We start from the raw sequence: 115,068 nt of genomic DNA, 5'->3' as shown, positions 1-115,068 counted from the left end.
AGGTAGACGGCCGTGTTCGAGAAGATGCTTCCGAAGTCCATGGTGATCAGCCCAGCCTTTCCCTGCGTCCGAGCAGACCCTGCGGTCTCACGAGGAGGATGACGATGAGCACCACGAGAGCGCTCGCATACTTCAGGTCCGACGGGATCCAGAGGGTCGAGACCTCGACCGCGATGCCGACGATGAGGGAGCCGACGAGGGCGCCGAACGCCGTGCCGAGACCGCCCAGCGTGATGGCGGCGAAGATCAGCAGCAGCATCTGCATGCCCATGTCCCACTTCACACCCGGGCGGAAGTAGGCCCAGAGGATGCCGGAGATCGCGGCCAGTGTTCCGGAGAGGATCCAGACGTAGCGGATGACCCTGTCGACGTCGATGCCGGAGGCGGCGGCGAGCTGGGGGTTGTCGGAGATCGCTCGCGTCGCCTTGCCGATCCGCGTGCGTGTCAGGAAGAACGCCACCGCCAGGATCACGACGATGCTCACGCCCATCGCGATCATGTCGATGTAGGACAGCGAGATCGGACCGAACTGGATCGGCGTGGGGCTGGCGCCGGGGAGCTGGTACGTGCCTCCGCCGATGATGAACTGGAATGCGTAGCGGAGGGCCAGGGAGAGTCCGATGCTGACGATCATGAGCTGGACGACACCGAGCCCACGTCGCCGCAGCGGACGCCAGATCCCCGCATCCAGCGCCCAGCCGAACAGGCCGCCGCCGATGACGGCCGCGGCGATGCCGAGCCAGAGCGGGAGATGCCAGAACGTGGTCGTGACCAGGGCGACGAGACCGCCCCACGTCACCATCTCCGCGTGCGCGAAGTTCGACAACCGGGTGGTGCCGTAGATGAGCGCGGCACCCATCGAGGCGAGTGCGAGCAGGAGACCGAAGTTCAGGCCGCCGACCAGTCGCGAGAGCAGCTGGTCGATGAAGGAGACCGTGACCCGCTGGCCCTCGCCGAGGAACAGATTCATGATCTTGGTCCCGGTGAGACCGAACTCGACCTCGAAGGAGGCTGTCGTCCCCGCGATCGGCTGCGTTCCCTCCGGCAACTGGGTCGCGTCGACGATCACGCCCTCGGGCAGGGTCGACTCGTCGACCGTCAGGGTGTACTTCTCCTTCTCGGGCACGTAGAGACGCCATTTGCCTTCGGCGTCGGTCTCGGTCTCACCCTTGAAGCCCTTGCCCTCGATGGACATGACGACGCCTTCGACAGGTTGATCATCGAAGGTGACGACACCGGCGAAGTAGAACTCCGTGACCTCCTGCCCGTCGTCCGTCGTCTCGGCCGAAGCCGATGAGGGGGGCAGGAACACGAACGCGGTGAGCGCCATGAGGATAGCGAGCAGCGCGACCACCCAGGGGCGCTTTCGCTGCACGGCGATTGTTGTGGGTCCCACGCAACCTCCACTTTGAGTGCTGTGTCTCCGCGGTGTCGGGTCGACCGCGGGGATGGACGACGCACTTGAGCGTAATGCGCGATCGGCGATTCGCCTACGGTCCCTGCCAACAGTCCGGTAACGACGGGGCTCTGGGAATGTTCTCGGGCGTGTCTCGCTTAGAATCTTCATACGGGCCGCGGCCCCGCACCGGCCGACGTCGACCACCCCCTCGCACTCGGACATGCGCGACTCGCGCAGAAGGAGAATCCATGGAACAGCACGATCCCTTCGGCTTCGTCGGACTGACGTACGATGACGTGCTGCTGCTCCCCGGGCACACCGACGTGATCCCCAGCGAGGCCGACACCTCGTCGCGGATCACGCGCCGCATCTCGGTCGCCACCCCGCTGCTGTCGAGCGCGATGGACACGGTCACCGAATCCCGCATGGCGATCGCCATGGCCCGTGAGGGCGGCATCGGCATCCTGCACCGTAACCTCTCCATCGCCGACCAGGCCGCGCACGTCGACCGCGTCAAGCGCAGCGAGTCTGGCATGATCACCGACCCCATCACGACGACGCAGGATGCGACCGTCGAAGAAGTCGACAACCTCTGCGCGAAGTACCGCATCTCCGGTCTTCCGGTGGTCGACGACGAAGGAAAGCTGGTCGGCATCATCACGAACCGCGACATGCGGTTCGTCTCGGGCTTCGAGCGTCAGACCACCTTCGTCAAGGACGTCATGACGCGGGAGAACCTCGTGACCGCTCCCGTCGGCGTCGCCGCGGGCGAGGTCATCGCGCTGTTCGCCAAGCACCGTGTCGAGAAGCTGCCGCTCATCGACGGCGACGGCAAGCTCGCCGGCCTCATCACCATCAAGGACTTCGACAAGAGCGAGAAGTACCCGCTCGCCACCAAGGACGACCAGGGCCGCCTGCGCGTCGGTGCCGCCATCGGCTTCTTCGGCGATGCCTGGGAGCGTGCGGAGGCGCTGCGCGACGCCGGTGTCGACGTGCTCGTTGTCGACACCGCCAACGGGCAGTCGCAGGGCGTCATCGACCTCGTCCGCCGTCTCAAGGCCGACACCTCGTTCGAGCACATCGACATCATCGGCGGCAACGTCGCGACCCGCGAGGGCGCCCAAGCGCTGGTCGACGCGGGCGTCGACGCCGTCAAGGTCGGTGTCGGTCCCGGGTCCATCTGCACCACGCGCGTCGTCGCCGGTGTGGGCGTCCCGCAGGTCACCGCGGTCTACGAGGCGTCGCTCGCCGCGCGTCCCGCGGGGGTTCCGGTGATCGCCGACGGCGGACTGCAGTACTCGGGTGACATCGCCAAGGCCCTGGTCGCCGGTGCCGACGCCGTGATGCTCGGCTCGCTCCTGGCCGGAACCGACGAGTCCCCGGGCGAGATCGTCTTCCAGTCCGGCAAGCAGTTCAAGCAGTACCGCGGCATGGGCTCGCTGGGCGCCATGCAGACCCGTGGCAAGCAGACCTCGTACTCCAAGGACCGCTACTTCCAGGCCGACGTCCCCAGCGACGACAAGCTGATCCCCGAGGGCATCGAGGGGCAGGTGCCGTACCGCGGTCCGCTCTCCGCCGTGGCCTATCAGCTGGTCGGCGGACTGCGTCAGTCGATGTTCTACGTCGGCGCGCGCACCATCGAAGAGCTCAAGACGCGTGGCAAGTTCGTGCGCATCACCTCGGCGGGGCTCAAGGAGTCGCACCCGCACGACGTGCAGATCGTGGTCGAGGCGCCGAACTACAAGAAGTAGCCGCCACAGACGACGAGAGGGACCGGATGCGTGTCGCATCCGGTCCCTCTCGTCTTCTCGTCGGGGGTGGCTCAGCCGCACCGGTAGGTGACGCCGTCGACCTCCCATACGCCGGTGCCCAGCTCGGCACACATGCCGATGAGGCCGGCGATGACCGTCGCGAACAGGATGATCCCGATGATGCCGGCGATGGTCAGGATCGCGCCGATGATGATGCCGGCGATCGCGAGTCCCTTCGGCTGCCCCGCCTTGCCGAGCTTCACGACGGCGACGATGCTCAGGATGAGGCCGATCGGTGCAGCCACGAACGCGAGGACGAGGCCGATGATGGACAGCACGCGTCCAGGAGGGGTCGGTTCCGGCTGCGGATACGCGGGTGCTGCGGGAGCCGGGTATCCGGAGGCGGGTGCCGCGCCCGGAGCGGTATCCCAGGTCGGTGCCGAGGCGGGCGGAGGCGGAGTGGGGGCGGCTGCCGGCGGCGGCACCGGGTTCGAGGAGTCGGGCGCTGGCGGTTCGGGGAACGGGGGGTTGGTCATGTGCTTTCCTGTCGACGAGGCGGGAGGGAACGCACGGGCGGTCCCGGTTGCCCCCGAGCGTAGCGACCGCCCCACGACCGCACCATCCCCTCCGCGCCGTGGACCTCCGGTCGGCCTCTTCCGTCTGCGTGCGGGGCGGCGTAGCGTTCCGGTATGTGTCGGAACATCGTCCCGTTGAACAACCTCGAACCCGCAGCGACCGATGAGGAATGCCACGACGCCGCCCTGCAGTTCGTGCGCAAGATCGCCGGGACCACGACCCCGTCGAGAGCCAACCAGCCGGCGTTCGACAGCGCCGTCGGTGAGATCGCCGTGGTCGTCAGCCGGCTCCTGAGCGAGCTCGTCACCACGGCGCCGCCGAAGAATCGCGAAGACGAAGCGGCGAAGAGGCGGGCCCGATCCGCTGAGCGGTACGAGGCGATCCGGGTCTTCCAGGAGGAGAAGCGCGCGGCCCGCGCCGGAGCGTAGGAGAGGCGCCGTCGCCAGGACGGTGCCGTATGCCAGAATCGACATACCCCGCTCGACTTTCCCTGCGGACCCGGTGTTGAAGGGCATCGAGATCGCGTGACCGACCCCCATCGGTCAGGGAACCTCCCCAAGGAGAGCTGTACATGGAGGAATCCCCTCGCGTTCTCGTCGTCGATGACGATCCGGACGTCGCCCTGCTCGTGAAGACCGTGCTCGAGCGGCGAGCCGGCTGCATCGTCGACGTCGCCGAAGACGGCCGTTCGGCTGTGGAGCGCGTCGCCGAAGTGCGTCCGGACGTCGTCGTCACCGACATCGAGATGCCGGGACTCAACGGGCTCGAACTGCTCGCCGAGTTGCGGAAGACGGTTCCCTCGGTTCCGGTCGTGGTGATGACCGCCCACGTCTCGGTGGAGTACGCCGTCTCTGCTCTGCGGGCGCAGGCGGATGAGTTCCTCACCAAGCCGCTCGACAACGGCAAGCTCGTGGAGGCGGTCACCCGTCTCGTCGAAGAGGGGCGGCGACGCCGTGAAGAGGCGCGCAAGCCCGAGCGGGTGCTCGCGATCGGTGCGCACCCCGACGACGTCGAGATCGGCGTCGGCGGGCTGCTCTCGGCGCACGCCGCGGCTCACGATGAGATCACCATCCTCACGCTCTCCCGCGGGGCCAGAGGGGGCGACGCCGACAGCCGTCAGAACGAATCCCTGGCCGCGGCCGACATGTTGGGCGCCCGTCTGTTCCTGAAGGACCTCGTCGACACGGAGATCTCCGGAGGCGGCTCCACGGTGCGGATCATCGAAGAGATCGTGCAGGAGATCCAGCCGACGATCGTCTACACGCATTCGAGTCACGACCGCCATCAGGATCACCGCGCCGTGAGCGAGGCCACCATCGTCGCGACGCGGCGCGTGGGCACCGTTGCCTGCTACCAGAGCCCGTCCTCCACGATCGACTTCCGTCCCACGAGGTTCGTGCGCATCGACCACTACCTCGACGAGAAGCTGCGGCTGCTGGAGCGCTTCGGATCGCAGACCGCGAGCCGCGACTACCTGGCGCCCGAGTTCGTCACCGCAACGGCCCGGTACTGGTCGAGGTTCGGCGGAGGCACCGCGGTCGAACCTCTCGAAGTGGTCCGCGAGACCGCCGAGTTCATCGGCGCCCACGAACTCACGCGACGGGAGAGCTGATGACCAAGCGGGTGCTGGTGACCGGTGCCGGGGGACCGGCAGGAGTGGCGGTGATCCGGTCGCTGCTGCGCCGATCCGATCTGACCGTGTTCGCCGCCGACATGGACGGCTGGGCGAGCGGCATCTACCTGGTTCCACCGGCGCAGCGGCGTCTGGTGCCGCCGGGAAGGGACGCCGACTTCGTACCGGCGATCGCCCGCCTGGCCGCGGAAGACGGCCTCGACCTGGTGATCTCGACCGTCGACGTCGAGCTCATCGCGCTCGCCGAGCGTCGAGAGGAGCTGGCCCCCGCTGTCCTGGCCGCTCCGTCGGCGGACACCCTGAACACCGCGCTCGACAAGCTCGCGCTCGCCGAGCGCTGCGCGCCGACCGGACACACCCCGCGCACGGTTCTCGCCGGACGTGACGCCGAGGCCGTCGACTGGGAGTTCCCGGTCTTCGCCAAACCGCGTCAAGGCGCGGGAAGCCGTGGCGTGCGGCTCGTCCCCGATCGCGCGGCTCTCGAGGCGCTGCCGACGGACGAGGGACTCATCGTGCAGGACTTCCTCCCGGGGGAGGAGTACTCGGTCGACGTCATCGCGGATGCCGCCGGCAACGTCGTCGCGGCCGTGCCCCGCACCCGTGCCCGGGTCGATTCCGGCGTGGCGATCGCCGGGCGCACCGTCCGCGACCCGGAGCTCGAGGAGACGGCGGCATCGATCGCGCGTGCGATCGGACTGGTCGGCGTCGCAAACGTGCAGCTGCGGCGCGATCGCACCGGTCGTGCCGTGCTGCTCGAGGTCAATCCGCGCTTTCCCGGGGCCCTGCCGCTGACGATAGCCGCGGGCGTCGACATCCCGTCGCTCGTGGCCGACCTGTTCCTGGGGCGCGAGCTGCCGGTGCAGGTACCGTTCCGTGAGGTCGCTTCCGTGCGCTTTCTGGAGGACGTGATCGTCGAGATCGAAGACGTGCTGGTCTCCGCCCATGCAGGGCACCAGGAGGAGCTGTGAGCCACGCTCTGCTTCGCGGCGATCACCACGTCCACTCGACGTTCTCGGACGATGCCGTATCGACGCTCGCCCAGAACGTCGAGGCGGCAGCGGCCGCGGGACTCACCACTCTGCGTCTGGTCGATCACGTGCGACAGGGCACCACCTGGGTGCCGGAGTACCTCGCTGCGGTGCGGGCCCTCCGGGTGCCGGATGGTCTCGCGGTGCTCACGGGAGTGGAGGCGAAGATCCTCGACGCCGCGGGAACGCTGGACATCCCGACGCTCCCGGACGGGATCGACCGCATCCTCATCGCCGATCATCAGTTCCCCGGTGCGGCCGGTCCTCTCGGGCCCTCGGCGGTCCGGGAGCGGATCGCCGCCGGCTGGGCGACCGACGATGTGCTCGATCAGCTCGTCGAGGCGCTCGTCGCTACGATGCGCCGGTACCCGGGGAACCAGCTCGCGCACTGCTTCTCGATCCTGCCGAAGATCGGCCTGTCTGAAGACGATCTCGGCCCGGAGCGGACGGAAGCCTGGGCCCGGGCCGCCGCCGAGACCGACACCCTCGTCGAGGTCAACGAGAAGTGGGGGTGCCCCGGCGTCCCGGCACTGACCGCCCTGCGGCGCGTCGGCGGCGAGATCGTCGCCTCCACCGACAGTCATGACGCCTCGGAGGTCGGCCGATACTCCCGGGTGATCGCGTTGCTCGACGCGATGGAGGTGTCGTGATGACGGATCTCTCGGTGCTGGAGGCCGTGCTGGTCATCGTCCTCCTGCTCTGCGTGCTGGTGGGAACGCTGCCCGTGATCAATACCGGGCTGCAGTTCCTCGTGCTGCCGCTGCACGCGTTCCGCAATCACTACGGCAAGGCGGCGCCGTACCACCCGCACGTCGCCGTCATCATCCCGGCCTGGAACGAAGGCGCGGTGATCGGTCCGGCCATCGAACGACTGCTGCAGCTGGAGTATCCCGCCGAACGCCTCCGGGTCTTCGTCGTCGACGATGCGTCCACGGACGACACCCCGGCGATCGTCGGCGCGAAGGCGCAGGCCCATCCGGGTCGCGTCGTGCACCTGCGGCGCGAGAAGGGTGGCGAGGGCAAGGCGCACACGCTCAACCACGGTCTCGATGTGGTCCTCGCCGACTCGTGGACCGAAGCGGTGCTCATCATGGATGCGGACGTGATCTTCGCGCGCGACTCGCTGCGCAAGCTCACCAGGCACCTCGCCGACGAGAAGGTCGGCGCGGTGACGGCGTACATCGCTGAGGGCAGCCGCGACCGCAACTACCTCACCCGGTTCATCGCGATCGAGTACGTGATCGGCCAGCTCTCCGCCCGCCGGGTGCAGAACGTGGGCGGTGCGATCGCCTGCCTCGCCGGTGGCGCGCAGCTGCATTCGCGGGCGAACCTCGAGGCCATCGGGGGACGCATCCCGACGGGCACGCTCGCCGAAGACACCATGACGACCTTCGAGGGTCAGCTCAAGGGACGTCGGATGGTCTTCGAGCCGCACGCGGTCGTGCTGGCCGAGGAGCCGCGCACGATCGACAGCCTGTGGAAGCAGCGGTTGCGCTGGGCGCGGGGCAACGTGCAGCTGACCTCGATCTACCGCAAGCTCTGGTTCCGCCCGAGCCGCGAACACAACCTGGGCAGCTTCGGTTTCGGGCTGGCCTGGTTCACGATCCTGCTGCTGCCCGCCTTCATGCTGCTCGCGGCTGCGGGGATGCTCGCACTGCTCGTCCTGCACAGCGACATCGCCGAGTTCGTCTTCCGCTTCATGTGGATCTCCGCGGCCTGCATCTACCTCTTCTCGATGCTCTACTCCGTGCAGCTCGACCCGCGGACCGGCAGACATTCCTGGCGCGAGGCGATCATGTTCCCGGGGCTCGGTGCCCTGATCCTGATGGCGATCGCCCTCTTCCCCTGGGCATTCGAATCGCTCCTGACCGCCGTCGGGCTGGGGCTGACGGATCAATCCCGCTTCGTCTGGGCCGTGATCTTCTACCTGTGGGGCCCGATCTCGATGCTCGGCATCTGGCTGGCGCGCGCGGTGGAGCCTCTTCCCGGTGGACGGTTCTTCGCCGGTCTGCTGCTGTACATCTGCGGATACGGGTCGCTGCTGTGTGCGATCACCGTGGACTCCTACATCAAAGAATGGCGTCGAGCCGACGCCTCCTGGATCAAGACCGAGAAGATCGGACGTGTCGACTCATGACCGCAACCCCGTCGCACGATGCCGAAGTCGAGGAGATCGCCGCGGACGCCCGACGCGAGCGGCGACTGATCCCTCAAGCCCTGCTCGCCCTGGTCGTCGTCGTCATCATCGTCGTCGTGCGAGAGCTGTTCCTTCGATGACCGGGAGGCCGCTGGCCCTCGTCGTCGAGGACGCTCCCGACCAGGCCGCCCTGCTGCGTCGATACCTCGATCGTGAGGGCTTCGACGTGTTCATCGCCCGCGACGCGGAGTCGGCGATCGCGGCGTTCCCCGAGATCGATCCCGTGCTGGCGGTGCTCGACCTCATCCTTCCCGGCATCTCGGGTCAGGAGTGCGCGCGGCTGGTCCAGGAGCGGTTCCCCGAGTGCTTCCTCGTGATCAGCTCCGTGCTCGACGCCGCCGACTATCCGCCGGCCGATGCCGCCCTGCCGAAGCCGATCACCGGCTCCGACCTGCACGCCATCGTGGGGACGGTGCGGCGATGAGGGCGACTCCGCTCGACCGGGCGGAGAACCGCTGGTATCAGGTCTTCGACAACCCGAGCCCGCTGCTCAAGCAGGCACCGACGGTCATCGCGACCGTCATCGCGGCGATCTTGACCTGGTGGGTCCCCGACCTGCCGATCACGCACGTCGCACCGGCCGTGGCGGGAATCGCGGTGGTCCTCGCGGCGACCGCGTTCGCCGCCGTGCTCACCGCGCGCGGCACGATCGACGGGTGGGCCGTCCTCCTCATCCCCATCGTCGATATCGCCGGGCTCGGCCTCTTCCGCACCGGCACCGGTGGCGCCACCTCGCTCTTCTCCTCGCTCGTGCTCCTCCCCGTGGTCTGGCTGGCCGCGGCGCCCGGAATCCGCTGGGTGTTCGTGGTCGGCGGGCTGACCTCGATCGCCCTGCTCATGCCATACTTCACCGACCCGCCCGAGACCTCGGTCGAATGGCTGCGCGGTGTGGTCGGACCGCTCGTGTTCTCGGCGGTGGCGGCGGTCATCAACCAGCTCTCGAGACAGCAGCGCATGCGCGTGGAGCAGGCGGAGGAGCTCGTCGCCGAACGCACAAGGGCGCTGTCGGAGAACGTCGCGATGATCGTGCAGCTGCGCGACAAGGAGCGTCAGTACCGTGAGCTGCTCGACTCGTTCGAGAGCCTCTGGTCGTCCATCACGGCACAGGCGGTGATCGCCACGGATCGGCGCGGCATCGTGACGGCGTGGAACCCCGGCGCGGTGCGGCTTCTCGGGCTGCCGGTCGACGAGGCGCTCCGCGACGTGCGCATCGATCGCTTCTTCTCCACCGCCGTGCTCTCGATGCTCGCCGCGGAGAACGCGCAGGACGCGCAGGTCGTGCGGGGGAATCCTCCGCGGGATGCCGAGCTCGCCGCCGGGATCGAAGCGCTGTTCGCGCAGGCCGATGCCGGGTCGACGGTGGACAGCGACATCGAGGTGGTCACGGCAGGGGGCACCACGGTTCCGGCGCGCGTGACGGTCAGCCCCCACAAGGACGGCGCCGGCGCACAGCAGGGCTACCTCTTCGTGCTGACCGACGAGACCAGGGCCGTCGAGGTCGCCCGCATGAAGGATGAGTTCGTGGGGATGATCTCGCACGAGCTCCGCACGCCTCTCAGCGCGATCATCGGCTTCCTCGATCTGCTCCAGAACGATCCGGGGCAGCCGCTCACCGATGACCAGCAGGAGTTCGTCGGCATCATCGAGCGCAACGCGCAGCGTCTGCTCACCCTCGTGGGCGATCTGCTCTTCACGGCGCAGGTCGAGTCGGGGCGGTTCCCGCTCGAGCGCGAGGAGACCGACGTCGCCGAGTTGGTGCGATCGGCCGTGACGTCGGCCGGGCCGCATGCGCAGCGCGAGGGCATCGATCTCGTGGCCGAAGTCGGGACGGATGCGATCCCCGTCTTCGTCGACGCTGGTCGCATCGGGCAGGCCATCGACAATCTGCTCTCGAACGCCATCAAGTTCACGCCGCGAGGCGGTACGGTCACCGCTCGGGTGCGGACGCTCGACGGAGGCGTGGAGTTCTCGATCGCGGACACCGGAGTGGGCATTCCGGTGGACGAGCAGGGGATGCTCTTCACCCGCTTCTTCCGTGCATCGACCGCGACGCGCAACGCGGTGCCGGGGGTGGGGCTCGGCCTCACGATCACCCGGGCCATCGTGCTGGCGCATGGGGGGACGATGGACGTGACGAGTCAGGAGGGTGTCGGGACGGAGTTCCGCTTCTTCCTGCCGGCTGCGCCTCGTACCGAAGTGCTGATGAGCCTGAGCCGGCCCGACTGAGTCCCTCATCGAGCTGGGGGTGGTACTCTCGGGGCATGGGTACCACATTCGTTGCACCGATGGGCGACCGTGGGCGTCTGGTGGTCCCTGCCGAGCTCCGTGCCCGTCAGCACTGGGAGCAGGGGGTTCCCCTGCTCATGATCGAGACGGCGGGAGGCGTGATTCTCGTCACCCGGGAGCAAGCCAAGGCGCTGGTGAGGTCGCAGCTGGAAGGGAAGGACGCTCTCGAGTCCCTTCTTGCAGAGCGACGCCGATCAGCGAACTCCGAGGACGCGGCTGCGTGATGGTGGTCGATGCGTCAGCGCTCCTCGCGTTCCTGCAGGGAGAACCGGGCGCCGATCGGGTCGAGGAAGTCCTCGATGAGTCGGTGATCGGAGCGGCGAACTGGTCGGAGCTCGCGCAGAAGGTGCGCGCAGCCGGTGCCGATTGGGGGTCGCTTCCGGTTTGCTGCTCAGCTATCGAGTGCGGGTGGAACCCGTGTCTCAGCGCGACGCCGAAGCCGCCGCGGAGTCATGGGAGCGCGGGAGCGGGCTCTCACTGGGAGATCGGTTGTGTCTCGCACTCGCGCAACGTCTCGACATGCCCGTTCTCACGGCGGACCGCGCGTGGGGCGAGTCCGAGCGCATCGAGCAGCTGCGACGCTGACCCGAGCGGAGAACTTCTCGGCGTCGTGACGCTGCGTGTCCCGGTGTGAAGCCGGATGACGAATGGCCGGCAGCGCACGCGGGATGGCCGCTACCGTCGGGCCATGACTCTTCTCCAGGACCAGCTCGCCGGTGTCGCCGATGTCACACCGCCCGAGCGCGCGCAGCGCCTCACCGACGCCGGATCGGCGTGGAACGACCGGATCGCAGCGGACGACGCCAATGCCCGGCTGACGTATCGGGTCACTGGGCGCGGCATCGGCTCCGTGGCGACCGAGATCCGCGCAGGCAAGCACCGCTTCATCGTCGACGAGCCGGGCGCGCTCGCGGGTGACGACGTGGCGGCCAGCCCGGTCGAGTATGCGCTGGGTGCGCTCGTCTCGTGTCAGGTGGTCGTGTACCGGCTCTACGCCCAGGCTCTCGGGCTCACGATCGACGGGATCGAGATCACTGCGGAGGGTGACCTCGACGTGCGCAAGCTGTTCGGCCTCGACGAGTCGGGGCGTGCAGGATTCCACGACGTGCGGGTGGCGGTCGACATCACCGGCCCGAACACCCCGGAGGAGTACGAGAACCTGCGTACCGTCGTCGACGCGCACTGCCCCGTGCTCGATCTCTTCGCCGCGCCCGTGCCGACGTCGAGCGTTCTGGTCTGACCGTTCGGAGCATCTCCGGCCGCGGTGTGGAGCATGCCCGCTCCTGCTGATAGCCTGGTCGGCTCGGCATGCGCGGGCGGAAGGACGGCCACGCACCGTGGGCTCTATCGATGTATCCAGCGTCTCCTTGACGCTCCCCGACGGCAGACCTCTTCTCGACGAGGCGAGTTTTCGCGTCGGCGCCGGCTCGACGAGCGCGCTGATCGGCCCGAACGGCGCGGGCAAGACCACCCTGCTCCGCATCATCCGCGGCGATCAGACGGCCGATGACGGCGTGGTGACGATCGACGGCGGACTCGGCGTGATGGACCAGTTCGTCGGTCACGGCGAGGCGGGCGAGACCGTCCAGCAGCTCCTGGTGCGGGTCGCTCCTGCACGCATCCGCACGGCGGCCGAAGGGCTCGAGGCGGCGGAGAACGCGCTGATCGAACGCGATGAGCACGACACGCAGATGGCCTACGCGTCGGCGATCGCCGAGTATGCGGATGCCGGAGGCTACGAGCACGAGACCGTCTGGGACCAGTGCACGATCGCTGCCCTCGGGGTGCCGTACGAGCGGGCGCGGTATCGCGAGCTCACCACGCTCTCCGGGGGTGAGCAGAAGCGGCTCGCGCTCGAGGCGCTGCTGCGGGGGCCCGACGAGGTGCTGCTGCTCGACGAGCCGGACAACTACCTCGACGTGCCCACCAAGCGCTGGCTCGAGGAACAACTGCGTCAGACGCCCAAGACCGTGCTGCTGGTGTCGCACGACCGCGAGCTGCTCGCTCGTGCGGCCGATCGGCTCATCACCCTCGAACCCGGGGGAGCCGGCGCGACGGCCTGGGTGCACGGTGGCGGCTTCGGCACCTACCAGCAGGCGAGGACCGACCGGATGGACCGGCTCGACGAGCTGCGCCGGCGCTGGGACGAGCAGCACGAGAAGCTGCGCACCCTGGTGGCGAACCTCAAGGTGAAAGCCTCGGCGAACGACGGTTTCGCGTCGCGGTATCAGGCGGCGCAGACCCGTCTGCGCAAGTTCGAGGAAGCCGGCCCGCCCGAGGAGCGGCCGCCCGCGCAGGAGTTCGACATGCGACTGCGCGGCGCGCGCACGGGCAAGCGGGCGGTGGTCGCGCAGCGGCTGGAGCTGACCGGGCTCATGCGTCCATTCGATGCCGAGGTCTGGTACGGCGACCGGGTCGCCGTGCTGGGCTCGAACGGATCGGGGAAGTCGCACTTCCTGCGGCTGTTGGCGCGCGGCGGCAGCGATCCCGATGCGACGCTCGGCCATGTCACCTCGACCGGCGAGCAGCTGAGCGCGGTGGAGCACACCGGCACAGCCGCACTCGGTGCGCGCGTGGTACCCGGCCTGTTCGCGCAGACGCACGCGCATCCGGAGTTCGTCGGACGCACGCTGCTCGAGATCCTGCACCGCGGCGACGATCGACGCGCCGGGATGCCGCGTGATGCCGCGAGCTCGGCGCTCGACCGGTACGGCCTCGTGCGGCAGGCTCAGCAGACGTTCGATTCGCTCTCGGGTGGACAGCAGGCGCGGTTCCAGGTGCTGCTGCTGGAGCTCTCCGGGGCGACGCTGCTGCTGTTGGACGAGCCGACAGACAACCTCGACCTGGAGTCGGCCGAGGCGCTCGAACAGGCGCTCGCACGATTCGAGGGCACCGTGCTCGCCGTCACCCACGACCGCTGGTTCGCGCGGTCGTTCGACCGGTTCCTGGTGTTCGGATCGGACGGGGACGTGTACGAATCCGACGAGCCCGTGTGGGACGAGAAGCGGGTGGCGCGCACACGCTGACTTTCGGCGCGGATCAGGGCAGCCGGAAGGGCGCAGCGGCGCGCGCGGTGGGATCTATCGTGAGGTCGGCGAGGATCCCGCCGACGCCCGGGGCGAACTTGAAGCCATGACCGGAGAATCCGGCGCCCACCACGATCCGGCCCCGGCGATCCAGCACGAACGTCCCGTCGTCGGTCGAGGTGTACGTGCAGCTGATCGGCACGGCGGACGCGGCGTCGAGCCCCGGCATCCACTCGCGCACGTAGTCCGCCAGCGCGCGTTGATGCGTGGGCAGGTGGGTCGGGCGTCCGGGTCGACCGCATCTCCCACGCGGTGGAAACCCACCTTCACGCCTTCGCCGGGCGTCGGCATGCCGTAGACGGTGGCAGGGTATGCCGCGGGATCGACGTAGTGATTGAACGAGGGCCAGGTCGCGTCGGTCAGCGGCCGGAAATGCGCCGGCGTCTCTTCGGTGACGGCGAGTCGCGGCAGGCCGAAGCGGGCGAGGAGCTTCTGCGTCCACGCGCTGGCGGTCACGATGACGATCTCCGCACGCAGCCGGCTGCCGTCGGCGAGATCGACCGCGGCGCCGTCCCGGTGCTCGTCGATGTGCGCGACCGGCATGTTCCAGCGCACCTCTGCGCCCCCGGCGACGATCCGCCGTTCCAGCTCGCGGAGTGTTTCCGTCGCGCGCACGATTCCGGCGTCGGAGGACCACAGCACGTCGCCGTCGAAGCGCATCCCCGGCCACCGGGCGCTCGTCTCGGCGGGGGAGAGTACCGCGCTCGGGATGCCGCGGGCGTCGAGCCCCGCGTGCACCGCGGCGAGGTCGGGGTGGCCATGGGTGACGAGTCCGTGCAGGCGCAGGAGCGGCTCGCCGTCGACGTCGCCCAGTGCATCCCACCCGGCGCGGGCGCGCACGAGCAGATCGAGGTAGTGATCCTCGTCGTACGCGTTGTTGAAGTTGCGGGTCGCCCCGTGCGAAGCGCCCTCATGATGGCCGCGTGCGAAGCGGTCGACCACGACGGGACGACGTCCTCGTCGCACCAGCTCCCACGCCGTCGCCAGCCCCATCACGCCGCCGCCCACCACAACGACGTCCACGGTCTCGGTCCTCATGTCGTCCTCCCGATCTCGGAGCCAGTCTTCCAGCACGGGCCCGTCCGGCCGCCGGGTAGGCTGGTGGGGTGACCATGGAGATCGAGCTCGGCCGAGGAAAGCGTGCACGCCGCGCGTACACGTTCGATGACATCGCGGTGGTGCCCTCGCGGCGCACGCGCAACCCGGAGGACGTGTCCACCGCCTGGACGATCGACGCCTTCGGCTTCGAGATCCCGGTGCTCGGCGCGCCGATGGACTCGGTCGTGAGCCCGCAGACCGCGATCATGCTCGGTCAGCTCGGCGGACTCGGGGTCCTCGACCTCGAGGGCCTGTGGACGCGTTACGAGAACCCCGAGCCGCTGCTCGCGGAGATCGCGGGTCTCGACGATGCCGGGGCCACGGTGCGGATGCAGGAGCTGTACTCCGAGCCGATCAAGCCCGAGCTCATCACCCGTCGCCTCGCCGAGGTCCGCGAAGCGGGCGTCACGGTCGCAGGGTCCCTCACCCCGCAGCGCACTCAGGAGTACTACGACACCGTCGCCGCCGCCGGCGTCGACCTCTTCGTGATCCGCGGCACCACGGTGTCGGCCGAGCACGTGTCGAGTGTCGCAGAGCCCCTCAACCTCAAGAAGTTCATCTACGACCTCGACGTGCCCGTCATCGTCGGCGGTGCCGCGACCTACACCGCGGCCCTCCACCTGATGCGCACGGGCGCCGCCGGTGTGCTCGTCGGCTTCGGCGGGGGAGCGGCGTCGACCACGCGCGCCACCCTCGGCATCCACGCGCCGATGGCGACGGCCGTCTCCGACGTCGCCGCCGCTCGCCGTGACTACCTCGACGAGTCCGGCGGACGCTACGTGCACGTGATCGCCGACGGCGGCGTGGGCACGTCCGGCGACATCGTCAAGGCTCTCGCGATGGGCGCCGACGCGGTCATGCTCGGCGTCGCGCTCGCCCGTGCCACCGACGCACCCGGCCACGGTTTCCACTGGGGGCCCGAGGCGCATCACCCCAAGCTGCCGCGCGGCCACCGTGTCGAGGTCGGCGGCATCGGCACGCTCGAAGAGATCCTCTACGGCCCGGCGCCCGTGGCAGACGGCACCGCGAACCTCATCGGTGCGCTGCGCAAGTCGATGGCGACCACCGGATACTCCGACCTCAAGGAGTTCCAGCGGGTCGAGGTCGTGCTCGCACCGTACGAGGCCTGAGGGTCCTGCGCTCCACCGTGACCACTCCTGCTCTGTTTCCCCCGACTCTCCGCGAGGTCATGCTGCGGGGACGCTGGATCGGGATGCTCCTGCTCTGCCTCCTCGTCGCCGGGATCTTCGCCTGGCTCGGACAGTGGCAGCTGGAGCGCGCGATCGAGACCGATCCGCCCGCTCCCGGTGCCACCGAGCAGGTCCAGCAGCTCACCGACGTCCTCGAGCCGGGCGCCTATCTGCCCGAGCCGCTCGTGGGTCAGCGGGTCGAGACCACCGGCACCTGGGTTCCCGGGGACTTCATCGTGGTGTCGAGCCGCTTCAACGACGATGTCGAGGGCTACTGGGTCACCGGTCAGCTGCGGGTCGCCGAGCGCACCTCCATCGCCGTCGCGATCGGCTGGGCTCCCGATCAGCAGACGGCTGACGCGGCCGTGGAAGAACTGGAAGCCGGCGCCGACGGCTCCGAGGTCGACGTCACCGGACGCATCATCTCGGACGAGGGTCCCCGTGTGCCGCCGCACTCCGATCCGCAGCGGCTGGATCGCATGTCGCCGGCCGCGCTCCTCAGCCGTTGGCACGATGTCGAGGAGCTCGACGTCTACCGTCCCTACCTCGCCTCGACCACGGCGACGGCAGGATTGGTCGACATCTCCTCGCCGGCACCCGATGAGATGTCTCCCGTCAACTGGGTCAACGTCTTCTACGCGGTCGAGTGGGCCATCTTCGCCGGCTTCGCGTTCTATCTCTGGTATCGCCTCGCGAAGGATGCCTGGGAGCGCGAGGTCGAGGAGTTCGAGGACGAGGCGCAGGGCGGCACCACCGCCTGATCTCACGCGCATCCGCGCGCGTTCATGTGCGCAATTGTGCGCCATCGTGTGTGGGTAGTGACCTTCGTCAGGGGTCGTTCCGGCCATCCGGTGATCGCTCGATGACGAATCGGAAAACTCCGTTGAGGATGTCCGGACCGCTCCGTATGCTCGCAACCATGTGAGCACGCTGGGAGTTTCCCCTGTGTGCCGTGACAGTCCTGAGAAGTGTCGAACCCGACCGAGGAGACCGCACCGATGATGTCCGCTCCAGACGAGGGGAACCGCATGGCTCCCGTCTCGCACCGTAGAAGTCGAGGGCGCATCGGCGCTCTCGCCGTGACCTGTGTCGCCGCGCTGAGCCTCGGCTCGCTGGCCGCCGTTCCCGCCACCGCCGACACCTCGGGCACAGGGGTGGTGATCAACGAGGCGTATCTCTCCGGCGGCAGCGCGGGAGCGGCGTTCAAGAACAAGTTCGTCGAGCTGTACAACCCCACCTCGGCTCCGATCACCCTCGACGGCATGTCGCTGCAGTACCGCTCGGCGAACGGGACGGCCGCGTTCAACGGCGTGGCTCCGCTCACCGGCGTCATCCCCGCCGGCGGCTACTACCTGGTGCAGGGCAACAGCAACGGCGCGAACGGTGCCGAGCTGCCCGCACCGGATGCCGTCAGCACCCTGACCCCGAGCGGGACCAACGGTACACTCGCGCTCGTCGAGGGCACCGCGGCTGTGAGCCTCACGCCGGGCTCGGCCGTCGGCGTCGACGGCGTCGTCGACCTGCTGGGCTACGGCACCTCGAACACCTTCGAGGGCACGGCGGCCACCGCGCCCTCCGGCAACACCGACGTCAAGTCGCTCAACCGCACAGGCGGCGTCGACACCGACGTCAACAGCGCCGACTTCACGCTCTCGCCCACGATCACCCCGCAGAACTCCGGCGACACCGACCCTGGCACCGGTCCGGGCACGGATCCGACCACGGCCACCATCGCCGAGGTCCAGGGCACGACCGACGTCTCGCCGCTGAACGGGCAGACCGTGCAGGTCGAGGGCGTGGTCACTGCCGACTACCGCACCGGCGGCTACAAGGGCATCGTCATCCAGACCCAGGGCTCCGGCGGCGCGACCGACGCGACGCCCGGTGCCTCGGATGGCGTCTTCGTCTTCCTGAACGCGCTGAACCCGACCCTCGCGATCGGCGACCTCGTCTCGGTGACGGGCTCTGTGAGCGAGTACTTCGGACAGACGCAGATCAACCCGGCCGCGGCCGCCGACGTCTCCGTCGTCACGGCAGGCGTCGGTGTTCCCGCCGTCACACCGCTGCCCGCCGCGGTGCAGGGAGCCGACCGCGAGCAGTTCGAGAACATGTACGTGGCTCCGGAGGGGACCTACCGTCTCGCCTCCAGCCACCAGCTCTTCAACTTCGGCACGCTCTGGCTGAATGCCGGTGACGCACTCGCCGTGAAGAGCACCGAAACCACGCGTCCCGGTGCCGAGGCTGCCGCGATCGCCGCGGCGAACCGGGCGAACCGCATCCTGCTGGACGACGGCTGGTCGATCCAGGTGTCCAACAGCGGCCACCCCGGCGAGCAGCCCTACTTCACGAAGGACACGGTGGTCCGCAACGGCGACACCGTCGACTTCGGCGACAACGGCTACGTGCTGCAGTGGGGCTTCAACGATTGGCGCCTGCAGCCGGTCGTGCCGATCGACGACTCCTCGTCGGCCGACCTCAAGGTCGGCTTCGAGGCGACGAACCCGCGCACCGACAGCGCGCCGTCCGTGGGCGGCGACGTCCAGGTCGCGTCCTTCAACGTCTACAACTACTTCACGACGTTGAAGAGCGAGAACTCCAACGCCCGAGGTGCGGCGAACGCGGCGCAGTTCGCGATCCAGAAGTCCAAGATCGTCGCGGCGATCAACGGGCTCGACGCCGAGATCGTCTCGCTCATGGAGATCGAGAACTCGGTCAAGCTGGGCAAGCCCATCGACACCGCCCTCAAGGACCTCGTCGCCGGCCTCAACGCCGACGCCGGCAGCGACGTGTGGGGCTACGTGCCCACTCCCGCCGCCTTGAACAACGCGGCGACGACCGACTTCATCACCAACGCGATCATCTACAAGAAGGATGCGGTCAAGCGGGTCGGAGACAGCGTCACCGTCACCGACGAGACCGTGTGGGGCAACGCCCGCGAGCCGATCGCGCAGGCGTTCGACATCGACGGCCGCGTCGTCACCGTCGTCGCGAACCACCTGAAGTCGAAGTCGCCGCCCGAGGGAGCAGGAGCGGAGCCGGCCGACGGACAGGGCTTCTTCAACGCCGACCGCGTGAAGCAGGCGAACGCCATCCTCGCCTTCACCGACCAGCTCGAGCAGACGACCGGCAGCGGCGACATGCTGCTGATCGGCGACTTCAACGCCTACGGCAAGGAAGATCCGATCGACGTGTTCACCTCGAACGGGTGGAGCGACCTGGTCGCCGACAAGGCCTCCGGCCAGTACACGTACTCGTTCGACGGCGAGCTCGGCTCGCTCGACCACGTGATCGCGTCGCCGTCGCTCGCCTCGTCGATCACCGGTGCGGGCGTGTGGGGCATCAACTCCCCGGAATGGAGCGACCGCGGCTACGCGTTCGGCGCCACCGAGCAGGGAACGCCCTACCGCTCCAGCGACCACGACCCCATCATCGTCGGCGTCTCCTCGGAGATCCCGCCGGTGAGCATCGACGTCGTCACGGTCAACGACTTCCACGGTCGGATCGAGGCCGACGGCGCTGCGGCGGGTGCGGCGGTCCTGGCCGGTGCGGTCAAGCAGTTCCGTGAGGCGAACCCGAACACGATCTTCGCCGGTGCCGGCGACCTGATCGGCGCGTCGACGTTCACCTCGTTCATCAACGACGACAACCCCACGATCGACGCGCTCAACGCGGCCGGCCTCGACGTCAGTGCGGCGGGCAACCACGAGTTCGATCAGGGCTGGGAAGACCTGCGTGATCGCGTGCAGGAGCGCGCGGACTGGGAGTACATCTCCTCGAACGTGTTCGTCACCGAGACCGGCGAGCCCGCGCTCGCACCGGCCTGGGTGAAGGAGCTCGACGGCGTGCGGGTCGGCTTCGTCGGTGCGGTCACCGAAGACCTCGATTCGCTCGTCTCGCCCGAGGGCATCAAGGACCTCGAGGTCCGCAGCATCGTCGATTCCGTGAACGCGGTGGCCGACGACCTGCGCGACGGCGATGAGTCCAACGGCGAGGCGGATGTCGTCATCCTGCTCGTGCACGAAGGCGCGTCCAGCGTCGAGCTCTCCAGCATCACGCCGGACTCGCCCCTCGGCGAGATCGTCTACGGGGTCGATGACGACGTGGACGCCATCGTGTCGGCGCACACCCACCTCGCCTACAACCACGTGATCGACGGCCGCCCGGTCGTCTCCGCGGGGCAGTATGGCGAGAACCTGGGCCTGATGAACATCAAGGTCGACCCGAAGACGAAGGACCTGATCTCGATCACCAACGAGATCAAGCCCCTCACCGCTGGGGGCAAGCCGCTCTACCCGGCCGTCCCCGAGGTCGCGGACATCGTGGCCAAGGCGAAGGCCGAGGCCGATGTGCTGGGTGCGATCAAGGTCGGCGACATCACGGCCGACTTCAACCGCGCGCGTCAGACGAACGGATCCGAGAACCGCGGTGGCGAGTCCACCATCGGAAACTTCGTCGCCGATGTGCAGAAGTGGTCCACGGGCGCTGATGTGGCGATCATGAACCCGGGCGGCATCCGGGCGAACCTCACGTACGCGTCGGCCGGCGCGTCCGACCCCGACGGCAACGTCACCTACCGTGAAGCGGCGACGGTCCAGCCGTTCGCCAACACGCTCGTGACGCTGACGCTCACGGGGGCGCAGCTGAAGGGCGTGCTCGAGGAGCAGTGGCAGCCGGCAGGTTCGGCTCGTCCGTTCCTGAAGCTCGGAGTCTCGAAGGGATTGGTCTACACCTACGATCCCGCCGCAGCGCAGGGTTCGCGGATCACCTCGATCACCCTCGACGGTGCCCCGCTCGATCCGGCGAAGAACTACACGGTCGCCGCCAACTCGTTCCTCGCGGCCGGTGGAGACAACTTCTTCACCTTCAAGGAGGGCACGGGCAAGCGCGACACCGGCAAGGTCGACCTGCAGTCCATGGTCGACTGGTTCGACGCGAACAAGACCGCGAGCCCCGACTACGCCCAGCGCGCGGTCGGCGTGGCGGTCAGCCCCGCGGATGCCGACGGCTACAGCGCCGGAGACCAGGTGACCGTGTCGCTCTCCTCGCTGGCCTTCAGCGCGGGCGAGCCGGCTCCGGGTGAGGTGTCGCTGTCGCTCGGCGACACGCAGCTCGCGGCCGGTGCGGTCGACCCGGCGGTCGTCGACACCACCGACGAGGGCGGGCGCGCCAGCCTGACCTTCACGGTTCCGTCCGGTGTCTTCGGCGAGCAGGTGCTCACCGTGAACGTCGCCGGTACCGGAACCACGGTGCAGGTGCCGTTCACGATCGAGGGAGAAGCCGAGTTCGCCGGCACGATCGCCCTCGGCTCGTCCAAGGTGACCGCGGGCAAGAGCCTCAAGGTCACCGGTGAGGGCTACGTGCCCGGCGAGACCGTGTCGATCGAGCTGCGCCCGAAGAAGGGCAAGCCGGTGCAGGTCGGCACCGTCCAGGTCGGCGCCGACGGTACGTTCAGCACCTCGGTCACCGTGCCGAAGAGCGCCCCGTCGGGCAAGTACACCGTGGCGGCGTCGCAGGCCGATGGAGACGCGGCGACCGCCACGGTCACCGTCAACCGTGCCGGCGGCATCATCGGTGCGATCCTCGACTGGCTCTGGGAGTTGCTGACCCGGTGGTTCTGATCGGGTAGGGGATGACACAGGCGAAGGCCGTCGGGACTCTCCCGGCGGCCTTCGTCGTCTGTCGTGCGGGTTTCAGGCGTCGACTGCGACGGGAGCCCACACGAATCCGTCGGGGTCGACCGCAGCGCCGAGCACGCCGTTGACCGTGATCCGATGCGAGCCGGATCCTTCGGCGGGCACGCCCGCGTCCTTCGCGAGGGATGCGTGCCGGTACAGGCCGAGGCCGATCGGGCCGGCTCCGGTGTCGAACTGCACATAGCTGCGGCCGAAGCTCTTGCCGACCGGGATGCCGCGCTCCGTGTAGAAGGTCTTCGATGCGACGACGTCGTCCGCTCCGAGCAGGAGGATGATCTCGTCGACCGTCCGGCTCGGGGGAGCGGTGTCCTTCTTCGCCGAGGTCGCGACCTTCCATATAGCGCCGTCCGGGGCCTGGATCGTGCCGCCGACGCCCCACAGCGACCTCGACACGGGCTTGATCACCGTGGCGCCGGCGGTGACCGCGGCATCCACGAGTGCACGCACATTCGCAGGCTGGGAGACGACGAGCGACAGGGTGTAGCCGCGGAAGCCGGTGGTGTCGGCATCCGCGGTGCGGAATCGCAGGCGATCGCCGAGGTCGAACGCGTGCGCGTAGAACGAGCGGGCGGCGTCCACGTCGGGGACGTCGAGGGTGAGGGAATCGATCGTGGTGTTCATGTCGACGACGCTACGAGCGCGTCTTCCCGCGTGCTTCTCGATTCCTGACCGATGCGCAGCGCTCTCTCCGCACGATGGTGCCCGGATTCGACACGATTTCCCGGCGGCTAGACTGGACGCATGCCCGAACCGAAAGTCGCCAGCTTTCCGGCGATCCGCGGTGCGCTGAAGTTCTACCAGATCGCGTCGATCATCACAGGAGTCATGCTGCTCCTGCTGCTGACCGAGATGGTGCTCAAGTACACGCCGATCCACCTCGAGCTCTTCATGGGAGGCTCCGGAGGACCGCTCTGGTTCGCCGGCGTGCTCGCCGGGCCCGACTGCCAGTGGTGGTCGCTGTTCGCCCCGATGACCAACTCCTGCGAGATGACCTCGCTGGGCGACGGATTCAACCTGTCGCTGTTCATCCTCGTGGCGCACGGTTGGTTCTACGTCGTCTACCTCTTCGCGTGCTTCCGCATGTGGAGCCTGATGCGCTGGCGGTTCCCGCGCTTCATCCTGCTCGCGCTCGGCGGCGTCGTGCCGCTGCTGTCGTTCTTCATGGAGGCCGTCGTCGCCCGTGAAGTCAAGACCTATCTCGCCACCAGAGAGGCCGCCGAGGCCTCCGCCCCCGCCCCGGAAGGTGTCCGTTGACCGAACAGTCCGAGACCCAGCAGCGTCCTGCGCTCGTCGTCGACTTCGGCGCGCAGTACGCGCAGCTGATCGCCCGCCGCGTCCGCGAGGCGGGTGTGTACAGCGAGATCGTGCCGCACACCGCCACGGCTGAGGAGATCGCCGCCAAGAACCCGGTCGCGATCATCCTCTCCGGAGGCCCCTCGTCGGTGTACGAGGAGGGAGCGCCGAAGCTGGACCCGGCGGTCTTCGACCTCGGGGTGCCGACCCTCGGCATCTGCTACGGCTTCCAGTACATGGCCCAGACGCTGGGCGGCGAGGTCGCGAACACCGGTCTGCGCGAGTACGGCGCCACGGATGCCGTGATCACCGGCGACGGCGGGACGCTGCTCGGCGGTCAGCCGGCCGAGCAGAACGTCTGGATGAGCCACGGCGACCAGGTCGCCAAGGCCCCCGAGGGCTTCGACGTGCTCGCGACGACGGATGCGACCAAGGTCGCGGCGTTCGCGAACGAGGAGCGCGGCTTCTACGGCGTGCAGTGGCACCCCGAGGTCAAGCACTCGGACCACGGTCAGCGCGTGCTCGAGAACTTCCTGCACAAGGGCGCGGGCCTCGCGTCCGACTGGAACAGCGGCAACGTGATCGCCGAGCAGATCGAGCGCATCCGCGAGCAGGTGGGCGACGCTCGGGTCATCTCCGCGCTCTCCGGCGGTGTCGACTCCGCCGTCTCCACGGCACTGGTGCACAAGGCCATCGGCGACCAGCTCACCGCGGTCTTCGTCGATCACGGCCTCCTCCGCAAGGGCGAGCGCGAGCAGGTCGAGAAGGATTACGTCGAGTCCACCGGCGTGCGTCTGATCACGGTCGACGCGGCAGAGACCTTCCTCGGCCACCTCCAGGGGGTGACCGACCCGGAAGAGAAGCGCAAGATCATCGGACGCGAGTTCATCCGTGCGTTCGAGAAGGTGCAGCTCGACCTGGTCGCCGAGGCCAAGGCTTCGGGCGGCGCTCCCGTGAAGTTCCTCGTGCAGGGCACGCTCTACCCCGACGTCGTCGAGTCCGGCGGTGGTGCGGGCACGGCGAACATCAAGTCGCACCACAACGTGGGCGGCCTTCCCGACGACCTCGACTTCGAGCTGATCGAGCCGCTGCGCGCCCTGTTCAAGGACGAGGTCCGCGCGATCGGTCGCGAGCTCGGCATCCCCGAGGCGATCGTCGGACGCCAGCCGTTTCCGGGGCCCGGCCTCGGTATCCGGATCATCGGTGAGGTCACCGCTGACCGTCTCGAGATTCTGCGTGAGGCCGACGCCATCGCCCGCGAGGAGCTGACCAAGGCCGGCCTCGACCAGGAGATCTGGCAGTGCCCCGTCGTGCTGCTCGCCGACGTGCGCTCGGTGGGTGTGCAGGGCGACGGCCGCACCTACGGCCACCCGATCGTGCTGCGCCCGGTGTCGAGCGAAGACGCCATGACCGCCGACTGGACGCGTCTGCCGTATGACGTGCTGTCGAAGATCTCGAACCGCATCACGAACGGCGTGCGCGACGTCAACCGCGTCGTGCTCGATGTCACGTCGAAGCCGCCGGGAACGATCGAGTGGGAGTAGGGAGCGCCATGCTCCCCGGTGCGGCGCCGGTGCTTCCCGACGCCGAGTACGTGGTGCTGTCCAGTCGGTTGATCCCGGGCATGGACGGCGGCTACACGATCGCGACGCTCACACGTGCCCGGCAGCTCGCCGAGGCCGGGGTCGCGGAGGGGGCGGGTCCGCAGCTGCTCACGTTCGACCCGGGAACGGCTGCCGATCATGCCGCGCAACGTCGGACGTTCGCGGAGCAGGGGGCGCTCGTCGACCCCTCACGCATGCGCAACCTGTTCGACGAGGCCACGGATTCCGGTGGGGGAGCGGCCGATTGGCTGCGCGCTGCCGCCGACCCCGCGGTGACCGCCGACCCCGACGTCGAGTACCGCGTGCTGACGGATGTCGACGGCCGGCCGTTCGCCGCGCTACCGATCATCCCCGGCAATCCGGACTGGCATCTGACCGAGGAACCCGTTCTCGTCCACGACGCCGCAGGCGAGGTGGTCGGGGCGCTGCACGGGTTCCGCGGGCTCTACCGGGCCTGGCTCGAGCACGTCGCGGACGCGTTCGGTGATCGTCTCATCGTCGTGATCTGCGAATCCCGGCAGCTCGGCGAGCTCATCGCCGACTGGTCCGATCCGCGTGTGCGCATCGTCCACCCGATCCACACCATGCACGTGGAGGCGCCGTACACCCCGGATGCTCCGATGAACACGCTCTGGACGCGCTGGTTCCGGCTGACCGACCGTTTCGACGCCGTCATCTGGCCGACCACCACCCAGCGCGACGATGTCGTGGCGCGTTTCGGCTCCGCGGCTTCTCATGTCGTGGTGCCGAACCCGATCGCCCCGGTGGAGCATCGGGACGACCTCCGCGAAGACGGGCTCGTCGTCGTGCTCGGTCGTCTCGCGCCAGGCAAGCGCATCGATCAGGCGATCCGGGCGTTCCTCGCCGCGGACGTCGCCGGAACCCGGATGGAGATCTGGGGCGGCGGGCCCGAAGAGGATCGGCTGCGCGCGCTGATCGAGGAGCTCGGCGCGGGGGACCGCGTGCTGCTCGCGGGTTACACCGATTCGCCCGGCACCGTGCTCGATCGGGCGTCGATGATCGTCACGGCCACCGCCTTCGAGGGCCAGCCGTTGTCGATCGTCGAGGCACTCCTGCATGGGACCCCTGTCGTGTCATACGACGCCCGCTACGGCATCCGTGACGTGCTGGAACAGGGCGGTGGCGTCCTGGTCCCGAGCGGCGACGTCGAGGCGCTGGGCGAGGCGATCCGCGCGCTGCTGACCGACCCCGATCGGCTCGCGGCGCTGAGCGCCGAGGCCCCGTCGGTTGCTGCGGCCTGGAGCCCGCAGCGTTCGCTCGACGCCCTGACCGCGGCGATCGCCGACGTCGCCGCGCGCCCGTCCCGTCGCGTCTGACCGGGTCGCCTGACCGCGTCGCCTGACCGCTCCGGCTGACCGCTCCGGTCGCACTTTCTGTCGCCTCACGGCGGCCCGCGCGGCAGGAACTGCGACCGGAGCGTGATCTAGAGCAGCTTGAGCGCCTCGCGGCGGGAGAGCGGCGACAGCTCGTGCGACTCGACGAAGGCTCGCACCCACGCCGGGTCGGTCTTGCCGAGCTCGCGCAGCGCCCAGCCGATGGCCTTGCGGATGAAGAACTCGGTGTCGGCGAGGTTCGGTTCGATCACAGTGGCGAGCAGCTCGCGATCGGTGGCACCTCTGCGTCCGAGCTGGGAGATGATGCTCGCCCGGCGCACCCAGAAGTCGTCGTCGCGCGACCACGTCCGCAGCACCGGCGTCATCTCGGCAGGGTGCGCATCGAGCGTCTCGGTGAGCCGATGCGAGACCTCGTCGACGTGATCCCACCACGCTCCTGTGCGGATCATCTCCTCATGCACATCGAGCATGTCGAGTCGGGCTCGCACCGGACGCAGAGCCATCAGAGCACTGGCGGCGTAGCGCTCCTCGCGAAATGCCGCCTCCCGCCACAGCACGAGTGCCGTACCGCGCAACACCGCCGTGTCCGTCACCTCGCGCGCGAGCCCACGCGTCACGGCTCGCACCCCGGGAACACGTACGCCGAGGAAGGGCAGCGCCGACTTCATGTACGCCTGCTGCGCGGGTGCCAGCTCCGGATCGGCCTCATCACGGAGCGCGGATCGGATGCTCTGCACGAGGTCTGCGGCGGTCACGGGAGCGAGTCTACGACCGCCCCGAGAAGTTCTTCAGAGAGAATTCCGAGATGATGTCGATCCGGGCCGTTCCCGTTCGACGTCATTGATGAGAGGGTCGAGAGACGGCCCTTCGAACAAGGAGAACATCATGAAGTTCATGCTCATCATGCGCGCGACCGACGAGGCCGTCGAGGCCTACAAGGACATGCCCTTCGAGCAGGTCATCGAGGCCATGGGCAAGTACAACGAGTCGATGATCAAGGCCGGAGTGCTCGTCGCGGGCGAGGGCCTGACCGATGCGGCCGAGGGTTTCGTGGTCGACTTCAGCACCGAGAAGCCGCTCATCACCGACGGCCCCTACGGCGAGACGAAGGAGTTGTTCAACGGCTTCTGGATCATCGAGGTCCCCACGCGCGAAGAGGCGGCGGAGTGGGCCAGCCGTGCGCCTCTCGGCGCCGGCTCGTTCCTCGAAGTGCGTCGCGTGACCGGCGTCGAGGACTTCCCGGCGGACAACGAGTGGATCCAGAAGGAAGAGGGCTGGCGCGAGGAAGCAGCTCAGCGCGCGGCACAGCAGTGATGGCACGGCAGTGATGGCACAGCAGTGACGGACTCTTCCCCACACAGCGAGACGGCGCGTTCCGCTCCCGATACCGGGTCTGCGGAGCGCGCCGTCTCCGCCGTGTGGCGAATCGAGTCCGCCCGCATCGTCGGAGCTCTGACGCGCATGGTCGGTGACTTCGGCCTCGCGGAGGACCTGGCTCAGGAGGCGCTGGTGGATGCGTTGCGGCAGTGGCCGGTCGACGGCGTCCCGCGCAAGGCCGGGGCCTGGCTGACCGCGGTCGCGAAACGCAAGGCCATCGATCGGTGGCGTCGACAGGAGCGTCTGGACGAGCGGGTCGCCCTTCTCGCACACGACCTGGAGCAGGAGCAGCGGGAGGGGCGAGACCTGCTGTGGGATCCGGACGCCGTCGATGATGACGTGCTGCGCCTGATCTTCATCTCCTGCCACCCTGTGCTCTCGAAAGAGGCGCAGGTCGCCCTGACGCTGCGGGTGGTGGGTGGGCTTTCCAGCGAGGAGATCGCCCGCGCGTTCCTCGTGCCGACCGCCACCGTGCAGCAGCGCATCGTGCGGGCGAAGAAGACGCTCTCCGCCGCCAACGTCCCGTTCGAGGTGCCTTCGCGCGAGGAGCGTGCGCCGCGCATCGGTGCGATCCTCGGCGTGCTGTATCTGATCTTCAACGAGGCCCACGCCGCGAGCAGCGGGCCCGACTGGATGCGCCCCGAGCTGAGTGACGAGGCCATCCGTCTCGGGCGCGTGCTCGCCGCGCTGATGCCGCAGGAACCCGAGGTGCACGGCCTGCTGGCGCTGATGGAGCTGACGGCCGCGCGATTCGGGGCGCGCGTTGATCGACACGGCGACCCGGTGCTGCTTGCCGATCAGGACCGTCGGCGCTGGGATCGTGGCCGCATCTCGCGTGGACGTGCATCGCTGGCGACCGCCGATGCTCTCGGACGCGGGCGCGGTGCCTATGGGCTGCAGGCGGCGATCGCCGAGTGCCATGCCGTGGCGGCGTCTGTCGAGGAGACCGACTGGGAACGGATCGTGCTGCTCTACGAGGCGCTCGGGCGGCTCGCTCCGTCGCCGGTGGTCGAGCTCAACCGAGCGGCTGCGGTGGCGATGGGGACCGGGCCGGCGTCCGCTCTGCTCATCATCGACCAGCTGTCGAGTTCGGGCGCCTTGCGCGGCTACCACCTGCTGCCCGCGACGCGCGGCGAACTGTTGCGTCGGCTCGGGCGCGAGGAGGAAGCCCGGAGCGAGTTCACCGTCGCCGCCGGACTCGCCGGCAATGATCGGGAGAGATCGCTGCTGGAGCGGAAGGCACGAGGGGCACAGAAATGACCCGCCCCCTTCGGGTGCGCGAGGCATCCGAAGGGGACGGGCATCAGGGTGACGCGCGTGGCGTCGACGGCGGATGCCGTCAGCTGCGCGCCTTCTGGCCGCGACCGGCGATCAGGCCGTAGATCAGGAGCACGATGATGGAACCGGCGATGGCGAGGAGCCAGGTGCCGAGGTCCCAGAACTCGGTGAGCGGACGGTTGAGGATCAGACTGCCGAGCCAGCCGCCGAGCAGTGCGCCCACGACGCCGAGGAGCAGCGTGATGAACCAGCCGCCGCCCTGCTTGCCGGGAAGGATCAGCTTGGCGATGGCTCCGGCGATGAGGCCGAGAAGAAGAAAGCCGAGAAAACTCATGGTCAGCTCCTGTGGATCGGGAGCCCCGGGGTGCCGGGGCTTCTGGTATCCAGAGTGCCGACATCGCTGCTCGCGTGCCAACCCCTTGCGCACACATGCCTGGATGTGCGAAGAGGCCCGCCTCCCCAGGGGAGACGGGCCTCTCGACGCGGTCGGATCGGTGCGCGGTCAGTTGTTGCCGCGGACGATCGCGATGATGCGCAGGATCTCGACGTAGAGCCAGACGACCGTGACCATGATGCCGAAGGCGCCGAGCCAGCCGTACTTGCGGGGAGCACCGTTGCGGACGCCCTGCTGGATCTGATCGAAGTCGAGCACGAGCGAGTACGCCGCCATGATGACGACGAGCACGCCGATGATGACACCGAGCGGGATGCCGAAGATGTTGGCGCTCAGCAGGCCGAAGGCCTGGCCCTGGGGCAGCACGCCGGTCCACATGAGGACCAGGTTCAGCAGCGAGAAGACCAGGTAGCCGATCATCGCGATCATGAAGATCTTCGTCGCCTTCTTCGACGCGCGGATCTTGCCGCTCGCGAAGAGAGCCAGGGTCACCCCGACGACCGAGACGGTCGCGAGCGTCGCCTGGAAGACGATGCCGGGGTAGATGACCTCGAAGAACGCCGAGATGCCACCGATGAAGAGGCCCTCGAACGCCGCGTAGGCGAAGATCAGCGCGGGCCGGACCTTCTTGCGCGACGTGAAGGTGATGACCATCGCGAGCACGAAGCCGCCGAGGGCGCCGACGATCCACGGCAGCATGCTGACGGGCGCGGGGTTGTACGGGTCATATCGCGGCACGTCCAGGCCGCCGAGCGTCAGCACCCAGCCGATCGCGGCGGTGACGAGCAGGATGCCGAACAGGCCGGCCGTCTTCCAGACCGTGTCCTCGACCGACATGCGGTCGGTCTCGATCGCTCCGGCCGGCGGGGCGGCGTACATGCCCTCGAGCTGTGCGTTGGCCGCAGCGTCCATCGCCCCGTGCTGGAGCGAGGCGTTCTGCGCGCCCTGGGCAGCCTGAGGTCCGCCCGGGTACGTCGCGACGTTGCGCGGGTCCTGCTGCTGGAAAGCAGGGTTGTTGAAAGCGAAGTTGCTCATTGGTGGGCCTCACTCCAAAAGGGGGGTAGTAGGTCTCTTTCCTCCACGATACTCGGGAGGGCGCATCGCCGGGGTGTTCTACGCTGAGAGCGTGCCCAGGAAATCACCCCTCGTCATCGGGCACCGCGGTGCGCCCGGCTATCGCCCGGAGCACAGCCGCTCCTCCTATGAGCTCGCTCTCGCCATGGGGGTGGATGCGGTCGAACCCGACGTCGTGGCGACCAAGGACGGCGTGCTCATCGTGCGGCACGAGAACGAGATCTCGGGCACGACCGACGTCGCGGAACATTCGGAGTTCGCCGACCGCAAGACGACGAAGCGCGTCGACGGGCAGGCGCTGACGGGATGGTTCAGCGAGGACTTCACGTGGGACGAGTTGTCGACCCTGCGCATCCGCGAGCGGCTGCCCGAGGTGCGGGCATCGAGCGCGAGCTTCGACGGCGCCCAGCAGATCCTGCGCCTGCGCGATGTGCTCGACATCGTGCGCGACGGATCGGCGGAGCATGGACGCGAGATCGGCGTGGTGCTCGAGGTCAAGCACGCCACGTACTTCGCGAGCATCGGCCTCGACCTGGCCCCCCTCATCGACCGCGAGCTGCGCGACGCCGGATGGGCCGAGGGGGAGCTGCCGCTGGTGATCGAGTGCTTCGAGTCGACCGTGCTCGGGCAGCTGCGGGAACGCGGGATCTCCGCATCGTACATCTACCTGATCGAGGCGTCGGGGCGTCCGTACGACCTCCTGGTGGCCGAGGGCACGCACGCCCGCACGTACAGGGAGACCGTCACCCCGGAGGGGCTCGACGCCCTCGTCGGACAGGTCGACGGCATCAGCGTGAGCAAGAAGATGCTGCTCGACCGGGGCAACACGATCGTCGCGGATGCGCATGCACGAGGTCTGCAGGTCTTCACGTGGACGTGTCGGCCGGAGAACGCCTTCCTCGCGGCGGAATTCCGTGGTCCGGGCGGGCGCGGCGCCTACGGCGACTACGAGGCGGAGTGGGGCGTCATCGCACGTCAGGGCGTGGACGGCGTGTTCGTCGATCATCCGGATCTGGGCGTCGCCTTCTTCCGCAGTTGACGCGGTCGCGCAGGTCCGCGTCGTCAGAGCGGTCCGAGCACGCTCTGCACGTCGCTCTCGAGCACGAGGGCGCGCAGGGGCTCGAGGATCTCGCGTTCCTCGAAACGGAAGTGGGATTCCATGATCGCGGCGATCCCGTCGAGGTGACCGCCGATCGCGGTCGCATCGTCGCCGCGCTCGGCTGCACCGCGCAGCGAGGCGAGCAGGTGGGCGAGCATCGAGTGGTCCTGCATCAGCTTGTCGATGATCCCGCCGAGCTCCGGATGCTCCGCGCGCAGAGCAGGGAAGAGCTGCCGATCCTCGGCGCCGTGATGGCCGTCGAGGGCGGCGCAGAATCCGACGCAGTAGAGCACGAGTTCCGATGTGGCATCGGGGACGTCCGTGCCCTGGTCGAGGGCGTCGCGCGTGGCGGCGAGGGCGGCACGCAGACGGGAGTGCGCCGACCGGAGCTCCTGATCCCAGGCGATCAGACGGGCGGCATCCATCGGCCCAGTGTAGAGGGGCCGGTGTGAATGGGGCCGGTGTCGGCGGACTCCCGCTCAGAGGGTGCGGTCGAAGGCACCGCGGCGGGTGGAGACGATCTCCTTGCCCAGCGGCATGAGCGAGATCGGGACCATCTTGAAGTCGGCGATGCCCATCGGGATGCCGATGATCGTGATGCAGAGCAGGATTCCGGACACGATGTGTCCGATCGCGAGCCACCAGCCGGCCAGGATCACCCACAGCACGTTGCCGAGGAACGACCCGACACCCGCGGTGGGCTTGCTGATGACCTCGCGGCCGAACGGCCAGATCGCGTAGGCGGCGATGCGGAACGAGGCGATCGCCCAGGGGATCGTGATGATCGGGATGCACAGCAGGATGCCGGCGAGGACGTACCCGAGGAACAGGGCCCAGCCGGCGAGGATGACCCAGATGATGTTGAGGATCGTGCGCATGAGCTGATTGTGTCACCCCTCTGCGGCCGGGCCTGAGCATCCGCCCCGAGGTCCCGGAGGCGACGGACTCCGGATGCCAGACTGACCGCATGACCGGAATCGTGGTGCAAGACGTCAGCAGAGCGTTCGGGACGGTGCAGGCGGTGAGGGGCGCCACTCTCCGAGCCGAGCCCGGCCGCGTCACCGGCCTCGTGGGGCCGAACGGAGCAGGCAAGACCACTCTGCTGCTGATGCTCGCCTCCCTCCTCGCTCCCGACACCGGGACGATCAGCATCGGAGGCGTCGACCCCTCCGTCGATCCGCTCGCCGCACGACGCCTGCTCGGATGGATGCCGGACGCTCTCGGTGCGTGGCCGTCGCTCACCGCACGGGAGACCATCGTCACGACCGCCCGCCTGTACGGCATCGAGAAGCCGCAGGCCGCGGTCCGTGCGGAGCAGCTGCTCGCCCTCGTCGGGCTGACCGAACTCGCCGACTCCCCGGCCAAGGTGCTGTCGCGAGGGCAGAAGCAGAAGCTGGGCCTGGCACGCGCGTTGGTGAACGACCCGCAGGTGCTGCTCCTCGACGAACCGGCTTCCGGTCTCGATCCGGAGGCGCGGGTGCAGCTGCGGGTGCTGCTGCGCCGTTTCGCGGCGGAGGGGCGCACCGTGCTGATCTCGAGCCACATCCTCTCGGAGCTCGAAGAGGTCGTCGACGACGCGGTCTTCCTCGTCGCCGGTGCCGTCGTCGATGCCGCACCGGCGCGGAGCATGCTGCGCGCGTGGCGGGTGCGTCTCGCCGGTGCGACCGAGGATCGGATGAAGGCCGATGCCTGGCAGGTGGCCTCGAATCTCGGTATCGCCCCCGAATCCCTCTCGCAGGATCGCGGAGCGGTGCTCGTCGGATTCGAGGGAGAGGATGCCGCGGCACAGGCCCTTCGGCATCTGATCGAGGCGGGGCTCCCGGTCGTGGAGTTCGCTCCGGCGCAGAACCAGTTGGAGCACACGTTCCTGAACCTGCATCATGCGACACCACCCCAGGCATCCACAGGAACGGAGGCGGGCGCATGAGCCTCGCGAACATCGGCATCATCGCCCGACTCGAACTGACCCAACGCTTGCGCAGCGTGGGCTGGTATGTGCTGCTCGGGGTCTTCGCCCTGGTGCTGCTCGGGGTCACGGGGCTCTCGTTCGCCGTGTACTCCTGGGGCGATGCGGTCGGTGCCGGCGTCTACTCGATCGTCGTCAACATCGTGCTGCTGCTGGTCGTGCTGGTGTCGCCGACGCTCAGCGGCAACGCGATCAACGGGGATCGCGATGCCGCGACGCTCGCGGCCGTGCAGGTGACCGCCGCGTCGACCGGCGACATCATGCTCGGCAAGCTCGTCGCGGCCGTGGCGACCGGCGGCGCCTTCCTGGTGGTCGCGGTGCCGTTCCTGGCCCTGTCGTTGCTGGGTGGGGGAGCGAACCCGGCCGTGCTGCTCATCTCCCTGCTCGTGCTCGCGGCCGAGATCATCATCGTGGCCGCGATCGGAGTGGGGTTGAGTGGACTCATCGCGCGTCCGCTGTTCTCGGTCGCGACGACCTACCTGGTCGTCGCCGCGCTCGTGTTCGGAACGCTCATCGTGTTCGGACTCGGCGGCATGGCGGTGCGCAGCGAAGCGACCGTGTACTCGCGCCCGTACGACGCGAACGGCACGCCGGACTGTGATCGCTGGGAGGTGAACAGCACCCAGGATGTGCCTCGGTTCGATCTGGTGTGGTGGACGCTCGCCGCGAACCCGTTCGTCGTGCTCGCCGACGCGACCCCGACCGAGTACGCGACGGGGGGTTATCCCGTCGACATGTTCGGTCAGATCAAGTACGGATTGCGCAGCGCGCAGCTCTCGCCCTTGGAACAGCGCTGGGACGAGTGCGACCCCGGTGGCGGGTACCGCACACCCCAAGAGGTGATCGACTCGACGGTGCCGAGCTGGTTCGTCGGCCTGGGGGTGCAGATCGTCATCGCGGGTTCGCTGTTCGCGGGGGCATGGGCGCGCACGCGGACGCCGGCTCGCCGGCTGCCCCCGGGCACGCGCATCGCCTGAGGCTCTTCCCCTCGGGCACGTTCCGGTCGCACCACTCGCCGTTCCGGACGCGCTGATGCGGCGGCAAGTGCGACCGGGACGGGAACCGGGAACGGCGAAGACGTGGGCAGCGGATGGCCACCTTCCGTTCATCTGCCGTGCACTCGGCGGATCCTCTGCGGCCACGTGGGGTCGGTGGTCTGGGCGGGTACCCGACTGAGTCCCCCCTCCGGTCCGGCCCTGCACCCTGGGGTCTGCCGGCCCAGCCACCCAGGAGTCCTCCATGCCCCGCCTGCACCGTGCAGCGGCGGTCACGGCGGTGTGCGCCTTGAGCGCCGCCGCCCTGCTCGTCACTCCCCTCGCCGCGATCGGCGCCGACCCCGGCATCCGCCCGTCCGTGGCGACGTCGACCGCTCCGAGTCTCGTCCTGAACGAGATCGTCTACGACGACGCGGCGACCGGCCTCGCCGACCAGGTCGAGATCTACAACGCCGGGACCGAGGTGGTCGATCTCGCGGGGTGGAAGATCGCGGACGAGAAGCGCGACACCTTCGGCGCGGCCCCGGATGGCACGTCGCTCGCCCCGGGGGAGTTCCTGGTGCTGGTGAAGGACGTCGACTTCGCGTTCGGGCTCGGCAAGGGCGACGAGGTCGTGCTCTTCGACCCGGACGGCACCGAGGTCGACTCCTATGCCTATGCGAACACCGCGCCGCTGTCGGTGTGGGCGCGCTGCCCTGACGGCACGGGTACCTGGGCGCCGGCGACGCAGGTGACGCCCGGCGCTGCGAACGATTGCGAGGTTGCTCCTGTCGCCGGTTCCATCGTGATCAACGAGGTCGACTCGCAGCCGGCCGACTGGGTGGAGTTCTACAACCCCGGCACCGCTGCGCTCGACATCTCGGGCTACGAGATCCGGGACAACTCGGACGATCACCGCTGGCAGTTCCTCCCGGGAACGCAGATCGGCGCGGGACAGTTCCTCGTGGTCGAAGAGGGTACGGTCGGGGTCTCCGGAGGCGTCGAGGCCGCATTCCGCGAGCCGATCGGCATCGGCAGCGCCGACCGCATCCGCCTCTACGACACCTCGGGCGCGATGATCGACGACACGCTCCCGTGGCAGGGGCACGCGGCGATCGACGGCGACTTCGCCGCGGCCACCCTGGCGCGCTGCCCTGACGGCGTCGGCTCCTTCGTGCTCGCGCACCCGACCCCGGGCGCCACGAACTCGTGCGTCATGCCCGACGTCGTGATCAACGAGATCGAGTCGAACGGCGACACCACCGACTGGGTCGAGGTCGTCAACACCGGCAGCACGGCGGTCGACCTCTCCGGCTGGACCGTGATGGACAGCGACCCCGTCGGCCACGCCGGTGAAACCACTCCGTTGCCCGCAGGCACGATCCTGCAGCCCGGAGGCTACTTCGTCTTCGACCAGCCCACGAACTTCGTCTTCGGTCTCGGCAACGGCGATACCGTGTCGATCCGCGACGCGAACGGCAACACGGTCGATGAGCACGTGTACGCCGCGCATGCCGCAGGGGTCCTCGCGCGTTGCGCTGATGCCACCGGCGACTTCGTCGACATCGCGGTCTCGACCAAGGGGCTGCGCAACGCCTGCGGCAACCCCGTGCGCATCAACGAGGTCGAATCCGACGGCGGCTCGCCCGACGACTGGGTGGAGCTCGTGAACCCGACGAGCACGGCGCTCGATGTGTCGGGCATCGTGGTGAAGGACGACGACGACACCCACGCGTACGCGATCCCGGCCGGTACGTCGATCGGTGCGGGGGAGTACCTCGTGATCGAGCGGGCGCAGCTCGGCTTCGGCCTCGGCGCTGGCGATGCGGTGCGGGTGTTCGACGGCGACCTGCTCGTGGACGAGACCACGTGGGGCGCGGGCCACGCCGCCACCACCTGGGGTCGTTGCCCCGACACGAGCGGCGCGTTCGCCGTCACCGCAGCGCCCACGAAGGGCACCGCGAACGTGTGCACCGGTGAGGTTGCCGTGTCGCCGTGGCCCGGCTCTGCCGAGGTGCGCGTGGTGGACAGCATCCCGACGTTCCTCGAGGACAGCTCGGGGCTCGACGTGCAGGAGACCGCCGACGGCGCGTTCCTCTGGGCGGTCGACAACGGACAAGGCCGTATCTGGAAGCTCGAGGCGCACGCCGACGGCTCGGTCGAGAAGGTCGACGGCTGGGATGCGGGCAAGCGTGTGCGCTTCCAGAAGGACGCCGCGAACCCGGGCGCCGCGGGCCCCGACACCGAAGGCATCACGGTCGACGGAGACGGCTTCGTCTACGTGGCGTCCGAACGCGACAACAGCGCCAAGGGCGTGAACCAGAACGTGGTGCTGAAGGTCGACCCCGAGGCCTCGGACGGCGATCTCGTCGCCCAGCAGGAATGGGATCTGACCGCGTTGCTTCCTGCCGTCGGGGCGAACCTCGGCATGGAGGCCGTGCAGTGGGTGCCGGATGCCGCGCTCGCCGGAAAGCTCTTCGATGACAGGACGGGTGCGGCGTACGACCCGAAGGACTATGCCGGTCACGGTGACGGGCTGTTCTTCGTCGCGGTCGAGGACAACGGTCACGTCTACGCATTCGCCCTCGGGGCCGACGGCTCCGCGACGCTCGTGTCGGAGATCGCTCCCGGTCTCACCGGAGTCATGGCGCTCGACTACGACACCGTGCGTAACACCCTGTGGGCCGTGTGCGACGACGGCTGCCAGGGCCGCTCCGCCGAGATCACGCTGAACGGCACCGGGCAGCCGAGCCTCGTGCACTACCCCCGCCCTGCCGGGATGCCCGACATCAACAACGAGGGCTTCGCGACCGCGCCGGCCTCGCTGTCGGTTGACGGACAGCGCCCGGTGTGGTGGTTCGCCGACGGGTTCGCATCCGAGGCGCTGCGCACGGGAACGCTGCCGGGAGTCGACGACGGCACCCCCGGCGGCGAGACCCCGCCGCTCCCGGGCACCGGCCTCGTCGACGACAATCGCCACGGTCTGACGGTGGACCCGTCGGTCGCGACCCGCGGGCAGAAGGTCACGATCACGGTCGGGGCCGGCGGCACGGGAACGGACGTGTCGGTGTGGATGTACTCCGACCCGACGCGGATCGCGTCGGGGACGCTCACGGACGCGGGCACCATCTCGGTGACCGTCCCGGCGGACGCTCCGCTCGGCGCGCACAGGATCGCGGTGTTCGATGCGAGCGGCGCGCTCCTCGGTTGGGCGGACCTCCGCGTCGCGGCGGGTAGCGGGGCCGGGGCCGGGGGAGAGGCCGGGGCAGGGGTCGGTGGGCTGGCGACGACCGGTGCGGAACTCCCCGTCGCCGCCGTCGCACTGGCGCTGATGCTGCTCACCGCCGGTGCGGTGGCCGTGCGGCGCAAGCGCACGGCATGAGCCATGGGAGGGGGCGCGCGCGTGCGCTCGTGTGCCCCCTCCGGCGGCCGGACGGTCACGTGCCCGCCGCTCCGCGTGAATCATCTGCAGCGGAGGATGCGCGCAGGGCACCGGCACCGCTAGACATGGGGGAGGCGCGGAAGGACCGCGCGCGGAGGGCCGTCGATGAGCATCGCATTCCTGCTGACCACCCTGGTGATCGTCGCGACGCCGGGGACCGGTGCCGTCTACTCGATAGCGGCGGGCATCTCGCGAGGTCGCCGAGCCGGAGTCATCGCCGCGTTCGGCTGCACCCTCGGTGTCATCCCGCACATGATCGCCGCGATCACGGGGCTCGCAGCGATCCTGAACGCCTCCGCGATCGCGTTCGAGACCATCAAGTGGCTCGGCATCGCCTATCTGCTGTTCCTCGCCTGGCAGACCATGAGGGACAAGTCGTTGATCCAGGCCGACGAGAGCGTCGCCCCGCTGTCGTCCTGGCGAGTGATCCGCACCGCTGTCCTCATCAACGTGCTCAATCCCAAGCTCACGATCTTCTTCTTCGCCTTCCTGCCCCAGTTCGTCCCGGCCCAGACGCCGAACGGCACCTGGCAGATGGTCGGGCTCAGCCTGGTGTTCATGGCGCTCACGTTCGTGGTCTTCGCGCTGTACGGCGTCTTCGCGGCCACCATGCGCGCCCAGGTGCTGGGGCGACCGAGGGTCATGACGTGGCTGCGCCGCTCCTTCGCCGCGACGTACGTGCTCCTGGCCGGACGTCTCGCGCTGGAGACCCGGTAGCCTGCTCGGGACGCCGCGTCGTGAGCAGGCCTCCGGACGGCGCGAGGCCGTGCCGCGGTGTCGGTGCCGACGCCTAGACTCATAGGGCCATGACCGAAGCTCCTCTCATCGTCCCCTCCACCGCCGGTCCTCGCTCGTCGGGAGCCCCGGGGCAGGACGATCTCCTCGCCGGCCTCAACCCTCAGCAGCTCGAGGCCGTCACCTACCGCGGCCCGGCGCTGCTCATCGTCGCGGGCGCCGGATCGGGCAAGACGAGCGTGCTCACCCGCCGCATCGCCTCGCTGTTGCGGGCCCGAGAGGCATGGCCGAGCCAGATCCTCGCGATCACCTTCACCAACAAGGCCGCGGGCGAGATGCGCGAGCGTGTCGAAGGGCTGATCGGCGATGCCGCCCGTGGCATGTGGATCTCCACGTTCCACTCCGCGTGCGTGCGCATCCTGCGTCGCGAGGCCGAGCAGTTCGGGTACACGAAGTCGTTCACCATCTACGATTCGGGCGATTCGCGGGCTCTCCTCAAGCGCCTGGTCAAAGAGCACGAGGCCGATGCCTACGGGCTCACACCCGCGTCCGTGCAGTCGCGCATCTCGAAGCTGAAGAACGAGCTGTCCGACGCCGAGTCGTATGCGCGTCAGGCCAACATGAGCGACCCGGCCGAGCGCGTCTTCATCGAGGTCTTCGCCGACTACCAACGGCAGCTGCAGAAGGCCAACGCCTTCGACTTCGATGACCTCATCGGGCAGACCGTGTATCTGTTCCGAGCGTTCCCGCAGGTCGCCGACACCTACCGTCGTCGTTTCCGTCACATCCTGGTCGACGAGTACCAGGACACGAACCACGCGCAGTACTCGCTGATCCACGAGCTCACGCGCCCCGTGTCCGGTGCTGCCGGTGCCGCGCCGGATCCGTATGCCTCCAACGGCATGATGATCTTCGAGCCCGATCCCGCCCCCACCGCAGACGCCGGCGAACCCGGTGCCTCGCTCACCGTGGTCGGCGACTCCGATCAATCGATCTACGCGTTCCGCGGCGCGGACATCCGCAACATCAGCGAGTTCGAGCGTGACTTCCCCGGCGCCCGCGTCGTGCTGCTCGAGCAGAACTACCGCTCGACGCAGAACATCCTGTCGGCGGCGAACGCGGTGATCGGCAACAACTTCGATCGTAAGGACAAGAAGCTCTGGAGCGACAAGGGCGACGGCGATCCCATCATCGGTTTCACCGGCTACTCGCAGCACGACGAGGCGCAGTTCGTGGCTGACGAGGTCGAGGCCCTGCACCGCGCCGGCATGCCCTACTCCGAGATGGCGGTGTTCTACCGCACCAACTCGCAGTCCCGTGCGCTGGAGGAGATCTTCATCCGCTCGGCGGTGCCGTACAAGATCATGGGCGGCACCAAGTTCTACGATCGCGCCGAGATCAAGGACGCGCTCGCCTATCTCGTCGCCGTCGCGAACCCGGCCGACGAGATGTCGGTGCGCCGCATCCTGAACAAGCCCAGGCGCGGCATCGGCGACGTCACGGAGACGGCCATCGCACGGTTCGCCGAGGAGCACGGGATCAGCTTCCGCGATGCGCTGTCGATGCCGGGTCAGCTCGGGGTCGGGCCGAAGATCCAAGCGGCGATCGGGCAGCTCGACGCGGTGCTCACCGAAGCCGCCGCCATCCTGACCCCCGCGAGCGGCGAGCTGCCTCCCCCCACCGCGGTGGCCGACGGCCTGAGCCTGTTGCTGGGCAAGAGCGGATACCTCGACGCCCTGCGTGCGAGCCGCGACCCTCAGGACGAGGCGCGCGTGGAGAACCTCGACGAATTCGTCGCGGTGGCTCGTGATTTCGCGCGCAACAACCCGGAGGGCACGATCGTCGACTTCCTCACCGAGGTCGCTCTGGTCTCCGATGCCGATGACCTCGACGACGAGTCGGGCTCGGTCTCGCTCATGACCATGCACACGGCGAAGGGCCTGGAGTATGACGCCGTGTTCGTCACGGGCGTCGAGGAAGATCTCATCCCGCACCGCATCTCGGCCGGCGAGCCCGGGGGACCGCAGGAGGAACGCCGTCTCTTCTACGTGGGCATCACGCGTGCGCGCAAGCGTCTGCACCTCTCTCTCGCGATGACGAGGGCGCAGTTCGGCGAGGTCACGGTGGCGATGCCCAGCCGCTTCCTGCAGGAGATCCCGGCGGGCCTGATCGACTGGCGACAGTCTCCGGGCGACGTGAACTCGCGCGGGGGGATGCAGTCGCGCGCACTGAACGCGCGTCGCCAGGGCGGCTTCGGCGGCTCGGGCTCGGGCGATCGTTTCGCGGTGAAGTCGCTGCCGGGTCGAGACTCCCTGAAGCCGCTGTCGACGGCGATGGACAAGTTCCCCAACCGGGTCACGGCCAAGATGCGCGACAACGGTGATCTCGAGCTCGCCGCCGGCGACCGCATCCGTCACGTCGACTTCGGCGAAGGGCGGGTGGATGCGGTGACGGGCGAGGGTGCCAAGCGCATCGCTCACGTGCGATTCGACTCGGCGGGGCAGAAGAAGCTCCTCATCAAGGTCGCGCCGATCGAGAAGATCTAGCCCACCGCAGGTGTTTCCGCCTCGGCGAAACACCGACCGGATTGCCGGTTAGGCTGGCTCATATGGCCCTCTTCTCCCGCCGCAAGAAGTCCGGTGACGATGTCGTCGCCCCCACCGCCGAGGCTGTCGCGAGCGATAGCGCGCCGAACGACACCACGCAGAACGGTGCGGGCGCGGTCGCCGGAGAGCACACGACATCAGAGAGCCCGACCGCCGAGCAGCCCGTCGAAGCGCCCTCGATCGGGATCTCGGTGCAGGCGTTCCGGGGCGTCGGTGCCGAGGCGGGCCCCGAGGTCTCCCTTCCGGCGTCCGACGGCACTTCGAACTCCGACGCCTCGTCCGCCTCTGCGGCGCCCGCCGCGCCGCAGGCTTCTCCCTCTCCGCCCGTTCAGCCCGAGACGCCCCAGGAGCGGCGCCTGCCTCTGGCCTCCGTGCTGCCGCCGGAGCAGACCGAGACCGTCGCCGGCATGAAGGACAATGTCCTCCTGCGTGAGGCCCTCAGCGAGATCGAGGCGGGCGCGACCAACGACCAGCTCCTCGGCGTCATGCGTCAGGCTCTTCAGGGACACCTCTACATCCGCGTGAACGGCGATGCGCGTGCCCAGATCAGCGAAGGGAAGGCGCTCTCCGTCGCCGTCGTCCGCGACAGTGAAGACAACCAGTACATGCTGGCGTTCAGCTCGGCCGGCGCGGTACGTGATTCCGTGCAGCTCGAAGCGGACCCGTCGTCGACCTCGGCGGTCGCCCAGCCGGTCACCTCGGTGCTGCAGCAGGTCGTGTCCGGAGATTTCGCCGGCCTCATCGTCGACAACGCGTCGGCCCCGCATCGGGTGGTGTTCCCGACGGAGCTGCTGCAGAAGACGCTCGAGCAGGCCGATGTCGACATGACGGTGAAGAGCATCCTCGCCGCTCCCCGGGAACAGGATTCCGTCGTCAAGGTCGGCGAAGCCCTTGCGACCACGCGGATGTGGGTCGCGGTCAACGACGGCTCCGGCGGTGGCCCCGTCGGCATCGCCGAAGCGCAGACGACCGACGGACGTCGGTTCCTGCAGCTGTTCTCGCACCCGCTCGAGGTCATCGCGCTCGGACGCGGCGACCGTCCGCTCCCGTTCGCGCCGGAGCAGCTGGCGAAGGTCCTCACGAGCCACGCCGACATCGCCGGAGTGATCGTGGACTCGGCCGGTCCGTCGATCGTCGTCGAGCGGGCTGCGCTCACGCCGGTCCTCGTGCTCGCGGTCGACCTCGGCGACTGAACCGACCCGGACACGGACGATCCGGACTCCGCGCACTGTCCGCGTCGGCGGGGTTCCGTCTGTCCGGGCGGCGCTCTAGGGTCGGAGCATGGCCTCAGAACGCGTGACCCTGACCGTCGCCGACTCCGATGGAGAACGCGAGGTCGCGCTGTCCAGCCCGAACCGTGTGGTCTGGCCCGACCTCGGCATCACCAAGGCGGAGCTGGCCGAGTATGTGCAGCTCGTCGCGGTGCCGTTCCTGGCGGCGAACGGCAACCGCCCGGTCTCGCTCGAGCGGTTCCGTGACGGCATCGGACCCGCAGGCGGGGCGCGGGCCGAGGGCTTCTTCTCGAAGAACCCGCCCAAAGGTACCCCGGACTTCGTCGACGCGGTGACGGTGACATACAACAGCGGGCGCCAGCATCCGCAGATCGTGTTGAACCGTGCGAGCGCGATCGTGTGGGCCGTGCAGATGAACACGATCGTCTTCCACCCCTGGGCGTCGCTCGCCACTGACGCGGACAACCCCGTCGAGCTGCGCATCGACCTCGATCCGCAGCCCGGTACCGACTTCGCAGATGCGGTCACGGCCGCGCACACCCTGCGCGAGGTGCTGCGCGAGGCGGGTCTGGAGGCGTTCGCCAAGACCAGCGGCAACAGAGGATTGCACGTGTTCGCGCCGATCGAACCGACCCACGAGTTCCTGGAGGTGCGGCACGCCGTGATCGCCGCCGGGCGCGAGCTGGAGCGACGGATGCCGGAGCAGGTCACGACGAACTGGTGGAAGGAGGAGCGGGGCGCGCGCATCTTCGTCGACTTCAACCAGGCCAACCGCGACCGCACGATGGCCGGTGCCTACAGTCCTCGCGCGCTTCCCGGAGCGACCGTGTCGACGCCGGTGGCCTGGGACGAGCTCGACGGTCTCGATCCGAAGGTGTTCACGGTGCGCAGCATCCCGAAGCGTCTGGGCGAGGTCGGCGACCCGTGGGCGTCGATGCCGCACAACCCTGGCCGCATCGACACGCTGCTGGAGTGGTGGGAGCGTGACACGCAGAACGGTCTCGGCGAACTGCCTTTCCCTCCGGAGTTCCCGAAGATGCCGGGTGAGCCGCCGCGCGTGCAGCCGAGCAAGAAGGTCGCAGCGAATTGGGACGAGGACGGCACCCCGGCCGAGAAGGAGTGAGGGCTCCCGCTCAGCTCAGGACATCGGCGAGGTCGTAGCCTGCGACCGTGTCCAACTGCTCGTAGGTGCAGGAGCGGGCGTCGCGATCGGGGCGCCAGCGTTCGAACTGCACGGTGTGGCGGAACCGCGCGCCTTCGAGTTGGTCGTATCGCACCTCGAGCACCCGCTCCGGGCGCAGCCGCACGAACGACACATCCTTCGATCCGCTGAATCGCGACCGCTCGCCCTCGGCGGTCACGGCGTCGCCCGACTCGTCGCGCTCGACCAGCGGGGAGAGCTCTTCGACGAGCTCCTGCCGACGGGCATCGCTCCACGCGGCCACGCCGCCGACCTGGTGGAGCTCCCCGTCGTCGCCGTACAGCCCGACCAGCAGGGAACCCACTCCCGATCCGGACTTGTGGATGCGATAGCCGAGCGCGACGACGTCGGCGGTGCGGGCGTGCTTGATCTTGAACAGCGTGCGCTTTCCCGGCGCGTAAGGCTGGTCGAGCGGCTTCGCGACGACACCGTCGAGCCCTGCCCCTTCGAACTCGGCGAGCCAGCGCACCGCGGCCTCGCGATCGCGGGTCGTGCGGGTGATGTGCAGCGGATGTCCGACGCCCTCCATGAGGGTCTCGAGGCGTGCGCGCCTCGTCTCGAACGACTGCGTGAGCAGGTCGTCGACCCCGACGGCGAGCAGATCGAACGCGATGAACATGGCTGGGGTCTCGACGGCGAGCTTCGCGACGCGTGAGGCGGCGGGGTGGATGCGCTGGCTGAGGGCCTCCCAGTCCAGGCGCTGCGAGCCGTCCGGCCCGGTGGCGACGACGATCTCGCCGTCGAGCAGGCACGGTTCCGGAAGCAGCTGGGGGATCACGTCGACCAGTTCGGGGAAGTAGCGGGTCAGGGGCTTGGCGCCTCGTGACCCGATCTCCACCGTCTCCCCGTCCCAGGCGATGAGTCCACGGAAGCCGTCCCACTTCGGCTCGTACAGCAATCCGCCCGGCGTCTTCGCGGGGTCGGGCACGGCCGGCGCCGCCTTGGCGAGCATCGGCGCGGGGATGTCGTAGCGCATGCTCCCATCCTGGCCGCCGATGATCCGCGGCGGAAGGGGAGGACGATCAGCCGAAGAGGTCGGTCACGGTGGCGGGTTCTCCGGCATCCCGCAGCGCCGTGCAGGCGGCATGCCAACCGGCCATCCCGTTCACGGAGGGGCCGGGGGGTGTCGAGGCGGACGCCAGGTACACGCCACGCATCGGCGTGCGCCACGGGGAGGGGGAGAGAACCGGGCGCCGGAGTGCCTGGCGCATGTCGAAGACGCCACCGGAGATGTCGCCACCGATCTCCGTGGGGTTGATCGCCTCGCGCGACGACGCCGGGACGGCGTGGTGCGCGAGGACGAGGTCGCGGAAGCCCGGAGCGAAGCGCTCGACCTGGGCGGTGATCAGCTCGGTCGGGTCGAGGTCCGAACCCGGGGGCACGTGGATGTACGCCCAGAGCACGGCCTTCCCCGCGGGGGCGCGTGAGTCGTCCAATACCGATGGCTGCACGGCGAGCACATACGGGCGCTCAACCACGCGTCCGGCGGCGACGGCGTTCTCACTCGCCCATACCTCGGCGCGGGTGCCGCCCAGATGCACGGTCGGGGCCGCTGCCACGTCGGCGTTCGTCCACGGGATCGGGCCGTCGAGCGCGAAGTCGACCTTCGCTGCTCCGGGCCCGTACCGGTACGAGCGGAGGGCCCGTGCGTAGCCGGCGGGCACGTCGGGATGCGTGAGGGCGAGTCGCGGCGAGGTGTTGAGCAGCAGCAGGTCGCCCTGCTGCGGGTCGCCCCAGTCCAGGGCACCGAGATCGGAGACGGGGGTGCCCGCCTCGATCGTTCCGCCGTGCTGCTCGATGTCGGCGACCATCGCGTCGGCGATGCGCTGCGCACCTCCGCGCGGGTACGGCCAGCCGCCTGCGTGTCCGAGCGCGGCCAGCAGCAGCCCGGCCGCCGCACCCGCGAGGGAGGGCTGCGGCGAGTTGGCGTGCGCGACCACCCCGGAGATGAGCGCCGCCGCCTCCTCCGTGCGGAAGGCGCGAGCTGCCAGGGGAGTGCCCTGGTCCAGCATCCGGATCGCGAAACGCGCGGCGGTCACCGGATCGCGGGGGATGCGGAGCAGCTGGTTGCCGGTGAAGTCGACGACCCCGTCGATGTGGCTGCTGAGTGGACGCAGACGTGAGGTCCAGGCGGATCCGTCGACTCCGAGGTCCGCCGCCGTGCGCTCGATGTCGCGCCAGGCGATCGCTGCGCGCCCGTCATCGAGCGGATGCGCGTACGAGGCGTCGGGACGGATCCACTCGATCCGCCGGTCGAGGCCGAACGCCTGGAAGAACGGGGAGGAGAGGGCGGCCGGATGCACGGCGGAGCAGAGGTCGTGCCGGAACCCCGGAAGCGTGGATTCGCGTGTGCGCACCCCGCCGCCGATGGTGTCGGCGCCCTCCAGAACTCGCACCCGATAGCCGGCGCGCGCGAGCGTCACTGCGGCAGCGAGCCCGTTCGGGCCGGAGCCGATGATCGTCGCCTGGGCCATGACGTCAGTTTGGCACGTATACGAGCGGAAAACGGTCGGCTGTACCCCTCTGGGCGTGCGATCCTGGAACTGATGAAAGAAGTACAGGGGCCGACCCCCGCAGGCACCTCCCGTCCATACCGTTCGCTCCCGGAGGCGTTGCGCGCGCACCGCATCGATCCGGCCAACCACGCGTTCATCACCGCCATCGTCGAAGCGATCGGGATCAGCTCGTTCATCGACCGCGGTCGCTACATCGAAGCGATCCGTCGAGGTGAGGGCGCCCCTCTGCACATCGGGCGCACCTACACGAACGGCTTCACCGAGGACGAGCGCCTCGTCGTCGGTTCCGCTCCGCTGCGTCTGCAGCCGAGCGAAGGCCGGGCGCCGTACTTCTACGTGAGCCACCCCAGCGAGTTCATCCCGCTCACCCCGCCGCGCGCGGCCAAGCGCACGACGACTCCTCGCGTCTCCGCCCCGCGGGCCGAGAAGGCTCCGAAGCCGGTCGAGGATCGCGACTACGGCGTGTGCGACGTGTGCTTCATGGTGAAGACGCCGTCCGGCGGCTGCGGCTGCGACTGACCGTGAGCGCCGAGGCGGGATCCGGGCTCGACCGACCGTCGATCCGGCTCGCCGACTTGACCGGACCCGACGCACTCGAGGTCGGTGCGGCTGTGCGTGCGTATCTGCTGCAGACCGAGCGGGAGAAGAGTCGGCAGGAACACGGATCCGAGCGCGATTCCGCCGTGCCGCTGCCCGACCGCTATCTCCGCGAGGTCGATGACCCGGCCGAGGCGTATGCCGCGCATCGAGTGCGGGTCGCGCAGCTCGACGAACGCATCGTCGGGGTCGTGGTGCTGTCCGTGCACGACGGTGTGGCGGAGATCAAGCGATTGTGGGCGCAGCCTGACGTGCGCGGCCGCGGGGTGGGTTCGGCGCTGTTGGACGCGGCGGTGGCCGATGCGGTCGATCTCGGTGCGTCGCAGGTGCGGCTGTCGGTGTGGGAATGGCGGGACGGCCCCGTGCGTCTCTACGAATCGCGAGGCTTCGAGCGGGTGCCCTCGTGGGACGATCGCGAACGCCTCGTGTGCATGGCGCGCGTGGTCTGAGCCGACCGCAGTCGTGGTCCTTCCCCTCACGCGGTCGGTTGCGACAGCCGGTATCGGCCGGGGGTCATCCCGACGAGCGGTGTGAACTGCTCGATGAACTGACTGGTCGTGGCCCACCCGCATGCGGAGGCCGTGTCGGTCACCGTGGCGCCGTCGGCGAGCAGGACGAGTGCCCGATGCACGCGCAGTTGCAGGCGCCACTGCCGGTATCCCATGCCGGTCTCCTGCTGGAACAGGCGGCTCAGCGTCCGCTCGGCGGTGCCGGTGCGTGCGCCGAGTTCTCCGAGCGGCACGGGCAGAGCGAGGTCATCCTCGACGATGCGTGCGGCACGGCGCAGGCGCGGATCGTGGGGCTCCGGGAGATGGAGTGGCTGCTCGGGCGCGGTCACGACTTCGTCGACGATCACGCGACGCAGGTGGTCCAGGGCTTCGTCGCTGCGTGTGCGGTCGGAGGTCATCGACAGCACGGCTTCGCGCGCGAGTGGCGTCGCGACGAGCACCGCAGGGGAGGCCGGGAGCAGTGCGGCGAGCTCGTCGGTCAGATGGACGATGCGCATGTCCGTGCGCCCGTGCGCGCGATGACGATGCTCGGCGCCGGCGGGCACCCAGGCCATGCGGGTCGACGGCGCGATCCAGGCACCCTCGTCGGTGAGCAGCGACAGCACTCCGGAAGCGGCATGCACCAGGTGTCCGAGCGGGTGGGCGTGGCGGGGGGAGGTCTCGGCGTGCGCGAACCGGTAGGCGCCCTCCATGGGCAGGGCCGCCAGGGAATCGAAGTCGACCAGATTCAGGTCGACCATTCGCGAGGATTGGCGGGTATTCGACATCAAAATGCAGTGTACGTGTTTCCTGACATACCGGGTGAATGCTGGACTCGATGCATGACCACGATGCAGGAACCGTTCGATACCGCGCCGACCCCGTTGACCAGGCCGTCCACCCGGCGCGGCGGCATCCTCACCGGGATCTACGTGGGCACCGGCCTGCTGCTGATCGCGCTGAACCTGCGCATGGGCGTCGCTTCTGTCGGACCCGTCCTCCCCGCGATCGAGCAGGACCTGGGGATCCCAGCAGCCGCGGCAGGGCTCCTGACGACGATCCCCGTGTTCGCCTTCGGCGCCTTCGCGTTCTTGACGCCCGCGCTGACACGCTGGATCGGACTGCATCGGCTGCTCGCGCTGACGATGGTCGTGGTGGCACTCGGCATCGGCATCCGCCTGCTTCCCTCACCCGTGGCTCTCTTCGGCGGCACGGTGTTGGTGGGGGCGGGCATCGCGGTCGCGAACGTCTGCATGCCCGCCGTGATCAAGCAGGACTTCGCGCACCGTCTCGGTCTGATGATGGGGCTGTACTCCACATCGCTGTTCCTGGGTGCCGCCGCGGCGGCCGCATTCACGGTGCCGTTCATGATCGCCCTGGACGGGTCGTGGCGTGGCGCGCTGGGGGTCTGGGCGATTCCCGCCGCACTCGCCCTGGCGGTCTGGCTGCCCCGGGCGATGCGTCGGGTCGTCACCTCCCCGGCGGTGGCGGGCGTTCCCGTCGATGCGATCACGGAACCCATCGACGAGCCGCGGATGTCGGCGCTGTTGCGGGACCCGGTCGCGTGGGCGGTCACCGCGTTCATGGGGTTGCAGAGCCTGAGCTACTACGCGGCCCTGACCTGGATTCCCACGATGCTGCAGGACGGCGGGGTCTCGGTGTCGGATGCCGGGGTGCTGCTGTCGTACTCCAGTTTTCCCGGGATCGCGGCGGCGCTCCTCGTGCCGACGATGATGCGCCGCATGCGGCCGACGTGGCTCCCCGTCGTGCTCTCCGCGCTGCTCTGCGCGGCGGGGCTGATCGGCCTCCTCGTCGCGCCCGGTGGAGCCGCGCCCTGGCTCTGGATGACGCTGCTCGGTCTCGGGCAGGGGGCCGCCATCTCGCTGTCGCTGACGTACATCGTGCTCCGCGCGCCGGATGCGAGGCACACGGCGCACCTGTCGACGATGGCGCAGGGAGTCGGCTACCTGCTGGCCGGCTTCGGTCCGCTCGGCCTCGGCATCCTGCACGCCACGGTCGGTGGGTGGGTCGTCCCGGTCCTGGCGCTCGTGCTGCTCCTCGCGGTGCAGGCGGTCGCGGGGTCGGCGGCGAGTCGAGAGCGCCACGTGAGCGCCCGACGCCGGTGAGTCGACTCCGGGGATCCGCCCTCAGGCGAACGCGCTCATCCCGGTGATGTCGCGCCCGAGCAGCAGGGCCTGAACGCTCTCGGTTCCCTCGTAGGTGTGGATGGCCTCGATGTCGGCCATGTGCTGCATCACGCCGTTCTCGAGCAGGATGCCGTTGCCGCCGAGCAGATCGCGGGCGGTCGAGGCGATGCGGCGCGCGGCACGCGTGTTGTGGAACTTCGCCAGCGAGGCCTGGGTCGGGCGCAGTTCACCGGCGGTCTCGAGGTCTGCCATCCGCCGGCAGTACAGCTGCATGGCGGTGAGGTCTTCGAGCATGTGGGTCAGACGCTCCTGGACCATCTGGAATCTGGCGAGGGGCTTTCCGAACTGCACCCGCTGGGTGGCGTAGGCGAGGGCGGCCTCGTAGCAGGCGGTCGCGTGTCCGAGCGCCGACCAGGCGACACCGGAACGGGTCGCGTACAGCACGATCGAGGCGTCCTTGAAGCTCTTGGTCCCCGGCAGCACCGCATCGAGGGGCACCCGTACGTCGTCCAGCACGATGTGTGCCTGGTGGATCGCGCGCAGCGAGGCCTTTCCGCGGATGACGCTGCCTGTGTAGCCCGGGGTCTCCTGCTCCACGAGGAAGCAGCGCACGGCGCCATGCTCTTCGGCGCCCTCGTCGTCGATGCGCGCCCAGACGAAGGTGATGCCGCCGGAGGCGCCGTTGCCGATCCACTTCTTCGTTCCGCGGAGGCTCCAGCCGTCGCCGTCGCGGCGGGCCACGGTCTCCAGCGAGACGGAGTCGGAACCGTGATCGGGCTCGGTCAGGGCGAACGATCCCAGCACCGAGCCGTCGGCGAGGCCCGTCAGCCACTTCTCCTGCTGCGCGGGGGAGCCGAACAGGGCCAGGGTGCGCAGTGCGAGTCCGCCCTGCACCGCGAGGATCGTGCCCAGGGAGCCGTCGCCGCGGGAGATCTCCATGTTCACCAGTCCTGCGGCCAGTGGCGACAGGCTCGTGAGCGACGGGTGCTGCACCCCGTCGACGACGAGGTCCATCTCGCCCATCCGACGCGCGGCATCGAGCGGATACTCCGCGCGGTCCCAGGCGTCGGCCATCTGCGGGGCGACCTCGTCGACGTAGGCCTTCGCGCGGTCCCACGCCTCCCGATCGGCGGCGGGGATGTCGGTGAAGACGGCGTAGTAGTCGCTGTCCTGACGTCCGGTGATGTCGTACGACGAGACGCGCTCGCCGGGGAAGGGGGAGGCTGCAGTGCTCATGGGACTCCTTCGTGGCACCAAGTATCGTACTCCTCGATACTCGGTTCCACGACCCGACGGCACGTCGAGCTAGTCGAGCTGTGACTGCAGCCTGCGGCTGACCTCGGCGATCGGCATGGAGCGGGGGAACACCGCGACCACCATGTCATCCGGGGCGGTGGCCGCCTCGCCCGCAACCCCGTAGCGACGGCGGACGTCGGCCAGCGCCGTCTGCAGTGTCGCCAGCGGCACCTTCTTGCGGCCACGCAGCAGCTGGCGCAGCACATGGTTGTGCACGGCCGTCACCAAGGCGGCGAAGCCGACCGCGTCCAGGGGATCCACGCCGGGGAGCGCCCCGCGCAGGTAGTCGTCGAACAGTCGCTCGTAGCGGAAGACCGTGATGATCTCGCGCTCGCGCAGCACGGGGACCTGTCGCACGATCTGATAGCGGCGCCTGGCGAGTTCCGGGTCGTGCGCGAAGTGGGCGAAGACCGACTCCGAAGCCGCGCACACCGCGCCCCACGGGTCATCGTGCCCCTCTTCGAGGAACTCCCTGAGCTGTTCCAGAAGCACCTCGTGATCCGCGAAGACCACGTCCTCCTTGCCGCCGAACTGGCGGAAGAAGGTCGAGCGGGAGACGCCGGCGGCCTTGGCGATCTGCTCCACCGACGTCTGGTCGAACCCCTGGGCGCTGAAGAGTTCGAGCGCTGCGGCGACGACGCCGGTGCGCAGTTCTGCGGATTCGTGCATGGCGAAAGCCTAGACCTCGCCGGGCGGAGACGCCGAGGCGTCGCCGTCATACTGAGGAGCGTGAGAGATGACGGGATTCCGGCCGGCTGGTTCGACACGCGGCGGCGCGGGACGCGGCGCTGGTGGGACGGCACGCGATGGACCTCGCACATCTCGGTGCGCGGGCGCGAGACGACCATGGCCGAGGACAGCGCATCGGTGCGCCGCCAGCTCCTCGTGTGCGAACTTGTGCTCGGTGCCGTCATGATCGGCGCGATCCTCATCGCCCTGTGGGGCTCGTTGCCGGTGGTCGTGGTGCGCCCCGTGATCGTCGCCACGGGCACGGCCCTGGTGGTCATGCCGTTCCTGATCACCCGACAGCTTCGACGGGTCGCCCTCCCCGCGCGTGGAGCCGGGGTGCCGACTCGACGCTGAGCGGTCGAGGCGCCGGGGCCGCAGGAGCGCTCAGTTCGGGGTAGTAGGCTGGGGGACTGGTCGATGTCTCGACATCGAGAGAATTACCAGACAGCAGCCCAGTGAAGGAACCACAGTGGATCTGTACGAGTACCAGGCACGAGACGTTTTCGAAAAGTACGGAGTGCCGGTCCTCGCCGGCATCGTCGCGGACACCCCTGAAGAGGTGAGGGCGGCTGCCGAGAAGATCGGCGGAGTGGTCGTCGTCAAGGCTCAGGTGAAGACCGGCGGCCGTGGAAAGGCGGGCGGCGTCAAGGTCGCCAAGACGCCCGACGAGGCGTACGAAGCAGCGAAGGCCATCCTCGGCCTCGACATCAAGGGCCACATCGTCAAGCGCGTCATGGTCGCGCAGGGTGCGCGCATCGCCGAGGAGTTCTACTTCTCCGTGCTGCTCGACCGCGCCAACCGCTCCTACCTGAGCCTCTGCTCGGTCGAGGGCGGCATGGAGATCGAAGAGCTCGCCGTCGAACGCCCCGAGGCGCTCGCACGCGTCGAGGTCAACCCGCTCACGGGCATCGACAAGGAGAAGGCCGTCGAGATCGCTCGCGCGGCGAACTTCCCCGAAGACCTCATCGAGAAGGTCTCCGATGTCTTCGTGAAGCTCTACGACGTGTACAAGGGCGAGGACGCGACGCTGGTCGAGGTCAACCCGCTGGTGCGCACCGAAGAGGGCGACATCATCGCGCTCGACGGCAAGGTCACGCTCGACGACAACGCCTCCGAGATCCGTCACCCTGAGCACGAAGCGCTCGAGGACAAGGACGCAGCCGACCCGCTCGAGGCCAAGGCCAAGGAGTCGGGCCTCAACTACGTGAAGCTCGACGGCGAGGTCGGGATCATCGGCAACGGCGCGGGTCTGGTCATGTCGACGCTCGACGTGGTCGCCTACGCGGGCGAGAACCACAACGGCGTGAAGCCTGCCAACTTCCTCGACATCGGCGGCGGCGCCTCGGCCGAGGTCATGGCCGCCGGCCTCGACGTCATCCTCGGCGACCCGCAGGTCAAGAGCGTGTTCGTCAACGTCTTCGGCGGCATCACGGCGTGCGATGCCGTCGCCAACGGCATCAAGGGTGCTCTCGAGACGCTGGGCGCCACGGCCTCCAAGCCGCTCGTCGTGCGCCTGGACGGCAACCGCGTCGACGAGGGTCGCGCGATCCTCGCCGAGTACGCACACCCGCTTGTGACCCTGGCCGCCACCATGGACGAGGGCGCCGACAAGGCCGCCGAGCTCGCCAACGCCTGAGACTGAAGGACGAGAAGAATGTCGATCTACCTCAACAAGGACTCCAAGGTCATCGTCCAGGGCATCACCGGCGGTGAGGGCACCAAGCACACCGCACTGATGCTCAAGGCCGGCACCCAGGTCGTCGGTGGCGTCAACGCCCGCAAGGCCGGCACCACGGTCTCGCACACCGACAAGGACGGCAACGCCGTCGAGCTGCCCGTCTTCGCCTCGGTCGCCGAGGCCATGAAGGAGACCGGCGCCGACGTGTCGATCGCTTTCGTGCCCGGTGCGTTCACCAAGGACGCGATGATCGAGGCCATCGACGCCGAGATCCCCCTGCTCGTGGTCATCACCGAGGGCGTGCCCGTCGGCGACTCGGCCGAGGCCTGGGCCTACGCGCAGAGCAAGGGCAACAAGACCCGCATCATCGGCCCGAACTGCCCCGGCATCATCACGCCGGGCGAGGCGCTCGTGGGCATCACGCCCGCGAACATCACGGGCAAGGGACCGATCGGCCTCGTGTCGAAGTCGGGCACCCTGACCTACCAGATGATGTTCGAGCTGCGCGACCTGGGCTTCTCCACCGCCATCGGCATCGGCGGCGACCCGGTCATCGGCACCACGCACATCGACGCGCTCGCGGCGTTCGAGGCCGACCCCGAGACCAAGGCGATCGTGATGATCGGTGAGATCGGTGGCGACGCCGAGGAGCGTGCCGCCGACTACATCAAGGCGAACGTCACGAAGCCGGTCGTCGGCTACGTCGCGGGTTTCACGGCTCCCGAGGGCAAGACCATGGGTCACGCCGGTGCGATCGTCTCCGGTTCGGCCGGCACCGCTCAGGCGAAGAAGGAGGCCCTCGAGGCCGCCGGCGTCAAGGTCGGCAAGACGCCGTCCGAGACGGCAGACCTGATGCGCGCGATCATCGAAGCGCTCTGATCTGAGCTACGCTTGATCTGAAGGCCCCGGACTCCACTCCGGGGCCTTCTTTCATGCCCGTTCGGTCGGTCCGGCGTCTCGGCGGCGGGCAGCGAGGATCGCTGCCCTCAGGATGTCGAGCTGTCCGGTGTTCCAGCCCAGCTCACTCAACACGTGGACGTAGATCGCGAGCAGGCTGTGCCGGTTCTCGCCGACTTCGTCGTCGAGCCCGCGATCGGTCAGATTGCTGTCAGCGAGGGCGCTGATGCGTCGACACTCTGCCGTGACGGAGGCGATATCGTCGGTGCGCCGCACTTTCCAGGAGTTGGCGGTGGCCACCGGCAGGCCGCTCTCGGCCCGGGGGCGCCCGGTGATCCTCTCGTCGAACCAGACGCCCTCCACGTACGCCGTGTGACGCACGACTCCCAGCAGGCTCGGAGCGCCGGGGATCGGCGCGGACCGCGCCTCCTCTTCGGTGAGGCCTTCGAGGCTGGCCAGAATGAGCTCCCGGTACTCGAGGAGGCGCCGGTCGACGTCCCGTCTCAGGTCGAACGGGTGGTCGTCGCGGTGTCGGTGATGCACGGGATCTCCTCAGGGTCGGGACTCCACCCTCGACGCCGGTCGGCGCGCTGCGCCGTCGGCGCGCCGCATCGCACTCAGCTGGGCGGGACCACGGCATCCAGGATGCGCTCGAGTGCCACGTGCGCTTCCGACCGCGCGTCGGCGTCATCGGGGTGCGCGGCGAGCCACAGCGCGAGCTCGTTCATCGCTCCGGAGAGTGCGGCGGTGAGCGGATCCACGAGCGCGGGGGAGACGCCGGCTTCGCGTAGGCCCGTGCGCAGCTCCTGCTCCGGTCCCTCCGCGTCGAGTCGGCGCCACTGCACCCCGCCGAGCACGGCGGGACCGTCGACGAGCAGCACGCGTGACGCCGCTCCCCGGGTGATCGCGTCGAGGAACGCGTGACTGCCGTCGCGGAGAGCGGCATCCGGAGCGCTGTCTTCCGTGGCGTCGCGGATCGCGTCGGCCACGGACTGCTGCTGGGCGGCCGCGACGTCGCGGAAGAGCAGCGGCTTCGACGTGTAGTGGTGGTAGACCGCACCTCGTGTGACTCCGGCAAGGCGGGCGATCTCGTCCACGGATGCGGTGGCGTACCCGTGCGCGGCGAAGTGGGTCGTGGCGGTCTCGAGAATTCGTCGCGCGGTCTCGGCGGCGTCGGCCGCGGATGCTCGGGGCATGACTCTTTCCTTACGTACAGGTTGTATGTATCCTAGTCATGCAGAATACAAACACGCTGTATGTAAAGGAGAGACGAATGCGGATCACGAGCTTCTACCCGGTGCTGATGGTCGAAGACGTCGCAGCGAGCGCGCGGTTCTATAGAGAGGAGTTCGACTTCGAGGTGGTGTTCGAGGCCGACTGGTACGTGAGCCTGCGCTTCGATGGCGGTGAGCTCGCGATCCTCGACCGTTCGCACGAGACCATCCCCAAGGGATTTCGTGAGCCCGTGCGCGGGCTGCTGCTCAACGTCGAGGTGCCGGATGCCGCTGCCGAGCATGCGCGCCTGGTGGGGGAGCGGGGTCTGTCGGAACGGCTGCCGCTCCGCGACGAGGCCTTCGGTCAGCGCCACTTCATCGTCGAGGCGCCCGGCGGTGTGCTGATCGACGTGATCGAGCCGATCGAGCCGTCGCCGGAGTTCGCCGCTGCCTACGCCTGAGCCGCGCGAGGTGGCCGTCCTCGTCAGATGCATGACCTCTCGGCGGATGCATGGCCGCTCGGGGCGTGTGTTCCTGCATCCGGCCGATGCACATGCATGTGACGGCCGCGGCGGCGGAGGTACGGAAGAGGGGCGGATGCCGCAGCACCCGCCCCTCTTTCGTGATCTCGGATCGGCGTCAGATCCCGACGCCGAAGAGCGCTTCGATCGGACCTCGGGCGAAGAAGATCAAGAAGCCGGCGCCGACGACCCACAGCAGCGGGCTGATGGACTTGGCTTTGCCGGAGAACGCGTGGATGAGCACCCAGCTGACGAAGCCCGCGCCGATGCCGTTCGCGATCGAGTAGGTCAGCGGCATGACCGAGACGGTGAGGAACACCGGCAGCAGAACGCGGAAATCGCTGAAGTCGATGTAGCGGATCTGCGCCATCATCATCGCACCGACGATGATCAGCGCGGCAGCGGCGATCTCGGTCGGGACGATCGACGTCAGCGGGGTCAGGAACATCGCGATCAGGAACACGACGCCGGTGACCACGTTCGCGAGTCCGGTGCGCGCACCCTCGCCGATACCGGCGCCCGACTCGATGAAGACCGTGCTCGAAGACGAGGAGGTCGCGCCACCGGCGATCGCGCCGACACCCTCGACGACCAGCGCCGACTTGATGCGGGGGAAGTCGCCGTTGTCGTCGGCGAGGTTCGCCTCCTTCGCGAGGCCCGTCATGGTGCCCATGGCGTCGAAGAAGTTCGTGAAGAGCAGCGTGAAGACGATCATCACGATCGCGACGAGGCTGACCTTGCTCAGATCGAAGCTGAAGTCGACGGCGCCGATCAGGCTGAGGTCGGGCACACCCACGGGGGAGCCGTCGAGCGCGGGAACCGTCAGGCCCCAGCCGCCCGGGTTGACCACGTTGCCCTCGTCATCGAAGCCGCGGGCCCCGATGTGCCAGATCGCCTCGACGATGACCGCGAGCACGGTGCCGCCGATGAGTCCGATCAGCATGCCGCCCTTGATCTTGAGGGCGACGAGGATGCCGGTGAGGAGGAGGGTGATGACGAACAGCAGGGTCGGAACGGTCGCGACCGATCCGTTCACGCCGAGGCCGACCGGAGGAGACGAGGCGCCGGTCGCCGTGACGAAGCCGGAGTTGACGAAGCCGATGAACGCGATGAAGAGGCCGATGCCGACCGTGATCGCGATCTTCAGCTGGAACGGCACCGCGTCGAAGATCGCCTTCCGCAGCCCGGTGGCGGCGAGCAGCACGATGACGACACCGTTGATCATCACCAGCGCCATGGCCTCGGGCCAGGTCACCTGGCCGACGACCGAGAACGCGACGAAGGCATTGATGCCGAGGCCGGCAGCGAAACCGAACGGGAGGCGCGTGACGAGCCCGAACAGGATCGTCATCACACCGGCGGTCAGCGCGGTGGCGGCGCCCACGGCGTTGAAGCTGAGCATGTCTCCGGCGACATCGGGCTTGCCGGAGAGGATGATCGGGTTCAGGATCACGATGTAGGCCATCGTGACGAATGTCACCAGACCCCCTCGGATCTCGGTGCCGATCGTGGATCCGCGCTTGCTGATCTCGAAGAAGCGGTCCAGGGAGTTCTTGGGTTCGGTGGATGCCGGGGCGGGCGGGGCAGTTGTCATCGGGAAACCTCCGGAGAAACGCTATCGTGTCGCCGACCCCACGCGCGCCCCCAGGGCTTCGTCGGCAACTCGTCGTAGTCTCGAAACGCTATGCAACGCCTCCTCGTCGCGCTCCTCGCCGCCTTCGACGCCGCCATCGCTGCGGCCGTCGGCCTCGTCGTGCTGCTCGCGCCGCTGACGCTGCTGTGGACGCTCGCCTTCGGGGTCACGGCCGACTGGGGCGCGCTCTGGCCGCTCACCGGCACGCTCTGGGAGTTCGGTCACGGCGTGCCGCTCGAGGTCACGATCCCGGACGAGCTGCTGGTCGCTCTCGCGATCCCCCCGCAGGCGGCCTCGTTCGCGGTCTCGATCACCCCGCTGGCGTTCCTGCTCTTCACCCTGCTGTTCGCCGCCCGCTCGGGTGCCAGGGCCGCGGCAGCCGGAACCTGGCTGCTCGGCTCAGTGTCAGGGACGGTGGTGTTCGCGGCCATCTCCACGGGGGTCGCGTTGACCGCGCGACTGGATGCCGTGCAGACCCCCCTGGCACTCGCGATCGGGCTCCCCACCGCCGTCTACCTCGTCGGCGCAGTGTGCGGGGCTGTCCGGGTCGCGTGGGAAGAGGGGGATGGCGGAGTCCTCGACCGTCTGCACGACCGCATCGACGCCCGTGAGGATTGGGCGCCCGTCCCCGTCGCGATCGTACGCGGCACGGCCTTCACCCTGGTCGGCGTGATCGGAGCGGCCGCTCTGGCCCTCGCCGTCATGACGCTGTTCCGCGGCGGCGAGGTCGTGGCGCTGTTCCAGGCTGCCCGCGTCGATGCGCTCGGCGCGACCGTGATGACGCTGGCGCAGCTCGTGTATCTCCCGACGCTGATCGTGTGGGCGGCGTCCTGGCTCGCCGGTCCCGGCTTCGCCGTCGGCGTCGGAACCGCGGTCTCGCCCGCCGGTACGCAGTTGGGAGTCGTTCCGGGCATCCCGGTGTTCGGGCTGCTGCCCGAGAACAGTTCGATGTGGATGCTGATCGTGGTGCTCGTCCCGATCGCCGCCGGTGCTTTCGCCGGCTGGGCGGTGCGTTCGCGCCTCGTCTGGGAGGGCACGCCGTTGGGGACGATGCAGCGGGCGGCGATCGCGGTGGGGATCGCCGTCGTCAGCGCAGGGGTCGCGGGCCTCGCCGCGGTGCTCGCGAACGGCTCGATGGGTCCGGGAAAGCTCGCCGATGTCGGTCCCGCGGCTCTTCCGTTCATGCTGGCCCTCGGACTGGAGGTGCTCGTCGGCGCCGCGATCCTGCTGCTGTCACCGCGTCACCGCGATGAGCTGGCCGAGGAGCGTACGGACCGCTGGATCGCCGAGATGACCGAGTTCGATCCGAGCCTCGCATCGGCGCGGACAGCGCCCGGTATCCCCTTCTCCGAGACGCCGACGTTCGACGACACGGCGCCCCTGGACGATGTCCGCGGCTTCGCCCCGCCGCGTCACGAGCGCGATTGACGTCCACCGCCCGTGAGCGGAAGCCGGGCGGAAGAGGGCTTCGCGCCCCGGTAGACTGGGCGCGTGCTCACGGTCGCCGTTCTCATCTCGGGCACCGGCTCGAATCTTCGCGCCCTCCTCGAGGCCGCTCGTCACCCCGATTTCCCCGCCAGGGTGATCGTCGTCGGTGCTGACCGTGAGGCGGACGGGCTCGCCCACGCCGAGGAGTTCGGCATCCCCAGCTTCACCGTGCCGTGGCATGAGCACGAGAGCCGCGAAGCCTGGGGGGAGGAGGTCGCCCGCCAGCTCGCCGTCTGGAACCCCGATCTCGTGGTGCTCAGTGGCCTCATGCGTCTGCTTCCTCCGTCGCTCGTCGCGCAGTACTCGCCACGCCTCATCAACACCCACCCCGCGTACCTTCCCGAGTTCCCCGGGGCACACGGCGTCCGTGACGCCCTCGCCTCCGGCGCGGCCGAGACCGGTGCCAGCGTGATCGTGGTCGACGACGGTGTCGACACCGGGCCGATCCTGGCGCAGGAACGTGTCGCGATCCTCGAGGGCGACACCGAGCACAGCCTGCACGAACGGATCAAACCCGTCGAACGTCGACTCCTCATCGACGTCGTCCGCGGGATCGCCACCGGCGCGCTCGTCCTCGACCCCTCTTCATGACCCCCTCCACCCGACGCCCCCCGCACGAAGGAGCCCATCATGGCCGGCCCCCGCCACGACCCCACGCTCTACCGCGATCGCGACACCGTGCCGATCCGGCGCGCTCTCGTCTCGGTGAGCGACAAGACCGATCTCCTGGTCCTCGCCGAGGCTCTCGCCGACGCGGGCGTCGAGATCGTCTCGACCGGCTCGACGGCATCGACCATCCGCGATGCGGGTTTCCCCGTCACCGACGTCGCCTCCGTCACGGGGGTCGCCGAGATGCTCGACGGTCGCGTCAAGACGCTGCACCCGAAGATCCACGGCGGTCTGCTCGCCGATCTGCGCCTCGAGGATCACGAGCGCCAGCTCGCCGAACTCGACATCACCCCGTTCGAGCTCGTCGTCGTGAATCTCTACCCGTTCGTCGAGACCGTCGCCTCGGGCGCCGTCGGCGATGATGTCGTCGAGCAGATCGACATCGGCGGGCCCGCGATGGTGCGTGCCGCCGCGAAGAATCATGCCAACGTGGCGATCGTGGTCTCACCGCAGTCGTACCCCGGCATCATCTCGGCCCTCGCCGACGCTGGCACATCGGTGTCGCAGCGCCGCGAACTGGCCGCCCGCGCCTTCGCGCACACGGCGGCCTACGACACGGCGGTCGCGTCGTGGTTCGCCGAGGGGACGCTGCAGGATGACGGCGACCTCCCGACCCACCTGACGATCCAGGCCGAGCGCCTTGCCACGCTCCGCTACGGCGAGAACTCGCACCAGCGCGGCGCGATCTACACCCGTGCCGGCGGCCACGGCATCGCCCAGGCGACGCAGCTGCAGGGCAAGGAGATGTCGTACAACAACTACGTCGACGCCGACGCCGCGCTGCGTGCCGCCTACGACATGGTCAAGCCGGCGGTCGCGATCATCAAGCACGCCAATCCGTGCGGCATCGCGACCACCGCGCCGAACGCTCTCGACCCGATCGCCAGCGCCCACCTGCGCGCGCACGAGTGCGACCCGGTCTCCGCATACGGCGGGGTGATCGCGGCCAACGGCACGGTCACCCTCAAGATGGCCGAGAACCTCAAGGACATCTTCACCGAGGTCATCGTCGCGCCGTCGTTCGAGCCGGCCGCGCTCGAGGTGTTCAAGGCGAAGAAGAACCTGCGTCTGCTGCAGCTGCCCGAGGACTGGCAGCAGGAGCGCATGGATGTGCGTCTCGTCTCCGGTGGACTGCTGCTGCAGGACGCCGACCGCTTCCCCGACGACATCGTCTCCGTCGCGAAGAACTGGGAGCTCGTCTCCGGCGAGCGTCCGAGCGACGAGGAGATGGAGAACCTCATCTTCGCGTGGAAGGCGTGCCGCGCGGTGAAGTCGAACGCGATCGTGCTCGCGAAGGACAACGCCACGGTCGGCGTCGGCATGGGCCAGGTCAACCGTGTCGACTCGTGCCGGCTGGCGGTCGAGCGCGCAGGCGACCGCGCCGCCGGATCGGTCGCGTCTTCCGATGCGTTCTTCCCCTTCGCGGACGGCGCCCAGGTCCTGATCGACGCCGGAGTCACGGCGATCGTGCAGCCGGGCGGATCCGTGCGTGATGAGGAGGTCGTCGACGCGGCTCGCAAGGCCGGCGTCACGATGTTCTTCACAGGGGAGCGCCACTTCTTCCACTGAGTGCTCTCCGCGCTCGCACCTCGAGACCCACTCTCCACGTCGAGACCCGCACGCGCCGCTCCGGCGACGTGGGGGTGGACGAGGCGGGTGGGTCTCGGCGTTCCCGACTCGACAGCCGTGTCCGATTTCCGCCAGTCGGCGTCGAGGGAGCGTGACAGAGTGGAGGCATGAGCTTCCCCCTGACCGACTTCGACGAGCGCTACCGCGCGATCAGCGCGCGCGACACCCGCTTCGACGGGCAGTTCGTGACCGCCGTCCGCTCGACCGGGATCTACTGTCGTCCGAGCTGCCCCGCCCGCACGCCCAAGCCGCAGAACGTCACCTTCTATCCGACGAGCGCCGCGGCTCACGAGGCCGGGTATCGGGCGTGCAAGCGATGCCTGCCCGAGGCGGCGCCCGGTTCTCCCGCGTGGGACATCCGCGGTGACACCGCCGCGCGGGCGATGCGCCTGATCTCGGATGGCGTGGTGGAGCGCGAGGGCGTTCCCGGGCTGGCTGCGCGCCTCGGATACTCCAGCCGGCACCTCACGCGGCTGCTGACCACCGAACTCGGCGCCGGGCCGCTCGCACTGGCGCGAGCACACAGGGCGCACACCGCGCGCATGCTCCTCGTCGGCACCGACATGCCGATCTCCGATGTCGCGTTCTCCGCCGGATTCGCCAGCATCCGACAATGCAACGACACGATCCGCGAGGTCTTCGGACTCACCCCGGGCGAGCTCAGGGCCCGACGAAGGCTTCCGGCGTCCGCGGTTCCCGGCGCGATCGACCTCGTGCTGCCCTACCGCGGCCCGCTCGACGCGAGCGGCATCTTCGCCTGGATGGCGGCACGCGCCGTTCCCGGTATCGAGGAGACGACGTCGACGTCGTTCTCCCGGCATCTGCGGATGTCGGGAGGACCCGCATGGTTCGACGTGCGTCAGGACGATGCGTCTCGTCTGCACCTGCGCGCCCGGGTCGCGCGGCTGGGAGACCTGGCCCCGCTCGTGTCGATCGTGCGGCGCATCTTCGACCTCGATGCCGATCCGCAGGCGATCGACGAGGCGCTCTCCGCGCACACCGAACTCGCCCCGCTCGTCGCGCGCACCCCCGGCATCCGGGTGCCGGGTTCGGCCGATCCGCATGAGATGCTCATCCGCGCCATGGTCGGTCAGCAGATCACCGTGGTCGCCGCCCGGACCGCGCTCACAGCGCTCGCCGAGGCGTTGGGGGAGCGCACCGAGAACGGGCTGCTCTTCCCGACGATGACCGCGATCGCCGCCCACGGAGCCGAGGTGCTGCGAGGGCCGGCCGCCCGCATCCGCGCCATCACCGGCGCTGCGGCCGCTCTCGCCGACGGCTCCCTGACGCTCACGGTCGGAGACGACGGTGTCGACCAGCGCGCTGCTCTGCTCGCGATGTCGGGAATCGGACCCTGGACAGCCGACTACGTGCGCATGCGTGTGCTCGGCGATCCCGATGTGCTGCTCCCGGGAGACGTCGCGCTGCGCGCCGGCGCTGCGGCCTCCGGCCTGCCGGGCGAACCACGTGCGCTCACCGCCTGGGCCGAGCGCACCGCCCCCTGGCGGAGCTATCTCAGCGCGCACCTGTGGCGCGCAGCACCTGTACGCCCCGGGGGTCCTCGACGCGCCTCGGCTGCGGCACGTCCCACCCCCGCGGAAGACACGACGACGAAGGAGACCTCATGACCGCCCTCATCCAGACCATCGAGACGCCGGACGGCGCGTTCACGATCCTTGCCGACGACCGGCAGCGCGTACTGTCTTCCGGATGGACCTCAGACGTCGAGGCGATCCTCGGCAGGCTGTCCGCGGCGCACCGACCGGAAGATCTCCGAGACGGTGAGACCGAGGCCGCCGAGGCAGCGCTCGCTTACTACGCCGGCGACCTCTCCGCGATCGACGATGTCGCCGTGAAGCAGACCGGAACAGTCCTCCAACTCGCCGGCTGGTCGGCGCTGCGGTCGATCGAGCCGGGCGAGCCTCTGACGTACACCGGTTTCGCGACGCGGCTCGACAATCCCCGCGCCGTGCGAGCGGCGGCATCCATCTGCGCGCGCAACGCACCGGCGCTGTTCGTCCCGTGCCACAGGGTGTTGCGCACCGACGGCACCCTCGGCGGATTCGCCTGGGGGATCGATGTCAAGGAGAGCCTGCTCGCGCGCGAGAGTCGCGCGGGTTGAGTCGCCGGCACCACGACGGGCGGTCGACATGGTGCCCGTCGACGAAGCATCCCGACCGACGCGGCCATAGGCTCGTGCCGTGACCGCCAACGATGCACTCGCCCTCCACCGCCGCGCCGTCGTCGCCGACGCACACAACGATCTGCTCTGCTCGGTGGCGAGCCGCCCCGCGGACGAGTGGTCGGACTACTTCCGCGCCCAGTGGCTTCCCCAGCTGCACGAAGGTGGTGTCGGGCTGCAGGTGCTGCCCGTGTTCATCGATGACGTGTATCGCCCGGAGGGGGCGCTGCGTCGCACCCTCCGCATGATCGAGGCCGCGCATCGGCTGGCGGAGGGCAACGCAGACATCGTCGGTCTGTGCGGGGATGGCGACGACATCGATCGGGTGATCGGCGAGGGCCGCATCGCGCTGGTGCTCGCCCTGGAGGGGATGCCCGGCATCGCCGACGACGTCGAGCTCCTCGAGACCGTGCATCGCCTCGGGGTGCGGATCGGCTCGGTGGCGCACTTCGGGCGCAGCGCGTTCGCCGACGGCAGCGGCGAAGACGCCGCAGGCAGCAGGCTGACGCGAACCGGGGTCCGAGCGCTCGCCGAGATGGAGCGCATCGGCATGATCTTCGACATCAGCCACCTCGGAGCGGGCGGGGTCGACCACGTGCTCGAGCTCGCCACGCGCCCGGTCATGGCCACGCATTCCTCGGCCCGTGCGCTGTTCGACCACCACCGCAACCTCACCGATGCCCAGATCGCCGGGGTCGCCGAGAGCGGGGGAGTCGTGTGCGTCAACTTCTTCGCTCCGTACCTGCATGAGAGCGCGTACACGATCGACACACTGATCGACCACTTCGAACGCGTGGTGTCGGTCGCCGGAATCGAACACGTCGGGATGGGGCCGGACTTCGTCCGCGAAGTGCTGGAAGACACCACGGCACCGTGCTGCGTGCAGACGACGATCGAGGGCGTGCCGGCCGATCGATACCTGCCGGGCCTCGAGGGCCCGGCAGGTCTCCCGCTCGTGACCGAGGCGCTGATGCGTCGTGGCTGGCGGGAAGAGGAGATCCTCGCCGTCCTCGGCGGCAACCTGCAGCGGTTCCTCCGATCCGGGCTCGGAGCCGCAGCCCTCGCCTGAGGCTCCCGGCGTCCCCCTCCGCGGTCGTCGAGAGCCGCGGTCGACGAATCGGGAATGACTCTTGCTTTCAGCTGGTTCACAGCAATAGGCTGGTGGGCTGTCGCGCCAACCGGACGACATCGCCGAGCCCCTGAGGAGGACACCATGACCACGATCGCCACCGCGCGGATCGCAGCTCTCGGCTCGACCCCGGCGCGTCCGCTCTCCTAGAGCCACCCCGCCCCTTCTTCGTCGGATACCGGACTCCACGAGTCCGCTCTCGTATCCGTCCCCTTCCGCAATCGCTTTCCATACGAAACTCGTCTGAGAGACATGTCTTCCTCGCCTTCCGTGCAGAATCCCTCGCCTTCATCGACCCTTTCCACTCCGGCCGCACTGTGGCGCCTGAAGCCCTTCGTGAAGCCCGTCATCTGGCGGCTCGCCGGCGGTGCCGCCAGCGCGCTCATCGCCGCCGTCATCGCCCTGATGATCCCGATCGTGCTCGAGCAGATCATCAGCGGACCCGTTCGCTCCGGTGAGATCAGCGCCATCGTCTGGGGTGCCGTCGCCGTCTTCGCTCTCGCCCTCGGCGAGGCCCTGATGGTGTGGCTGCGACGCCAGTTCGTGCTCAACCCCTCGACCGAGGTCGAGTACAAGATGCGCACCGAGCTCTACTCGCGCCTGCAGACCCTTCCGGTGTCGTTCCACGACCGGTGGGGCTCCGGACAGCTGCTCAGCCGCATGATGCAGGACATCGGCCTCATCCGCCGCTGGCTCGCGTTCGGCCTCGTGCTGCTGGTCGTCAACATCCTCACGATCATCATCGGCTCCGTGCTGCTGTTCCGCTGGCACTGGCTGCTGGGCACGATCTTCCTGGTGACCGCGATCCCGCTGTGGATCCGCGGTTACCTGTTCGAGAAGCGCTACGGCGCGCTCACCCGTCGCAGCCAGGACCAGGCCGGCGACCTCGCCACGAGTGTCGAGGAGAGCGTGCACGGCATCCGCGTGCTCAAGGCGTTCGGTCGTGGCAAGCACGCTCTCAGCCGCTTCAGCCGCCAGGCCGAGACGCTGCGCGAGACCGAGATGAGCAAGGCCGGTGCGATCGCGTCGATCTGGTTCTGGCTCGACCTCATGCCGCAGATCGCCTTCGGTCTCAGCCTGATGTCCGGCATCTGGCTGATCTCCGTGGGGCAGATCGACGAGGCACAGCTGTTCGCCTTCTTCGCGATGGCGGTCGTGCTGCGGTGGCCCATCGAGTCGATCGGCTTCCTGTTCTCGTTCATGCTGGATGCGCGCACGGCGACCGACCGCGTGTTCGACATCTTCTCGGAGACCAACACCATCACCGACCCGGAGAACCCGGTGCACATCGAGAACCCGCGTGGGGAGCTCGCGTTCCAGAACGCGCACTTCCGCTATCAGGACGCCGGTGCCCACGAGCGGGATCTGCTCGACGGTATCGACCTGGTGCTGCGCCCGGGTGAGACCATGGCGCTGGTGGGCCTGACCGGCAGCGGCAAGACCACTCTCACCACGCTGCCCACGCGTCTGTACGACGTGACGGGCGGCAAGGTGACGCTCGACGGTGTCGATGTGCGGGATCTCCCTCTCGCCGAGCTCCGTCAGCACATCGCCATGGCGTTCGAGGACGCGACACTGTTCTCGGCGACGGTCCGTGAGAACGTGCTGCTCGGACGTGCCGAACTCGATGTGCACAGCGACGAAGGCGAGCGCGTGCTCCGCGAGGCCCTCGACGTCGCCCAGGCGTCGTTCGTCGACGCGCTGCCCGACGGCGTCGAGACGGTGATCGGTGAAGAGGGGCTCAGCCTCTCCGGCGGCCAGCGTCAGCGGCTCGCCCTCGCCCGTGCGGTCGCGGCGAAGCCGAAGGTGCTCGTGCTCGACGACCCGCTGTCGGCTCTCGATGTCGACACCGAGGCCCTCGTGGAGGAGGCCCTGCGACACGTGCTCGCCGACACCACGGCCATGATCGTGGCGCACCGGCCCTCGACCGTCGCCCTCGCCGACCGCGTCGCCCTGCTCGAGGCGGGTCGTGTGACGGCGGTGGGGACGCACTCCGAGCTGCTCAAGTCGAGCCGGCACTACCGCCACGTCATCTCGAGCCTGGAGGCCGAGGAAGCGGCGCGCACCGGCGCGATCCCCGTGATCCGCGATGAGCAGGCCGAGATCGACGAAGAGGTCCGCGAGGGCCTCGGGATGCAGGCCGCCGACGAAGACCCGATCACCGAGAAGGAGGTGCAGCGATGAGCTCCGCCGTCACCGGAACCCAGAACGAGGATCGTTCCGAGTACACCCGCGAAGAGAGCCGGGAGATCCGTCGTCGATCCCTCCGACTCCTCGGATCCCTGGTCAGCCCGTTGAAGCCGAGGATCGTCCTCGCCGCCGCGGTGCTGATCGTGTCGACCGCCCTTCAGGTCGCCGGCCCTATCCTGATCAGCATCGGCCTCGATCGCGCGCTGCCCGCGGCCATCGATCGGGCCGACTGGATGCCGACGTTCATGATCGGCGGCATCTATCTGCTGGCGGGTGCGCTCGCCGCCGTGCTGATCGCGTGGTACGTGATCATCGCGGCCAAGCTCACCCAGGCGGTGCTGCTCGATCTGCGCAAACGCATCTTCCTGCACACCCAGCGCCTGAGCCTGGAGTTCCACGAGTCGTACACGTCCGGGCGCATCATCTCGCGCCAGACGAGTGACCTCGACTCGATCAAGGAGCTCCTCGACGGCGGTCTGAACGAGCTCGTCTCCGGCGTGCTCTTCGGGCTCTTCACCTTCATCGCGCTGTGCTTCTGGGACTGGCAGTCGGGTCTCATCCTGGCGATCGGCGGCGTGCCGCTGTTCTTCCTGATGAAGTGGTTCTACTCGCGCTCGCAGTTGGTCTACCGCGAGTCGCGGGTGATCAGCGCGAAGGTGATCGTGCAGTTCGTCGAGACGATGACCGGCATCCGGGCCGTGAAGGCCTTCCGCAAGGAGCCGCGCAACGACAAGGCGTTCCAGGAGATCGCCGGTGACTATCGCGACGTCAACCGTCGCTCGATGCTGCTGTTCGGCACGTTCGAGCCCGGGCTCATGGGTGTCGCGGCCCTCGTGCTCGGAATCGTCGTGCTGTGGGGTGGTATCCGCGTCTCAGAGGGGGCGCTGACCGTCGGCGTGCTGCTGTCGGCGGTGCTGTATGTGCGCAACTTCTTCGCCCCGATGCAGGAGATCGCGATGTTCCTGAACTCCTACCAGTCGGCCACGGCCGCGCTGGAGAAGGTGTCGGGCGTGCTCGAGGAGGTGCCGACGGTTCCGGATCCCGAGAAGCCGATCGACCTCTGGGAAGCCCGCGGGCACGTGGAGTTCGACGAGGTGACGTTCGGCTACAACGGAGAGAAGACGATCCTCCCGAACTTCTCCCTCGACATCCCGGCCGGGCAGACGATCGCTCTGGTGGGCACGACCGGCGCGGGCAAGTCGACACTCGCCAAGCTCATCTCCCGGTTCTACGACCCCTCCGATGGGCGGGTCACCCTCGACGGCGTCGACCTGCGCTCGCTGCACCCGAAGGACCTCCGCCGCGCGATCGTCATGGTCACGCAGGAGGCCTACCTGTTCAGCGGGACCGTCGCCGACAACATCGCCCTCGGCAAGCCGGAGGCGACGCTCGACGAGATCAAGGCGGCGGCGCGGGCCGTGGGCGCCGACGGGTTCATCTCGTCGCTCCCCGACGGCTACGGCACCGATGTGAACAAGCGCGGCGGTCGGGTCTCGGCCGGTCAGCGTCAGCTCATCTCGTTCGCCCGGGCCTTCCTCGCCGACCCGGCGGTGCTGATCCTGGACGAGGCCACGGCGTCGCTGGACATCCCGTCGGAGCGACTGATCCAGGATGCCCTGCAGACCCTTCTCAAGGACCGCACGGCGATCATCATCGCGCACCGCCTGTCGACGGTCGCGATCGCCGACCGGGTTCTCGTGATGGAGCACGGACGCATCATCGAGGATGACACCCCTGCCGCGCTCATCGGCGGAACAGGCAAGTTCGCCCAGCTGCACGCGGCGTGGCAGGAGACGCTCGTCTGATCGCCCTCTCGACTGCTGCGACCACGCCCGCCTCATCGTCCCGGCGAGGCGATCACGGCCGCAGCAGTCGAGACCTCGGGCGAACGTCCGGGGGCGCGCATCGAGCGCGGTGCGTGGGTAGCATCGAGGTATGGACCCGTTGCTGCTCGTTGCCGAGTGGTGGTGGATCGCGCCGAGTGCGGTCGCCGCGGGGACGGTGGGGGTGATGGGAATGCGTCGTCGCAACAGCACGGTGAGCGGACGCCGCCTCGCAGTCGATGCTGCGCGTCATGATCTCAGGGAGGCGCAACTGGCCGCGGCCGAGAGGCGCACCGCCTGGAAGATCGCACGCGCCGACCTGGCTCGCGTCACCGCTGAGCGGGCGGCGCAGCGGGCGACGGCCGAACAGGTGGCCGGTGCGCGACGGATGCTGAAGGAGCGGGAGCGTGATGCGAAGGCCGCCTCGGCCGATGTCCGCGCGCGTCAGGTGCGTCTCAATGCGGCGCGGGCCGCGGTGCCCTCGGCATCGGAGCCCCGCCCCTTGGAGCGGTTGCACGCCGCTCACGATGCTGTGACGGCGCGGTGGATGCGGTACGAGACCGATCCGGCACTGCAGATCTCCTATCCGGCGATGACCGACGTCAAGAGTCCCGAGACGGCGGCCTACTTCCGTGCTGCCGGCCACGCGACGGACATGCGCCGCGCGGCGGCCGGACGCATCACGCCGGCGGAGTTCGCCGCCTATCGCGATGCCGTCGCCGAGCTCGAGCGCGCGTTCGAAGCGGCCGAGCACGCCGCGAAGGTGCAGGCGGGGGAGGCGCCGACCACGGCAGCGTGGCAGGACGCTGCGCAGGACATGCTCAGCCGTTCCGCCGAAGCCCTCGACCGGGCGGCCGGTGCGGCTGCGGCCGCCCTCTCGTCGTGGACGAATCGGCGCAAGCCCGGCGGCGGCAAGCCGGACGAACGCCCTTGAGTCACGAGGGGGACGCCACGACAGCGCGTCACATGAGGAGGTCGTGAGAGCGCTCCCCCGGAACCCCGTGAAAGGGCGACGAGGTCTCGATGGGGGAGGGGATTCGAGACCCCGCCGCCCGGTCTAGGTCGTGACCCGGATCTCGGCGATGACCTCGCCGTAGGCGGTCTCGCCCACGGGGGTGAAGCCGACGCGGTGGAAGAAGGTCTCCGGACCGCCTTCGCCCGCCTCGTAGATCACGTTGACGTGGTCGACGCCGCGCGCGCGGGCCTCATCGACGAGCGCCTCGACGGCGTACCGGCCGACACCGCGGCCCTGGTCGTCGGCATCGACGTTGATGCGCCACAGCACTGAACGGAAGTGCTCTTCCGGTGCCTCCGCGTCGAAGTTGGCGCTGACGAAGCCCACGACCTCGTTGCGGTCCAGGATCACCCGCTGCCAGGAGGTCTGCGGGTTGATGACGGTCGCTGCGATCCCGTACGAGACCGGAGCGAGGAACTGCTCCTGCCCGGGCTTGAGCGACAGGTTGTTCACGGCGACGATCGTCGCAGCGGAGAGTTCGACCATGCGCAGTTCGGACATGGACCCAGGCTAACCCCTCCCGGCAGGCGCGACACCTTTCCGGACAACATTTCGCTGCGCTCTGGCCGTTCGTCGATATGGGGTGGCCACCGGTCGTGGGCCGAGGCCGCAGGGCCAGACCGGCTCAGGTATCTTGGTATCGAGACAAATTTCCCCGCGAACGGAGTACCTCCCGGTGACCGACGACGCCATCATCTACACGTACACAGACGAGGCACCGGCGCTCGCCACCGCCTCGTTCCTCCCGATCATCCAGGCATTCACCGGCCAGGCCGGTATCGAGGTGGAGACGCGCGACATCTCGCTGGCAGGCCGCATCCTCGCCGCCTTCCCGCAGAAGCTCACCCCGGAGCAGCAGGTGGGCGATTCGCTCGCCGAGCTCGGCGGTCTCGCCACGCTCCCGGAGGCGAACATCATCAAGCTGCCGAACATCTCGGCGTCCATTCCGCAGCTGAAGGGGGCCATCGCCGAGCTTCAGAAGCAGGGCTACGACATCCCCGACTTCCCGGACGAGCCGTCCTCGCTCGAGGAGAAGGACGTCCGCGCTCGTTACGACCGCATCAAGGGGTCCGCCGTGAACCCGGTGCTGCGTGAGGGCAACAGCGACCGACGTGCCCCATTGGCAGTGAAGAACTACGCGAGGAAGCACCCGCACCGCAACAAGCCCTTCGCCTCGGGCTCCAAGACGCGCGTCGCGACTCTCGGTCACGACGACTTCAAGCACAACGAGCGCTCCTGGGTCGCCGCACACGACGACGTGCTGAGCTTCCGCCACACGGCGGAGGACGGAACGGTCACGGTCCTGAAGGAGGGGCTCAAGGTCCTCCCGCGCGAGATCATCGACGCGACGTTCCTCTCCGCCAAGGAGCTCGACGCGTTCCTCGCCCAGACGCTCGAAGAGGCCAAGGCCGACGACGTGCTGTACTCGGTGCACCTCAAGGCGACCATGATGAAGGTCAGCGACCCGATCATCTTCGGTCACGTCGTGAAGGCGTTCTTCGCAGACGTGTTCGCGCAGTACGGAGACAAGCTGGCCGCTGCGGGCCTCAGCGCGAACGACGGGCTCGGCTCGATCCTCTCGGGTCTCGCGAATGTGGCTGACGGCGCCGAGATCGCCGCGGCCTTCGACAAGGCCATCGCCGAGGGTCCGCGTCTGTCGTACGTGAACTCCGACAAGGGCATCACGAACCTGCACGTGCCGAGCGATGTGATCGTCGATGCGTCGATGCCGGCATTGGTGCGCAACGGCGGCAAGCTCTGGGGCAAGGAGGGCGAAGAGGCCGACACGCTCGCCGTCATCCCCGACTCCTCGTACGCGAGCGTCTATCAGGCTGTGATCGACGACGTGATCGCGAACGGTCCGCTCGACCCGGCCACGATCGGCACGGTTCCCAACGTCGGGCTGATGGCGCAGGCGGCTGAGGAATACGGCAGCCACGACAAGACGTTCGAGATCGCGGCAGACGGCATCGTCCAGGTGCTCGACAGCGAGGGCACCGTGCTCATCGAGCACACGGTCGGCAAGGGCGACATCTGGCGCGCGACGCAGACCAAGCACATCCCGGTGATGGACTGGGTCAAGCTCGCGGTGACCCGTGCCCGTGCGACCGGCGACCCCGCCGTCTTCTGGCTCGACGCGAACCGTTCGCACGACGCGCAGATCATCGCCAAGGTGCACCAGGGTCTCGCGACCCTCGACACCAAGGGCCTCACGATCACCATCCTCGCGCCGGAGGAGGCCACGCGTTACACGCTCGCTCGCATGCGTCACGGGCTCGACACGATCTCGGTCACCGGCAACGTGCTGCGCGACTACCTGACCGACCTGTTCCCGATCCTCGAGGTCGGCACGAGCGCCAAGATGCTCTCGATCGTGCCGCTGCTCGCCGGCGGCGGCCTGTTCGAGACCGGTGCCGGAGGCTCGGCGCCCAAGCACGTGCAGCAGCTCGTCGAGCAGAACTACCTGCGTTGGGACTCGCTCGGTGAGTTCTTCGCGCTGGCTGCCTCGCTCGAGCACTTCGCCGACCGCACCGGTAACGAGAAGGCCCGAGTGCTCGCCGAGACGCTGGACGCCGCGACCGGGACGTTCCTCGAGGAGGACCGCTCGCCCGGTCGTGCTCTGGGCACGATCGACAACCGCGGCAGCCACTTCTACCTGAGTCTGTACTGGGCTCAGGAGCTGGCGAAGCAGACGAAGGACGCCGACCTCGCTGCGGCGTTCGCACCGATCGCCGCGACACTCGCGCAGAACGAGGAGGCCATCGTCTCCGAGCTCAACGCCGTGCAGGGCGCGCCCGTCGAGATCGGCGGCTACTACCGTCCGGACGACGCGTTGGTCGAAGCGGTCATGCGTCCGTCCGCGACCCTGAACGGTATCGTCGACGCACTACGCTGAGCAGTCGACGCATAAGTCGACAGAAGGGGGCGGACGCCGCGGCGTCCGCCCCCTTCTGCGTACCCGCGCGGAAGCCCGCGTCGTGTCCGCGCGGAAGCCCGCGTCGTGTCCGCGCGGAATGCCGCGTCGGGCGTACGGGTGCGTGGGTGGCGCGTCCTGTCTCCGGACTCGACCTGATCGCGTGATGCCGGAGCGCGACGATGCGGTCGTCGGCAGCGGGGGACGCGTCTGTCCCTCCACGTGCGCAGAGGGACAGCGCTCGTCAGTAGTGGACGGAGACCTCGAGGCCCTTCGGGGACCAGTCGTAGACGTACTTGGCGAGGTCGATCGGCAGGTTGACGCAACCGTGGCTCATCCGCTGGCCGAAGTTGTTGTGCCAGTAGGTGCCGTGGAAGCCGATGTTCGGGGCGAACCAGGTGATCCAGGGCACGTCCTTGGTGCAGTACGGGGCACCTTCGTAGCAGCCCATGTCCTGGATGCGGGTGTGCGCGAAGACCGTGAAGTTGCCGGTGGGCGTCAGCGTTCCGGGAAGGCCGGTCGACACGGCCCACGAGTTCACGACCACGTTGTTCTCGTAGAGAACGGCGCGCTGGGAGCTCAGGTTGATGTCGATGCGGCGGAACAGGCTCACTGTCTCGAACGGGGTCTCGGTGACCGAAAGCGCGAAGGCGCCGTTGCCGGCGGCGAGCTGGTCGGCGAACTTCTCCGCGATGCCGGAGGTGTCTCCGAGCGCTCGCCCCGCGACGCCCTCCTGCTCTGCGCGCAGCACGGTGCCGGCGGAGTTGACGATGTTGGTCGCATTGACCGGCGCGCGGTCGACGAGAGCGGGAAGACCGTCGACGGTCGCCTGGATCGCCTGCGGATCGGCGTCGATGCGCAGCTGACCGTCGTCGTCCGAGACCGTGAGCCAGGTGGCGACGACGGCGGGGTCCACCGGCACGGTGCGCTCCTCGCCGACATAGAACCCGACGGTGGGGAGCATGGTGTTGAGAGCCGTGGCCGTGGCGGTGGCATCGTCGTCCGAGACGGCGGGCAGGGCCTCGGCCGCGTCGCCCGAGTACTCGAGCGTGGTACGGCCTTCGCCGACCGCCTCGGTGAAGGCGGCGTTGAGCGCGGTGAGGTCGATGCCGGTTCCGGTTTCGGCCGGGGTGATGACGAAGGTGCCGCTCGCGGCATCGAAGACGACACCCGCGTCCACGGGGTCGTCGAAGCTGGTCGGTACCGCGTCGCGCAGTGCGGTGGTCGCCTTCTCGGCGTCGAATGCGATCTCCGCCGGCACGGGCTCGCCCATCCACGCGCCGAGGTTCCACAGCGGGTGCTCGGCGAAGGCCTTGTCGGCGAGAGCGGTCGCGTCGACGGTGACGCCGAGGTCGGCGCCGGTCAGGACAGTGCCGTCTCCGTCTCCCGTGAGAGTGATCTCGGTCTCGGCCAGGTGGGAGTCGATGGCGTCGGCTGCGGCTCCGGGTGTCATCCATCCGACGGGAATTCCCGCGACCGTGGTGCCCGGTGCGATGAGGATCATGGATGCGGCGCCGGCGCCGAGTGCGACGACCCCCAGGCCCAGTCCGATCCAGAGGCCGAGGCGGCGCTTCTTGGGAGACGGCTCGATGGGTGCCCAGGCCAGGGGCTGGTCGCCTGTGGTCGGTGGAACGGTCTCGGTGGGAGCGTCCGTGGGAGTGAGCACTGCAGTGGGCGCGGAGTCGTCTCCACGCGCCTCGGCTGCTGCGCCCGGCGCAGAAATCAGATCGGTCACGAACTTCACCCCCCGGTTCTCAAACGTGTCCTGACGTCCAATGGTACGGGATGAGAGGTAACGGGGAGGCAACGGTCCGTGATAGCGTTCCTCCCCGCTTCGCCCCGGTCAGTCGACGATGGCGATGCCGTCGATCTCGACCAGCATCTCCTCGCGCGGCAGGCCGGTGAAGACGGTGGTGCGCGAGGGCAGCACCCCGTTCGTGGTGTGCGCGGTCACGAACTCCCCGTAGGCGTCGTTCATGATCGGGAAGTCTTCGCGCTTGGTCAGGTAGACGCGCAGCATCACGACATCGTCGAACGTCGCGCCCGAGGCTTCGACGATCGCCTTCACGTTCTCGAGCGTGCGGGTGGTCTGGGCGGCCACGTCGCCGGGGAACAGGTACTCGTTCGTCGTCGGATCGACGGGCCCCTGACCGGACACCTGCACGAACGGGCCCTTGCGGATCCCCTGCGAGAACGTGTGGGCGGGGGCGGGGGCGGCATCGGTGGAAACGCGGATCTTCTCGGTCATGCCGTCAAGCCTAGTAGCATTGTTAGATGCCTCTACAAATTCCGGATCCCGTTATCGGCGCCTGGACGAAGGGCTTCCCGGCGCATGCTGCGGGACTGCGTCTCGCCGAGGTGGCCGAGGCCGGCCTGCACCTCTCCGATCTGGTCACCCCGGTCCTGACGGTCCATGAGGGTGCCCTCGCGCACAACGAGGAGACCGTCTTCACCTGGGCGAAAGACCGTGGCGTGCTGCTCGCTCCACACGGCAAGACCACCATGGCGCCGGCCCTGTGGCAGCGGCTGCTCGACGCGGGCGCGTGGGGGATCTCGGTCGCGACGCCCTGGCAGGCCGAAGTGGCCGTGGATGCCGGCGTCTCGACCGTGCTCATCGCGAACGCCGTCACCGATCCCGCGGCGGTGCGCCGACTGGGATCCCTGCTCGGTGCGGACGACGGGCTGCGTGTGCTGTGCTGGGCCGACTCCCTCGACGGCGTCATGATCCTCGCGAACGGCATGCGCGATGCGTCGCGTCCGCTGGACGTGCTGGTCGAGCTGGGCGGCGCACACGGTCGAACCGGCGCGCGCACGGTGGCGGAGGGGGAGCGCATCGCGCAGGCCATCGCCGCCGCCCCGGGACTGCGCCTCGCGGGCGTCACCGGATACGAGGGGCCGTTCGGACCGGACCGCAGCGATACCTCCGTGGCCGCGGTCGACGCCTACCTGGAGACGCTCATCGAGCTGCACACGCGGCTGGAGTACCCGGACGACGTGCGCCCTGTGCTGAGCGCCGGCGGCAGTTCCTTCCCCGACCGGGCGGCGGCGGTGCTCGGGACGGTGGGCGCCGAGGCGGATGTCGTGCTGCGCTCCGGCGCCTTCCAGATCCACGACGACGGCTTCTATTCCCGCATGTCGCCTTTCGGACCGCTCACCGGGACCGCACCGCTGCGTTCTGCGATGCACGCCTGGTCGCGCGTGGTGTCACAGCCCGAGGACGGCCTCGCGCTGCTCGACGCCGGTCGTCGAGACGTGCCCTTCGATCTCGACCTGCCCGTTCCCCAGAGCGTCGCGGGTGCGATCACCGCGCTGAACGACCAGCACGCGTTCCTGAGCCTCGCGGATGACGCGAGGGTCGCCGTCGGCGATGTCGTGCGGCTGGGGCTCTCACATCCCTGCACGGCGTTCGACAAATGGCGGGTGGTCGCGGTGATCGACGATCCGGACGCCGCCGACCCTCGGGTGATCGGAGCGGTGGCGACATGCTTCTGAGCGCAGAGAAGGCCGCCGCCGGCCTGGTGCGGGTCTATCGCGGAGCCACCGTCATCGACGGGACGGGCGCGACGAGGTATGTCGCCGACGTCGCCGTGGAGGGGAAGAGGGTGGTGGCGATCATCCCCGAAGGGGCGTCGGAGCCGGTGCTCGCGCTTCCCGACGGAGCTGTGGAGATCAGAGCCGACGGCCTCGTGCTGGCCCCCGGATTCATCGACATGCATGCGCACAGCGAACTCGCCGTGTTGAGCGGTGCCGCGCACGACGCGAAGATCCGCCAGGGCGTCACGACCGAGGTGCTCGGTCAGGACGGGCTCGGGTACGCGCCCCTCGACGATGCGGCGGCCGCGGTCATCCCCGCGCAGATCGCCGGATGGAACGGCATGCCCGCCGAGGTGCCATGGCGGACGATGGACGATCTGCTCGTGGCGATCGACGCCGCAGCGGTCGCGAACGCCGCTGTCCTCGTACCGCAGGGGAACCTGCGGATGATGGTCGTCGGTCATGAGAACCGTCCGGCGACGTCGGCCGAGGTGTCCGCCATGGCCGACCTCCTGGGCGAAGCGCTGGATGCGGGAGCGTTCGGGATGTCGAGCGGACTCACCTACACGCCGGGGATGTACGCCGACACGGCCGAGCTCGAGGCGCTGTGCCGCGTCGTCGCCGAACGCGGCGGCTACTGGGCGCCGCACACCCGGAGCTACGGGGGAGGGGCGCTCGAGGCGTACCGCGAGGCGCTCGACATCGGCCGTCGCACCGGATGCCCCGTGCATCTGACCCATGCCACCATGAACTTCGCTCCGAACCGGGGGCGCGCGCGTGACCTGCTGACTCTGGTCGACGAGGCGATCGCGGATGGCGTGGACGTCACGCTCGACACGTATCCCTATCTTCCCGGCGCCACCACCCTCTCCGCACTGCTGCCCAGCAGGCTCGCAGCCACCGGCGATCTGCTCGGTGCCATCGCCGGGCTCGACAGTGCCGGCCGAGAGGCCGTGCGCGTGGAGCTCGAGGAGGTCGGCTGCGACGGCTTCCACGGTGAGAAGGCCGATTGGACGCAGATCCAGATCTCCGGCACCGCCGATCCGGCCCTGGCCGATCTCGTCGGACGCACCATCGCCGAGATCTCCACCACGACCGGCCGCCGCGCCGTCGATGTGGTGCTCGACACGATCATCGATGATGCCGGGGCCACCGGGATCCTGATGCACATCGGCGACGAGGAGAACGTCCGCGCGATCATGCGGCATCCGCGGCACGCGGGCGGAAGCGACGGGATCCTGATCGGCGCCCGGCCGCACCCGCGCGGGCGCGGCACATTCCCGCGATACCTCGGGCACTACGTGCGCGAACTCGGCATCCTCACCTGGGAGGAAGCCGTCCGTCACCTCTCCGGAACTCCGGCCAGGCGTCTGGGGCTCGATCGCGGCGATGCACCCCGTGGCATCGTCACGCAGGGTGCGACCGCGGATCTGGTGCTGTTCGATCCGGAGACCATCGCGGCGGGAGCGACCTTCGAGGCGCCTTTCGCCGCCCCGCAGGGCATCGTCGAGGTACTGGTCGACGGCGTACCGGTGGTGTCGGCCGGTGACGTCACCGGACTCACTCCCGGCCGCGCGCTGCGGATGCCGCCGCCGCCGCACCGTGCAACGGTGCCGCGCGTCGATGCGCGTATCGATCCGGCCGCCCCGGGATTCCTGTGGACGGAACGGACGCCGATCCGCACCGCTTCCGGTATCACCGCTTCCGGTATCACCGCTTCTGATCTCACCGCTTCTGATCTCCGCGCATCCGTGGCGCGCCTGGGCGGCGAGGGAGGCGACGGCGAACTCTCGCCGATCCGTCTGGTGATCGACGAGTCCCTCGGCGCGGATGCCGCCGTCGCCGGCCGCATCGGCGACGAGGCCTTCCGGGTGACCGTGAGCGCGTCCGGGATCGAGGTCAGGGGCGCGAGTCCCGTGGGCGTGTTCCGGGGCGCGACCACACTGCGACAGCTCCGGGACTCGGATGCCACGACGGCGCTGATCCCCGCGGGGGTCTGGCAAGGGGCGCCCGCGTACAGCTGGCGCGGAGCCATGCTCGACGTCGCCCGGCACTTCCGGAGCGTCGAGGAGGTCCGCCGGTTCATCGACCTTCTCGCCGACCATCACCTGAATGTCCTGCATCTGCACCTCACCGACGACCAGGGTTGGCGTTTCGAGGTGCCCGGCTTCCCCCGGCTCACCGAGGTGGGCGGGCGGCGGGAGGCGACACAGCTGGGACACGGTCCGTCGTCGACCGTCGTCCCCGGTGTGCACGAGGGGTTCTATACGACGGCGGAACTGCACGATCTGGTCGCTTACGCTCGCGAGCGATTCGTGACCCTCGTGCCGGAGGTGGAACTGCCGGGGCACATCCAGGCGGGCCTCGCCGCGTACCCCGAGCTCGGCAACCTCGACGTCGGGGAGCCGGCGCCCTCCGCCTGGGAGCGCTTCGGGGTGAACCCGCGCACCCTGGCGCCCACGGATGCCGCTCTGGCCTTCGGACGTGCGGCGATCGATGCGCTGTGCGATGCCTTCGATTCGGAGTGGATCGGGATCGGCGGCGACGAGGTGCCGGTCACCGAGTGGGCGCAGAGCGCAGCGGCCGGCGCGCGGATGCGTGAGCTCGGCATCGCCACGCCGCATGACGTGCAGCCGTGGTTCACCGCGCACTTCGTGGCGCACGTGCGTTCCCGGGGGCGCACCGCGCTTGCCTGGGACGAGGTTCTCGAAGGGGATGTCCCCGAGGGGGTGCGCATCCTCGCCTGGCGCGGCCCGGCGGCGATGCGCGAGGCGCTGCGTCTCGGTATCGAGGTCGTGGCGTGCCCCGACCTCGAGGTCTATCTCGACTACCCGCAGTCGGAGTCCGAGGAGGAGCCGATCAGGGTCGGTCCGCCGCTCACGATCGAGCGCGCCTACACGCTGCGCGTCGTGGATGGCGCAGTGGGGGGACAGGCGAACGTGTGGAGCGAGCATCTGCCGACAGCGGATCGCGTCGACTTCGCGGTGTTCCCGCGTCTCTCGGCGATCGCCGAGAGACTCTGGGAAGGAGGCGACGCCGCACCGTATGCCGGCTTCGGACGCCGCCTGCCGACCCATCTGCGCCGGCTCGCCGCCGCCGGGGTGCGGTATCGTCCCCTTGACGGTCCGCAACCCGCTCAGCGCCGTCCCGGCGTGCCGGGGAAGCCGCTCACGATCGAGGCACGGGAGCAGATCGTCGCGGGCCTGGTGGAGCGTCTCCTCGAGCGCTCGAACACGGTCGCCGAAGACGATCGAAAGTAATGTAACGTTTCGGTAACCCTGCTCGCGCGTCCGCGGGTAGAGGTTGCGCAAATTTTGTTCGTAAGGTCTACTAACAAACATGTCCGTTTCGGATGAACAGCGTTCCGCATCGCCGTCAGAGTACGTCGGTGCGAATGCGCACGCCTTCGGCCCCGGGCGCCACCTGCGCTCACGATCCAAGGTGCTGCCCGAGCACGCACGAGGGCACAACCGCGCCCTCGTGCTGCAGACGCTCTACCACGCCGGCGCGATGAGTCGTGCCGACCTCTCCCGGGAGACCGGACTCACCCGGGTCACCATCTCCGACCTGGTCGCAGAGTTCATCGCCGACGGCATCGTGATCGAGATGGGCGTCCGTGAGGCCGTCGGCCCCGGCAAGCCGCCGATCCTCATCGACATCGACCGCTTCGGGCATCAGATCGTCGGTCTCGACCTCTCCGGACCGGACGCCTTCACCGGTGCGGTGCTGAGTCTCGACGGAGATGTGCTCGAGCGGCGCGAGGTGGCCCGCCCCGCATCGCCCGACGGCGAGGCGGCCTATGCGGCACTGCGTGAGCTGGCGGACGCCCTCGTCGCCGCATCGACCCAGCCTCTGCTGGGTGTGGGAATCGGCACGCCCGGTGTGGTGCGTCCCGATGGCCTCGTCCTCAGCTCGCCCAACCTCGGCTGGACGAACTTCCCGCTCGAGGCGAAGCTCGGCGTCGACCTCGACCTTCCCGTCCTCGCCCGAAACGACGCCAACGCAGCGGTGCTCGCGGAGTACACCTTCGGTGACGCCAAGGCCGACTTCATGCTGATCAAGATCGGCAAGGGCGTCGGCGCCGGTCTCATCACCGGCAGCCAGCCTCTGCTCGGCAGCCGCTTCGCCGCAGGGGAGATCGGTCACGTCGTGGTCGGAACCGACGGCGGACCGCGCTGCGCGTGCGGCAAGGACGGCTGTCTCGAAGCGTGGCTCAGCGTGAGCCGCCTCGGCGCGGCGATCGCTGCGGACCCCGATGCGCGAGACGAGATCCTCCGTGATGCCGGAACGCGGATGGCCATCGCGGTCGCCCCGATCGTCGCGGCGCTCGATCTCTCCGAGGTCGTGCTCTCCGGACCGGCCGAGCTGCTCGACGGCATCCTGATCGACGCCGCCATCGAGACGCTGCACGCGCGGACCCTCGAGGGCGTCTTCGAGGATGTCGTGGTGCGGCTGACGCACCAGGAGGACATCGTCCTGCGAGGAGCCGCCGTCATGGTGCTCTCCGGACAGCTGGGAGTGTCGTGATCGTCGACGCCACCATCACCGTCACGGCAGGGAGCAGCATCCGATGATGGGTGCCGGCAGTGCCGACCGCTCCGGTCGGCCCATTCGAGTGGGCCTGGACGTCGGCGGTACGAAGATCGACGCGGTCGCCGTCGATCCGTCCGGAGACATCCGGGGGAGACTGCGCCGACCGACCGGCTGGGGTGACGACGCCGTCGTCGAGAGCATCGTCGCGGCGGTCACCGCCCTCGCCGTCGAGAGCGGATTCGCCCTCGACGACGTCGGATCCGTGGGGATCGGGATCCCCGGACTCGTCGACGCCGAGGCCGGCCGCGTGGATCACGCCGTCAACCTCGGGGTGGAGTCCCTGGACCTCGCTGCCACGGCCGAGCGTGCACTCGGTGTCCCCTTCCGGGTGGAGAACGACGTGAAGGCCGCGGCGCTCGGAGCCGCGGTGCTGAGCGGAGTCGCCGGGTCCATGGCCTACCTGAACCTCGGAACGGGCGTCGCCGCCGGAATCGTGATCGACGGGCGCATCTGGCGCGGCGCGCGGGGAACGGCCGGCGAGGTCGGTCACCTCTCGGTCGATCCGCGTGGACGACTGTGCGGCTGCGGACAGCACGGCTGCGTCGAGACCTTCTGCGGTGGGGGCGCGCTGGCCAAGGCGTGGGGTCGCCCCGGTGCGCTGCCGATCCGGGACATCTTCGACGCGGCGGACGCCGGCGATCCGCTGGCACTCTCCCTTCGCGACGACCTCTACCACGGAGCCGCAGCCGCCGTGCGGGTTCTCGTGCTCTCCGCCGACGTCGAGACGGTGGTCATCGGGGGAGGACTCACCGCTCTCGGAGACCGGCTCGAGAACGGCATCCGCGCCGCCCTGCACGCGGGCGCCGAGGCGTCACCGTTCATGCGGTCGCTCCGCCTGGATGAGAGAATCGAACTGCTCCCCGCGGGTTCTCCCGCCGCCGCATTCGGCGCCGCACTCGTCGGCGCTTCCATCACCGAGAAGGAGATCGTTCCCCATGGCTGAGGTCGTCATCGTCGAGAATGCCGAGGCTGCCGGTGCGTTGGTCGCCACCGAGATCGTGGAGCTGATCGCGCGTCGTGCGGATGCGGTCCTCGGCCTCGCCACCGGATCGACACCGCTGCCGGTGTACCAGGCGCTGCGCACGCAGCTCGCGGGTCACGACGTCTCGCAGGTGCGCGGCTTCGCCCTCGACGAGTACGTCGGGATCGACCCCGCGCACCCGGAGAGCTACCGCTCCGTCATCACCCGTGAGGTCGTCGAGCCGCTCGGCCTCGACCCGCAGCGCATCCATGTCCCCAACGGTGCGCAGGCGACGATCCAGCACGCGGGCGATGACTACGAGGCGGCCATCGATGCCGCCGGGGGCGTCGACCTGCAGATCCTCGGCATCGGCACGGACGGACACATCGGCTTCAACGAGCCCGGATCGTCGTTCGCGTCCCGCACTCGCGTGAAGACGCTCACGGAGCAGACGCGCGAAGACAACGCCCGCTTCTTCGACTCGATCGACGACGTTCCCATGCACTGCATCACGCAGGGGCTCGGAACGATCCTGAGGGCGCGTCACCTCGTGCTGCTCGCCTTCGGTGAGGGTAAGGCCGAGGCCGTCGCCGGAGCGGTCGAGGGACCGCTCACGGCTCTCCTGCCCGGTTCCGCGATCCAGCTGCACCCGCACGCCACGATCGTGGTCGACGAAGCCGCGGCGTCGCGCCTCGCACTCGCCGACTACTACCGCTACACGTTCGCCAACAAGCCCGCCTGGCAGGGCATCTGAGGCCTGCCCTAGCGCCGCGCCGGCGCGCTCAGCTCGCCGGCGCTGGCCAGGCGATCGGGAGCAGGTGCTCGACGCTCAGCGGCGCCAGCGGAAGCGTGGCGACGTCGGCCGGGGTGATCCACCGCAGCTCGGCGAGCTCTGCCTGAACACTCACCGCCCCGGGGTCGACGGAGGTCGCGAAAGCCTCTGCGACGACCCGGTGCCCCGGTTCGTTCGCTGCCGCGGAGACGAACGTGCCGAGAGGCTCGAGGTCGGCTTCGTCGAGGACCAGCCCGAGTTCCTCGTCGAGCTCGCGGATCAGCGTCTGCGCGGCGGACTCGCCAGCCTCGGGCTTGCCGCCCGGCTGCATGAACATGGTCGTGCCCTGCTTGCGGACGACCAGCACGCGTCCGGACTCATCGACGATCACCGCCGCGCTCACATGGATGTCAGGCATCGGAGGCGAACACCTTTCCGGGGTTGAGGATGCCGAGCGGATCGAACACGGCGGCGATCTGACGTTGGAGCTGCCATTGGTCGTCACCCAACTCCTCGGCGAGCCAGCGCCGTTTCAGGACTCCGATGCCGTGCTCGCCTGTCAGGGTGCCGCCGAGACGGATGGCGGCGCGGAAGAGCTCGTCTGCTGCCGCCCACACGTGCGGCGGCGTCTCCGTCCCCTCGAAGATGAAGTTCGGGTGCAGGTTGCCGTCGCCGGCATGGGCGACCGTCGGGATCACGATGCCGTACTCGCGCTCGATGCGCGCGATCGCGTCGAACATCGCCGGCATGGCGCTGCGCGGTACCGAGACGTCTTCGATCAGCGTCGTGCCCAGCGATGCCATCGCTGTGTGCATAGACCGTCGGACGGCGAGGAGGCGCTCGCCCTCGTCGCGGTCATGGGAGACGATCACCGCCCCCTCGTGATCGCGCAGGATCGCGGCGATCGTGTCCGCTTCGGCGGCAGCCGCCGGGCCGTCCGTCTGGATGGTCAGCTGGGCCGCGCCCTCCGGGGGAACAGCGAGCGCGAGGAGAGCATGCACGGCGGAGAGGCTCGCGGCGTCCATCAGCTCCATGATCGCCGGCTGGACGCCGGCAGCGGTGACGGCAGCGGAGGCGGCGGCCGCGGTGCGTACGCCGGGGAAGGTCGCTGTGACGGTGCAGATCTCGCCGGGGACGAGACGGCGCAGCTTCAGGGTGGCCCCGACGACGACTCCGAGCGTTCCTTCCGAGCCGACCATCAGTGCGGTGAGATCCAGTCCAGTGACGCCTTTGACGCTGCGGTGCCCGAGGTGCATCAGCCGCCCGTCCGCGAGCACCACGTCGACCCCGAGTACCGCGTCGCGCACGACGCCGTACTTGGCGCAGAGCAGACCGCCGGCGCCCGTGGCGATGTTGCCGCCGACGGTCGAGATGTCGCGACTGGCGGGGTCGGGCGCCCACCACAGCCCGTGCTCGGAGAGTGCGGCGTTGAGGTCGGCGTTCAGGATTCCGGGCTCGACCACGGCGAGCAGATCATCGGGACGGATCTCGTTGATCGCTGTCATCCGGCGCAGCGACAGCACGATCTCGCCGGTTCCTGCGTTCGCGGCGCCCGCCAGCCCGGTTCCGGCGCCGCGGATCACGACCGGAGTGCGGGTGGCGGTGGCGATGCGCATGGTCTGCTGCACATGCTCGATCCGCTCCGCGTGGACGACGGCGAGTGGGCGGCCCACTGCGGCATGACCGGAGCGGTCGGCCCTGGCTTGTTCGAGCGAGGCGTCGTCGGTGTCGACGAGCGCTCCGAGGGATTCCTGCAGGAGGGAGAGGGCGCTCACGATGGCGTGCTCACGACGGTGTGCTCACGAGAGAAGCCTCAGGACAGCGCGCGTCGGCCGCTGAGCACACCGGCGACCACCGCGACGAGGGCGAAGGCCGTGCCGATGAGCGCCTGGCCCATCGACCACCAGGCGATGGTGACTCCGACGTAGATCAGCAACTCGACGGCGGCGCGGAGGAAAGGGTGCACGCGCAGGACCGGACGCGGCGACAGGAACAGCGCCCAGATCAGGATCACGACGACGGGGGCCCCGACGCCGATGACGACGTTCCAGGGAAGGTCCCAGCTCGCGAAGCCCCAGAGGGCGAGAGAGGCCACGGCGACGATGAGGACGACGGCGCGGACGATGTCGAGAGCGGTGATGACCGGGCGGTCGACGCCGGGGACGGGAGCGGGATCCGAGGACATGGATCCAGTCTATTCGGCGGCGGGGGCGTCCTCAGCCGGGGCAGCGGCCGGGTCCACGGTCGCCAGGGATCCGGCGGCCGGCTCCGCGTCGGGTGCCTGTTCGACGGGAGCAGGAGCGGTCGGTACTGCGGCGACGGGCACTGCAGCGACGGGTACTGCAGCAACGGGTGCGGTCTCGATCGGTGCCGGGACGACGGGCGCGGTCTCGACCGGTGGCGCTTCCACGGGTGCCGGGGCTACCTCTGCCGGTGCCTCGACGGTAACGAGGGGCTCGTCGACCGGCGACGCGGAGAGCGGAGTCTCTTCGGCAGGGAGTTCCTCGGCGGGAATCTCCTCGATCGGAACCTCGATGCCGGGACGCGCGGGCTGCAGTTCGAACAGTGATGGGGTGACGGAGAGTCCGGTGTCGCCGTTGTCGAGGATGTACCGGAAGCTGACCAGGGTCGAGCGGGCGAACACATACTGCACGATATCGGGACGCAAGTTGAGGGTGCCGGTTCCGGTGTCGTCGAGGACGATCCGGTCACCACCGCGTGAGCTGCCGTCGAGGAGCGCCTCGACCGTCGCCCCCGGCAGGCCGGTGACGGGCACGCGGTAATGGATCGTGAGGCCCAGCGGATCGTCGGTGACGGAGATCGTCGCAAGGGCCCACTCCGGGACATCGGTCGGAACGCCCGGATCCACGGGGTCGACCGGCTTCTCGGGTTCGACCGGCTTCGCCGGCTCGACCGGGGGCGTGGTCGGCGCTGTCACCGGCGGAGCAGTGACAGCAGGTCCGGACTGATCGGCGCCGGGCTGCGGACTCTCGTTGGCGGCCGGCGGCGCAGGGGGCTGCTCCGGCACGGTGACCGGCGGCTCGATGACGACGGGCTCGTCGAGGCTCAGCTTCTCGTCCGGTCCGACGTCCGCCGAGATCGACGACGGGTCCTCGTCCCCCGCGCTCGGAAGCGAGGTCGCCGGGTCGGCACCGGCGAGTCCGGGGAGGATCGTGGCGGCAGCGACGACACCGGCCACCACCAGAGCGGCCGATCCCACACCGACGAGCGCGCCGATCCCGGTGAACACGCCACCCGCGGATCCGGCACCGGCGGACGAGCCGGCAGTGCCTCCCGCCGAGCCGCCGGCCCCGCCACCGGAACCTGAACCTGAACCACCGGTCGCGGCGAGGCCCGTCGCGGCGTGTGAAGCACCGGGGTCACCAGCGAAGACGGCTCCGGGAATGCTCGACGGCATGGCCGCCAGCGCGACGATCGGCGTGCCGGCGCCTTGCAGCGTGGCGAGGTAGCCGGCGGCGCCGGTGACGCCGAGGACGAGAGGCAGGAGCACCAGGGCGAGACGCTTGGAGACATCTTTCGCCTCGGCCGCGACGATCATGCATCGAGCGCACTCATCGAGGTGCAGCTCGAGCCGCTTGTGGTCGCGCGTGCTGAGGTTGCCACGTGAGTAGGCGCCCAGGTGCTCGATGGTCCACTGGCACTCGGAGCCGTCTTCGGCGCTGCGCAGATGCGCCTGGATCCAGGCTTCGCGCAGACCCTCGCGGGCGCGGAAGGCCAACTGCGACACGGCGCCGGCCTTCATCCCGAGGAGAGGGCCGACCTCCTGCGGCTTCATCTGCTCGATCTCGGTGTACCAGAGCACCTCCTGCCAGCGGGAGGGGAGACTGCGGAAAGCCTGCGCGGTGAGGCTGCGGTCGAGTGCCTCGCTCGCAGCCTGATCGGTGGTGTCGGGGTCGGCGACGGTGTCGAGTTCATCGATCGCGGTCTCGCGGCGGGCGCGTCCCCAGCCTGCCGCCGTGTTGCGGATGCTCGTGAACAGGTAGGCGCGGAAGGACCCGTTCGGTCCGCCCCCCTTGATGATCGCCTGATAGATGCGCGTGTACGACTCCTGCACGAGGTCATCGGGGTCGATCGACGAGGTGACCGAGCGGGCCACGGAGAGACCCGACGGGTAGTGTCGTCGCCAGAGTTCACCGAACGCCTCCGTGTCGCCCGAACGGGTGCGGAGGATCAGGTCGGCGTCGCCGATCGCTTCGTCGTGTGTCGTGTTCTCTTCGTGCACAATCATCCATCTGTCGCCGGGCGCAGGTGCGCCTCCACGGGAAGAGACGCATGAGAGCGCCTCTCATCACGCGACTTCTCCATTCTCTCGCGAATCTCCCAGGGAAGCCACCCTTTCCCGGAACTCCAAGGCGATGCCCGGGTTCGCCAGAGGTGCCGCTGGAGCCGGATGTCGGGGGTCCCCGAAACTCGTACGAAGGAATTTCGAGAAGTCGCGTAATGAATCGGGAGGAGTGTCGTCTCATCCCATGTAGACAGCCGTGAGGATTCCACCGGGGGGCGGGATCCAGGCGCTGGTGCGGGGGGTATTCGCACTGGTCGGGCAGGTCGGGATCCTCGGGGGAGGAGAACCCGGCCGCCCGTCTCACGAGAGGGAACGAGGCCGCCGATCTGGGGAGCGGCGGCCTCCCGCACGTTCGATCCGAGGATCGGGAAGAACTTCTCGAAGGAATTTCGAGAAGTCGCGTAATGAATCGGGAGGAGCGTCGTCTCATCCCATAGAGACAGCCGTGAGGATCCCACCGGGGGGGCGGGATCCAGGCACTGGTGCGGGGGGCATTCGCACTGGTCGGGCAGGTCGGGATCCTCGGGGGAGGAGAACCCGGCCGCCCGTCTCACGAGGGGGAACGAGGCCGCCGATCTGGGGAACGGCGGCCTCCCGCCCCGTCACACATGCATGACCGGAGAGCGCAGAGCTGCGCGTCGCGCGCGGCGCCGTCTCAGACGAGCAGCCGGGGTCCTGACCACACGCGCGCGACGCGCAGTTCCGCATCCAGGAGCACGGCGTCGCCGAGCATCCCGTTGCGCAGACCGCCGAGAGCGGAATCGCGGCCGATCGCCCGTGCCGGCGTCTCCGTGAGCGCGCGGACGGCCTCGGGCAGCGACACGCCTGCCTGCACCGTCCGCCGCAGGGCCACGTCCTGCGTCAGCGTCGATCCGGCGATCGATCCGGTGTCGTCAGCCCTCGCCACGCCGTCGCGCACCGTGACGCTCACCGCGCCGAGGTCGTAGTGGCCGTCGGCACTCCCGGCGGCCGCCATCGCATCGGTGATCAGCGCGACCCGACGGGGGGCGGAGTCGAAGACGAGCTTGACGACGTGCGGGTCCAGATGCACGTTGTCGGCGATGGCCTCGAGCACCACACGATGATCGGCCGCCGCCGCGAGAACCGGCCCCGGGGCGCGGTGATGGATCCCCGGCATCGCGTTGAACGCGTGGGTGAGGATGGAGGCTCCCGCCTCGAACGCGGCGATCGCCATGGCGGCATCCGCATCGGTGTGGCCGACGGCGGCCGCAGAGCCCGCTGCCACGATCTGTCGGATCGCGTCGATCCCGCCGGGGAGCTCCGGCGCGATGGTGACCTGACGGACGGTGCCGCGGCCGGCATCCAGGAGGCGGGAGACATCCGCGGCCGCCGGATGGCGGAGAAGCGAGGGTTCGTGGGCTCCGTGATGCCCGGGGTCGAGGAAGGGCCCCTCGAGGTGCGATCCCAGGATGTCGGTGTCCGTCTCGGTCAGATCCGCGATGAGCGCGACACTGCGGGCGAGGGAGTCCAGCGACGCGGTCACGAGCGAGATGACCGCGCGGGTGGTGCCGTGCGCGCGGTGCAGGTCTCGTCCGGTGCGGATCGCCTCCACGCCGTCGTCGAACGCGGCACCGGCGCCTCCGTGCCCGTGGATGTCGATGAAACCGGGAGTGAGCAGGGCGCCCGCGCCGGCGACGGCGGTCGCGTCGACGATCTCGTCCGCCGGCGTCCACTCCGATCCCGTCCCGCGGGCCGTCACGACACCGTCCTCGACCCGGATCCAGCCGTCCTCGACGATGTCGCCGCGATCGATGATCCGCGCGGAGTGGATGACCAGCGAACCGGTCGAAGAGGAGTGGGTGCTCAACGTGCGCTCCAGGGGATCTCGTCTGCGGGGTGGAAATCGACCCCTTCAGCCTTCCACAGCGGCGCCAACGACCCGACCCGCAGGCGGAACGACTCCCATGTGCGCTCCGGTGTCTCTCGTGGCGACCAGGCGACCTCGGCCTGCGCAGCGGCGCGCGGGAAGACCAGCTGCTCGACCTCGTCGATCGTGCGGGTGGTCTCCGCCCAGAGAGGGGCCTCCACACCGAGGATCGCGGCCTCGGGGACGTCGAGCACCGCGGTGGGCTCCCACTCGTAGGCGGAGCGGACGTCGATGATCGCCGCCCAGGTGAGTCCGAGGGGGAAGTCCTCCGTGTACTTCATGTCGAGGTAGGTGACGTCAGCCGCCGACATGAGGAGAGCGCCGCCCCGCTCGACGAAATGGGCGGCCTCCTCGGCGTGAGTGCCTTCGGGCGTGGTCTTCCCCCAGTACTGCCCGACGGTGCCCTCGGCGATGTTCGCCGCGGAGCCCATCTCGTGCCAGGCCATCGGGATCTTCCCCTCTTCCACGACGATCGAGGTCGCGCGCGCGGCGAACAGATCGAAGTCGGCCTGGGGAGTGCCGAGCGACTCGTCGCCGCCGATGTGGATGTACGGCCCCGGCGTCATCTCGGCCAACTCGCGGACGACGTCGCGCACGAACTCGTACGTGCGTTCCTCGTGGATGCGGACGCTGGAATGGCCGACACCCCAGCCGAGGTAGGTCTCGCCGGCGACGGGCAACGGCTGGCCCAGACGCGCGGAATCCGCGATGAGGTTGTCGTTCAGCACCGGCGCCTCGACGAGCTCGGGGTAGGCCACGCCGATCGCGTGGGTGTGCCCGGGCAGGTCGATCTCGGGGATCACGATCATGTGGCGCGAGGCGGCGTACGCCACGAGCTCGCGGTAGTCGTCCTTCGAGTAGAAGCCGCCGGGGTCGCCGTTCGCCGACGTGCCGGAGGCGCGCTCGGTGAGCAGCGGCCAGGAGTCGATGTGCACGCGCCACCCCTGGTCGTCGCTCAGGTGCAGGTGCAGGTGGTTGAACTTGAGCGCGCTCGTGCTGTCGATGAACCTCTTCACATCGTCGACGCCGAAGAAGTGCCGGGCGACGTCGAGCATGACGCCCCGTCGCGGGAAGCGCGGGGAGTCCGCGACGTCGGCGCGGAGCAGCGCCCAACCGGAGTCGTCCTGGCGCAGCAGCTGCAGCAGTGTCTGCACACCGTAGAAGAGCCCTGCCTCGTCGGCCCCGACGACGATGGCCTGATCGCCGATCTCGAGTGTGTAGCCTTCCGGCGCCGAGGATTCCGGGTCGACGATCAACTCGATGTCGGCGAGGGCCTCGTCGACGACGGAGAGCCGGATGCCACTGCGGCGCTCGACCGCGTCGATCAGCTGGGCGGCTGCGGGGGAGGAACCGCGCACGCGCGTCTTCGCGGTGATCGGCATCCGTCCCTCTCGTGCGACGGCGGACACGGGCACGGGAACGAGCGGAAGAGGATGAGGAAGGACCATGAACAAAACCTACCCGTCGGTGCCGCTCAGCGGAATGGCAGAACTCGAATCGATTCTGCGCCCGCCATGAGACGGCAGCGTGCGCGGCGGCTCGCATCGGCTATGCTCGTAACCGTCGCGACTGGCGTCTGGGTGGACTACCACCGGGGAGCGACTGACCACGGAATTCGACCGCGCGCCTGGGCCGATAGGAACACCCCTTTCGAATCCGTTGTCAAAGGAGCACGTCATCATGACCGACCGTTACTTCAACGCCCCGCTTTCCGAGGTCGACCCCGAGATCGCTCAGGTCCTGGATCGCGAGCTGAAGCGTCAGCAGACCTTCCTCGAGATGATCGCGTCGGAGAACTTCGTGCCCGTCTCGGTGCTGCAGTCGCAGGGCTCCGTGCTCACGAACAAGTACGCGGAGGGCTACCCCGGACGCCGCTACTACGGTGGCTGCGAAGAGGTCGACGTCGCGGAGTCCCTCGCGATCGAGCGGGCCAAGAGCCTGTTCGGTGCGGAGTTCGCGAACGTGCAGCCGCACTCCGGCGCCTCCGCGAACGCGGCGGTCCTGCACGCGATCGCCCGTCCCGGCGACACCCTGCTCGGTCTGTCCCTCGACCAGGGCGGCCACCTCACGCACGGCATGAAGATCAACTTCTCCGGCCGTCTGTACGACATCGTCGCCTACGGTGTCGACCCCGAGACCTCGACGATCGACATGGCGGAGGTGCGTCGCCTCGCGATCGAGCACAAGCCGAAGGTCATCATCGCCGGCTGGTCGGCCTACCCGCGCACGATGGACTTCGCCGCGTTCCGTGAGATCGCCGACGAGGTCGGCGCGCTGCTCTGGGTCGACATGGCGCACTTCGCCGGTCTGGTCGCCGCAGGTCTGCACCCGAACCCGGTGCCCCACGCACACGTCGTCTCCTCGACCGTGCACAAGACGATCGGCGGCCCGCGCTCGGGCTTCATCCTCACCAACGACGCCGAGCTCGCCAAGAAGATCAACACCGCGGTGTTCCCCGGGCAGCAGGGCGGACCGCTCATGCACGTGATCGCGGCCAAGGCCACGGCGTTCAAGCTCGCCGGCACTCCCGAGTTCAAGGAGCGCCAGGAGCGTGTGCTGCGCGGGGCGAAGCTCATCGCCGAGCGCCTGTCGCAGCAGGACGTGAAGGACGCCGGCATCTCCGTACGTTCGGGCGGCACCGACGTGCACCTGGTTCTGGTCGACCTGCGCGACGCCGAGATCGACGGCAAGCAGTCCGAGGATCTCCTGCACGACATCCACATCACCGTGAACCGCAACGCCGTCCCGAACGACCCGCGTCCGCCCATGGTGACCTCGGGCCTGCGCATCGGCACGCCCGCGCTCGCGACCCGCGGCTTCGGCGATGCCGAGTTCACCGAGGTGGCCGACATCATCGCCCTCGCGCTGCTCCCGGGGGCCGACGTCGAGGCCCTGCGCGCCCGCGTCGACGCCCTGGCCGCCGCGTTCCCGCTCTACCCGGACCTGCAGCAGTAATTCCGCAGCACCTCCCTCTCGCGAGTGCACGGGGTACTGCCGAGCGCACGGCTTGTCGACGTGAACAAGCCGTGCGCTCGACGGGAGGCCGTGCACTCGGCGGTGACGACGTAAGGAAGACACCATGACCGCGAAGATCCTCGACGGGAAGGCGGCTTCGGCCGCGATCCGGGCCGAGCTCACCGAGCGCGTCGCCGCGCTGAAGAGCAAGGGGGTGACGCCCGGGATCGCCACCGTGCTCGTGGGCGCCGACCCGGCGTCGCAGCTGTACGTGGGTATGAAGCATCGGCAATCCGAGGCGATCGGGATGAACTCGATCCAGCGCGAGCTGCCGGCGGAAGCGACCCAGGCCGACGTCGAAGCGCTGATCGACGAGCTCAACGCCGACCCGGCCTGCCACGGTTACATCGTGCAGCTGCCGCTGCCGAAGCATCTGGACACCGACGCGATTCTCGAGCGGATCGACCCGGCCAAGGATGCCGACGGCCTGCACCCGACCAACCTCGGGCGCCTGGTGCTGAACGTCAACAGCCCGATCCACACGCCGCTGCCATGCACGCCGCGCGGGGTCATCGAACTGCTGTTGCGCAACGACTACGACCTCAAGGGCAAGCATGTCGTGGTGGTCGGGCGCGGCGTCACGATCGGACGCTCGATCGGACTGCTGCTCACCCGGCGCGACCTGAACGCCACGGTCACCCTCACGCACACCGGCACCGTCGACATGCCGCGCTACCTGCGTGAGGCCGACGTGATCGTCGCCGCGGCCGGCGTGAAGCACCTGATCCGCGCGGAAGACGTGAAGCCCGGCGCGGCCGTTCTCGACGTCGGTGTGACGCGCGAGACCGACGAGGAGACGGGGAAGAGCCTCGTGTTCGGCGACGTCGCCCCCGATGTCGCCGACGTGGCGGGCTACATCTCCCCGAACCCGGGAGGTGTCGGCCCGATGACGGTCGCGCTGCTCATGACCAACGTCGTGGAAGCGGCCGAACGGTCGCTCTGACGACGACCCTTCGCGCAGGAAAGGCGCCCTCCCGGTGACGGGAGGGCGCCTTTCCTCGTTCCGGGCGCGTTACCGCCCGGATCAGCCCAGTTCGTCGAGCATCCGTCGCTGCTCGGGCGTCAGCCCGTCGCGGAGCTCGTCACGGGCGGCGCGGGTCTCCGGCGTCTCCGGCGGCGCGGCGGGCGCGGAGGGCGCGGAGGATGGGGCCTTCGCGCCTCCCTGCACGCGTGCCTGCACCGAATCGTAGATCTCGCCCGCCTTCGCCCGCAGCCGATCGTCGATCTGGTCGTAGATCATCCAGCCGAACAGCAGTGCGAGCGGCGGCAGCACGAACGCCCAGAAGCCGGAGGCACGCACCCCGCTCAGCCACACCGTGAGCACCCAGATGATGAGCTCGACGAGATACACCAGGACGTACTGCACGACCTTCTCGCCGGTCCTGGTGCGCTCGGCGGCGGACTTCGCGGCCGACGTGCGGAAGGCCCCGGCGAGCAGCGGCTTCACGAACAGTGCGGCGAGGGTCAGGATGACGGACGCCCAGAGCGCGTTCAGACCGACCGACACACCGGGCAGCAGCAGGCCGATCAGCAGCAGCACGGCGACGTCGAACACGTAGAGCGCGGCGAACCGGACGATTCCGTTCTTCATGCGCCCAGAATCCCACACCTCCAGGGCAGATCACCCCTGAGCGTGCCCGATCACCCCTGAGCGTGCCCGATCACCCCTGATTGTGCCCGGTCATCCCTGACTGTGCAGTGTGCTCTCGATCCCGCTGATGCGGGCCTGCTCGTCGAAGCGGAACGTCGCGGTTCCCGTGGCATCCGACACCGTCGCCCCGGAGAACGCCTCATCGGTCCAGGTGAGCGTCCAGCCCGCGAGGCGGGCGAGGTCCCAGACCGCCGTGCGTGCATCGGGCAGGACGGCGGCGGAGAGCACGCGGGGGAGCGCGATGACCGCATCGGCCACCGTGAGCGGCGCGAGCGGAGCGTCGAGCAGGAAGACCGCCCGTGTTCCGTTGCCGACCGGGGCGGAATAGTAGGGGGAGCGCCCGGTGAGCTCCACCGCGACGCCGCCGACCGTGTGGGCCGCCTGGGCGATCCATTCGTCGTCGCCGGAGACCTCGGCGGGGAACGCGACCTCGGCGGTGGTGAGTTCGGCGATGCCGTGCTCATTGCCGTATGCGTGCAGCTGCGCGGCGACTCCCTGCGGGTCGCCGCTCGGGTGTGCCCAGGCCCACAGCAGCGACCGGGGTCCCGGTGCGATCGTCGCGATCAGGTGCGCGCGGGCCACGAGCTGGCGGGACGGATCGGCGTCGGCCGTGAAGGTCAGCGTGCCGGCAGCCAGGTCCGCGTCCCAGCGGTGCTCGCCGAGGGCATCGGCGGCGGCGGAGAGAGCATCCTGACGGAGTGCGACGAAGAGGGCGGCACGATCGGCGAGGGGCTGGAGCGCGGCGAAGGTCATGCCGACAGTCTCGCGGTCGATGCTATGAATCCGCTAGTTCACGCGGAGATCGTCGCGGCTTCCGGGCGTCCCATCCGCCAGACGCTCGGCACCATCAGGGTGGCCAGCGCGATCACCGCGTACACGGCACCCGAGGCGATGAGCACGGTCGCGGGGTCGGCATGTGTGATCAGCCAGCCGTACACGAGCGTGCCGATCGGCATCACGACGAAGCTGCCGAGCATGTCGTAGCTCGACACCCGGGAGAGCTTCTCGCCGGGGATGTTCTCCATCATCGCGAGGTTCCACCCCGTGCTGAAGACCTCGGCCCCCGCCCCCGCGATGAACGCGGCCATGGCGAGCAGGACCACCGCGGGATGCATGCCCAGGATCGTCACGGGGATCGCGAAGGCGGCCATGCCGATCATGCCGTAGCGCAGCGGCCGTCGCAGCGGGAACCACATCAGCAGCAGCGTCATCAGCAGCACGCCGGCGCCCTCGGCGCTCACGACCCAGCCCCATCCGGTGATGCCGAGCAGATCGTTGTTCTTCGCGATGTACGGGCCCACGACACCCCAGGCGCCGACGTGGATGGCGTTCATGACCATGAAGGCCAGCACGATCGTCCACAGCCATGAGCGACTCCAGAACTCCCGCCATCCGATGCGGAGGTCGTGGAACATCGTGGTGCCGCCCGCGTGCGACGGGGGAGGGAGCTTCACCAGGGCCAGCACCGGGATCGCGATCACCCATCCGGTCGCCTGCACGACCATCGCCCAGGCCGGGCCCGCGGTCGCCACCAGGACGCCCGCGATGATCGGGCCGCCGATGGTCACGGCTGAGCGCACGAAGGACAGCATCGCGTTCGCCTGCTGCAGATGCTCGGGAGTCGTGAGCTGCGGGATGATGCCCTGCATCGCCGGCAGCACGAACGCCGTCGAAGCGCCGTTGACGATCGAGAGCATCACGAGGAGCGGGATCGTGGCGTTGCCGGTGAACAGGAGCGCGGCGATCGTGCCGATCGACAGGATGTCGACCACATAGCAGGCCTGGATGATCAGCGCCCGGGGGAGTCGGTCGGCGATCACGCCGCCGAACAGCACGAACACGATGTTGCTCACCGTGAAGGCGGCGAGCACGAAGGACAGCGATCGCGCGTCGTTGTCGATCTCCAGGACCGCGAAGGCGAGGGCGATCGAGGACATCGACCCGGCGATCATCGTGATCGCCCGGGCGAGGAAGAACCAGCGGAAGTTGCGGTCCTGCATCGCGGCGAGCCCGCGGCTCACCTCACGACCTCGCTCCTGTGCACCCGGCTATCCTGCCACGGGCGGGAGTCCTTCGAATCGCGCAAACGGTTGCAGCCAGGTCCTGGACACAGCCACGTGCGCGATTCGAAAGGTCAGTAGCTGGCGCGGGAGGAGTCGTCGGTGGCGATGAAGCGCGCGGCCAGAGCCTCGGACGCCCGTGCGAGCAGAGCGACATCCGCCCCGACGGCCACGAAGTCGGCACCGGCGGCGAAGTAGGCGTCGGCGGTTGCCGGGTCGAACGCGTTGACGCCGACGGCCTTACCTGCCGCTTTGACCGCGGCGAAGACCTTCTCGACGGCGGTCGTGACCTCGGGGTGGGTCTGCTGGCCGAGCAGGCCCATCGACGCGGACAGATCGGAAGGGCCGACGAAAACCGCGTCGACGCCGTCGACCGCGGCGATGTCGGCTGCGGCCTCGACGCCCGCCGCCGTCTCGATCTGCACCGTGAGCGAGATGTGCTGCGCCGATTCCTGCAGGTAGCGATCGACACGGTTCCAGCGCGCGCTGCGGGCGAGGGCGCTGCCCACTCCGCGCACGCCCTCGGGCGGGTAGCGGGTGGCCGCGACGGCGGCGCGGGCCTCGTCTGCGGAGGAGACCATCGGCACGATCAGGTTCTGCGCTCCGAGGTCGAGGATCTGCTTGATCGCGACGGTGTCGTTCGACGGCACCCGCACGAGCGGGGCGATCGGGTACGCGGCGACGGCCTGGAGCTGCACGAGCACGGACTCGAGCGTGTTCGCGGAGTGCTCCATGTCGATCAGCAGCCAGTCCAGTCCCGACCCCGCGGCGACCTCGGCGAGCAGCGGGCTGCCGGAGCAGACCCACATGCCCACGAAGGGGCGATCGGAGTCCGCGATCTGCTCGCGGAACGAAGGGGCTAGACGAAGCGGCATGCGATTGTTCCCATCGGTCCGTAATCGCACAGCACCTCGTCGCCACGCGACACCCACATCGGGCGTGTGAACGATCCTGCCAGGATGATCTCTCCAGCCTCGAGACGCGCGCCGTGCTGATGGAACTTGTTCGCGAGCCACGCGACCCCGGTGGCCGGGTGACCGAGCACCCCGGCGGCGACACCGGTCTCCTCGATCTCGCCGTTGCGGGAGAGGACACCGGGAACCCAGCGCAGGTCGATCTCATCGGGGAGCTTGCGCACGGTGCCGAGCACCATCGCGCCGTACGCCGCGTTGTCGCTGATCGTGTCGACGATCGTGCGGCCCTCGAGCTCGATGTGCGAGTTCAGCACCTCGAGCGCGGGGACGGCGTAGTCGATCGCCGCGAGAGCATCGTCGAGGGTGCAGTCGGGGCCCTCGAGCGGGGTCTTCAGCACGAAGGCGAGCTCGACCTCGATGCGCACGTTCGAGAAGTGGTCGACCGGGATCTCGGCTCCCGAGTCGTAGACCGTGTCGTCGAACATCACCCCGTAGTCCGGCTCGGTGATGCCCGTGGCCTGCTGCATCGCCTTCGAGGTCAATCCGATCTTGCGACCGACGAGTCGACGGCCCGCGGCGATCTGCGAGTCGCGCCAGACCCCCTGGATCGCGTAGGAGTCCTCGACCGTGGCCTCCGGGTACCGAGCCGTGATGCGCGGGATCACGGAGTGCGTGCGGTCGGCCTGCGCGAGTTCCGCCGCGATCTGCGTGATCGTCTCTGCTGACACCATCCGTGCCCCCTTAGAGCTGGTGGCCCAGCTTGTACTCGCCCTGCTTGTACTCGGGCATGTCCTTGTCGTCGTCCGCACGCGTGTACGAGAAACCATCGGCGCCGATCGTGACCGCCATCTCGGAGTCGTCGGTACGGGCCACGACCGGCTGCGGGTTGCCGTCGAGGTCGAGGACCAGCGAGGCATCCGTGTACCAGGACGGGACGACGGGGTTGCCCCACCAGTCGCGACGCTGGTTGTCATGGACGTCCCACGTGATGACCGGGTTGTCGGGGTCGCCCGTGTAGTAGTCCTGCGTGTACACCTCGACGCGGTGCCCGTCGGGGTCGCGCAGGTAGAGGTAGAAAGCGTTCGAGACGCCGTGACGCCCGGGGCCGCGCTCGATCGAGTCGGAGCGGCGGAGCGCGCCGAGCTTGTCGCAGATCGCGAGGATGTTGTGCTTCTCGTGGGTCGCGAAGCACACGTGGTGCATGCGGGGGCCGTCGCCGCCGGTCATGGCCGTGTCGTGCACCGTGGGCTTGCGGCGCATCCAGGCGGCGTAGACGGTGCCCTCATCGTCCTGGATGTCCTCCGTGACGCGGAATCCGAGATCCTGCATGAACCCCACGGCGCGCGGCACATCGGGGGTGACCTGGTTGAAGTGGTCCAGCCGCACCAGCTCGCCGGGGATGTGCAGGTCGTAGCGCCACGACATCCGCTCGACGTGCTCGGTCGCGTAGAAGAACTCGTAGGGGAAGCCGAGCGGGTCGACGACGCGCACCGAGTCGCCGATGCCCGTGACGAAGCCGTTCTCATCGCGTCGCACATCGCAGCCCAGCTCGGTGTAGAACTCCACCGCGCGGTCGAGGTCTTCGGGAGTGCGGACCCGGTACGAGAAGGCGGCCACGGCGGCGATCGGGCCCTTGCGCAGCACCAGGTTGTGGTGGATGAACTCCTCCGTCGACCGCAGGTAGATCGCCTCGTCGTCCTCCGCGGTCACGTACAGGCCCAGGATGTCGACGTAGAACTGCCGCGAGGCCGCGAGGTCGGTGACCACGAGCTCCATGTACGCGCAGCGGAGGATGTCCGGCGGCGAGCTCTGCGGCGTCGCGATGGGGTTCTCGGAGCGGATCGGCGCCTCCTGGGAGACGTAGAAGCCGGAGGAGGTCAGGGTCATGTCGTCGCGGTGTGTCATGTCAGCGTCCTTGCGTGAGGTTCCGGTCGCACTCTCTGTCGCATCCGCGTCGGTGGGGCGGCGGAGAGTGCGACCGGAACGAGACAGTGGGTCAGTTCTTGCCGAAGGTCGGGTTGTGGGCGGGCCCGAGCGTGATGTGCACGCTCTGCTGGTCGGTGTAGAAGTCGATCGAGCGGTAGCCGCCCTCATGACCGAGACCCGAGGCCTTCACGCCGCCGAACGGGGTGCGGAGGTCGCGCACGTTGTTGCTGTTCAGCCACACCATGCCGGCCTCGACCGACTGCGCGAAGTTGTGCGCCCGCTTGAGGTCGTTGGTCCAGATGTAGGCGGCGAGTCCGTACTTGGTGTTGTTCGCGAGCGACAGCGCCTCCTCGTCGGAGTCGAACGGCGTGATCGCGACGACGGGTCCGAAGATCTCCTCCTGGAAGATCCGGGCGTCGGGGGAGACGTCGGCGAACACGGTCGGCGCGACGAAGTTGCCCTCTTCGAAACCCTCGGGACGACCGCCGCCGGCGACCAGGCGCCCCTCGGTCTTGCCGATCTCGACGTAGCTCATGACCTTCTCGTAGTGCTCGGGGTGAACGAGAGCACCGACCTCCGTGGCGGGGTCGTGCGGGTAACCAACCTTGACGCGCTTCGCCTGAGCGGCGTAGCGCTCGACGAACTCCTCGTAGATCGAGCGCTCGACGAGGATGCGGGATCCGGCCGTGCAGCGCTCGCCGTTGAGGGAGAAGACGCCGAAGATCGTGGCGTCCACGGCGGCCTCGAGGTCGGCGTCGGCGAAGACCACGGCGGGCGACTTGCCACCGAGCTCCATCGACAGCCCCTTGAGGAACGGCGCGGCGTTGCCGAAGATGAGCTGTCCGGTCGAGCTCTCACCCGTGAAGGAGATGAGCGGCACGTCGGGGTGCTTCACGAGCGCGTCGCCCGCGTCCTCGCCGAGGCCGTTCACGAGGTTGAAGACGCCCTTCGGCAGCCCCGCCTCCTCGAAGATGCCTGCCCAGAGGGACGCGGAGAGCGGCGTGAACTCGGCAGGCTTCAGCACGACCGTGTTGCCGGTCGCGAGCGCGGGACCGAGCTTCCACGACTCGAGCATGAAGGGCGTGTTCCACGGCGTGATGAGCCCGGCGACGCCGATCGGCTTGCGGTTGACGTAGTTCATCTGGCGCCCTGGCACCTTGAAGGCGTCGTCGGACTGCGCGACGATCAGGTCGGCGAAGAAGCGGAAGTTCTCGGCGGCGCGACGGGCCTGACCCAGTGCCTGCGTGATCGGGAGGCCGGAGTCGTACGACTCGAGCGCGGCCAGACGCGCATCGCGCGACTCGACGATGTCGGCGATCTTGTGCAGCACCCGCGACCGCTCGCGGGGGAGCATGCGCGGCCAGGGGCCCTCATCGAACGCGCGCTTCGCGGCGGCGACGGCGAGCTCGATGTCGGCCTTCTTGCCCGCTGCGGCCGTCGTGTACGCCTGGTTGGTGACCGGGTCGAGCACGTCGAACGTGTCTCCATCGACGGAGTCGACGAATGCGCCGTCGATGTAGTGCTGGATGTGGTCGGGGAGGTCGGCGGGGATGCGCGAATCGGTCATGAGAATTCTCCGGTCGTCTGGGCAGAAGTCGTCTGGTCGGAAGTCGTCTGGGTGGAACGGGCGTGCAGCGCGTCGAGGAACGCGTCCATGGTGCGCCAGCGGTGGTTGCGGGCGGCGAGTTCGATCTCGAGAGGGTCGGCACCCGCGCGGATGAGATCGAGGATCTCGGTGTGCTCCTCGACCGAGTGCTGGGCGCGTCCGGGGATCGATGCGAACGTCGTGTCGCGGATGCCGGAGAGCCGCGACCAGCCGCGGTGCACGAGATCGAGCAGATGCGGGTTGGGGCACGGCTCGAACAGCACCGAATGGAACTGGCGGTTGAGCTCGGTGAAGGCGTGGGCGTCGAGTTGGTCGAGCATCTGCGCCATCCGCTCGTTGATGCGGGTGGCCTCATCGAGGGCGGCGTCGTCGAGAAGGGGAGCGGAGAGCGCGGTGGCGCAGCCTTCGACGAGGCCGAGCGTCTGCATGGTGTGGGCGTATTCGCTCTCGTCGACGAGGGTCACGCGTGCGCCGACGTTGCGCTCGAACGTCACGAGTCCTTCGGCTTCGAGGCGGCGGATGGCTTCGCGCACCGGGACGACGCTCATCTGGAGGTCGTCCGCGATGGATCCCAGCACCAGACGATATCCAGGGCTGAACATATGACCCGTGATGCGGGAGCGGAGCCACTCGTAAGCCACCTCGGACTTGCTGGCCGCCGTCGTGGTCATCGTGCACTCCGGTCAGCGGCGCTCCGGTCAGCGGCGCTCCGGTCGGCGGCGCTCCGGTCGGAGATGGCCTCCTCGTAGCGGGCTCGCCACTCGGCGTTCAGAGGGAACAGCCCGTCGACGGGGTGGCCGGCGGCCACCTGCTCGGCGATCCAGGCATCTTCGATCTCCTGCGCGACGGCGCTCGCCGCGACCTCGGCAGCCAGTGCCGGGGGGATGACGATCACGCCGTCGCTGTCGCCGACGATGATGTCGCCCGGCTGCACGGTCGCGCCGCCGCAGGAGATCGTGACGTCCACATCCCATGGCACGTGCTTGCGGCCGAGCACGGACGGATGCGCGCCCTGCGAGAACACGGGGAGACCGATCTCGGCCACGGCGTCGAAGTCGCGGACGCCCCCGTCGGTGACGACCCCGGCCGCTCCGCGGACCTTCGCGCGCAGGGCGAGGATGTCGCCGAGGGTGCCGGTCGTGGCATCCTCTCGGGCTTCGATCACGATGATCTCGCCCTCTTCCACGGCGTCGAACGCGCGCTTCTGGGCGTTGTAGCCGCCGCCGTGGGAGGCGAAGAGGTCTTCGCGGAACGGCACGAAGCGCAGCGTCTTCGCGGTGCCGACAATCTTGCTGCCGGGGATGTTCACGGACACGCCGTCGATGAAGCAGGAGTGGTGTCCACGCTTGCGGAGCTGCGCCGACAGACCGGCCGTCGGCGCCTCGAGGAGCTGGGCGCGCAGTTCGGGGGAGAGCCCCTGCGTCTTCTCGAGGGGAGGCAGGCCTGCCTCCTCGCGAGAGCCCCACGCTTCTGTGCGCTGCAGGTCGTCGACGGCGGGGAGTGATCCGAGGCCGCCGTCGAAGGGCGTCTCGCCCTGCGTGACGGTGGTGATGAGACGGCCCGAGGTCGGAGCGCCGGGGGCCTCCGGGGCATCCACCTCGACCTCGACGACGTCGCCAGGGACGATGACCGAAGAACCGGCGGGAGTGCCGGTGAGGATCACATCGCCGGGCTCGAGCGTGAAGTGCTGGGACAGGTCGGCCACGAGCTGCGCGAGCGGGAAGATGAGGCCGGCGGTGGTGTCCTCCTGACGGAGCTCTCCGTTCACCCAGGCGCGCACCCGGAGGGCGGCGGGGTCGACCGTGCGGGCATCGATCAGGTCGGGGCCGAGCGGCGTGTATCCGTCGCCGCCCTTGGAGCGGACGTTCGAGCCCTTGTCGTTCGCGCGCAGGTCGTACAGGCCGAGATCGTTCGAGGCGGTGACCCAGCCGACGTGGTCCCAGGCGTCGTCGAGCGAGACCCGGCGGGCGGGAGTGCCGATCACGAGAGCGATCTCGCCCTCGAAGGCGAGCAGCTCGGTGCCGGCAGGGCGCTCGACGGTGCCACCGGAGACGCCGACCGAGCTGGCCGGCTTGAAGAAGTAGGAAGGGGAGGCAGGGCGCCTGCCGCGCTGGTCGGCGCGCGAGGCATAGCTCAGGTGGATCGCGATGATCTTGCCGGGGCGGGTGATGGGGGCCGTCACGGGGCGCCTCCTTGCGCTCGTCTGCGATGTCGTGCGTGACGCCTTGTGCGTCGTATTCGAAATCATATATCATCGGTTCACCCCTCGGCAAGCACTTCGGATCCGCTCCGCTGCACGCCGTGACAATGCGGTCACAACCAAAGGAGACACCCCATGAGTGGGCAGTCACAGGCTGGGTTCACGCCCACCGGAACCATCGCGACAGCGGCCGATCGGCGCCGTGTCGTGTTCGCCACCGTCGTCGGCACCACGGTCGAGTGGTACGACTTCTTCATCTACGCCACGGCCGTCGGGCTCGTGTTCGGTCAGCTCTTCTTCGCCCCGCTCGGCGAGAACAGCGCCCTGATCGGCTTCGCCACGGTCGGCGTCAGCTTCCTGTTCCGTCCCCTCGGCGCCTTCCTCGCCGGCCACTACGGCGACAAGCTCGGGCGCAAGGCCGTGCTGATGTGGACGCTGATCCTGATGGGTGCGGCCACCGCCCTCATCGGCATCCTGCCCACGTACGAGACCATCGGACTGATGGCGCCGATCCTGCTGGTGCTGCTGCGCATCGTGCAGGGCATCTCGGCGGGCGGTGAGTGGGGCGGTGCCGTGCTGATGGCCGTCGAGCATGCGCCCCGCAAGAAGCGCGGCATCTTCGGCGCGTCCCCGCAGATCGGCGTGCCTCTCGGCCTCCTGCTCGCCTCCGGTGTGATGGCGCTCATGACGGTGATCGCCCCCGGCGACCAGTTCCTCGCGTGGGGCTGGCGTGTGCCGTTCCTGCTCAGCGTGGTGCTGATCCTCGTCGGGTACTACGTGCGCCGCAAGGTCGAGGAGAGCCCGGTCTTCACCGAGCTCGCCGCGCGCAAGGAGAAGGCGCGGATGCCGATCGCGCAGCTGTTCCGCAAGCACCTGCTGCTCGTGATCATCGCCGCGTTCGTGTTCGCCGGCAACAACGCCGTGGGCTACATGACCACGGGCGGATACATCCAGGGGTACGCCACGGACCCTGCCGGCCCCATCGGCCTCGAGCGCGGCCCCGTGCTCTGGGCGGTCGCCGGATCCGCGGTCACCTGGCTGCTCACCACGCTCCTCGCGGGGTGGCTGTCCGACCGCATCGGCCGCCGCACGACGTACATCGTCGGCTGGGCGCTGCAGCTGGTCGGTGTGTTCACGCTGTTCCCGCTGGTCAACACCGGCGAGATCGGCCTGCTGTTCGCCGGGTTGGCGATCCTCACGATCGGCCTCGGATTCACCTACGGTCCGCAGGCGGCGCTGTACGCCGAGCTGTTCCCCGCGAGCATCCGGTTCTCCGGTGTCTCGATCTCGTACGCGATCGGCGCCATCGCCGGCGGTGCGTTCGCCCCGACGATCGCGACGGCCATCGTGAAGGCGACCGGCTCGACGGGGGCCGTCACCTGGTATCTGGCCGGAATGACCGTACTGGGTCTCGTCGCGACCCTGCTGCTCCGCGACCGCTCGGGCATCCCGCTCGGACCGGATCATGAGGAAGAGCAGTCCGTCAGCCCGATCTACGGACTCGCCAAGGCCTGACCTCGCGCGGATGGCATGACGTGCTCCCGTCGCGCTTCCTGTCGTCTGCCACACGGCGACGACAGGAAGCGCGGCGGGAGCTTCGTCTCGAGGGCTGCGCGCGCGTCAGCCGTCGAGAGCGTCGCGGATGTCGGACGCCGCCTGTCGGAGTCGCGCGGCGATCTCGGCATCGTCGAGGTCTGTTGCCACGTGCACGACGGCGATCGCGGCCGGGCGCTGTCCGCGCAGGGTGAGCGGGACCGCGACGGACTGGACGGTGGGGATGACCTCGTCGTGGCTCGTCGCATAGCCGCGGGCACGCGCCGCATCGACGTCGGCAGGAAGCGATGCGGGAACCTCATCCGGCCATTCCGCGACCGGCACCTGCGCGAGGATCGCTTTCCCTGGGGCGCCGACCGACACCGGGTGTCGGGCGCCGGGGCGTTGGGCGACACTCGCGACCGCGTGCCGAGGCTCGACGCTGGCCAGCGTGATGCACTCGGTGCCGTCGAGGACGGCGAGGAAGCATGTCATGCCGAGTTCGTTGGCGATCGCCGTGAGCTCGGGAAGCGCCTCGGCCTGCAGGTCGTGCGCGACCCCGGCCGCGAGTGCTGCCATGCGCGCCCCGAGATTCACGGCTCCGGAGGCGTCGCGCGTGACCAGCCCGTGGTCTTCGAGCGTGCGCAGCAGGCGATACGCGATGGAGCGGTGCACACCGAGACGGGACGCGATCTCGTCGATCGTCAGGGGGCCGCGGGCATCGGCGAGTACCTCGAGGATGCGGATGCCGCGACTGAGAGTCTGGGAGGCGGGCGAGGGGATCGTGCTGTCGGGCATGCGGGTGCTCCCTTGCGATCGCGGACGGCGCGGTTTAGGCTGTGTTCAATAGTAGAACGTCGTGTTCGAATATAGAACACGATGGCGTCGGGTGCAAGACCCGATGAACCACCTCCGACAGACACACCCGACGATGACGTCCGGAAGGAATCGACGACGATGCAGTTCCACCACCACGGCTACGTCTCCGCTGACCCGCGCGTGCAGGGCGCCGCCGGCATCGGGGTTGCGCGGCCCGCCGACCTCCCCGACGAGATCGATGTGCTCATCGTCGGGTCGGGGCCTGCGGGGATGCTGCTCGCCGCCCAGATGGCGCAGTATCCCGACATCTCCACCCGCATCATCGAGAAGCGCGACGGGCGCCTTCCGCTCGGCCAGGCCGACGGCATCCAGCCGCGCAGTGTCGAGACGTTCCAGGCGTTCGGTTTCGCCGAGCGGATCATCGCCGAGGCGTACAACATCGGCTGGATGAACTTCTGGGGTCCGAACCCGGACAAGCGCGACGAGATCGTCCGCACCTCGCGCACCTCCGACTACGCCTACGACATCTGCGAGTTCCCGCACCTCATCGTCAACCAGGCCCGCGTGCTCGACTACTTCGCCGAGGCCGCGGCTAACGGGCCCGGCCGGATCGTGCCCGACTACGGGGTCGAGTTCACCGGCCTCACGGTGCACGACGAGGGGGAGTACCCCGTCGAGGTCGGCATCCGTTACGTCGCGGGGGAGCGCTCGGGTGAGGAGCGGACCATCCGTGCCAAGTTCGTCGTCGGCTGCGACGGCGCCCGCAGCGGTGTGCGTCAGGCGATCGGCCGCACGCACGTGGGCGCCTCGGCCGCGCACGCCTGGGGTGTCATGGACGTGCTCGTCAACACCGACTTCCCGGACTGGCGCACCAAGTGCGCGATCAACTCCGAGGCGGGCAACATCCTGCACATCCCGCGGGAGGGCGGATACCTCTCGCGCATGTACATCGACCTGGGCGAGGTCGCAGACGACGATGACCACCGCGTACGGCAGACGCCGATCGAGGAGATCATCCGCCGCGCGAACGAGATCCTGCACCCGTACACACTCGATGTCCGCGAGGTCGCCTGGCACAGCGTGTACGAAGTCGGTCACCGGGTCACCGACGGCTTCGACGACGTGATCGACGGTTCGGGACGCACGCCCCGGGTGTTCCTCACCGGCGACGCGTGCCACACGCACAGCGCCAAGGCGGGCCAGGGCATGAACGTGTCGATGCAGGACGGCTTCAACCTCGGGTGGAAGCTCGGCTCTGTGCTCTCGGGCCGTGCCCCGGAAGCCCTGCTGGCCACGTACGGTGCCGAGCGGCGGCCCGTGGCGCAGCAGCTGATCGACTTCGACCGCGAGTGGTCGAGCCTGATGGCGCGGAAGCCCGAGGAGATCTCCGACCCCAACGAGCTGGCGACCTACTACCTCGCCACGGCAGAGTTCCCGTCGGGGTTCATGACGCAGTACACCTCGTCGATGATCACCGGAACCGACCGGCACCAGGATCTGGCCGTGGGTTTCCCGCTCGGGAAGCGCTTCAAGTCCGCCGAGGTCGTGCGCGTGGGCGACGGCAACGTCGTGCACCTCGGGCACCACGCGAAGGCCGACGGCCGCTGGCGCGTGTACGCGTTCGGCGACCGCACCGGTGAAGGGCTCGCCGCATGGGCGGACGCGGCCGAGCCGCTGTTCGCGCGCTTCACGCCGGAGGACGCCGACCTCGATGCCGTCTTCGATGTCAAGGCGGTCTATCGGCAGCCTTTCGAAGAGGTCGAGGTCACCTCGGCTCCCGCGCTGTTCCAGCCGAAGACCGGGCCGCTCGGACTGACCGACTGGGAGAAGGTGTACGCGGCAGGCCCCAGCAAGTGGACCGAGACCGACATCTTCGCCGCGCGCGAGCTGTCGCGCGACGGAGTGGTGGTCGTGGTGCGGCCAGACCAGTACGTGGCAGCGATCCTGCCGCTGCATGACACGACCGAGCTAGCCGACTTCCTCGAGGGGGCGCTGCTTCCGGCGCGTTGAGGTCCCGGGCTCCGCTCCGCGTCGGGCGGAGATCCCCTCGACGGGCGGAGCGTCGGCCCCGGTCGTTCCGCCCGAGGGTGAGTTCTCCTCCCGGGGCGGCAGGGCTCCTGGACATGACATGTGTCACGTCCAGGAGATGACACCGCCCTCCGGCGCCACCGCCCGCATCGGACGAGGCTGGAGGCATGAACAACTCCTTCGTGGACGGGACGGCGACGCGGGCCTCCGCTCGACCGGTAACCGCCGCCCCGACCGATGAACCCGTGGTGCTCGAGCTGAGCGCCGTGAAACGACACTTCGGCACGGGCGACCGCCGGGTGCAGGCTGTCGACGGGGTCGACCTGTCGATCCGACGTGGCGAGGTCGTCGCGCTGCTGGGACCGAACGGTGCGGGCAAGACCACCACGCTCGACATGCTTCTCGGGCTCACCGAGCCCAGCAGCGGCACCGTGCGGGTGCTCGGGACGACACCGCAGCGCGCCACTTCCAGCGGTTCGATCGGGGCGGTGCTGCAGACCGGGGGCCTGCTCGGCGACCTGACCGTCGGAGAGACGGTGCGGCTGATCGCTTCTCTCCACGGTGCCGACGCCCTCGACCGGGTGGACGATGTCATGGCCCGCGCCGACCTGGAGCATCTCGCCCGCCGAAGGGTCTCGAAGTGCTCCGGTGGTGAGCAGCAGCGCGTGAAGTTCGCGCTCGCGATGGTGTCCGACCCCGACATCCTGGTGCTCGACGAGCCCACGGCGGGAATGGACGTCACGGCCCGGCGGCACTTCTGGGATGTCATGCGGGCGGATGCGGATGCCGGGCGCACGATCGTCTTCGCCACCCACTATCTCGAGGAGGCCGAGCAGTTCGCACGCCGCACCGTGGTGATGCATCGCGGGACGGTCGTCGCCGACGCCCCCACCGCGCTGCTGCGCGCCAGCCTCGGAGAGCGGACCGTCTCGGCGACGGTCGACGAAGACGCGGGCGCGCTCGTCGCCCTGCTGAGCGCGGCCGATGGTGTCGCCGGCGTGCGGCTCGACGGCGATCGACTCAGCCTGCGTACCGCTGACTCCGACGCCGCCGCCCGCATCCTGCTCGACAACGGTGCCCATGACCTGGAGATCGCCGCGCCCACCCTCGAGACCGCCTTCACGGCACTGACGGAGAACTGACATGCTCGTCTCACCCACCATGCTGCGCATCGAAGGCCTCCGCCAGCTGCGCAACCCCTATACGCTCGCGTTCACTCTGGCGATGCCGGTCGCGATGTACCTGCTGTTCGGTGCCGGAATGGGCTATGGCTCGCTCTCTGCCGGTCACGGGAACGTCTCCTTCTACGTGATGACCTCGATGGCGGCCTATGGCACGGCGGTCGCCATGAGCTCGCTCACGTCGCTCGCCGCGACGGAGGCCAAGCAGGGGTGGGGACGCCAGCTCGCGATGACCCCGCTCACGACGGCCGGATACGCGGTGACGAAGCTGATCACCGCGGTCGCCTTCGCGGCGCTGGCATTGGTGGCGGTGTTCACCGCCGGGATGATGACCGGTGCCGAGGCGGAAGACGCCTGGCGCTGGGTCGCGACGGCGGGCATCATCCTCGGGATCGGCCTCATGTACGGACTCTTCGGTCTCGGCGTCGGACTGTTCTTCAGCTCCGACTCGGCAGCGGCCCTCGCCTCGATCTCGATGACGTTCTTCGCGTTCTTCGGCAACGTGTTCATGCCGCTCGACGGTGTGATGCTCGACATCGCGCGCTTCACCCCCCTGTACGGCTTCGTCGCCCTGAGCCGGTGGCCCCTCACCGACGGGACGCTCACGACGGGACAGACCGATCCGCTCTGGATGCTGTTCCTCAACGTCGCCGTCTGGCTCCTGCTGTTCGCCCTCCTCGTCATGATGGGGATGAAGCGCTCCCGGGCGCGGCAGTAGCGGCCCCGACGGCGGCACAGGGCGACAGTAGGTTGGACGGATGACGCGACACACGAACCCGGAGAGTCCAGAGACGCCAGGGTCCGCCCGCGAGGCCGCGTCGTTCGCGGCGGCGGGCGCGGCCCCGGCGGCATGGGCGGCTCCCGGGGCGCGCAGCGCTACGGGGAAGGACCCGTGGGCGCGGTTCGGCTGGCTGATGGCCGTGATCTGGCTCGTGTTCCTCGTCTATCCGGTGATCGCGCTGCTGCGCTCGGAAGCGCCGGTCCCGTGGGTCGTGGTGGGGTGGGCTGCACTGGTCGCGTTCGTCGTGCTGTACGTCACCGGTTTCATGCACGGGATGCGGGGCGGCGGCGGACTGGGTCGCGCACCCTCGCGGAGGCAGTGGATCACGTTCGTCGCACTGATCGGGTGCGTCGTGATCTCGATCCCGGCGGAGGGAGGATCGGCGCTCAGCTTCCTGCCGTTCCTCATGTCGTTCGCCTCCTACGGGCTGACGCGCCTGTGGCACTGGATCACGACGATCGCCGCGGTCACGGTGACGGCGTTGTGCGTCTTCCTGCTTCCTGGGGGGATCAGCTATCTGTCCGTGCTCGCGATCGTGGCGCTGCTCGGCGTGGTCAACACGGTGTCGACGTGGCTCATCCTGCGTTCGGCGGAGGCGGAGAGGCTCGGCCTCGAGCTGGCGACGAGCGAAGGGCGTGAAGCGGTGGCCCGCGACGTGCACGACCTGATCGGGCACTCGCTGACCGTCGTCGGGCTCAAGGCGCAGTTGGTGCGGCGGCTGATGGACTCCGATCCCGAACGGGCCAAGGCCGAGCTGGCCGACATCGAACGGCTCACGGCGGAGGCGATCGCGGGCGTCCGCTCGACGGTGGCCGGCGCGCGGGGGACCACGCTCGTGGAGCAGCTCGCCTCTTCTCGCGACTCGTTCCGTGCGGCGGACATCGCTCTGCAGGTCGAGGGGGAGCCGAGCGCGCTGTCGCCGGTGCAGGCGATCACCGCGAGCTGGATCCTCCGCGAGGCGACCACGAACACGCTCCGGCATTCTCGTGCTCGAACGGTTCGGGTGAGGTTGCTTCCCGGACGCCTGGTGGTGGAGGACGACGGAGTGGGTGTCGGCCTGGTGGAAGGCAACGGCATCCGCGGCATGCGTGAACGCGCGGCGGCGGCCGGTGCGTCGTTCGTCCTGGGACCCGTCGGCGGCGCGGGCACACGCGTGGAGGTGACCTGGTGAACGCATCGAACCGCGACATCGGCATCCGCTTGCTGATCGCCGACGATCAGGCTCTCGTGCGGGGCGCGCTCGGGGCGTTGCTCGAGTTGGAGCCCGACCTCACCGTGGTCGGCATGGCCGCGGACGGGGCGGAAGCCGTGCGACTCGCGGAGGAGCTGCGACCGGACGTGTGCCTCATGGACATCCAGATGCCCGGGATGGACGGAGTCGAGGCGACGCGGCGCATCCGCGAGGTGAGCGGGGGCACACGCATCCTCGTCGTGACGACGTTCGCCCGCCCCGGCTACCTGCGCTCCGCCCTGGAGGCCGGTGCCAGCGGGTTCATCGTCAAGGACACACCCGCCGAGGAACTGGCCGAAGCGGTGCGACGCGTGCAGTCCGGCTTGCGCGTGCTCGATCCGGCGCTCGCCGCCGACAGCCTGTTCGACGGTGCGAACCCCCTGAGCGATCGGGAACGACAGGTGCTGCGACTCGCCGTGGACGGCCGTTCCGCCGCGATGATCGCCGCCGAGGTGTTCCTGTCAGCGGGAACCGTGCGCAACCACCTCTCCGCGGCGATCGGGAAGACCGGGGCGGCGAACCGTGCGCAGGCGGTGCGGATCGCCCTCGACAAGGGGTGGATCTGAGGGGCGGTTCGCTCACTGTCGAATGTCGCTGGTCGAATGTCGCTGGTCGGATGTCGGTGCTCACGCGTACCGTTGGCGGCGACGGGCGACGGCGCCCGACAGGAGGAGCACCTGATGGACTGGAAGATCGAACTCATCTTCGTGCCGGTCACCGACGTGGACCGCTCGAAGGCCTTCTACGAGAAGATCGGCTTCAACGCCGATTGGGACCAGACGCCCACCGAGGGACTGCGCTTCGTGCAGATGACGCCACCGGGGTCGGCATGCTCGATCGCGTTCGGCACCGGCCTGGGCATCGACCTCGAGCCGGGCAGCCAGAACACGATCCAAGTCGTGGTCCCGGATGCCGATGAGGCGCTCGCCCACCTGCAGGGTCTGGGCGTCTCCGCCCGCGGGGTGCAGGAGCTGGACTGGGGGCGTTTCGTGTCGTTCGACGACCCGGACGGCAACTCCTGGACGCTGCAGCAGCTCCCCGACTATGGAGCGTAGGGCCCGGCGTCGGCGACGATCTCGATCTTGAAGCCGGAGGCGTTCTCGAGCCACCCGGCGTAGTGCCGGTCGCCGCCGGCGTGCGGATAGCGGTCGGCGTAGAGCGGATCCCAGCCGTGGGCGGGTGCTTGCGCCATGAGCGCATCGACGGCAGCGCGCGCACCGCCGTGGAACGCGAGATGGTTGAGTCCGGGACGTCGGCGGTCGTGCGTCGAGCCCGACAGATTCGGAGACGTCGTGAGAGTGAGGTAGGCGCTGTCGGCGACCCACGATTCGCCGCCGGGCCATTCGCTGTCGAGCGTGAAACCGAGGCGCTGCAGGATCCAGCGCCATTCCGCGCGTACCGCGTCGAGATCGGCGATCCACAGTTCGACGTGATGGAAACCCGGCATGGTCCGAGTCTGCCAGGGGAGAGCCGGCGGAGCGGACGATGCCCATGGTGGTTCGAACCTCCCGCGACGACGCTCCGGCAGCCGTTCTCCGTGCCACCCGCCACCGGCATTCACCTCGAGGTCACGAGCCGGTCATCCGACGCCCGTACCGTCGCGACGGACCGCGCTTCGAAAGGACCTCCTCGCAATGACCTCCCCCTCCCGGCCGAAGCCAGGACGACTCGCTCTCCTCGGCGCCGCCATCGCTCTCGCCGGAATCCTCGTGGCCCCGCCCGCGCATGCGGCGGACGGATCGCTCGCGGTCGACTCCCCGAGCATCGCGATCGACGAAACCGTGACCTTCACGTTCGATGCCGGCACGGCTGTTCACGACCGCAACTGGATCGGGATCTATCGCGACGGCGTGGTGCCCGGTGGTCCGGCGTCCCTGGACTGGCGATACGTTCCCACCACGGCTGGTGAGGTCACCTGGAACCCTTCGACGCGTGAGGGGTGGACCCGCAACTCGTCGACGATGGGAGCGGGGGAGTACGACGTCTATCTCCTCGAGGACGACGGCTACAACGTGCTCGCCGGACCCATCGACCTCACCGTCACGGACGATGACGCCGAGCCGCCCGTCACGCCTGCCGAGCCGAAGCCGGAGATCGAGGGGAAGAGCGGCCTCAACGTGCTGACGTTCAACGTGTGGCACGGCGGCACGCAGGTCGCCGACGGGGCACGGCAGATCGCCGACATCATCACGCAGACCGATGCCGATGTGACGTTCCTGCCCGAGGTGGGTCAAGCTCCCGCCCAGGTCGCGGCACTGCTCGGGTATCAGCACCTCACTGCGACCGACACCGGCATCGTCTCGCGGTATCCGATCCTCTCGACCGACACGGTCGGGCGCTGGTGGTCGAAAGCGGTGCTCGATGTGAACGGCTCCGAGGTGGTCGTCTACGGCGGTCACCTGGAGTACCGCTGGTACACGACCTACCTTCCGCGGGGGTACGGCGGCGAGGTCCTCGGCGACTGGCCGACCGGCTGGAACACCTGGAGCAAGCTCGGCGCTCCCGTGACCGATGTCGAGGCGATCCTGAAGGCGAACGAGCAGTCCGGCCGCCCCGCTGCTGCTGCGGATCTCGTCTCCGACATCGACGCCGAGCGAGCGGCGGGACGACTCGCCATCGTGGGCGGAGATTTCAACGAACCACCCTCGCAGGACTGGACGGCTGCCACCGCCGGTCTCTTCGATCACAACGGCGTCGTCGTCCCCTGGCAGACGACGCAGACGCTGCTCGACGGGGGACTGATCGACGCCTTCCGCACGGTGCACCCCGACCCCGTGGCGAACCCGGGCTTCACCTGGCCTTCGGACAACCCCCTGTTCCCCACGTCATCGCTCACCTGGGCGCCGGAAGCGGATGAGCGCGACCGTATCGACTACATCTTCGCGACGCCGGACCGGCGGCTCTCGATCGACGGAGCGGCCGTGGTCGGTCCACAGTCGACCATCGTGCGCAACGCCCGCGTCGTCGACGACAGCGCCGATGAGATCTTCACTCCGGATGCCGTCTGGCCCTCCGATCACAAGGCGGTCCTGGCGAACTTCACGGTCTGCGACGAGGGGTGCGCGAAGCCCGAGCCCGAGCAGCCGAACGTGCAGCTCGGCGCGGCCTCGGTCGCTGCCGGAAGCGACGTCACGATCTCGGGTACCGATTTCCCCGCCACGACCGCGCTGCGGATCGAGCTGCGTTCGACTCCGATGCCGCTCGGGACGGCGACGACGGATGCGTCGGGCGCGTTCCGTGCGACCGTCACCGTTCCCGCGGACGCATCCCCCGGGGCTCACAGCATCGTCGTCATCGACCCCGATGGTGCGGAGACGACCGTCGCGCTCACCGTGACCGCTTCTATCGGTGGCGAATCGCCAGGGGGTGCCCCGGACGGCGGACCCGGCACCGGCGGCGCCGCAGCCCCCGGATCCGGGGGCGGGACGGTGAAGAGTGACAGCCTCGCCACCACCGGTGCCGACAGCACGCCGTTGCTCCTCGGCGGAGCGCTGCTGCTCGGCGTGGGGCTCGGCCTCGTCGTGTGGCGACGGCGTCGGCGTCACGGATGATCCGACGGGCGGTGCCGGCCCGGCCTCGGCGGCGTGCCGGCATCGCCCGATCCCGATCCCGATTCCGATCCCGATTGCGGACCGGATGCGCCGAGGTCAGGAGTTAACGCGGATGATCTCCTGCTGGTAGGGCGCGATCACGTCGCCGGAGATGCGCAGATCGAGGAGCAGGAAGGGGCGCGTCGCCGGGTCCTCTTCCGCCCAGCTCGCGAGGCGTTCGAGGTCGGAAATCGCGCGCACCACTACGCCCTCGGCGCCGACCGCAGCGCCGAATGCCGCGAAGTCGACCTCGGGAATGCGCATCGGGCCCTCCGCCAGCCCCTTGAGACCGTAGAGGTTCACCTCGGCACCGTAGGCGGCGTCGTTCCAGACCACGGCCATGCCGCGGCCGCCGGCAGCACGCACCGCGGATTCCAGATCCGCGATCGCCATGAGCCCACCGCCGTCGCCCGATGTCAGCACCACGGTCGATTCCCGTCGTGCCAACGCCGCACCGACCACGCTCGGCCAGCCCTGCCCGATCGACTGGAACGCGGTGCCGACCATCATCATGCGGTCGGGAGCGGCGACCGGCCAGTACATGTTCGCCCACCCGATGAAGTGCCCGCCGTCGGACACCACGACGCGGTCTTCCGGGAGCAGCTCGGCGATGCGGCGCGCGGCGGAGCGCGGGTCGAGGCGTCCGTCCGGAGCGAGCTCGTCGCCGGCATCGTACGTGCGCGCGGACGCGACATCGACCGTCTCGCGCCACGGGCTCGCCGATCCGGCTGACCCGATCCTGGCGACGAGGTCCTCCGCGGCCAGCCGGGCGTCGGCACGCACGAAGCCTCCGACGTGCGCGTGTGTCGCAGCCGGTGCGATGTCGATCTGGAAGACGCGCGTGCCCGGAGCGAACAGTTCGCCGAACCGCATCGTGAACTGGTTCAGCGCGGCACCGAACACGACGACGACGTCGGCGGAGCGCACGAGCTCCATCGCGCCATAGGCACCGAAGCCGCCGGTCACACCGAGGTCGTAGCGCGTGTCGGGGAACACCCCGCGGCCGAGAGCCGACGATGCGGTGAGGGCGCCCGTCGCGGCGGCAAGGTCTCCCAGCGCGGCGCTCGCTCCGGACAGCCACGCGCCGCGACCGGCGAGCAGGAACGGCCGCTCGGCACCTGCCAGCGCGGCGGCGATCTCGTCGAGCATCGCGTCGGCGAACTCCCCGCGCGGGGGGAGCGGAGCGGGGATCCGCGGAGACGGCGCCTCCGGGACCTCGCCCGCCTCGAGCGCCGCGACGTCGTACGGGATCGCGAGGACGACGGGCACCCGGTAGGTGAGGGCGTGCTCGATCGCGATGACGGTGGTGGCGGCGGCGTCCGCACGCCCCACGGTATAGGTGCGGGCACCCACGGCGGAGGCGAGAGCGATCTGGTCGACGTCCCAGGGGCGGGGACCGGACGTGGGCTCGTCTCCGACGACGAGGACGAGCGGCACGTGCGCCTGCACGGCTTCTGCGAGCGCGGTCAGGGTGTTCGTGAAACCGGCGCCGTACGTCGACGTGCCGGCGGCGATCCGACCCGACGCCCGGAAATGGGCGTCGGCCGCGACCACGGCGCCCTGTTCATGGCGGACAGCGGTGAACACGGCATCCGTCTGCGTCTCGATCGCGTCGAGGAAGTAGGCGTTGCCATTGCCCATCACCCCGAACACGGCGTCGATGTGCTGGGCGAGAGTGAGGGCGACGTGCGCGGACACGGTGGGCATGCGAAAGCCTTTCGAGACAGGGACGGAGGTAGTGCGGAATCCGTATGTGTCTCGCCTCTGCGTCTTCGCGGAGTGCTTCGTGCCTCTTTTTCAGGCACCGGCCGGGCCGGACCCGCTCAGTCTACCGGCGGGAGACCTTTGCGGAATGCGGGAGAATGCAGGAATGACTGATGCAGAGATCGAGCGCGAGACACTCACCTGGGACGGCTTCGGAGCGGCGACGCGCGATCTGGCACGGAACATCCTCGACAGCGGCTTCATGCCCGAGGTCGTCGTGGCCATCGCGCGCGGCGGACTCCTCCCGGCAGGCGCGATCGCCTACGGTCTCGGCGCCAAGAACTGCGGAGCGATCAACGTCGAGTTCTATACCGGCATCGGCACCGTGCTCGACGCACCGGAGGTGCTGCCTCCCGAGCTCGACATGGCGTACCTGGACGGACGCCGCGTGCT

100 protein-coding genes, 1 pseudogene and 1 riboswitch (2 of these 102 only partly in view) are annotated in these 115,068 nt (G+C 69.1%); of the genes and pseudogenes, 62 read left to right on the top strand and 39 right to left on the bottom strand.

The window, feature by feature from the left end; translation table 11 throughout:
- Both L687_RS26935 and L687_RS26930 read right to left on the bottom strand, forming a co-directional pair.
- On the bottom strand, positions 1-41 hold the 5' end (the start) of the coding sequence (locus tag L687_RS26935; RefSeq protein WP_021198911.1) for a branched-chain amino acid ABC transporter permease. It extends 937 nt beyond the left edge of the window; the window shows 41 of its 978 coding nt (coding positions 1-41); it begins with the start codon at positions 39-41; the stop codon falls past the left edge of the window.
- A 5-nt stretch (positions 42-46) separates the two neighbouring features.
- The gene (locus tag L687_RS26930) at positions 47-1,330 is read right to left on the bottom strand and encodes a branched-chain amino acid ABC transporter permease (RefSeq protein ID WP_036271499.1); all 1,284 of its coding nucleotides are present in this window, start codon (positions 1,328-1,330) and stop codon (positions 47-49) included.
- A gap of 317 nt (positions 1,331-1,647) precedes the next feature.
- On the opposite strand from L687_RS26930, the gene guaB reads away from it, so the two are divergent.
- Complete coding sequence (gene guaB, locus L687_RS26925) at positions 1,648-3,150, top strand: IMP dehydrogenase (protein WP_021198909.1); 1,503 nt, start codon at positions 1,648-1,650, stop codon at positions 3,148-3,150.
- Positions 3,151-3,221: 71 nt separating this feature from the next.
- On the opposite strand, the gene L687_RS42390 is transcribed toward guaB, so the two are convergent.
- A complete protein-coding gene (locus tag L687_RS42390) occupies positions 3,222-3,686 on the bottom strand; it encodes a DUF4190 domain-containing protein (protein WP_152525862.1) in 465 nt (154 codons plus the stop codon).
- Positions 3,687-3,839: 153 nt separating this feature from the next.
- Between L687_RS42390 and L687_RS26915 the strand changes: the two genes are divergently transcribed.
- The 12 genes from L687_RS26915 to L687_RS26865 all read left to right on the top strand — a co-directional run bounded on the left by L687_RS26915 (position 3,840) and on the right by L687_RS26865 (position 13,896).
- The gene (locus tag L687_RS26915; protein WP_029258604.1) at positions 3,840-4,154 is read left to right on the top strand and encodes a DUF2277 domain-containing protein; all 315 of its coding nucleotides are present in this window, start codon (positions 3,840-3,842) and stop codon (positions 4,152-4,154) included.
- Between the two features lie 143 nt (positions 4,155-4,297).
- On the top strand, positions 4,298-5,338 hold the full coding sequence (locus L687_RS26910; RefSeq protein WP_021198906.1) for a response regulator: 1,041 nt from the start codon (positions 4,298-4,300) through the stop codon (positions 5,336-5,338).
- A complete protein-coding gene (locus tag L687_RS26905) occupies positions 5,338-6,327 on the top strand; it encodes an ATP-grasp domain-containing protein (protein WP_021198905.1) in 990 nt (329 codons plus the stop codon). Before L687_RS26910 ends, L687_RS26905 begins: the two co-directional genes overlap by 1 nt.
- Positions 6,324-7,037, top strand: a complete 714-nt coding sequence (locus L687_RS26900) for a PHP domain-containing protein (protein ID WP_021198904.1) — start codon at positions 6,324-6,326, stop codon at positions 7,035-7,037. Before L687_RS26905 ends, L687_RS26900 begins: the two co-directional genes overlap by 4 nt.
- Positions 7,037-8,524 (top strand): glycosyltransferase family 2 protein, encoded by a 1,488-nt coding sequence (locus L687_RS26895; RefSeq protein WP_021198903.1) that lies wholly within the window; start codon positions 7,037-7,039, stop codon positions 8,522-8,524. The genes L687_RS26900 and L687_RS26895 overlap by 1 nt, the downstream gene beginning before the upstream one ends.
- The gene (locus tag L687_RS42735) at positions 8,521-8,664 is read left to right on the top strand and encodes a hypothetical protein (RefSeq protein WP_021198902.1); all 144 of its coding nucleotides are present in this window, start codon (positions 8,521-8,523) and stop codon (positions 8,662-8,664) included. The genes L687_RS26895 and L687_RS42735 overlap by 4 nt, the downstream gene beginning before the upstream one ends.
- Complete coding sequence (locus L687_RS26890) at positions 8,661-9,008, top strand: response regulator (protein WP_021198901.1); 348 nt, start codon at positions 8,661-8,663, stop codon at positions 9,006-9,008. The genes L687_RS42735 and L687_RS26890 overlap by 4 nt, the downstream gene beginning before the upstream one ends.
- On the top strand, positions 9,005-10,810 hold the full coding sequence (locus L687_RS26885) for an ATP-binding protein (protein WP_021198900.1): 1,806 nt from the start codon (positions 9,005-9,007) through the stop codon (positions 10,808-10,810). Before L687_RS26890 ends, L687_RS26885 begins: the two co-directional genes overlap by 4 nt.
- Before the next feature lie 35 nt (positions 10,811-10,845).
- Positions 10,846-11,094 (top strand): AbrB/MazE/SpoVT family DNA-binding domain-containing protein, encoded by a 249-nt coding sequence (locus L687_RS26880; protein WP_021198899.1) that lies wholly within the window; start codon positions 10,846-10,848, stop codon positions 11,092-11,094.
- A gap of 184 nt (positions 11,095-11,278) precedes the next feature.
- A complete protein-coding gene (locus L687_RS42985) occupies positions 11,279-11,455 on the top strand; it encodes a PIN domain-containing protein (protein WP_021198898.1) in 177 nt (58 codons plus the stop codon).
- A 103-nt stretch (positions 11,456-11,558) separates the two neighbouring features.
- The gene (locus tag L687_RS26870) at positions 11,559-12,110 is read left to right on the top strand and encodes an OsmC family protein (RefSeq protein ID WP_021198897.1); all 552 of its coding nucleotides are present in this window, start codon (positions 11,559-11,561) and stop codon (positions 12,108-12,110) included.
- Positions 12,111-12,207: 97 nt separating this feature from the next.
- Positions 12,208-13,896 (top strand): ABC-F family ATP-binding cassette domain-containing protein, encoded by a 1,689-nt coding sequence (locus L687_RS26865; protein WP_031206849.1) that lies wholly within the window; start codon positions 12,208-12,210, stop codon positions 13,894-13,896.
- Positions 13,897-13,909: 13 nt separating this feature from the next.
- Here the strand turns inward: L687_RS26865 and L687_RS41500 are convergent.
- A pseudogene (locus tag L687_RS41500) lies at positions 13,910-14,949 on the bottom strand (FAD-dependent oxidoreductase).
- 119 nt (positions 14,950-15,068) lie between these two features.
- Here L687_RS41500 and L687_RS26855 point away from each other — a divergent pair.
- The 3 genes from L687_RS26855 to L687_RS26845 all read left to right on the top strand — a co-directional run bounded on the left by L687_RS26855 (position 15,069) and on the right by L687_RS26845 (position 21,862).
- Positions 15,069-16,184: a GuaB3 family IMP dehydrogenase-related protein gene (locus L687_RS26855; protein ID WP_021198895.1), complete on the top strand. Its 1,116-nt coding sequence runs from the start codon at positions 15,069-15,071 to the stop codon at positions 16,182-16,184.
- Between the two features lie 59 nt (positions 16,185-16,243).
- Positions 16,244-17,005, top strand: coding sequence for an SURF1 family protein (locus L687_RS26850; protein ID WP_021198894.1), 762 nt, complete (start codon positions 16,244-16,246; stop codon positions 17,003-17,005).
- A 267-nt stretch (positions 17,006-17,272) separates the two neighbouring features.
- Positions 17,273-21,862, top strand: coding sequence for an ExeM/NucH family extracellular endonuclease (locus L687_RS26845; protein WP_235045216.1), 4,590 nt, complete (start codon positions 17,273-17,275; stop codon positions 21,860-21,862).
- A 72-nt stretch (positions 21,863-21,934) separates the two neighbouring features.
- On the opposite strand, the gene L687_RS26840 is transcribed toward L687_RS26845, so the two are convergent.
- Positions 21,935-22,558 (bottom strand): hypothetical protein, encoded by a 624-nt coding sequence (locus L687_RS26840; RefSeq protein ID WP_021198892.1) that lies wholly within the window; start codon positions 22,556-22,558, stop codon positions 21,935-21,937.
- A 120-nt stretch (positions 22,559-22,678) separates the two neighbouring features.
- On the opposite strand from L687_RS26840, the gene L687_RS26835 reads away from it, so the two are divergent.
- The 3 genes from L687_RS26835 to L687_RS26825 are packed head-to-tail and all read left to right on the top strand — an operon-like array spanning position 22,679 to position 26,171.
- Positions 22,679-23,191: a DUF3817 domain-containing protein gene (locus L687_RS26835; RefSeq protein ID WP_021198891.1), complete on the top strand. Its 513-nt coding sequence runs from the start codon at positions 22,679-22,681 to the stop codon at positions 23,189-23,191.
- Positions 23,188-24,774, top strand: a complete 1,587-nt coding sequence (gene guaA, locus L687_RS26830) for a glutamine-hydrolyzing GMP synthase (RefSeq protein WP_021198890.1) — start codon at positions 23,188-23,190, stop codon at positions 24,772-24,774. Before L687_RS26835 ends, guaA begins: the two co-directional genes overlap by 4 nt.
- A gap of 8 nt (positions 24,775-24,782) precedes the next feature.
- Positions 24,783-26,171, top strand: a complete 1,389-nt coding sequence (locus L687_RS26825) for a glycosyltransferase (RefSeq protein ID WP_021198889.1) — start codon at positions 24,783-24,785, stop codon at positions 26,169-26,171.
- 107 nt (positions 26,172-26,278) lie between these two features.
- Here the strand turns inward: L687_RS26825 and L687_RS26820 are convergent, their stop codons facing one another.
- Positions 26,279-26,944, bottom strand: coding sequence for a DNA alkylation repair protein (locus L687_RS26820; RefSeq protein WP_021198888.1), 666 nt, complete (start codon positions 26,942-26,944; stop codon positions 26,279-26,281).
- A gap of 130 nt (positions 26,945-27,074) precedes the next feature.
- On the opposite strand from L687_RS26820, the gene L687_RS26815 reads away from it, so the two are divergent.
- Together L687_RS26815 and L687_RS26810 are read left to right on the top strand one after the other, a co-directional pair.
- The gene (locus tag L687_RS26815; RefSeq protein ID WP_021198887.1) at positions 27,075-27,503 is read left to right on the top strand and encodes a YciI family protein; all 429 of its coding nucleotides are present in this window, start codon (positions 27,075-27,077) and stop codon (positions 27,501-27,503) included.
- Between the two features lie 24 nt (positions 27,504-27,527).
- Positions 27,528-28,826, top strand: a complete 1,299-nt coding sequence (locus tag L687_RS26810; protein ID WP_031206844.1) for an RNA polymerase sigma factor — start codon at positions 27,528-27,530, stop codon at positions 28,824-28,826.
- Between the two features lie 79 nt (positions 28,827-28,905).
- On the opposite strand, the gene L687_RS26805 is transcribed toward L687_RS26810, so the two are convergent.
- Both L687_RS26805 and L687_RS26800 read right to left on the bottom strand, forming a co-directional pair.
- A complete protein-coding gene (locus tag L687_RS26805; RefSeq protein WP_021198885.1) occupies positions 28,906-29,178 on the bottom strand; it encodes a GlsB/YeaQ/YmgE family stress response membrane protein in 273 nt (90 codons plus the stop codon).
- A gap of 168 nt (positions 29,179-29,346) precedes the next feature.
- Positions 29,347-30,273: a Bax inhibitor-1/YccA family protein gene (locus tag L687_RS26800; RefSeq protein ID WP_021198884.1), complete on the bottom strand. Its 927-nt coding sequence runs from the start codon at positions 30,271-30,273 to the stop codon at positions 29,347-29,349.
- 91 nt (positions 30,274-30,364) lie between these two features.
- On the opposite strand from L687_RS26800, the gene L687_RS26795 reads away from it, so the two are divergent.
- Positions 30,365-31,351 carry a glycerophosphodiester phosphodiesterase family protein gene (locus L687_RS26795; protein WP_031206842.1) on the top strand — a complete coding sequence of 329 codons (987 nt, stop codon included), beginning with the start codon at positions 30,365-30,367 and terminating at the stop codon, positions 31,349-31,351.
- Between the two features lie 23 nt (positions 31,352-31,374).
- Here L687_RS26795 and L687_RS26790 read toward each other — a convergent pair whose 3' ends face one another.
- Together L687_RS26790 and L687_RS26785 are read right to left on the bottom strand one after the other, a co-directional pair.
- Positions 31,375-31,836 carry a hemerythrin domain-containing protein gene (locus L687_RS26790; protein ID WP_021198882.1) on the bottom strand — a complete coding sequence of 154 codons (462 nt, stop codon included), beginning with the start codon at positions 31,834-31,836 and terminating at the stop codon, positions 31,375-31,377.
- Positions 31,837-31,890: 54 nt separating this feature from the next.
- The gene (locus tag L687_RS26785) at positions 31,891-32,289 is read right to left on the bottom strand and encodes a YccF domain-containing protein (RefSeq protein ID WP_021198881.1); all 399 of its coding nucleotides are present in this window, start codon (positions 32,287-32,289) and stop codon (positions 31,891-31,893) included.
- Between the two features lie 89 nt (positions 32,290-32,378).
- Here L687_RS26785 and L687_RS26780 point away from each other — a divergent pair, with 89 nt between their 5' ends.
- The 7 genes from L687_RS26780 to ligD all read left to right on the top strand — a co-directional run bounded on the left by L687_RS26780 (position 32,379) and on the right by ligD (position 43,489).
- A complete protein-coding gene (locus tag L687_RS26780; RefSeq protein WP_021198880.1) occupies positions 32,379-33,338 on the top strand; it encodes an ABC transporter ATP-binding protein in 960 nt (319 codons plus the stop codon).
- The gene (locus tag L687_RS26775) at positions 33,335-34,354 is read left to right on the top strand and encodes an ABC transporter permease (RefSeq protein ID WP_021198879.1); all 1,020 of its coding nucleotides are present in this window, start codon (positions 33,335-33,337) and stop codon (positions 34,352-34,354) included. The genes L687_RS26780 and L687_RS26775 overlap by 4 nt, the downstream gene beginning before the upstream one ends.
- A 262-nt stretch (positions 34,355-34,616) precedes the next feature.
- Positions 34,617-37,733, top strand: a complete 3,117-nt coding sequence (locus tag L687_RS26770; protein WP_021198878.1) for a lamin tail domain-containing protein — start codon at positions 34,617-34,619, stop codon at positions 37,731-37,733.
- A 165-nt stretch (positions 37,734-37,898) separates the two neighbouring features.
- Positions 37,899-38,510, top strand: a complete 612-nt coding sequence (locus tag L687_RS26765) for a LysE family translocator (protein WP_021198877.1) — start codon at positions 37,899-37,901, stop codon at positions 38,508-38,510.
- Positions 38,511-38,599: 89 nt separating this feature from the next.
- On the top strand, positions 38,600-41,074 hold the full coding sequence (locus tag L687_RS26760) for an ATP-dependent helicase (RefSeq protein WP_021198876.1): 2,475 nt from the start codon (positions 38,600-38,602) through the stop codon (positions 41,072-41,074).
- A gap of 62 nt (positions 41,075-41,136) precedes the next feature.
- A complete protein-coding gene (locus L687_RS26755; RefSeq protein ID WP_021198875.1) occupies positions 41,137-42,327 on the top strand; it encodes an SseB family protein in 1,191 nt (396 codons plus the stop codon).
- An 88-nt stretch (positions 42,328-42,415) separates the two neighbouring features.
- Complete coding sequence (ligD, locus tag L687_RS26750) at positions 42,416-43,489, top strand: non-homologous end-joining DNA ligase (protein WP_021198874.1); 1,074 nt, start codon at positions 42,416-42,418, stop codon at positions 43,487-43,489.
- A gap of 10 nt (positions 43,490-43,499) precedes the next feature.
- Here the strand turns inward: ligD and L687_RS26745 are convergent, their stop codons facing one another.
- A complete protein-coding gene (locus tag L687_RS26745; protein WP_021198873.1) occupies positions 43,500-44,543 on the bottom strand; it encodes an ATP-dependent DNA ligase in 1,044 nt (347 codons plus the stop codon).
- A gap of 46 nt (positions 44,544-44,589) precedes the next feature.
- Positions 44,590-46,041, bottom strand: a complete 1,452-nt coding sequence (locus L687_RS26740; protein ID WP_021198872.1) for a phytoene desaturase family protein — start codon at positions 46,039-46,041, stop codon at positions 44,590-44,592.
- 72 nt (positions 46,042-46,113) lie between these two features.
- Here L687_RS26740 and L687_RS26735 point away from each other — a divergent pair, with 72 nt between their 5' ends.
- Both L687_RS26735 and L687_RS26730 read left to right on the top strand, forming a co-directional pair.
- Positions 46,114-46,602, top strand: a complete 489-nt coding sequence (locus L687_RS26735) for a hypothetical protein (protein WP_152525861.1) — start codon at positions 46,114-46,116, stop codon at positions 46,600-46,602.
- A complete protein-coding gene (locus L687_RS26730; protein ID WP_200861058.1) occupies positions 46,548-47,129 on the top strand; it encodes a GNAT family N-acetyltransferase in 582 nt (193 codons plus the stop codon). The genes L687_RS26735 and L687_RS26730 overlap by 55 nt, the downstream gene beginning before the upstream one ends.
- Before the next feature lie 26 nt (positions 47,130-47,155).
- Here the strand turns inward: L687_RS26730 and L687_RS26725 are convergent, their stop codons facing one another.
- Positions 47,156-47,956: an AraC family transcriptional regulator gene (locus tag L687_RS26725; protein ID WP_081860082.1), complete on the bottom strand. Its 801-nt coding sequence runs from the start codon at positions 47,954-47,956 to the stop codon at positions 47,156-47,158.
- 54 nt (positions 47,957-48,010) lie between these two features.
- Between L687_RS26725 and L687_RS26720 the strand changes: the two genes are divergently transcribed.
- Positions 48,011-49,294, top strand: a complete 1,284-nt coding sequence (locus tag L687_RS26720) for a CynX/NimT family MFS transporter (RefSeq protein WP_021198868.1) — start codon at positions 48,011-48,013, stop codon at positions 49,292-49,294.
- A gap of 21 nt (positions 49,295-49,315) precedes the next feature.
- Here the strand turns inward: L687_RS26720 and L687_RS26715 are convergent, their stop codons facing one another.
- A complete protein-coding gene (locus tag L687_RS26715) occupies positions 49,316-50,551 on the bottom strand; it encodes an acyl-CoA dehydrogenase family protein (protein ID WP_021198867.1) in 1,236 nt (411 codons plus the stop codon).
- A gap of 69 nt (positions 50,552-50,620) precedes the next feature.
- A complete protein-coding gene (locus L687_RS26710) occupies positions 50,621-51,280 on the bottom strand; it encodes a TetR/AcrR family transcriptional regulator (RefSeq protein ID WP_021198866.1) in 660 nt (219 codons plus the stop codon).
- Between the two features lie 60 nt (positions 51,281-51,340).
- On the opposite strand from L687_RS26710, the gene L687_RS26705 reads away from it, so the two are divergent.
- From L687_RS26705 to sucD, 3 genes are all read left to right on the top strand, one after another.
- Positions 51,341-51,694, top strand: a complete 354-nt coding sequence (locus L687_RS26705; protein WP_021198865.1) for a DUF2510 domain-containing protein — start codon at positions 51,341-51,343, stop codon at positions 51,692-51,694.
- A 115-nt stretch (positions 51,695-51,809) separates the two neighbouring features.
- Positions 51,810-52,976, top strand: coding sequence for an ADP-forming succinate--CoA ligase subunit beta (gene sucC / locus L687_RS26700; protein ID WP_021198864.1), 1,167 nt, complete (start codon positions 51,810-51,812; stop codon positions 52,974-52,976).
- 18 nt (positions 52,977-52,994) lie between these two features.
- On the top strand, positions 52,995-53,897 hold the full coding sequence (gene sucD, locus L687_RS26695) for a succinate--CoA ligase subunit alpha (protein ID WP_021198863.1): 903 nt from the start codon (positions 52,995-52,997) through the stop codon (positions 53,895-53,897).
- A gap of 51 nt (positions 53,898-53,948) precedes the next feature.
- On the opposite strand, the gene L687_RS26690 is transcribed toward sucD, so the two are convergent.
- Positions 53,949-54,458 carry a mycothiol transferase gene (locus tag L687_RS26690; RefSeq protein WP_021198862.1) on the bottom strand — a complete coding sequence of 170 codons (510 nt, stop codon included), beginning with the start codon at positions 54,456-54,458 and terminating at the stop codon, positions 53,949-53,951.
- 74 nt (positions 54,459-54,532) lie between these two features.
- On the bottom strand, positions 54,533-55,111 hold the full coding sequence (locus tag L687_RS26685) for a TetR/AcrR family transcriptional regulator (RefSeq protein WP_021198861.1): 579 nt from the start codon (positions 55,109-55,111) through the stop codon (positions 54,533-54,535).
- Between the two features lie 77 nt (positions 55,112-55,188).
- On the opposite strand from L687_RS26685, the gene L687_RS26680 reads away from it, so the two are divergent.
- Entirely contained in the window at positions 55,189-55,590 is a 402-nt protein-coding gene (locus L687_RS26680) for a VOC family protein (protein WP_021198860.1), read from the top strand.
- A 178-nt stretch (positions 55,591-55,768) separates the two neighbouring features.
- Here L687_RS26680 and L687_RS26675 read toward each other — a convergent pair whose 3' ends face one another.
- On the bottom strand, positions 55,769-57,244 hold the full coding sequence (locus L687_RS26675) for an NCS2 family permease (protein ID WP_021198859.1): 1,476 nt from the start codon (positions 57,242-57,244) through the stop codon (positions 55,769-55,771).
- 90 nt (positions 57,245-57,334) lie between these two features.
- Here L687_RS26675 and L687_RS26670 point away from each other — a divergent pair, with 90 nt between their 5' ends.
- From L687_RS26670 to L687_RS0121125, 9 genes are all read left to right on the top strand, one after another.
- The gene (locus tag L687_RS26670) at positions 57,335-58,711 is read left to right on the top strand and encodes a cell division protein PerM (protein ID WP_021198858.1); all 1,377 of its coding nucleotides are present in this window, start codon (positions 57,335-57,337) and stop codon (positions 58,709-58,711) included.
- A gap of 63 nt (positions 58,712-58,774) precedes the next feature.
- Positions 58,775-59,362, top strand: coding sequence for a phosphoribosylglycinamide formyltransferase (gene purN / locus L687_RS26665; protein ID WP_021198857.1), 588 nt, complete (start codon positions 58,775-58,777; stop codon positions 59,360-59,362).
- A 39-nt stretch (positions 59,363-59,401) separates the two neighbouring features.
- On the top strand, positions 59,402-61,009 hold the full coding sequence (purH, locus tag L687_RS26660) for a bifunctional phosphoribosylaminoimidazolecarboxamide formyltransferase/IMP cyclohydrolase (protein WP_021198856.1): 1,608 nt from the start codon (positions 59,402-59,404) through the stop codon (positions 61,007-61,009).
- Between the two features lie 167 nt (positions 61,010-61,176).
- A complete protein-coding gene (locus L687_RS26655) occupies positions 61,177-62,697 on the top strand; it encodes a DNA-3-methyladenine glycosylase 2 family protein (RefSeq protein ID WP_021198855.1) in 1,521 nt (506 codons plus the stop codon).
- On the top strand, positions 62,694-63,191 hold the full coding sequence (locus tag L687_RS26650; protein WP_021198854.1) for a methylated-DNA--[protein]-cysteine S-methyltransferase: 498 nt from the start codon (positions 62,694-62,696) through the stop codon (positions 63,189-63,191). The genes L687_RS26655 and L687_RS26650 overlap by 4 nt, the downstream gene beginning before the upstream one ends.
- Positions 63,192-63,270: 79 nt before the next feature.
- On the top strand, positions 63,271-64,320 hold the full coding sequence (locus L687_RS26645; RefSeq protein ID WP_021198853.1) for a dipeptidase: 1,050 nt from the start codon (positions 63,271-63,273) through the stop codon (positions 64,318-64,320).
- A 312-nt stretch (positions 64,321-64,632) separates the two neighbouring features.
- Positions 64,633-66,564 (top strand): ABC transporter ATP-binding protein, encoded by a 1,932-nt coding sequence (locus L687_RS26640; RefSeq protein ID WP_031206834.1) that lies wholly within the window; start codon positions 64,633-64,635, stop codon positions 66,562-66,564.
- Complete coding sequence (locus tag L687_RS26635) at positions 66,561-68,375, top strand: ABC transporter ATP-binding protein (protein WP_021198851.1); 1,815 nt, start codon at positions 66,561-66,563, stop codon at positions 68,373-68,375. Before L687_RS26640 ends, L687_RS26635 begins: the two co-directional genes overlap by 4 nt.
- A gap of 130 nt (positions 68,376-68,505) precedes the next feature.
- Complete coding sequence (locus L687_RS0121125) at positions 68,506-69,327, top strand: hypothetical protein (protein ID WP_046398875.1); 822 nt, start codon at positions 68,506-68,508, stop codon at positions 69,325-69,327.
- 123 nt (positions 69,328-69,450) lie between these two features.
- On the opposite strand, the gene L687_RS26630 is transcribed toward L687_RS0121125, so the two are convergent.
- Positions 69,451-69,909, bottom strand: a complete 459-nt coding sequence (locus L687_RS26630) for a GNAT family N-acetyltransferase (RefSeq protein WP_021198850.1) — start codon at positions 69,907-69,909, stop codon at positions 69,451-69,453.
- 175 nt (positions 69,910-70,084) lie between these two features.
- Here L687_RS26630 and L687_RS26625 point away from each other — a divergent pair, with 175 nt between their 5' ends.
- Positions 70,085-72,304, top strand: a complete 2,220-nt coding sequence (locus L687_RS26625) for an NADP-dependent isocitrate dehydrogenase (RefSeq protein WP_021198849.1) — start codon at positions 70,085-70,087, stop codon at positions 72,302-72,304.
- 262 nt (positions 72,305-72,566) lie between these two features.
- Here the strand turns inward: L687_RS26625 and L687_RS26620 are convergent, their stop codons facing one another.
- Together L687_RS26620 and L687_RS26615 are read right to left on the bottom strand one after the other, a co-directional pair.
- A complete protein-coding gene (locus L687_RS26620) occupies positions 72,567-74,066 on the bottom strand; it encodes a L,D-transpeptidase family protein (protein WP_021198848.1) in 1,500 nt (499 codons plus the stop codon).
- Between the two features lie 99 nt (positions 74,067-74,165).
- The gene (locus L687_RS26615) at positions 74,166-74,570 is read right to left on the bottom strand and encodes a RidA family protein (protein ID WP_021198847.1); all 405 of its coding nucleotides are present in this window, start codon (positions 74,568-74,570) and stop codon (positions 74,166-74,168) included.
- A 26-nt stretch (positions 74,571-74,596) separates the two neighbouring features.
- On the opposite strand from L687_RS26615, the gene L687_RS26610 reads away from it, so the two are divergent.
- The 5 genes from L687_RS26610 (at position 74,597) to nagB (ending at position 82,164) form a co-directional block, all read left to right on the top strand.
- Positions 74,597-75,814, top strand: coding sequence for an alanine racemase (locus tag L687_RS26610; RefSeq protein ID WP_235045215.1), 1,218 nt, complete (start codon positions 74,597-74,599; stop codon positions 75,812-75,814).
- Positions 75,805-79,116: a family 20 glycosylhydrolase gene (locus L687_RS26605; RefSeq protein WP_021198845.1), complete on the top strand. Its 3,312-nt coding sequence runs from the start codon at positions 75,805-75,807 to the stop codon at positions 79,114-79,116. The genes L687_RS26610 and L687_RS26605 overlap by 10 nt, the downstream gene beginning before the upstream one ends.
- 79 nt (positions 79,117-79,195) lie before the next feature.
- A complete protein-coding gene (locus L687_RS26600) occupies positions 79,196-80,383 on the top strand; it encodes an ROK family transcriptional regulator (protein WP_021198844.1) in 1,188 nt (395 codons plus the stop codon).
- Between the two features lie 43 nt (positions 80,384-80,426).
- Positions 80,427-81,392 (top strand): ROK family protein, encoded by a 966-nt coding sequence (locus L687_RS26595; protein WP_021198843.1) that lies wholly within the window; start codon positions 80,427-80,429, stop codon positions 81,390-81,392.
- Complete coding sequence (nagB, locus tag L687_RS26590) at positions 81,385-82,164, top strand: glucosamine-6-phosphate deaminase (protein ID WP_021198842.1); 780 nt, start codon at positions 81,385-81,387, stop codon at positions 82,162-82,164. Before L687_RS26595 ends, nagB begins: the two co-directional genes overlap by 8 nt.
- Before the next feature lie 28 nt (positions 82,165-82,192).
- On the opposite strand, the gene L687_RS26585 is transcribed toward nagB, so the two are convergent.
- From L687_RS26585 to L687_RS26565, 6 genes are all read right to left on the bottom strand, one after another.
- Complete coding sequence (locus L687_RS26585; RefSeq protein WP_021198841.1) at positions 82,193-82,600, bottom strand: NUDIX hydrolase; 408 nt, start codon at positions 82,598-82,600, stop codon at positions 82,193-82,195.
- Complete coding sequence (locus tag L687_RS26580) at positions 82,593-83,957, bottom strand: FAD-binding oxidoreductase (RefSeq protein ID WP_021198840.1); 1,365 nt, start codon at positions 83,955-83,957, stop codon at positions 82,593-82,595. The genes L687_RS26585 and L687_RS26580 overlap by 8 nt, the downstream gene beginning before the upstream one ends.
- 38 nt (positions 83,958-83,995) lie before the next feature.
- On the bottom strand, positions 83,996-84,367 hold the full coding sequence (locus L687_RS26575; protein ID WP_021198839.1) for a YrdB family protein: 372 nt from the start codon (positions 84,365-84,367) through the stop codon (positions 83,996-83,998).
- Between the two features lie 9 nt (positions 84,368-84,376).
- Positions 84,377-86,425: a sigma-70 family RNA polymerase sigma factor gene (locus tag L687_RS43230; RefSeq protein WP_021198838.1), complete on the bottom strand. Its 2,049-nt coding sequence runs from the start codon at positions 86,423-86,425 to the stop codon at positions 84,377-84,379.
- A gap of 718 nt (positions 86,426-87,143) precedes the next feature.
- Positions 87,144-88,316, bottom strand: a complete 1,173-nt coding sequence (gene nagA, locus L687_RS26570) for an N-acetylglucosamine-6-phosphate deacetylase (RefSeq protein WP_021198837.1) — start codon at positions 88,314-88,316, stop codon at positions 87,144-87,146.
- Complete coding sequence (locus L687_RS26565) at positions 88,313-89,824, bottom strand: family 20 glycosylhydrolase (protein WP_031206828.1); 1,512 nt, start codon at positions 89,822-89,824, stop codon at positions 88,313-88,315. The genes nagA and L687_RS26565 overlap by 4 nt, the downstream gene beginning before the upstream one ends.
- Positions 89,825-89,931: 107 nt before the next feature.
- Positions 89,932-90,016: riboswitch (ZMP/ZTP riboswitch) on the top strand.
- A gap of 40 nt (positions 90,017-90,056) precedes the next feature.
- Here L687_RS26565 and glyA point away from each other — a divergent pair.
- Positions 90,057-91,331, top strand: coding sequence for a serine hydroxymethyltransferase (glyA, locus tag L687_RS26560; RefSeq protein WP_021198835.1), 1,275 nt, complete (start codon positions 90,057-90,059; stop codon positions 91,329-91,331).
- Between the two features lie 124 nt (positions 91,332-91,455).
- On the top strand, positions 91,456-92,334 hold the full coding sequence (locus L687_RS26555; protein ID WP_021198834.1) for a bifunctional methylenetetrahydrofolate dehydrogenase/methenyltetrahydrofolate cyclohydrolase: 879 nt from the start codon (positions 91,456-91,458) through the stop codon (positions 92,332-92,334).
- Positions 92,335-92,415: 81 nt separating this feature from the next.
- Here L687_RS26555 and L687_RS26550 read toward each other — a convergent pair whose 3' ends face one another.
- The 9 genes from L687_RS26550 to L687_RS26510 all read right to left on the bottom strand — a co-directional run bounded on the left by L687_RS26550 (position 92,416) and on the right by L687_RS26510 (position 101,730).
- Complete coding sequence (locus tag L687_RS26550) at positions 92,416-92,982, bottom strand: hypothetical protein (protein WP_021198833.1); 567 nt, start codon at positions 92,980-92,982, stop codon at positions 92,416-92,418.
- A 90-nt stretch (positions 92,983-93,072) separates the two neighbouring features.
- The gene (locus L687_RS26545) at positions 93,073-93,795 is read right to left on the bottom strand and encodes a DUF6882 domain-containing protein (RefSeq protein ID WP_021198832.1); all 723 of its coding nucleotides are present in this window, start codon (positions 93,793-93,795) and stop codon (positions 93,073-93,075) included.
- A gap of 38 nt (positions 93,796-93,833) precedes the next feature.
- On the bottom strand, positions 93,834-95,063 hold the full coding sequence (locus tag L687_RS26540; protein ID WP_021198831.1) for an MFS transporter: 1,230 nt from the start codon (positions 95,061-95,063) through the stop codon (positions 93,834-93,836).
- Positions 95,064-95,176: 113 nt separating this feature from the next.
- Entirely contained in the window at positions 95,177-95,977 is an 801-nt protein-coding gene (locus tag L687_RS26535) for an HpcH/HpaI aldolase family protein (RefSeq protein ID WP_021198830.1), read from the bottom strand.
- Positions 95,962-96,747, bottom strand: coding sequence for a 2-keto-4-pentenoate hydratase (locus L687_RS26530; protein ID WP_021198829.1), 786 nt, complete (start codon positions 96,745-96,747; stop codon positions 95,962-95,964). Before L687_RS26530 ends, L687_RS26535 begins: the two co-directional genes overlap by 16 nt.
- Positions 96,748-96,757: 10 nt before the next feature.
- The gene (hpaD, locus tag L687_RS26525; protein WP_021198828.1) at positions 96,758-97,921 is read right to left on the bottom strand and encodes a 3,4-dihydroxyphenylacetate 2,3-dioxygenase; all 1,164 of its coding nucleotides are present in this window, start codon (positions 97,919-97,921) and stop codon (positions 96,758-96,760) included.
- A 91-nt stretch (positions 97,922-98,012) separates the two neighbouring features.
- The gene (hpaE, locus tag L687_RS26520) at positions 98,013-99,509 is read right to left on the bottom strand and encodes a 5-carboxymethyl-2-hydroxymuconate semialdehyde dehydrogenase (protein WP_021198827.1); all 1,497 of its coding nucleotides are present in this window, start codon (positions 99,507-99,509) and stop codon (positions 98,013-98,015) included.
- Complete coding sequence (locus L687_RS26515; protein WP_021198826.1) at positions 99,506-100,219, bottom strand: GntR family transcriptional regulator; 714 nt, start codon at positions 100,217-100,219, stop codon at positions 99,506-99,508. Before L687_RS26515 ends, hpaE begins: the two co-directional genes overlap by 4 nt.
- Positions 100,216-101,730, bottom strand: coding sequence for a fumarylacetoacetate hydrolase family protein (locus L687_RS26510; RefSeq protein WP_021198825.1), 1,515 nt, complete (start codon positions 101,728-101,730; stop codon positions 100,216-100,218). The genes L687_RS26515 and L687_RS26510 overlap by 4 nt, the downstream gene beginning before the upstream one ends.
- A 153-nt stretch (positions 101,731-101,883) precedes the next feature.
- Between L687_RS26510 and L687_RS26505 the strand changes: the two genes are divergently transcribed.
- Positions 101,884-103,263, top strand: coding sequence for an MFS transporter (locus L687_RS26505; protein ID WP_021198824.1), 1,380 nt, complete (start codon positions 101,884-101,886; stop codon positions 103,261-103,263).
- A gap of 105 nt (positions 103,264-103,368) precedes the next feature.
- On the opposite strand, the gene L687_RS26500 is transcribed toward L687_RS26505, so the two are convergent.
- A complete protein-coding gene (locus L687_RS26500) occupies positions 103,369-104,079 on the bottom strand; it encodes an IclR family transcriptional regulator (protein ID WP_021198823.1) in 711 nt (236 codons plus the stop codon).
- Positions 104,080-104,238: 159 nt separating this feature from the next.
- Between L687_RS26500 and L687_RS26495 the strand changes: the two genes are divergently transcribed.
- The 6 genes from L687_RS26495 (at position 104,239) to L687_RS26470 (ending at position 110,376) form a co-directional block, all read left to right on the top strand.
- The gene (locus tag L687_RS26495; protein ID WP_021198822.1) at positions 104,239-106,110 is read left to right on the top strand and encodes an FAD-dependent monooxygenase; all 1,872 of its coding nucleotides are present in this window, start codon (positions 104,239-104,241) and stop codon (positions 106,108-106,110) included.
- A gap of 185 nt (positions 106,111-106,295) precedes the next feature.
- A complete protein-coding gene (locus L687_RS26490) occupies positions 106,296-107,270 on the top strand; it encodes an ABC transporter ATP-binding protein (protein WP_021198821.1) in 975 nt (324 codons plus the stop codon).
- Position 107,271: 1 nt separating this feature from the next.
- Positions 107,272-108,027: an ABC transporter permease gene (locus tag L687_RS26485; protein ID WP_021198820.1), complete on the top strand. Its 756-nt coding sequence runs from the start codon at positions 107,272-107,274 to the stop codon at positions 108,025-108,027.
- Between the two features lie 40 nt (positions 108,028-108,067).
- Positions 108,068-109,261, top strand: coding sequence for a sensor histidine kinase (locus L687_RS26480; RefSeq protein WP_031206824.1), 1,194 nt, complete (start codon positions 108,068-108,070; stop codon positions 109,259-109,261).
- The gene (locus L687_RS26475; protein WP_021198818.1) at positions 109,258-109,887 is read left to right on the top strand and encodes a response regulator transcription factor; all 630 of its coding nucleotides are present in this window, start codon (positions 109,258-109,260) and stop codon (positions 109,885-109,887) included. Before L687_RS26480 ends, L687_RS26475 begins: the two co-directional genes overlap by 4 nt.
- A 114-nt stretch (positions 109,888-110,001) precedes the next feature.
- Positions 110,002-110,376, top strand: coding sequence for a VOC family protein (locus L687_RS26470; RefSeq protein ID WP_021198817.1), 375 nt, complete (start codon positions 110,002-110,004; stop codon positions 110,374-110,376).
- Here L687_RS26470 and L687_RS26465 read toward each other — a convergent pair.
- Positions 110,364-110,768, bottom strand: coding sequence for a VOC family protein (locus L687_RS26465; protein ID WP_021198816.1), 405 nt, complete (start codon positions 110,766-110,768; stop codon positions 110,364-110,366). The two genes, L687_RS26470 and L687_RS26465, sit on opposite strands and share 13 nt — an antisense overlap.
- Before the next feature lie 187 nt (positions 110,769-110,955).
- Here L687_RS26465 and L687_RS42100 point away from each other — a divergent pair, with 187 nt between their 5' ends.
- The gene (locus L687_RS42100; RefSeq protein WP_021198815.1) at positions 110,956-112,872 is read left to right on the top strand and encodes an endonuclease/exonuclease/phosphatase family protein; all 1,917 of its coding nucleotides are present in this window, start codon (positions 110,956-110,958) and stop codon (positions 112,870-112,872) included.
- 96 nt (positions 112,873-112,968) lie between these two features.
- Here the strand turns inward: L687_RS42100 and L687_RS26460 are convergent, their stop codons facing one another.
- A complete protein-coding gene (locus L687_RS26460; protein ID WP_021198814.1) occupies positions 112,969-114,618 on the bottom strand; it encodes a thiamine pyrophosphate-binding protein in 1,650 nt (549 codons plus the stop codon).
- A gap of 163 nt (positions 114,619-114,781) precedes the next feature.
- Between L687_RS26460 and L687_RS26455 the strand changes: the two genes are divergently transcribed.
- Positions 114,782-115,068, top strand: partial view of a phosphoribosyltransferase gene (locus L687_RS26455; RefSeq protein WP_021198813.1) — the 5' portion only. 223 nt of this gene lie beyond the right edge of the window; only the first 287 of its 510 coding nucleotides appear in the window; its start codon is at positions 114,782-114,784; its stop codon lies beyond the right edge, outside the window.

It is taken from the genome of Microbacterium maritypicum MF109, from assembly GCF_000455825.1.
Taxonomy (GTDB): domain Bacteria; phylum Actinomycetota; class Actinomycetes; order Actinomycetales; family Microbacteriaceae; genus Microbacterium; species Microbacterium maritypicum_A.
This window is presented reverse-complemented; position numbering and strand designations above follow the sequence as displayed.

What these genes read in the sequence shown, in the direction of transcription:
- L687_RS26465 (WP_021198816.1), bottom strand. Translation starts at nt 110,768, where the DNA reads ATGCCGGGTTTCCATCACGTCGAACTGTGGATCGCCGATCTCGACGCG.
- L687_RS26915 (WP_029258604.1), top strand. Translation starts at nt 3,840, where the DNA reads ATGTGTCGGAACATCGTCCCGTTGAACAACCTCGAACCCGCAGCGACC.
- L687_RS26760 (WP_021198876.1), top strand. Translation starts at nt 38,600, where the DNA reads ATGACCGAAGCTCCTCTCATCGTCCCCTCCACCGCCGGTCCTCGCTCG.
- L687_RS26770 (WP_021198878.1), top strand. Translation starts at nt 34,617, where the DNA reads ATGCCCCGCCTGCACCGTGCAGCGGCGGTCACGGCGGTGTGCGCCTTG.
- L687_RS26720 (WP_021198868.1), top strand. Translation starts at nt 48,011, where the DNA reads ATGACCACGATGCAGGAACCGTTCGATACCGCGCCGACCCCGTTGACC.
- L687_RS42390 (WP_152525862.1), bottom strand. Translation starts at nt 3,686, where the DNA reads ATGACCAACCCCCCGTTCCCCGAACCGCCAGCGCCCGACTCCTCGAAC.
- L687_RS26495 (WP_021198822.1), top strand. Translation starts at nt 104,239, where the DNA reads ATGCAGTTCCACCACCACGGCTACGTCTCCGCTGACCCGCGCGTGCAG.
- L687_RS26610 (WP_235045215.1), top strand. Translation starts at nt 74,597, where the DNA reads ATGCCTCTACAAATTCCGGATCCCGTTATCGGCGCCTGGACGAAGGGC.
- L687_RS0121125 (WP_046398875.1), top strand. Translation starts at nt 68,506, where the DNA reads ATGGACCCGTTGCTGCTCGTTGCCGAGTGGTGGTGGATCGCGCCGAGT.
- L687_RS26870 (WP_021198897.1), top strand. Translation starts at nt 11,559, where the DNA reads ATGACTCTTCTCCAGGACCAGCTCGCCGGTGTCGCCGATGTCACACCG.
- hpaE (WP_021198827.1), bottom strand. Translation starts at nt 99,509, where the DNA reads ATGACCGATTCGCGCATCCCCGCCGACCTCCCCGACCACATCCAGCAC.
- nagB (WP_021198842.1), top strand. Translation starts at nt 81,385, where the DNA reads ATGGCTGAGGTCGTCATCGTCGAGAATGCCGAGGCTGCCGGTGCGTTG.
- guaB (WP_021198909.1), top strand. Translation starts at nt 1,648, where the DNA reads ATGGAACAGCACGATCCCTTCGGCTTCGTCGGACTGACGTACGATGAC.
- L687_RS26890 (WP_021198901.1), top strand. Translation starts at nt 8,661, where the DNA reads ATGACCGGGAGGCCGCTGGCCCTCGTCGTCGAGGACGCTCCCGACCAG.
- L687_RS26775 (WP_021198879.1), top strand. Translation starts at nt 33,335, where the DNA reads ATGAGCCTCGCGAACATCGGCATCATCGCCCGACTCGAACTGACCCAA.
- L687_RS26500 (WP_021198823.1), bottom strand. Translation starts at nt 104,079, where the DNA reads ATGCCCGACAGCACGATCCCCTCGCCCGCCTCCCAGACTCTCAGTCGC.
- L687_RS26595 (WP_021198843.1), top strand. Translation starts at nt 80,427, where the DNA reads ATGATGGGTGCCGGCAGTGCCGACCGCTCCGGTCGGCCCATTCGAGTG.
- L687_RS26850 (WP_021198894.1), top strand. Translation starts at nt 16,244, where the DNA reads ATGCTGCGGGGACGCTGGATCGGGATGCTCCTGCTCTGCCTCCTCGTC.
- L687_RS26880 (WP_021198899.1), top strand. Translation starts at nt 10,846, where the DNA reads ATGGGTACCACATTCGTTGCACCGATGGGCGACCGTGGGCGTCTGGTG.
- L687_RS26640 (WP_031206834.1), top strand. Translation starts at nt 64,633, where the DNA reads ATGTCTTCCTCGCCTTCCGTGCAGAATCCCTCGCCTTCATCGACCCTT.
- L687_RS26740 (WP_021198872.1), bottom strand. Translation starts at nt 46,041, where the DNA reads ATGGCCCAGGCGACGATCATCGGCTCCGGCCCGAACGGGCTCGCTGCC.
- L687_RS26815 (WP_021198887.1), top strand. Translation starts at nt 27,075, where the DNA reads ATGAAGTTCATGCTCATCATGCGCGCGACCGACGAGGCCGTCGAGGCC.
- L687_RS26460 (WP_021198814.1), bottom strand. Translation starts at nt 114,618, where the DNA reads ATGCCCACCGTGTCCGCGCACGTCGCCCTCACTCTCGCCCAGCACATC.
- L687_RS26565 (WP_031206828.1), bottom strand. Translation starts at nt 89,824, where the DNA reads ATGGTCCTTCCTCATCCTCTTCCGCTCGTTCCCGTGCCCGTGTCCGCC.
- L687_RS26780 (WP_021198880.1), top strand. Translation starts at nt 32,379, where the DNA reads ATGACCGGAATCGTGGTGCAAGACGTCAGCAGAGCGTTCGGGACGGTG.
- L687_RS26710 (WP_021198866.1), bottom strand. Translation starts at nt 51,280, where the DNA reads ATGCACGAATCCGCAGAACTGCGCACCGGCGTCGTCGCCGCAGCGCTC.
- L687_RS26655 (WP_021198855.1), top strand. Translation starts at nt 61,177, where the DNA reads ATGAGCTTCCCCCTGACCGACTTCGACGAGCGCTACCGCGCGATCAGC.
- L687_RS26725 (WP_081860082.1), bottom strand. Translation starts at nt 47,956, where the DNA reads ATGTCGAATACCCGCCAATCCTCGCGAATGGTCGACCTGAATCTGGTC.
- L687_RS26790 (WP_021198882.1), bottom strand. Translation starts at nt 31,836, where the DNA reads ATGGATGCCGCCCGTCTGATCGCCTGGGATCAGGAGCTCCGGTCGGCG.
- L687_RS26745 (WP_021198873.1), bottom strand. Translation starts at nt 44,543, where the DNA reads ATGCGCTACGACATCCCCGCGCCGATGCTCGCCAAGGCGGCGCCGGCC.
- L687_RS26800 (WP_021198884.1), bottom strand. Translation starts at nt 30,273, where the DNA reads ATGAGCAACTTCGCTTTCAACAACCCTGCTTTCCAGCAGCAGGACCCG.
- L687_RS26805 (WP_021198885.1), bottom strand. Translation starts at nt 29,178, where the DNA reads ATGAGTTTTCTCGGCTTTCTTCTTCTCGGCCTCATCGCCGGAGCCATC.
- L687_RS26485 (WP_021198820.1), top strand. Translation starts at nt 107,272, where the DNA reads ATGCTCGTCTCACCCACCATGCTGCGCATCGAAGGCCTCCGCCAGCTG.
- L687_RS26785 (WP_021198881.1), bottom strand. Translation starts at nt 32,289, where the DNA reads ATGCGCACGATCCTCAACATCATCTGGGTCATCCTCGCCGGCTGGGCC.
- L687_RS26675 (WP_021198859.1), bottom strand. Translation starts at nt 57,244, where the DNA reads ATGACAACTGCCCCGCCCGCCCCGGCATCCACCGAACCCAAGAACTCC.
- L687_RS26755 (WP_021198875.1), top strand. Translation starts at nt 41,137, where the DNA reads ATGGCCCTCTTCTCCCGCCGCAAGAAGTCCGGTGACGATGTCGTCGCC.
- L687_RS26535 (WP_021198830.1), bottom strand. Translation starts at nt 95,977, where the DNA reads ATGCCGCTTCGTCTAGCCCCTTCGTTCCGCGAGCAGATCGCGGACTCC.
- L687_RS26650 (WP_021198854.1), top strand. Translation starts at nt 62,694, where the DNA reads ATGACCGCCCTCATCCAGACCATCGAGACGCCGGACGGCGCGTTCACG.
- glyA (WP_021198835.1), top strand. Translation starts at nt 90,057, where the DNA reads ATGACCGACCGTTACTTCAACGCCCCGCTTTCCGAGGTCGACCCCGAG.
- L687_RS26840 (WP_021198892.1), bottom strand. Translation starts at nt 22,558, where the DNA reads ATGAACACCACGATCGATTCCCTCACCCTCGACGTCCCCGACGTGGAC.
- L687_RS42100 (WP_021198815.1), top strand. Translation starts at nt 110,956, where the DNA reads ATGACCTCCCCCTCCCGGCCGAAGCCAGGACGACTCGCTCTCCTCGGC.
- L687_RS26715 (WP_021198867.1), bottom strand. Translation starts at nt 50,551, where the DNA reads ATGAGCACTGCAGCCTCCCCCTTCCCCGGCGAGCGCGTCTCGTCGTAC.
- L687_RS26825 (WP_021198889.1), top strand. Translation starts at nt 24,783, where the DNA reads ATGCTCCCCGGTGCGGCGCCGGTGCTTCCCGACGCCGAGTACGTGGTG.
- L687_RS26910 (WP_021198906.1), top strand. Translation starts at nt 4,298, where the DNA reads ATGGAGGAATCCCCTCGCGTTCTCGTCGTCGATGACGATCCGGACGTC.
- L687_RS26555 (WP_021198834.1), top strand. Translation starts at nt 91,456, where the DNA reads ATGACCGCGAAGATCCTCGACGGGAAGGCGGCTTCGGCCGCGATCCGG.
- L687_RS26670 (WP_021198858.1), top strand. Translation starts at nt 57,335, where the DNA reads ATGCAACGCCTCCTCGTCGCGCTCCTCGCCGCCTTCGACGCCGCCATC.
- ligD (WP_021198874.1), top strand. Translation starts at nt 42,416, where the DNA reads ATGGCCTCAGAACGCGTGACCCTGACCGTCGCCGACTCCGATGGAGAA.
- L687_RS26835 (WP_021198891.1), top strand. Translation starts at nt 22,679, where the DNA reads ATGCCCGAACCGAAAGTCGCCAGCTTTCCGGCGATCCGCGGTGCGCTG.
- L687_RS26490 (WP_021198821.1), top strand. Translation starts at nt 106,296, where the DNA reads ATGAACAACTCCTTCGTGGACGGGACGGCGACGCGGGCCTCCGCTCGA.
- L687_RS26905 (WP_021198905.1), top strand. Translation starts at nt 5,338, where the DNA reads ATGACCAAGCGGGTGCTGGTGACCGGTGCCGGGGGACCGGCAGGAGTG.
- L687_RS26470 (WP_021198817.1), top strand. Translation starts at nt 110,002, where the DNA reads ATGGACTGGAAGATCGAACTCATCTTCGTGCCGGTCACCGACGTGGAC.
- L687_RS26505 (WP_021198824.1), top strand. Translation starts at nt 101,884, where the DNA reads ATGAGTGGGCAGTCACAGGCTGGGTTCACGCCCACCGGAACCATCGCG.
- L687_RS26845 (WP_235045216.1), top strand. Translation starts at nt 17,273, where the DNA reads ATGGCTCCCGTCTCGCACCGTAGAAGTCGAGGGCGCATCGGCGCTCTC.
- L687_RS26480 (WP_031206824.1), top strand. Translation starts at nt 108,068, where the DNA reads ATGACGCGACACACGAACCCGGAGAGTCCAGAGACGCCAGGGTCCGCC.
- purH (WP_021198856.1), top strand. Translation starts at nt 59,402, where the DNA reads ATGGCCGGCCCCCGCCACGACCCCACGCTCTACCGCGATCGCGACACC.
- sucD (WP_021198863.1), top strand. Translation starts at nt 52,995, where the DNA reads ATGTCGATCTACCTCAACAAGGACTCCAAGGTCATCGTCCAGGGCATC.
- L687_RS26765 (WP_021198877.1), top strand. Translation starts at nt 37,899, where the DNA reads ATGAGCATCGCATTCCTGCTGACCACCCTGGTGATCGTCGCGACGCCG.
- L687_RS26680 (WP_021198860.1), top strand. Translation starts at nt 55,189, where the DNA reads ATGCGGATCACGAGCTTCTACCCGGTGCTGATGGTCGAAGACGTCGCA.
- L687_RS26575 (WP_021198839.1), bottom strand. Translation starts at nt 84,367, where the DNA reads ATGTCCTCGGATCCCGCTCCCGTCCCCGGCGTCGACCGCCCGGTCATC.
- L687_RS26605 (WP_021198845.1), top strand. Translation starts at nt 75,805, where the DNA reads ATGCTTCTGAGCGCAGAGAAGGCCGCCGCCGGCCTGGTGCGGGTCTAT.
- L687_RS26585 (WP_021198841.1), bottom strand. Translation starts at nt 82,600, where the DNA reads ATGCCTGACATCCATGTGAGCGCGGCGGTGATCGTCGATGAGTCCGGA.
- L687_RS26885 (WP_021198900.1), top strand. Translation starts at nt 9,005, where the DNA reads ATGAGGGCGACTCCGCTCGACCGGGCGGAGAACCGCTGGTATCAGGTC.
- L687_RS26600 (WP_021198844.1), top strand. Translation starts at nt 79,196, where the DNA reads ATGTCCGTTTCGGATGAACAGCGTTCCGCATCGCCGTCAGAGTACGTC.
- L687_RS26930 (WP_036271499.1), bottom strand. Translation starts at nt 1,330, where the DNA reads ATGGCGCTCACCGCGTTCGTGTTCCTGCCCCCCTCATCGGCTTCGGCC.
- L687_RS26735 (WP_152525861.1), top strand. Translation starts at nt 46,114, where the DNA reads ATGAAAGAAGTACAGGGGCCGACCCCCGCAGGCACCTCCCGTCCATAC.
- L687_RS26530 (WP_021198829.1), bottom strand. Translation starts at nt 96,747, where the DNA reads ATGGTGTCAGCAGAGACGATCACGCAGATCGCGGCGGAACTCGCGCAG.
- L687_RS26545 (WP_021198832.1), bottom strand. Translation starts at nt 93,795, where the DNA reads ATGACCTTCGCCGCGCTCCAGCCCCTCGCCGATCGTGCCGCCCTCTTC.
- L687_RS42735 (WP_021198902.1), top strand. Translation starts at nt 8,521, where the DNA reads ATGACCGCAACCCCGTCGCACGATGCCGAAGTCGAGGAGATCGCCGCG.
- L687_RS26515 (WP_021198826.1), bottom strand. Translation starts at nt 100,219, where the DNA reads ATGACCACGACGGCGGCCAGCAAGTCCGAGGTGGCTTACGAGTGGCTC.
- L687_RS26550 (WP_021198833.1), bottom strand. Translation starts at nt 92,982, where the DNA reads ATGAAGAACGGAATCGTCCGGTTCGCCGCGCTCTACGTGTTCGACGTC.
- L687_RS26635 (WP_021198851.1), top strand. Translation starts at nt 66,561, where the DNA reads ATGAGCTCCGCCGTCACCGGAACCCAGAACGAGGATCGTTCCGAGTAC.
- L687_RS26615 (WP_021198847.1), bottom strand. Translation starts at nt 74,570, where the DNA reads ATGACCGAGAAGATCCGCGTTTCCACCGATGCCGCCCCCGCCCCCGCC.
- hpaD (WP_021198828.1), bottom strand. Translation starts at nt 97,921, where the DNA reads ATGACACACCGCGACGACATGACCCTGACCTCCTCCGGCTTCTACGTC.
- L687_RS26895 (WP_021198903.1), top strand. Translation starts at nt 7,037, where the DNA reads ATGACGGATCTCTCGGTGCTGGAGGCCGTGCTGGTCATCGTCCTCCTG.
- L687_RS26685 (WP_021198861.1), bottom strand. Translation starts at nt 55,111, where the DNA reads ATGCCCCGAGCATCCGCGGCCGACGCCGCCGAGACCGCGCGACGAATT.
- L687_RS26855 (WP_021198895.1), top strand. Translation starts at nt 15,069, where the DNA reads ATGGAGATCGAGCTCGGCCGAGGAAAGCGTGCACGCCGCGCGTACACG.
- L687_RS26630 (WP_021198850.1), bottom strand. Translation starts at nt 69,909, where the DNA reads ATGTCCGAACTGCGCATGGTCGAACTCTCCGCTGCGACGATCGTCGCC.